The sequence below is a fragment of the Bradyrhizobium sp. CCBAU 21365 genome (assembly GCF_015291305.1).
GTDB lineage: Bacteria > Pseudomonadota > Alphaproteobacteria > Rhizobiales > Xanthobacteraceae > Bradyrhizobium > Bradyrhizobium elkanii.
In genome coordinates this window covers 4,337,205-4,450,746 of sequence record NZ_CP030036.1, presented here as the reverse complement: position 1 = coordinate 4,450,746, position 113,542 = coordinate 4,337,205, and the positions used below count along the sequence as shown (strand labels likewise).

Genomic DNA, 113,542 nt, shown 5'->3' with positions numbered 1-113,542 from the left:
ATAGCCCGCGATCTCGAACGCCTTCACCATCGCTTCCGGCTTGTGGTTGCGGATGCCGCCGGAGGCGATCTCATAGCCGTTGCAGGCGATGTCGTACTGGAACGCCTTGATGGTCAGCGGGTCCTGCGTCTTCAGGGCGTCGAGGCCGCCCTGCGGCATCGAGAACGGGTTGTGCGAGAAGTCGACCTTCTTGTTCTCCTCGTCATACTCGTACATCGGGAAGTCGACGATCCAGGCGAGCTCGAACCGGTCCTTGTCGATCAGGTTCAATTCCTCGCCGAGCTTGGTGCGCGCGAGGCCTGCGAACTTCCAGAACTTCTCGGGATCGCCGGCGACGAAGAACGCCGCATCGCCTTCCTTGAGGCCGAGCTGGTCGCGGATCGCAGCCGTGCGCTCGGGGCCGATGTTGTTCGCCAAGGGACCTGCGCCCTCGCCGCCCTCGCGCCACATGATGTAGCCGAGGCCGGGCTGGCCTTCGCCCTGCCCCCACGAGTTCATGCGGTCGCAGAACGCACGGCTGCCGCCGCCGGTGCCGGGAATCGCCCAGACCTGGTTCTTCGGGTCTTCCAGCATCCGCGCGAACACCTTGAAGCCGGAGCCGCGGAAGTGCTCGGAGACTTCCTGCATCACGATCTTGTTGCGCAGGTCGGGCTTGTCGGAGCCGTATTTGCGCACGGCCTCCGCGAACGGAATCCGCGGCCAGTTCTTCGTGACCGGCTTGCCCTTGGCAAAGTCCTCGAACACGCCTGTAATCACAGGCTCCATCGCCGCGAACACGTCGTCCTGGGTGACAAAGCTCATCTCGACGTCGAGCTGATAGAACTCGCCCGGCAGGCGGTCGGCGCGCGGGTCCTCGTCGCGGAAGCACGGCGCGATCTGGAAGTAGCGGTCGAAGCCCGACATCATCAAGAGCTGCTTGTACTGCTGCGGCGCTTGCGGCAGCGCGTAGAACTTGCCGGGATGGATGCGCGAGGGCACCAGGAAGTCGCGCGCGCCTTCCGGCGATGACGCCGTCAGGATCGGGGTCTGGAATTCGAAGAAGCCCTGCTCCTTCATCCGCTTGCGCATGGAATCGACCACCGCGCCGCGGGTCATGATGTTCTGGTGCAGCTTCTCGCGCCGCAGGTCGAGGAAGCGGTACTTCAGCCTGATATCTTCAGGATATTCCTGTTCGCCGAACACCGGCAGCGGCAGCTCGGCCGCCGGGCCCAGCACCTCGATCTCCTTGATGTAGACCTCGACCATGCCGGTCGGCAGTTCGGGATTGTCGGTGCCGCCGGGACGGCGGCGCACCTTGCCGTCGATCCGCACCACCCATTCGGAGCGGAACTTCTCGACCTCGGCGAACGCCGGCGAGTCCGGATCGGCCACGCATTGGGTGATGCCGTAATGGTCGCGCAGATCGACGAACAGCACGCCGCCATGGTCGCGGACCCGGTGAACCCAACCCGAAAGCCGGACCGTCTGGTCGATATCGCCCTCTCGGAGCGCGCCGCATGTGTGTGACCGGTAGCGATGCATAGTCGTTCCAAAAACTGATGTCGGAGGAGAATCGCGATAGGAAACTTCCTATCCGAAGGCGCTGGGTTTACCCGAGCCCGCTCGGGGCGGCAACCAAGGGAACGCCCGCTTTTGGCCCGAAACCGCACATTTTCCGGCGATCCGGGCCAGGTGGCCGCCAATCATTTGCCTATTCGGCCCGCAGGCCTATCTTGCGGATATGACCATCCATTTCCCGTTCCAGAACACCTATTCGGCGCTGCCGGCGAACTTTTTCGCCCGCGTCGCGCCGACCCCGGTCGCCTCCCCCCGGCTGATCAAGCTGAACCGGCCGCTCGCGGTCCAGCTCGGGCTGGACCCGAACCTGCTCTCGACGGCGGAGGGCGCCGAAATCCTTGCCGGCAAGCGGCTGCCTGACGGCGCCGACCCGATCGCCATGGCCTATGCCGGCCACCAGTTCGGGCACTTTGTTCCGCAGCTCGGCGACGGCCGCGCCATCCTGCTCGGCGAGGTCATCGACAGAGACGGCGTCCGCCGTGACATCCAGCTCAAGGGATCCGGCCCGACCCCGTTCTCCCGCCGCGGCGACGGCCGCGCCGCGCTCGGTCCTGTGCTGCGCGAATACATCGTCAGCGAGGCGATGTTCGCTTTGGGCATCCCGACCACCAGATCACTTGCAGCGGTCGTCACCGGCGAGCCCGTGATGCGCGAGACGGCGCTACCCGGTGCGGTGCTGACCCGCGTCGCCGCGAGCCACATCCGCGTCGGCACCTTCCAGTTCTTCGCCGCCCGCGGCGACACCGAGGGCGTGCGTGCGCTCGCCGACCATGTCATCGCCAGGCACTATCCCGAGCTGAAGGACGCCGCCCAGCCCTATCACGCCCTGCTCGCCGGCGTCGTGGCACGGCAGGCCGCGCTGGTCGCGCGCTGGCTCCTGGTCGGCTTCATTCACGGCGTGATGAACACCGACAACACCTCGATCTCGGGCGAGACCATCGATTACGGCCCCTGCGCCTTCCTTGATGCCTACAACCCGGCGCAGGTGTTCTCCTCGATCGACGAGATGGGCCGTTATGCCTATGCCAACCAGCCGCGCATCGCGTTGTGGAATCTGACCCGGCTCGCCGAATGCCTGCTGCCGCTGTTCGCGGACGAGCAGGAGAAGGCCATCGAACAGGCGCAAGTGATCCTCGGCGAATTCCCCGAAAAGTTCACCGCGGCCTATAATGCCGGGCTGCGCGCCAAGGTCGGCCTGTTCACCGCGCGCGACGGTGACGAGGCGCTGATCCAGGATCTGCTGGACGCGATGGCCAAGAACGCGGCCGACTTCACGCTGGCCTTCCGCCATCTCGGCGAGGCCGCAAGCGATGACGCCGCGGACGTCCGCGCGCAGTTCACCGATCCCGCGGCGTTCGACGAATGGGCCGCCCGCTGGCGCGCCCGCCTCGCGCTGGAGCCGCAAGCGCCGGCCGAGCGCAAGGCCGCGATGCAGGCGGTCAATCCGGCCTTCATCCCGCGCAACCACCGGATCGAGGCGGTGATTGCGGCTGCGGTGAACTCGGATGACTACGCGCCGTTCGAGGAATTGCTGACGGTGCTGGCCAGGCCCTTTGAGGACCAGCCGCAGTTCGCGGCCTACGCCGATCCGCCGCTCCCCGAGCAGCGCGTGACGCAGACATTCTGCGGGACGTGAGCTCATCCTGCGCATTCACACCGTCACCACGATCTTGCCGAACTGCGTGTTCGACTCCAGGTACCGGTGCGCCTCGACGATCTCCTCGAACGGAAACGTCCTGGCGATGATCGGCTTCAAGGCGCCGTCCGCAAGCCCGTCGAGGATGAACGCCTTCGCCGCCGCAAGCCGCACGGGGTCGCGCACGATCTCGTGCACGAGGTAGCCGCGCAGGGTCAGGCTCTTGCCGAGCACGTTGGCGAGCGGGAACGGCGTCGGCTCAGGACTGAGTCCACCATATTCGATCAGGATGCCGCCGGTTGCCATCGCCGCCGTCAGCGGCACGAAGGCCGGGCCGCCGACGGCATCGAGCACCACGCGCACGCCGTTCGGTCCCGCGAGCTGCTCCAGCCTTGATTGCAGATCCTGCTGCGCCGACGCGATCACGTGCGCCGCGCCGGCCTCACGCAGCGCCTCCGCCTTGGCCGATGTCCGCGTCACCGCAATCGGGACCGCGCCGATACGGTTGGCGATCTGGATCGCCGCGAGCCCGACGCTGCTCGACGCCGCTGTGATGACGACGAACTCGCCTCGCCCGAGCCTTGCAAGATCGAACAGCGCACCGAACGCGGTGAGATACTGCATCCATACCGCAGCGGCCGTTTCAAAGCCGAGCGCGGGTGGATGCTTGACGACAAGCTCCGCCGGAAAGGTCGCGAGCTCGGCATGGGCCGGCCAGCGCACCATCGAGACCGGCGGCACGACGCTCACGGCATCGCCCGGCGCAAATTCTTCGACGCCTTCGCCGATCGCCGCGACAATCCCGGCGGCTTCCAGCCCGAGGCCGGACGGCAGCGTCGCGGTCTCGATATAGCTGCCTCGGCGCAGCGAGGCCTCGGCGCGGTTGAGCCCGAGCGCCTTGACGCGGATCTGAACCTCGCCGCGCGCCGGCGGCGCAATCGCGATCTCCTCGATACGCAGCACCTCGGGACCACCATGCTGGTGAAAGCGGACGACGCGGGCCATGGGCGAACTCCAAAACAATTGAATGGAATGCCGCTATGCCCGGCGGCGATGGCCGGATAAATCACCCGGTAGCTCCGACAATCGAAACCAGGAGTTTTGAATTGGATCGCCTCACCAGCATGGCCGTCTTCATTAGGGCGGTCGATCTCGGCTCGTTTGCGGCCGCCGCCGATGCGCTCGAGATGTCGGCCCCGATGGTCGGCAAGCATGTGCGCTTCCTCGAACAACGGCTCGGCGTCCGCCTGCTCCATCGCACCACGCGGCGGCAGAGCCTGACCGATTCAGGGCAAGCCTATTACGAGCGCTGCCGCATCGTGCTCGGCGAGGCCGAGGCCGCCGACGCGCTCGCCTCCGATCAATCGTCGCAGCCGCGTGGCCGGCTGCGGGTGACGATGCCGGCGCTGCTCGGCCGCTACTGCATCGTCCCCACGCTGCTGAAGCTCGCGCAGAAATATCCCGCGATCGAGCTCGATCTCGCGTTCGGCGATCCGATCGCCGATCTGATGGAGGGCGGTTACGACCTTGCGATCAGGACCGGCGAGCTCAATGCGCAATCCGGCGTGATCGCGCGGCGCATCGCGCGCCAGCGCATGGTGGTGTGCGGCTCGCGCGCCTATCTGAAGGCACATGGAAGGCCGCGCACGCTCGACGAGCTCGGCCGGCACCAGCTGATCGTCTACCGCCGCTCGGGTCGCGTTCGCCCCTGGCTGTTCCCGCGCGACGGTCTTGCGCCGCACGAGGTCTGGCCGGCCGGGCGGCTCAGGTTCGACGACCTCGAAGCCATCGCGGATGCCGCAGCGCGCGGCTTGGGGCTGGCGTGGCTGCCCTCCTGGCTGGTGCGCGAACGCCTCGACACCGGCGCACTGGTCCGCGTTCTCGGCGACAACGGCGAATTTCCCTACGATTGCCACGCGCTGTGGCTGCCGACGCCGCGATTGCCGCTCAAGGTCCGGCTTGCGGTGGATGCACTCGCGGCCACGTTGCCGAAGCTCGTGGCCTAGCGCCGCGCCCCTGATTTGTTTGCAACGATTTTGCGCGCGCATCGTTGGCCGGGCAGCGCGGAATGTGCGGCCTCGTCCGATCCAGGTTCCGTGCCGGCGAGATGATGGAGCGCGAGCATGAACCAGCGCGATGACGACCTGAAAACCGCGATCGAGCGCAGCAACCCGAACGGTGTCGAGCCGCCCTTCTCCGAGGACGATCTGCAGCGACAACAACTCGGGCCGCGCGGCGTGCCCGGGCAACCCGACCCGGCGAAGATGACGCCACAACGCGCCAAAAAGACGCCGATCGATGCCGGTTCCGGCGGCCATACCGCCTGAACGCCGAAACAACGAGGAAACAAGAAGGGTTTCACGATGAAGATCACCAGCTTCAAGGACATGTATGTCGCCGAGCTTCAGGAACTCGCAAGCGTCGAGGAGCAGCTCGCCGTGGCGCTGGCGCGGATGGCGGAGATCGCCTCGCATCCGTCGCTCAAGGATGCGTTCAGCCGCCATCACCGCGAGACCATCGTGCAGGGCGAGCGGTTGAAATCGCTGCTGCGGATGCATGGCGCCGATCCGCTTGAACACACCGACCAGGCCATGCAGGCGCTGATCCACGAGACCGCCAAGATGGTTTCGCTGCTGCCCGACGACAATCTGCGTGATGCCGGCCTCGTCGCGTCGGCGCAGAAGCTCGCGCATTACGAGATCGCCGCCTATGGCAGCGCGGCCGCCCTCGCCGGCCAGCTCAATCTGCGCGACGACCAGCGGCTGCTGCACGACAGTCTCGACGAAGAGCGGCACGTCGACACGCTGCTGACGGCGCTCGCCAAGGGCGAGATCAACCAGGACGCCCTCGCCGCGTGACACGGTAGTTAGCATCGGGCCGCGCCTTGCGCGGCCCCGTTGGCTCTACTCATCCTACGCATCGACGCGGGCGGGAAAAATGCTGCTGCAAATTTCGCGCTTCGCGGGGCTGCTGTCGTTTTTATCTCGCGACTATTGCCCTGCATGGGCCGTTCGATCAGCCTCTCATGATCGATGCCATGGGGAAGACGAACGATGAGCTTCAGGTTCAAGCAGGTTTTCGCAGACACCCAACAGGCGCTCGGCGCTGATCCTGCGCAGGCGCAGGCCGTGTTCCAGGCGCATTCGCAACTCGGCGACGGCGTCAATAGCAGCGTCACGGTCCGGCAATTCAACGTCAGCGTCGACGAGCCGCCGGCGCTGGGCGGCGAGGACACCGCACCGAACCCGGTCGAGTACATCCTCGCCGCGCTCGGCTCATGCCAGGAGATCACCTATCGACTCTATGCCGACGCGCTCGGCATCCCCCTCAACGGCGTCTCCGTCAAACTATCCGGGGCGATCGATCTGCGCGGCTTCTTCAGCGTCGATCCAAACGTGCGAGCCGGTTTCCAGCAGATCGAGGCCGAGGTCGCCATCGACAGCCCGGCCTCCGCGGCCGACATCGCCCGGCTGAAGGAAACCGTCGACCGTCACTGCCCTGTGCTGGACATCCTGCGCAATCCGACGCCGGTGGATCTGAAGCTGCGCACCGGGCCGCTCAGCGCGGCGGCCTAGCTTCGCGATGTGAGCGTTAACTCACCCTCCACCATGCGCCGAGGCCGGCTGCGGTAACCATAAGGCTTAACAGCGCGTCAACGCTCCCCCAACAAGTCTAACTGTTTCTGATGGGGAGAATGGCCCGTGGACGCATTTGCATTCGAATTTATGGGATTGGCGATGATCGCGCTCTGTCTCATCGTGCTGGCGATGCCCGCCGCGCGCCGGCCGTCGAAGAATATCCGCTACGAGTGAGCCGCTCACATCGGCTGCTTGGCTGGACCAGTTGAGGACCGCGAGAAAATAGCGCCCTCAAAGTCATCGAATGGCGATATGGTTGCCCTAATGAGTCCTGACCTGGGACGCAGTCAGGGAATTGACGACGCTTGAACGACACCGACGTCCCGCAGCCCGGCACACCGCCCGCCACCGCGAGCTCGACGCACTCGCCGCTCGAGGTGTTGCTCATCTTCTTCAAGCTCGGCGTCAGCTGCTTCGGCGGCCCGATCGCCCATATCGGCTATTTCCGCGACGAGTTCGTCACCCGCCGCCGCTGGCTTGACGAGCAGGCCTATGCGGATCTGGTCGCGCTCTGCCAGTTCCTGCCGGGCCCCGCAAGCAGCCAGGTCGGCTTTTCGCTCGGCCTGATGCGCGCCGGGTATTTGGGGGCACTGGCGGCCTGGACCGGATTCACGCTGCCCTCGGCGATCGCGCTGGTGCTGTTTGCCTTCGGTGCCGGTGGATTGACCGGCCCTGCGGGTACTGGCCTGGTGCACGGCCTCAAGCTGGTCGCGGTGGCGATCGTGGCCCAGGCCGTCTGGGGCATGGCGCGCTCGCTCTGCCCCGACCGCGAACGCGCCTCGATCGCGACCGTCGCGGCACTCGTCATCCTCGCCAGTTCGTCGTCGATCGCGCAGATCGGCGCCATCGTTCTCGGCGCCATCGCCGGGCTCTGGTTCTGCCGGGCGCAACAGCCCAACGGCGTCACCCATATCGCGATGCCGGTATCGCGCCGCGTTGGCGTCGCAGCGCTGATCCTGTTCATCTCGCTGTTGGCCGGACTGCCGCTGCTGTCGCGGACATGGCCCGGGCTCGGCCTGTTCGAAGCCTTCTACCGCTCGGGCGCGCTGGTGTTCGGCGGCGGCCACGTCGTGTTGCCGCTGCTGCGCGAAGCCGTGGTGACGCCGGGCTGGATCGGCGACGATGCGTTCCTGACCGGCTACGGCGCCGCGCAGGCCGTGCCGGGCCCGCTGTTCACCTTTGCCGCCTATCTCGGCGCCGTGATCGGCGGCGTGCCGGGGGCGATCGTCGGCCTCGTAGGCATCTTCCTGCCGGGAATTCTCGTCCTGCTCGGGGCGCTGCCGTTCTGGGATGGCTTTCGCAAACGGCCGGCGGCACAGGCGATGATGCGCGGCGTCAACGCCGCCGTCGTCGGCATTCTGGGGGCCGCGCTCTACAATCCGGTGTGGACCAGCAGCGTCCACCGTCCGCTCGATTTCGGCATCGCGCTGGCCGGCTTCGTCCTGCTCACGGCGTGGCGTGCGCCGCCGCTCGTGGTGGTCGTGCTCAGCGCGGCCGCCGGCATCGCCTCGGGGCTCCTGCAATCGTGAACGATCGCGCGGTCGTTTCGCCGGGCGAATTAAGAACGCCTTCATGCCTCGCCGCCACGATAGCGGATATATGCCGAGCGTTTCTAAACAACCGGATCCGACCCGGGTTCCCATGCTGGACCTGCTGCGGCTCGCCGCGGTCGGGGCCGTGATCCTGTATCACTACGGCTTCTGGGGCACCGCGTCGCACGGCGTTCAGCAAGTGGCGTTGCCGTACCTCGCCCCGATCGCGCAATACGGCTTCCTCGGCGTTCCCGTGTTCTTCGCGATCTCCGGCTTCGTCATTGCCTATTCCGCCGAAGGCCGCACGCCGATCGGCTTTGCAATCGCCCGCTTCAGCCGCATCTATCCGACCTTCGTCATCTGCATGACGCTGACCTTCCTCGCGACGCTGCTGTTGGGCCACGCGTACTTCCACGTGACGTGGGGGCAATGGCTGGCAAACCTGTTCATCGCAGCCCCGATGCTCGGTCAGCCCTACATGGACGACGCCTATTGGTCGCTGGTGATCGAGGTGGTGTTCTACGCCTGGGTCGCGCTATTCCTGGCCTGGGGCATCTTCCCGCGGCGGATCGACACGATCATCGTGGCATGGATCGCCATCACCTTCGCCAACGAGCTGACCTTCGACATTCCGCTGTTCGAGAAACTGTTCATGGCCGACGACAGCGGCTTCTTCGCCGTCGGCCTCCTGATCTATGAGCATTACCGCGGACGGCGCGACAACAGGCTGTACAGCCTGCTGTCGCTCGCGATGGGCACCGCGACGTTCCAGGCCGTGCACAAGCTGGAGCGGCTCGGCGTCCACACCCATGGCAGCTTCGATCCCATGGTGGTGACGGCGATCTGCATCGTCTCGCTCGGCATCGTGTTCGCCGCCACCTGCATCAAGTCGGTGCCGCTGCCGGCGGGCCTCGTCAGGGCCGTCGGCGGCATCACCTACCCGCTCTACCTGCTGCATCTCCAGCTCGGTTACGTGATCCTGCTGCTGATCACGCCAACGCCGGACGCGCTGTCGACCGCGCTGGTCGTGACGGGCATGGTGCTGCTGGCATGGTTCGTCTGGCGCTTCCTCGAAGGCCCCACGCATTATCTCGTCAGGGACAGGCTGACGACGCTGGCCTCGCGGCACGGATGGCCGTCACGCATTCGCGCGAACGAAGCTCGGATCGATCGGGACGACGTTGCCTCGCCAATCGAGGCCAGGAGCATCGCCAACCGCTGATCAGTCCGGCGCACATCGCCGGAACAGCATCCACCCAACGTTGCCGCTGCCGCGAACCTTGGGCGGAAGCGAACACCATCATTCATCTGCGATGCGTGGTGACGACGGTCAGGCGTAAGCGGGCGGATGGCGCCCGGGGCGCCTCGGTATCCTCAGACCCGCCCGCTCCATTCATGATCTCCGGGCATTTCCATTGCCAGTTCATTCGCCAGCTCGAGCGCTTCCTTGACGTCAGGCGTAGACAGACCTTCCGTGAACGTTCGAACGACGGGTAGCAGCAGCTCGGCTGCTCGCGCCTGTTTGCCGGAATGTCGCCATAGGCGCGCCAGGCTGACAGCTGACCGTAATTCAAACGACCGCGCGCTTTGCCTGCGCGCCAGCTCGATCGAGGCGAGGAACATTCGCTCGGCGGATTCAACGGACGATGATCTCGCGTAATTGAGCGTCATCTCACCTTGCAGACGATAGATCTCGGCTTCGTAAAAATGCTCTCCCGTTCTTCTCCCGATCGCCAATGCGCTGTCGAGTTCGCGCAAGGCAGCATCCGGCAAGCCGGCACTTGCATACGCCTTCGCGAGCAAACTCCTGAACCAACAACTGGCGAGCCGGGCGCTCATGCCCTCGTAGCCGTCGATAGCCATTCGCATCTGGTTCAATCCCTCATCGACATTCCCAAGCTCGGTCATCGCCCATCCTCGCAGGATGGTTGTCTGATGCTTCCAATGCAGGAAGCCGTGTTCCGATGAGAGAGCCAGTGCCCTGTTGGTGTAGTCGTGGGTCCCTTCGACATCGCGGAGATGCTGGCAAACGTAAGCACCGAATGTCAGCGCAAACGACAGCGTGAAGGGGTGCCGAAGGTCCTCCGCTTCCGAAATAGCCTGCTGGCTGTATCGGCGCGCCGCGTCGGGACGGCCCAGAAACCACGACACGTACCCGAGATACGAGAGCGAGACGATGCCAGGATGGATGCCATGCGTTGCCGTCAGGGCGCCGTGTAGATCAGGGCTGTACAGGTTCCTGAAGCGATGAAGGTGATGTTCGGCGGCGACAAACCGCCCGCGGTACAGCATGGTCATCGCGATCGCCCGATGCGCCTCGATCAGATATCCCGTCTGTTGCGTCGCGGACGAGTTCTGGTTCGATGCCTCGCGCCTTGCGAACTGCAGGAGCTCCGCGCTCAGCTCATGCGCCCGCGCGAGATCGCCGCGGATGAAGTGGCACACCCAAAGTCCGCGCGTCGCCGCAAAGACCTTCGCCATGTTGTCAAGATGCCGGCCGAGTTCGAGCGCGCGAACATAGTTCTCCTCGACTTCCTGGACCGCGTATCCCTTTGCCGCGATCAGGGCGGTGCCCAGGGCGATGCGAAGCTCAAGCTCGGACTCGTTTCGGCCCTGCATGCCGGGCGCGGCTTGCAGAACCCCGAGCCCACGACGCAAATGACCGATCGCCTCCAGAGTCGCTCCCTTCATTGCGGCCTGCTTTCCGGCCTTGAGCCAGAAGCCAGCAGCCGGCTCGCTCTGGCCCGACTCGGTCAGGTGGTAGGCGAGAAGCTCCGGCTCGCGCTCGATCTTTTCCGGATATTTTTCGGCCAGCACGCGTGCGATCTTGGCGTGCAGCGTCCTTCTTTCCCTGTGCAGCAAGCTTTCATGCGCCGCGTTCTGGATCATCACGTGCTTGAACGAGTACAGCGCCTCCGGCAGAAAGCCGAAGCGGACGATCAATCCGGCTGCCTCCAGATGGTTAAGGGCGGCTTCGATCTGGTCCGCCGGCGCCTCGGCAACCTCGCGAAGGATCTCATAAGAGAACTCGCGACCGATGGTGGCGCCGATCTGCGCGATTTTCTTGAACGATCCCATCCGGTCAAGGCGGGCCATCAGGGAATCGTTCAATGTCGCGGGAATAGCGAACTGATGCCACGGACCGGACAAGACGTAACGTCCATGTTGCTCAGTCAAGACGTCGGATTCGAGAACGGCCTTGGTCAGCTCTTCAAGGAAGAGCGGCACGCCATCGGTTTTGACAATGATGTCCTCAATCACCTCTCTGGGAAGCTCCTTTTCTCCAGCCACACGTTCGACCAATATCGTGCGGACCTGTCGGCCGAGACGCTTGAGGTTCGCACTGATGGTGTGCGCATGATCCTTCCAGCCCGGCTGAAACTCCGGACGACAGGTGATCACGACAAGGATCGACGCGTTGCGAACGTTCTCCACCAGCAGATCAAGCACGGCCCGCGAGGTGGGATCGATCCAATGTGCGTCCTCAAAATCGATCAGGAGGGTCTGCCCGCGCGCTTGCGCGAGCAGATGGTTGACGAGCGCGGCGATCGTCGCATCCTTCAGCTGTTGCGGCGAGAGATCCAGGTCCGCGTAGCGGTCCCCGGTCGGAATTGAAAGCAACGCCGCAAGGATCGGCACCACTGTGTCCCTCTCGCCGTTCGAGGCGGCGACGCCAGCTTCAAGCTTTGTCAGCCAAAGCGCAGACGCGTTCTCGCCGTCAAGGCCGAGTGCGAATTTGAGATGCTCGATGAAGGGGTGAAAAGCGGTGCTGCTGTAATAGGGAGAGCACTGGAACGAAACTTGTCCGTGCTGATCACCTGCGATCCGCTCCCGCAATTCCTGAACGATCCTGGACTTTCCAATTCCCGGCTCGCCCGTCAGCAGCACGACCTGCCCCTCACGGGCTTTCGCTTGCTGCCAACGCGTGAGCAGCAGCGCCACCTCTTCGGTGCGGTTGACCAGCGGCGTCAATCGGGAGCCCATGGCTGCGGCAAATCGCGTCTCGGCGCGGCACGGCCGAACCACGAGCCAGGCCTGGGCCTTCGCGGATATCCCCTTCAGCGCGTGAAATCCGAAGTCCTGGTAGTCGAACTTTCCTTTGAGCAGGGATTGCGTCGAAGACGCAATGACGACGCCGTCCGGAGGCGCCAAGGCCTGCAGACGGGCAGCCAGATTTGGCGTCTCGCCGACAGCGGAATCGTGCTCCTCGGTGTCCTGTCCAACCAGGTCTCCGACGACAACAAGGCCGGTCGCAATCCCGATGCGCACACTGGGCCCACGACTTGCAACGTCGCGGGCGTCACTCGTTCTCGCCGACGACAGGGTCCGTACGATTTCGAGCGCCGCACGCACCGACCGCTCGGCGTCATCCTCATGGGCATTCGGATAGCCGAAATAGACCAGAATGCCGTCTCCGACGTACCGGGCCGCGAAGCCTTCGTACCGCTTGACCACGCTGACGCACTTTTCCCTGAAGCTCGCGATCATGTCGCGGACGTCTTCGGGATCGAACTGTTCGGACAGCGAGGTCGAACCGACCATGTCGCAGAACATCACGGTCAGCTGGCGCCTCTCGGCGCTCACCGCCGCGCCTTCCGCGACGCTCCTGCCGCCGGTGGGGCCTTTTGCCGATCGGGTCAGGGAAGCAACCGCGCGCTGCAAGCGCTTGCGGTCTCCCAGCGGAAGTCCAAGTTCGACCAGATCCTGCTCGGTCAAATCGGGCAGGATGTCCAAACCGATGCGATGCAGGACAAAGAGGTCGCTGTACTGGCCGAGATCAACGGTTTCGAGCCAGTGCTTGAGAGCAGCCTCCATATCGGCGCTTGGCTGTTTCTCCGGCATTGTGATCCGTCCGACTGCGGGCCATTGGCGACAATGGGTCTCGTTCGACGATGCCAAGTGACTTGTTTACCGCAGACTGGACGCGCTCACAAAGTGCGAAAACAAGGAAGCAGGCCGATCGAAGACGCACTCTGCATCGGTCGCTCAGATATTCGAGATAGCGCACGCAAGCCGGCCCCGAGAAAGCTCAGCGCTCCGGTTGACCCAAATCGCCATCCCGACGGCGCAAGCTTCCGCAGCGGCGCCCCCCAACTACGAGTGTCATCGTCCGCGAAAGCGGGCGATCCAGTACGCCGCGGCCTCTCGGTCCGAGCACAACTGTCTCCGGAATACTGGGCGGATTCAACCGGTCGAGCCGGGCGATGAAAGCTGCAAGTGGGGACGCAATGACGGCGCGGTGCGCCTCGTCACCACGAGGGTCGGTTGCAGAAGTCCGCAAATGTCGCAGCCCCGAGCGTGGGCGGCGCACGATTTCGGAATAATGGAAAAATATCGCTGATTTGCCCGACGTGTCAAGTTGCCGTGTCGAACGCGGCTGGCTGTCGGCTCCTTTGCATGGGGTTGTTTTCGATATTTTGGTCGAGCGCCCCGGCGACAGCGGGCTATCGCCTATGGCGCTCAGCCCACGTTCGTCCTGCCCGGTCAAGGCCGGGCGATGACACCGAAGATGAGGCTCGCCCGCACGACCGCCGAATTCGCGGCACGATCGGGCCGAAAACCCCCTCGAATCACGCCCAATCAATTCAAAAATAGCCCGTCCCCCACCCCGTGCGGGGCCAAAATCCCTGCAAGACCCTTGACATAGCTGCCCTTTCGGCAGAACGCGTGTGGTCAAGCCGTTATGGACACTTCATGGATTTGATTAGCACGACCTCCGACCTCGCCGCCGCCTGCGACCGGCTCGCCAAACACAAGGTCATCACTGTCGACACCGAGTTCCTGCGGGAGACGACCTACTATCCGCTGCTCTGCGTCGTGCAGATGGCGAGCGCGGAAGAAGCCGTCGTGGTCGACGCGCTGGCACCCGGCATCGACCTCAAGCCGTTCTTCGACCTGATGTCGAACGAGGCCGTGCTCAAGGTATTCCACGCCGCGCGGCAGGACATCGAAATCGTCTGGCACCTCTCCGGCACGATCCCGCATCCGATCTTCGATACCCAGGTCGCCGCCATGGTGCTCGGCTATGGCGACAGCATCGCCTATGACCAGCTCGTCGACCGCGTCACCGGCCACCGCCCCGACAAGACCCACCGCTTCACCGACTGGTCGCGCCGGCCGCTGAGCGACGAGCAGCTGCATTACGCCGTCTCCGACGTCACCCATCTGCGCGAGGTGTTCGCGGCGCTCGACGCCGATCTGAAGAAGCGCGACCGCAGCGACTGGGTCAGCGAGGAGATGGAGGTCCTGACCTCGCCGAAGACCTACGACTTCCATCCCGAGCGTGCCTGGGAGCGGCTCAAGACCCGCGTGCGCAAGCCGCGCGAGCTCGCGGTGCTGATCGAGGTCGCGGCCTGGCGTGAGCAGGAGGCGCAGAGCCGCGACGTGCCGCGCTCGCGCGTGCTCAAGGACGATGCGGTCGGCGATATCGCCACCCACGCGCCGACCTCGCTGGAGAAGCTCGGCAATCTGCGTTCGCTGCCGAAGGGCTTCGAGCGCTCCAAATGGGGCGCCGACATCATTGCTGCCGTGCAGCGCGGCCTCGCCCGCGATCAGGCCACGCTGCCCAAGCTGGAAAAGCCGAGAAACAATTCCAACGGTGCGGCGACCGTCGAACTGTTGAAGGTGCTGCTGCGCATGACCTCGGAGCGCCACGGCGTCGCCAGCAAGGTGATCGCCACCGTCGACGATCTCGAGCAGATCGCGGCCAGCGATCAGGCCGAGGTCGGCGCCCTGCACGGCTGGCGCCGCGAACTGTTCGGCGAGGCCGCGCTCAAGCTCAAGCACGGCCAGCTCGCGCTCGCCATCGACAAGGGCCGCGTGGTGCGGGTGGACCGGGGCTAGCACGCGCCGTTCGCCCGGTGCGCGCCAGGTTCCACCGGCAGTCGGCCAGTGGCCGAACGCGTTGCGCCGGAGTTCGGCCGGCACAGGCTGAGGTTGCGTCGCGCAAAACCACCGCGCTTGCTAAGGCGCAATTTTCGTGTTGCAATCCCTTCACAATCGGATTGCGGCCGTTCGACTGTGCGTTTCGCGACGTTGCTATCCAAGGCTTCGATGTACAGGGCTTCGAGAGGCGAAACTTCGGACTTGAAGACTTTGGATCTGACGACCCGGGAAGTGAACAGACAGCGTAAAGTCCGCTTGTGGCGTGGCACGTGGAAAACGTGGCCGCGTCTTTTTTATGTCTAAACTGGGAGAGAGACGATGCCGAAGGGTACCGTCAAATGGTTCAACCCGACCAAAGGTTACGGGTTCATCAAGCCAGCCGTCGGCGACAAGGATGTGTTCGTCCACATCTCGGCAGTCGAGCGCGCGGGCCTCAGCACATTGAACGAGAACCAGTCCGTCGAGTACGAGCTGGTGGAGAACCGCGGCAAGGCGTCAGCCGAGAACCTCAAGATTCACTGAACGCCGCTGCCAGCGGAATTCATCCGGATGCTTCCCCGGGCTGCATCACCCCGGGGGACCTCTCGTGCTACCGCGCGCTAAGGCGCCGGCGCGATCAGCGTGCCGCCCGTCGGCGCGCTCCCAAGCGTCTTGCAGAGGTCGCCTTCGAGCTTGAGCCGGCCGCTTGCCAGAAGCCGCAGCGCCTCCGGATAGATGCGATGCTCGATGGTGATCACGCGCGCGGCGAGCGTCTCGGCCGTGTCGTCGTCAGCGACCGTGACCGCGCCCTGCATCACGATCGGTCCGGCGTCGGTCTCCGGGATCACGAAATGCACCGTCGCTCCGGACAGCTTGACCCCTGCGCGCAACGCCTGGCCGTGCGGATCGAGGCCGGGAAAACAGGGCAGCAGGGAGGGATGGATGTTGAGCATCCGCCCGTACCAGTGCCGTACGAACTCGGCGGTGAACAGCCGCATGAAGCCGCCGAGGCAGATCAGCTCGACCTGCCTGTCGTCGAGCGCGCGCTGCAGCACGGCCTCGAAGCCGGCGCGGTCCTTGCCGAACGGCTTGCTCTCGATGACGATGGTCGCAATGCCGCTCGCGGCCGCCTTTTCGAGCCCGGCAGCGTCGGCGCGGTTCGAGATCACAGCCACGATCTCGGCCGGGAAATCCTGAGCCCTCGCAGCCTCGATCAGCGCGGCCATGTTGGAGCCGCGGCCGGAGATCAGGATGGCGACGCGGCGCTTCATCGCGAGAGATCGAGATGACCGTTATAGACCACGCGATGCTCGCCTTTGGCCTCGATCACCTCGCCGAGCAGCGTCACGGTCTCGCCGCCGGCGGTGAAGGCCTCGGTCACGGCGTCGACTGCATCAGCCCTGACGATCGCGATCATGCCGATGCCGCAGTTGAAGGTACGCAGCAGCTCGAGCTCGGCGATACCGCCCTGCTCGGCGAGCCATTTGAACACCGGCAGCACCGGCAGCCGCGCCAGATCGATGCCGACGCCGAGATGCTTCGGCAGCACGCGCGGAATGTTGTCGGTGAACCCGCCGCCGGTGATGTGGGCGAGGCCCTTCACGGCGCCGGTGTCGCGGATCGCGCGCAGGCAGGATTTCACATAGAGCCTGGTCGGCGTCAGCAGCGCCGCGCCGAGCGTCATGACCGGCGCGAACGGCGCCGGCGCGTCATAGGCAACGCCGGACTGCTCGACGATCTTGCGCACCAGCGAATAGCCGTTGGAGTGCACGCCGGAGGAAGCCAGCCCGATCACGGCATCGCCCGCCGCGATATCCGCGGTCGGCAGCAGCGTGCCGCGCTCGGCCGCGCCGACCGCAAAGCCGCCGAGGTCGTAGTCGCCATCCTTGTAGAGGCCGGGCATCTCCGCGGTTTCGCCGCCGATCAGGGCGCAGCCGGACTCGCGGCAACCTTCGGCGATGCCGGCAACGATCTGCGCGGTGGCCTCCGGGTGCAGCTTGCCGCAGGCGAAATAGTCGAGGAAGAACAGCGGTTCCGCGCCCTGCACGACGAGGTCGTTGACCGACATCGCGACCAGATCAATGCCGATGCCGCCGTGAATGCCGGTCTCGATCGCGATCTTCAGCTTGGTGCCGACGCCATCGGTCGCGGCCACCAGGACCGGATCCTTGAAGCCGGCGGCCTTGAGGTCGAACAGCCCGCCGAAACCGCCAATCTCGGCGTCCGCGCCAGGCCGCGCGGTGGCCCGCACCATCGGCTTGATCAGATCGACCAGTCGATTGCCGGCGTCGATATCGACACCCGAATCCGCGTAAGTGAGCCCGTTTTTGCGCTCGGTCATGCCCAATTCCAGATGATCAGGGGCTGGTTACGAGGAATTCCGCCCCCGCGCAATGGCTCGCGGCGCTGCCGCCGCGATACTATGTAGATAACACAAGGCGGCTGCGCAAAAGAGCCGGATATCGAGTAAAATCAGGCTTCTAGCCGGGAAGCGATTCAAGTTGAGCATTCCGAACATCATCACCCTCGGCCGCATCATCCTGGTGCCGGTGATCGTCTGGGCCATCGTGTCCAGCCAGATGGAGATTGCGTTCGCGATCTTCGTGATCGCCGGCGTCTCGGACGCGGTCGACGGTTTCCTCGCCAAGCGCTTCAACATGACGAGCGAGCTCGGCGCCCTGCTCGATCCGCTCGCCGACAAGGCGCTCCTGGTGTCGATCTATGTCGCGCTCGGAATCTGGGGCGCGGTGCCGCGCTGGATCGTGATTCTCGTGGTGTCGCGCGACATCATGATCGTCTCCGCCGTGATTGTGTCATGGTTGTTCGACAAGCCGGTCGAGATGAAGCCGCTGATGGTGTCGAAGCTGAACACGGTGGCGCAGGTCGCGTTTGCGGCGCTGGTGCTGGCCTCGCTCGGCTTCGGCTTCGAGCCGCATCCTTACGACTGGATCCTGATGGGCCTGGTCACGATCTTTACTTTGGGTTCGGTGTCCCTCTATCTCGTGGAATGGGTGCGGCACATGAGCACGATCGAAGCTCGGTAGGCGGGATCCGGAAAAGTCGAAGCCGGTTTTCCCGCGGCAAACGCGACGCGTTTGCGCAGAGCTAAAATAAAGCGGTTTGGAGACTTGTGTGGCCAGTAGCGTTCAACCTCGTCAATTGGCCTTGGCCCTGCCGCACGAGGAGAAGCTGACCCGCGACGATTTCCTCGAGGGCCCTGCCAATGAGGCCGCGCTGGCGCTGATCGACGGCTGGCCGGACTGGCCGAACCGAATCATGTTGCTGGTCGGGCCTGACGGCTCCGGCAAAAGCCACCTCGCCGCGATCTGGGCCGAGAGCGCCGGCGCGCGCTCGACCGCGGCGCATGCGCTGACCGCCGAGGCGGTGCCGACCGCGCTTGCGACCGGTGCGCTCGTCGTCGAAGACCTGAGGCCGGCGGATTTCGACGAGCGCGCGATGTTTCATCTGATGAATCTGGCGCGCCAGGACGATGCCTATGTGCTGATCACGGCGCGCGTTCCGCCCTCGGCGTTCGAGATCGAATTGCGCGACCTGCGGTCGCGGCTCCGCGCGGTGCCGACCGTGACGCTGCTGCCGCCGGACGACCAGCTGTTCCGCGGCCTGATCGTCAAGTTCTGCGCCGACCGCCAGATGAGCGTGGACGAACCGCTCGTCAGCTATCTGAGCAACCGGATCGAGCGTTCCTACGTTGCCGTCCGGCAGGCGGTCGAGCTGCTGGATACCGAGGCACTCCGGCTCGGCCGTCCCGTTACACGGGCGCTGGCGGCGGAGCTGTTGCGCGATGCCTGATCCATCCCCGCGGCTTGACGGCGCAGGCGAGCGGAACATCAATGTCATCGAAACGTCATCGCAATATCACATGGTTTCAGCGGCTCTCGGCTAGACCGCCCCGGCCCCTGCCCTGAATTGGACCAGCACTTGATGGACTCGGCACAAGCTACTGAAATCAAAGAAAAAGAGGCGGAATTTCCCGCCATTCCCGCAATCGCGACCAGCCCCGAGCGCTTCATCAACCGGGAGCTCTCCTGGCTGCATTTCAACCGGCGGGTGCTCGAGGAATCGGTCAATCTCGGCCATCCCGTGCTGGAGCGGGTCCGCTTCCTGTCGATTTCGGCGAATAACCTCGACGAGTTCTTCATGGTCCGTGTCGCCGGCATCAAGGCGCAGGTCCGCGAGGGCATTACCGAGCGCAGCCCGGACGGCCTGCTGCCGGCCGAGCAGCTCGTGATGATCAACAAGACCGTCTCGCAGCTCGCCTCCGACCAGCAGGCGATCTGGAGCGACCTGCGGGATATCCTGGCCAAGGTCGGCATCCAGCTGGTCGACGGCCGCGACGTCACCAGGTCCGAGCGGAGCTGGATCGAGGATCACTTCCTCCACAACATCTTCCCGCTGCTGACGCCGCTGGCGATCGACCCGGCGCATCCCTTCCCGTTCATCCCGAATCTCGGCTTCACGGTGGCGCTGCAATTGTCGCGGATCTCCGACGGCAAGGCGATGAACGCGCTGATCCGCATGCCCGGCAAGATCGACCGCTTCATCCGCATCCCCTCCACCAAGGAAGGCGCTCCGGCGCGGCTGATCACGCTGGAGCAGGCAACCGGTCTGTTCATCGGCCGCCTGTTCCCCGGCTACACCGTCAAGGGCCAGGGCGCATTCCGCATCATCAGGGACTCCGAACTCGAAATCGAGGAAGAGGCCGAAGACCTCGTTCGCCTGTTCGAGACCGCGCTCAAGCGCCGCCGCCGCGGGTCGGTGATCCGGCTCGAGATCGAGGCCACGATGCCCGAAGAGCTGCGCATCTTCGTGCAGCACGCCTTGTCGGCGGCCGACGACGAAGTGATCCTGGTCGACGGCGTGCTGGCGATGAACGAGCTGTCGCAGCTCACCCGCCTCAATCGCCCGGACCTCGAATTCCCGCCCTATGTGCCGCGTCATCCCGAGCGGGTGCGCGATCATGGCGGCGATATCTTCGCCGCCATCCGCCAGAAGGACCTCGTGGTCCATCACCCCTACGAATCCTTCGACGTCGTGGTGCAGTTCCTGCAACAAGCGGCACGCGATCCCGACGTGGTCGCGATCAAGCAGACGCTCTATCGCACCTCGAACAATTCGCCGATCGTGCGCGCGCTGGCGGAGGCCGCCGAAGCCGGCAAGTCGGTGACCGCGCTGATCGAGCTGAAGGCACGCTTCGACGAGGAAGCCAATATCCGCTGGGCCCGCGACCTCGAACGCGCCGGCGTACAGGTGGTCTACGGCTTCATCGAGTTGAAGACGCATGCCAAGCTGTCGATGGTGGTGCGCCGCGAGGGCGGCAATCTCACCACCTATGTGCACACCGGCACCGGCAACTACCATCCGGTCACCGCGCGCATCTACACCGACCTCTCCTACTTCACCTCGGATCCGATCATCGGCCGCGACGTCGCGCGGGTCTTCAACTACATCACCGGCTATGCCGAGCCGAGCGACATCGAGAAGATGGCGGTGTCGCCGCTGACGCTGCGCAAGCGGATCATCGAGCACATCCACGGCGAGATCGCCCACGTCAAGCACGGCCGGCCCGGCGCGGTCTGGATGAAGATGAACGCGCTGGTCGACCCTGATATCATCGACGCGCTGTATGAGGCCTCGCAGGCCGGCGTCTCGGTCGAGCTCGTGGTGCGCGGCATCTGCTGCCTGCGGCCGGGGCTGCCGGGACTGTCCGAGAACATCCGCGTCAAATCGGTGATCGGCCGGTTCCTGGAACACGGCCGAATCTATTGCTTCGGCATGGGCCAGGGCCTGCCGAGCACAAAAGCTGCTGTGTATATCTCGTCCGCCGACATGATGCCGCGGAACCTCGACCGCCGCGTCGAGGTTCTCTGTCCGCTGCAAAATCCCACGGTGCATCAGCAGGTTCTCGAACAGATCATGGTCGCAAACCTGAAGGACACCGAGCAAAGCTGGCAATTGTTGCCGGATGGGTCGTCAACGCGTATGAAGGCCGCGAAAGGCGAAGAGCCCTTCAATCTGCATGACTACTTCATGACAAATCCGAGTCTGTCCGGCCGTGGTAAGTCTCTCAAGGAATCTTCACCGCGCCGTCTCACGCGTCGCAACGAGCGACAGCAGCCATCGTCTTAAGGGGGCCTTACGGTGAAGCGACCGCGGAAGCGCGCTTCCAGCGTCGCTGTCATCGATATCGGCTCGAACTCGGTTCGTCTCGTGGTTTACGAGGCGATGGCGCGCAGCCTCATTACCATCTTCAACGAGAAGGCGCTGTGCGGGCTCGGGCGCGAGGTGCAGAGCACCGGCCTGCTCGCAACCGATGCCGTCAACAAGGCGCTGACCGCGCTGCGCCGTTTTCGCGCGCTGTGCAAAATCCAGCAGGTCGGCCGCGTCTACGCGATCGCGACCGCGGCCTGCCGCGACGCCAAGAACGGTCCGGACTTCATCGCCAAGGCCGAGCGCATCTGCGGCGCCAAGATCGAGATTCTCACCGGGCCGCGTGAAGCGAAGCTGTCCGCGCTCGGCGTCGTCTCGGGCGTGCACAATCCGAACGGCATCGTCGGCGATCTCGGCGGCGGCTCGCTCGAACTGATCGACGTCAAGGGCAACCGCGTGCGCAGCGGCGTGACGTTGCCGCTCGGCAGCCTCGCGCTGCAGGACCTCTCGAACAAATCGCTCAAGCGCGCCGAACGCATCGTCAAGAACGAGCTGCTCGGCGTCGCCCAGCTCAAGACCGGCCGCGGCCGCACCTTCTATGCGGTCGGCGGCACCTGGCGTGCGCTGGCGCGCATTCACATCATCCAGAGCGGCTATCCGCTCAAGGTGATGCACGGCTATTCGATCCCGGCGGCCGACGCGCTCGATTTCGCGCAGCGGCTGCGGCGGCTGGCGGCCACCAACATGCTGGCCAATATCGAGTCGGTCGCCGATGCGCGGCGGCCGCTATTGGCCTACGCCGCGCTCGTGCTCGAATACATCATCCGCGTGGCCCAGCCGAAGACCATCGTGTTCTCGACCTTCGGCGTGCGCGAGGGCCTGCTCTACGAGATGCTGCCGCCGGCCGAACGCGCCAAGGACGGGCTGCTCTGTGCCGCGCAGAACCTCAATGAATTGCTGTCGCGCTCGGCCCGCCACGCCCAGGAGCTGACGGCGTGGACCGATCGGCTGGTGCGTGTCGTCAGGCTGCGCGAGACCGAGGAAGACCGCAGGCTGCGGCATGTCGCCTGCCTGCTCTCCGATATCGGCTGGCGGGTGCATCCCGATCATCGCGGCGAGGAAACCCTCAGCCTGATCATGAACGGCAATTTCGGCTCGATCACGCATCAGGGGCGCGCCTTCGTCGCGCTCTCGGTGTTCTATCGCTACGCCGGGCTCAGCGAGGAGAACGAGCCGCCGCCGCAGATCCGCGCGCTGGTGACGCCGGCGATGGACGAGCGCGCCCGCGTGCTCGGCGCCGCCTTCCGCGTCGCGCATCTGATCACGGCGGCGCGCACCGGCGTGCTGCCGGCTACCCATTTCCGTACCCAGGGCCGCAAGCTGATGCTCGTGTTCGAGCACCGGATGGTGGATCTGGTCGCCGACCGCGTCGGCAGCCGCTTCAAGCAATTGGCGCGGCTGGTCGGGCGCGTCGGCTCGATCGTGCGGCGCTGAGCATGATCCGGAAAAGTGCGAAGCGGTTTTCCCTCGCGACAAACGCGGAATGCGTTTGCGCGGAGATCATGCTCAAACAACAAGCTCGACCCTATCTCATCGCGCTTTAAGCCTCACGCCGCCTTGGCGGCGTGCTTGGCCTTGCGGAGTGCGTGGCGGCGCCAGATCGACCCTACGACCAGCACCACGATGATGCCGAGCACCGCGAGCGTGATCTCGCCGCCATTGCCGCCATGGGCGAATTGCGGCGACATCCCGACCGACGTCAGCCAGGAATCGAGCTTGGCACCGAGCGGTCCGGCGAACAGCGCGTCCAGCTTCGGATGCACGGCCGGATCGGTCGCGATGACATCGCCCGCGATCCAGCCCAGCAGCGCGGCACCGGCCCAGACCAGGACCGGCAGCTTGGTGAGCAGCGCCATGATCAGCGCCGCGCCGGCAACGATCAGGGGAACGCTGATCGCAAGACCGAGCACCAGCAGCGGCACGCTGCCGTTGGCGGCGGCAGCCACCGCGATCACATTGTCGAGGCTCATCACGATGTCGGCGACGACGACGATCTGAACCGCGGCCCACAGATGCGAGGCCGCGTGCACGCTGTCCTCGTCCTCCTGCTCCGGCACCAGCAGCTTGGCGGCAATCACGATCAGCGCCAGTCCGCCGACCAGCTTCAAATAGGGAAGCTCCATCAGGCTGGCGACGATGCCGGTGAAGATGACGCGCAGCAGCACCGCCGCGGCGGCGCCGAGAATCATGCCCCACAGGCGCTGGCGCGGCGCGAGCCCGCGGCAGGCGAGCGCGATCACGAGCGCGTTGTCGCCCGAAAGCAGGACGTTGATCCAGATGATCTTGCCGACAGCGACCCAGAAGGTCGGCGTCGCCATCTCGTTCCTGAACTCGGTGAAGAACGCGCCGATGTACGCCGGATCAAAGATCTGCCACAGCCAGTCCACAGCGAGTCCTATTCGGCCTTGCGGCCGCCCCTGACGGCGGTCGTCCGCCGCTCCCCCGTTTGTTTCGACGCGGTCTCCTCGGGAGACCGCGTCACTTTCAGCAATACTACGGCGTCAGCCGACGATCTCGTTGCCTGCGAAGAACTGCGCGATCTCGATCACCGCGGTCTCCGGCGCATCCGAACCGTGCACCGAATTCTCGCCGATCGACTTCGCATAGAGCTTGCGGATGGTGCCTTCGGCGGCTTTCGACGGATCGGTCGCGCCCATCACGTCGCGATATTTCAGGATGGCGCCCTCGCCTTCCAGCACCTGGACCACGACCGGGCCCGAGGTCATGAAGTCGACCAGCTCGCCGAAGAACGGACGCGCCTTGTGGACGGCGTAGAAGGTCTCGGCCTGGCCGCGGGTCATGCGGATGCGCTTCTGCGCCACGACCCGCAGGCCCGCCTTCTCGATCACCGCGTTGACCGCGCCGGTCAGGTTGCGCTCGGTGGCGTCGGGCTTGATGATCGAAAAGGTGCGTTCAATCGCCATGATTTCGTCCTTGTAAACGTGGCTGGGAGTTGCCGGGGCTTATATCGGCGCGATGGGGTAACGGCAAGCGACCCTGTGACGCGTTAGCCTTTAGTTTTGACGCATTTTCACGACGAAAACCGTCGTTAGGGCGCCCTCCGGACTGCGGCCGGCTCGGCCAACTTACCGCGAGTTCACCTAGGTGAACCCATCCTGTCAGCGCCGTGCCGCTGCCGTTCAGCTCCAGCCACATAGGCTCTGCAGCGATCGGACGCCTTGCTGGCCCCCCATCCGCAAGCCTCACAGGACGTCTCGGGAAATGTCACCGCGGGCGCGTCGCGCGCGCCCATAGCTCGAGGAGACGATCATGTTACGCAAACTCTCGCTTGCCGCCGTCGCCGCAGTTTCGCTCGGTGCCGCCGCGCTCGCCCCGACCTCCGCCTCGGCTTGGGGTGGTTGGCATGGCGGCTGGCACGGTGGATGGCATCACGGCTGGTGGGGCGGCCCGCGCGTCATCGTCGGCGGTCCGGCCTATTACGGCGGTTATGGCTACGGCGGCGGCTGCTACGTGCGCCGCGTGGTGCCGACCCCGTGGGGCCCCCGCTGGCGCCTGGTCAACCGCTGCTACTGATCCATCGAATCTACGACTGCTCCCCTGACTTGCTTCTCGCCCCGGCCCTCGCGCCGGGGCTTTTTTCAGATCCGTTGGGGAACCCGGGCACATGATGGGACCCACTACCTCAAGGCGAGAGCAAGGCGCGGAAACCAAATTCGGGGTCGCGACTTGTCATGGCGAGGAGCTACTCGAACATGCGAGGTGGAACTCGCCGAGAGACATGCCGTGACGATGACAATGAGCAAGATCGACAAGGACGCCGATCAGATTGATCACAAGACCTGCCGTTACATCTGCGATGCCGTAGGCGAACGGCTTCAGCAAAGCATGCGGCCAGAGCCCGCACTTTCGTCTCGCCTCCAGCAACTCCTCGACGAGATGCAACGACGGGAAGGCGATCGCCATTAGATGTTGAGGGCTGACCAGCAGCCCAATTGCGTTTTTTGCAACAACCCCGGGAGAGATTTTACAAACAGACGGGTTGCGTTTGGCGGCGGGTCCGGTGACAACGCTGCATGCTCTCCATCACTGACATCTCGGTCCGGATCGCCGGACGGCTGTTGATCGATCACAGTTCGGTACAAATTGTGCCCGCAGCCCGCGTCGGATTTGTCGGCCGCAACGGCGTCGGCAAATCGACGCTGTTTCATGCCATCCGGGGCGACATCCCGACCGAGAGCGGCAGCATCGCGCTTCCGCCGCGCTGGCGTATCGGCAGCCTCGCACAGGAAGCGCCCGACGGGCCCGAAAGCCTGATCAACGTCGTGCTGAAGGCCGATCTCGAGCGCGACGCGCTGCTGCGCGAGGCGGAAACGGCGCACGATCCGCACCGGATTGCCGAAATCCAGACCCGGCTGGTCGACATCGACGCCCATTCCGCGCCCGCCCGCGCCGCGGCGATCCTCTCCGGCCTCGGCTTCTCGACATCAGACCAGGCGCGGCCGTGCGCGGAATTTTCCGGCGGCTGGCGCATGCGCGTCGCGCTGGCGGCGACGCTGTTCTCCGCGCCCGACCTTCTGCTGCTGGACGAGCCGACCAACTATCTCGATCTCGAAGGCACGTTGTGGCTCGAGAACCACCTTGCCAACTATCCGCGCACGGTGATCGTGATCAGCCACGACCGCGATCTCCTGGATACCTCGGTCGATCAGATCCTGCACCTCGATCGCGGCAAGCTGACGCTCTACAAGGGCACCTATTCCTCGTTCGAGGAACAGCGCGCTGCGCGCGAATTGCTCGACGCCAAGCACGCCAAGCGGCAGGCCGATGAGCGCAAGCGCCTGCAGGATTTCGTCGACCGCTTCAAGGCCAAGGCCTCGAAGGCACGGCAGGCGCAGTCGCGCGTGAAGATGCTGGAGCGGATGAAGCCGATCACCGCGCTGGTGACCCAGGATGTTCATGAGATCTCGTTCCCGGCACCGGAGAAGCTGCTGTCGCCGCCGATCATCGCGGTCGATGACGTCTCGGTCGGCTACGAGCCCGGCAAGCCGGTGCTCAATCGCGTGACGCTGCGCGTCGATACCGACGACCGCATCGCGCTGCTCGGGGCCAACGGCAACGGCAAGTCGACGCTGGTCAAGCTGCTGGCGGGCAAGCTCGCGCCGTTTGCCGGCAGGATCACGAGGGCCGACAAGCTGTCGGTCGGCTATTTCGCCCAACACCAGGTCGACGAGCTCAATCTCGACGGCTCGCCCTATGATCATATCCGCAAGCTGATGCCGGAAGCGCCGGAGAGCAAGGTGCGTGGCCGCGTCGGCGCGATCGGTTTCTCCGGCAAGGCCGGCGACACGCTGGTGAGGAGCCTGTCGGGCGGCGAGAAGGCGCGGCTGCTGCTGGGGCTTGCCACGTTCTACGGCCCGAACATGATCATCCTGGACGAGCCGACCAACCATCTCGATATCGACAGCCGTGCGGCGCTGGCGGAGGCGATCAACGAATTCCCCGGCGCCGTCATGATGGTCTCGCACGATCGTTATCTGATCGAGGCCTGCGCCGACCGCCTGTGGGTCGTGGCGAACCAGACCGTGACGGCCTATGACGGCGATCTCGACGAATATCGACGGATGATCCTGTCGGCCAATGACGGCCGGCCGGCCTCGCGCGAGCGCGTCAAGGAGCCCGCCAAACCGGAGCGCGCCCGCAATGAAAAGCGTGCTTCACCCAGGCAGCGGGTCACGCAAGCCGAGGCCGAGATCGAGCGCATCAACGGCATCATCGCCAAGATCGATACCGCGCTCGCATTGCCGGATATTTTTACGCGCGACCCCAAGCAGGCCGCGCAACTGACCAAGGCGCGCGCCGGCGCCGAGAGCGCGCTCCAGCGCGCCGAGGAAGACTGGCTGGAAGCCAGCGCCGAACTCGACGAAGCGGCGAATTAGACCGGACGGAGCCGCATATTCGATGTCGTCCATGCGAAAGCAAGGACCCATAACCACAGCTAGTTATTGTTGCACGATGGTGGAACGACGAGCCCCGTTCACAACACGGGCCGCGGAATATGGGTCCCTGCTTTCGCAGGGACGACGGTGGAGGGAGCGCCAGGGCTCCTTCCGGTATCATGCCCGCGCGTGCGGGCATGACCTGCCGCCGGCGAAAACGCGCTAGCCGTGCGAGGTCTTTTTCTTCTTCGGCTTTGCCTGCTTCGGCTCCGGCACAGGGTCCGGACCGCGCTCGACGGACGACAGGCGCCCCGAGGAGAACGTGTAGATGCCGGCGCGCGCGCCACGCGACCAGGTCACGACCGCAACACGCTCGCCGCCCGGCCCACTGGACAGGTTCACGCTGTCGGGAGCACCGATGCCGCGCACGACGTCGCATTCAGTGTGGCCGAGTGCAACGCTGCCGCCCGTTGGTTGCGGCGGCGGTGCACCGCCGGCCTGCGCGTTGGCATCGGCGGCGCCCGGCGGCGGTGCCATGCCTGGACAACTGCCGTCGGCACTGACGAGATCATCGTTCGTTACCGGCTTGTCGGGCGTCAGCGGCGGCGATTCGATCGAGATGTTGCGGATGAACACCCGCCCGGGACGCGAGAACCATTCCGCATCGCGCGAAAACAAATCGGATCCGGCGCCCGAACAGCCGGCAAGTCCCGGTGCAAGCACCAGCAAGGCCAGCAGCGACTTCCGACTGAATGTTCCGTCCCGCACGATCGACAAAGCTCCTACCCCTTACCTAAGGGCTTGTCCGAACATCACTTTGCGGCATGACCGTGGCCCGCCCCAAGAAACGTCGAATTATCATTAATTAGTAGCTATCGCTATTGGCGCCGCTGCCAGCGTCCCCGCTCGTCGGTCTGCCAATAGGTGACCTCGAAGCCGCGCGCCTTGCAAGCGGTCCAGCTTTCCCTGGCCGAGGCCACCGCGTCGGGGTCGTCGCCGTTGAACACGAGGACCACCCGCTCGTAGCTGTCGCAGTCGGCGGGCAGCGCCGCATTGTCGACCAGGAAGCGGACATTGGCCTGATTCGGATTGCCCTCCTCGATCGACAGGATGATCGGCTGGTCCTGCGCGTCGGCAACGCGCGAGGTCGCGTGCGGCAGGAATGAATCGTCGCTGTAGGTCCACAGATGCGCGTCGAGCGTCTCGGCGCGCTCCTGCGACGTCGATTGCACGACCACGCGCCAGCCGCGCTCGAGCGACTTCTCGAGCAGCGGCGGCAGCACGCTCTCCAGCGTCATGTTCTGCAGATGGTAGAACAGAACCTCGGTCATGCGCCGGCCGACACTCTATTTCCTGGCTTCATAATAGTCGGACACCAGCCGCTCGAGCAGCCGGACGCCATAACCCGAACCCCAGCTCTGATTGATCTCGGTCTTCGGCGCGCCCATCGCGGTGCCGGCGATGTCGAGATGGGCCCACGGCGTGCCGTCGACGAAACGCTGCAGGAATTGCGCTGCCGTGATCGAGCCGCCGTTGCGCCCGCCAGTGTTCTTCATGTCGGCGAATTGCGAATCGATCTGCTTGTCGTATTCGGGACCGAGCGGCATGCGCCATACCTTCTCGCCGGTCTCGAGGCCGACCTTGGCGAGGCGCTCGGCGAGTTCGTCGTTGTTGGAGAACATGCCGGCGTGATCGGTGCCGAGCGCGACCATGATCGCGCCGGTCAGCGTGGCCAGATCGACCATGAATTTCGGCTTGAACTTCTTGGCGACGTACCAGAGCACGTCGGCGAGCACGAGGCGTCCCTCGGCGTCGGTGTTGATGATTTCGATGGTCTGGCCGGACATCGAGGTGACGATGTCGCCCGGACGCTGCGCATTGCCGTCGGGCATGTTCTCGACAAGGCCGATGGCGCCGACCGCATTGACGCGGGCCTTGCGCGCCGCCAGCGCATGCATCAGCCCGACCACGCAGGCCGCACCGCCCATGTCACCCTTCATGTCCTCCATGCCGCCGGCCGACTTGATGGAGATGCCGCCGGTGTCGAAGCAGACGCCCTTGCCGACGAACGCGACCGGCGCCTCGCTCTTCTTGCCGCCGTTCCAGCGCATGATCACGGTGCGGCCGGGCCGTGCCGATCCCTGCGCGACGCCGAGCAGCGCGCCCATGCCGAGCTTGGTCATCGCCTTGACGTCGAGCACCTCGACGCTGACGCCAAGCTTGCGAAGCTGGCCGGCGCGGCGTGCGAATTCCTCGGGATACAGCACGTTCGGCGGCTCGTTGACGAGCTCACGCGCCAAATTCACACCGTCGACGACGGAGGCTTCAGGCGCGTAGGCCTTCCTGGCGGCGGCAACATCGTCGACGGCGATCGAGACGTCGGCCCGCAGGGTGCCGTCCTCGCCGTCCTTCTTCTTGGTCTTGTAGCGGTCGAACTTGTAGGCGCGCAGACGGATGCCGGTGGCGATCGCGGCGGCCTGGCCGGCGGCCATCGCGGCATCGGGCAGTTCCGCGATCACGGTCATCGAACCGCTGCCGGCATTGAGCTTGCCGGCCACCGCGCCGCCAAACTTGAGGAAATCCTTCTCCTTGAGGTCGGCCGCCTTGCCGGTGCCGATCACGATCAGCCGCTCGACCTTGATTCCCTCCGGCGCCAGGATGTCGAGGATCGCCCCGCTCTTACCCTTGAACTGGTTGGCGGCCGCGGCCCGCTTGACCGTCTCGGCGGCAGCACCCAGCGCCTTCCGAGTGGCGGCTCCCAGCTTCAATTGGTCGTCGCAAAAGGCGACCAGAATACCGCGAGCGGCCGCGGAGAATGGGACAAAGCCGACCTTGACGGCGTCGGACATAGGAAAATCCTCCAGAACTCAGGGTGTTGCTCGGACCTGAGGCGGTCCTTCCGGCACGCGGGGTGAGCATTGCGATGGCGGTCCGGAACCAGCCCGGACCGAGATTGTCCCGCACTATGGCCTGTCGGCTGCGTCGCTGCCAAGCGCCGGAGTGGCCGGAAGGCCACAAAAGCGATTAATTAACCATAAATTAAGCGTGCCTTGGCCCGGCCATTTTGTTGACGGATCAAAGGGATGGTAGTGAGAGAGTGACTAGAGAGTGAGCCGGACGGGTCCGCGGCTCGACCATAGGGGAACCCGGGTTGACGGGGATGGTCGAAAGCCGTGCGTTTGGTTGCGTGCAGGGGTCTTTGGGGGTCGTGCGGTAGCGATGGGGTCGATCGACAAGTACATCTTTAAAACGACGCTGGCGTCGTTTGCGCTTGTCCTGGTCAGCCTCACCGGCGTGATCTGGATTACGCAGGCGCTGCGCGGCATCGACCTGATGACCAGCCAGGGTCAGACCATCCTCACCTTCCTTGGCATCACCGGTCTCGTGATTCCCGCCCTGGTGCTGATCATCGCCCCGATCGCGCTGATGATCGCGATCTCCCATACGCTGAACAAGCTCGCGACCGATTCCGAAATCATCGTCATGAACGCGGCGGGCTTCTCGCCGATCCGGCTGTTCCGGCCGTTCTTCCTTGCCACCTGCGTGGTGGCGGCGCTGGTCGCCTTCATCGGCGCCTATCTCGCCCCCGACGGCATGCGCCGAATCAAGCAGTGGGACGCTGAGATCACCGCCGACGTGCTGACCAACATCCTGCAGCCCGGCCGCTTCGCCCAGCTCGACCAGAACTTGACGATTCGCATCCGCGAGCGCCTGCCCGGCGGCGTGCTCGGTGGCGTCTTCGTCGACGATCGCCGCGATCCGCAGGAGCGCGTCACCATCATCGCCGACCACGGCACCGTGCAGAAGACCGATCGAGGTTCGTACCTCGTGCTCTATGACGGCAATCTCCAACGGTTCGAGGTTGGCAAGCGCGATCCGGCGCTGGTCGCGTTCGCCCGCTACGCCTTTGACATGTCGAAATTCTCGCAGGGCCGCGACGTCACGCTCGGGATTCGCGAGCGCTATCTCTGGGAGCTGATGTGGCCGGACGAGGAAGACAAGACCTATCAGCAGCTGTCGGGCCAGTTCTTCGCGGAGCTGCATGATCGCTTCATGGCGCCGATCTATCCGTTTGCGTTCGCGGCCCTCACCTTCGCCTTCCTCGGCGCGCCGCGCACCACGCGCCAAAGCCGCAATTTCTCGATCGGCGGCTCGGTATTCGCGGTGTTCGGCCTGCGGATGGTCGGATTCGCCTGCTCCGTCATGGCAGTGAAGACGCCGCTCGCGGCGCTGGTGCAGTATCTGATGCTGTTCGGCGGCATCGGCGTCGGCATCTGGATGATCGTCGGCGGCGTGGTCGTCGAACCGCCGCCGCGGCTGATGGAAGCGATCAACAGGAACAACGAGCGCATTGTGCGCCTCTTCCGGAGGCCGGCAACCGCATGAGCATGGTGACAAACACGCTCGGGCGTTATTTCGCCGGCCGCTTCGTGGTCGCGGCAGTGGGCGTGTTCGCGGGCATCTTCGTGCTGCTCGTGCTGGTCGACTACATCGAGATGGTGCGCAAGACGTCGGGCCTCGTCTCGGCCTCCGCGATCACGGTCGCGGAGACTTCGCTATTCCGGGTGCCGCAGCTGCTCGAGAAGCTGATGCCGTTCTGCGTGCTGATCGGCGCCATGACCTGCTACCTCGCCTTGTCGCGGCGGCTGGAGCTCGTCGTGGCACGCGCCGCCGGCGTCTCGGCCTGGCAATTCATCTCGCCGGCGCTGGCCAGCGCGATCTTGCTCGGCATCTTCGCGACCACCGCCTACAATCCGGTGTCGGCCAATCTGCGCGAGCTCTCCAAACGCATGGAGGCCGAGCTGTTCGGCTCGGCGCCCGGCGGCGGCATTCAGGACGCGTCCGGCTTCTGGCTGAACCAGATCAACGACGAGGGTCAGGCGATCATCAATGCGGCCCGCAGCGAGCAGCAGGGCGTCCGGCTGACCGGCCTCACCGTGTTCCGATTCGATACGACGCTCCAGTTCAAGGAGCGAATCGAAGCGCGCGAAGCGGCGCTCGAAGACGGCCGTTGGGTGTTCAAAAGCGTACGCCGATTCACCCTCGATAAGCCTCCGGTGGACCAGGACACGTTCTACCTGACCACCACCCTTACCCCGGCACAGGTGCGCAACAGTTTCTCCACCCCGGAAACTGTGTCCTTTTGGCAACTGCCGAACTACATCCGTTCGTCGGAGAGTTCAGGGTTCGCGACGGCTGGCTATCGCTTGCAGTATCACAAGCTCATCGCACAGCCGTTTTTGCTGGCTGCGATGGTGATGTTGGCGGCTTCTGTGAGCCTCCGCTTCTTTCGGATGGGCGGCGTGCAGAAGATGGTTTTGAGTGGCGTGGGCGCAGGCTTTCTGCTCTACGTGCTGTCGAAAGTAACTGAAGATTTGAGCAAGGCTGAGTTGATGCATCCCATCGCTGCGGCGTGGTTGCCTGTCGTTGTGGGCAGCCTCACCGGTTTCTTAGCCTTGCTGTACCAGGAGGACGGGTAGTGGCTATCGTCGCCGCCCGCCAGTTGAGGTCGCCTGCTCTCGGGCGGCGCAGTGCCCTGCGCCGTCAACGGAGCCGCATGGCCGCGTTTGGCGTTTCGATCTCAGCTCTCCTCGCCGCGTTCGTCGTGGTCAGCGCGCTCGACGTGGTCGCGTCGACGCCGGCTGCCGCGCAGGCGTTCACCTACAATCCGCGTCCGCCGAAGCCGCCCCGCCCGCCGGCCAAGAATGACGGGCAGATGCTCGTTCAGGCGACCGAGGTCGATTACGACTACAACAACCAGCGCATCTCGGCCGTCGGCAACGTCCAGATGTTCTACAACGGCACCAGCGTCGAGGCCGACAAGGTCATCTACGACCAGAAGACCAAGCGTCTTCATGCCGAAGGCAACATCCGCATGACCGATGCGGAAGGCAAGATCACCTACGCCAACATCGTGGATCTCAGCGACGACTACCGCGACGGTTTCGTCGATTCGCTGCGCGTCGACACTGAAGACCAGACCCGCATGGCGGCGACCCGTGCCGATCGGTCCAGCGGCAATTACACGGTGTTCGACAACGGCGTTTATACCGCCTGCGCGCCCTGTAAGGATGATCCGAAGAAGCCGCCGCTCTGGCAGGTCAAGGGCGCGCGCATCATCCATAACCAGACCGAGAAGATGCTCTATTTCGAGAACGCCCAGCTCGAATTCTTCGGCGTTCCGATGGCGTATCTGCCCTACTTCTCGACGCCCGATCCGACCGTGAAGCGCAAGAGCGGCTTCCTGATGCCGGGCTTCACCACGTATTCGGCGTTCGGCGTCGGCGTCGAAATCCCCTATTACTTCGCGCTCGCGCCGGACTTCGACGCGACCTTCAATCCGCGCATCACGTCGAAGCAGGGCGTGCTGTTCCAGGGCGAATTCCGCCAGCGCCTGTCGAACGGCGCCTATCAGATCCGGCTCTACGGCATCGACCAGCTCGATCAGGGCGCCTTCGCCGGCCAGCCCGGCGACCGCCAATTCCGCGGCGGCGTCGAGACCAAGGGTCAGTTCGCGCTGAACGACAAATGGACCTGGGGCTGGGACGGCGTGCTGCTGTCCGACTACTACTTCATGTCCGATTATCGGCTGGCCCAGTACAAGGACCCGTTCGGATCGTTCCTGTCGCTGCCGACCGAGGCGATCTCGCAACTCTATCTGACCGGCGTCGGCAACCGCAGCTTCTTCGACGCACGCGCGATCTATTATCTCAGCTACTCGGGCAACCAGAACCAGGTTCCGGTGGTCGCGCCTGTGATCGACTACAACAACGTGATCAACAGCCCGATCTTCGGTGGCGAGTTCAGCTACAAGGTGAACTTCACCAACCTGACCCGCGAAACCGCGGTGTTCGACCCGATCACGGCACAGGCCGCCAACCCCCTTAACCCGTTGTGCACAACCACGTCCGCCGACCCGATGGCGCGGACGCCGTCGCAGTGCCTGCTGCGCGGCATGCCGGGCACCTACACAAGGCTGACCGCCGAAGCGCAGTGGCGCAAATCCTATACCGACCCGCTCGGCCAGATCTGGACGCCGTTCGTCGGCGTCCGCGCCGATGCCATCAACGCCGACATCTCGAACCAGCCGGGCGTTTCCAACTTCCTGCCGGTCGGCGACACCCAGACGGTCCGCCTGATGCCGACCGTCGGCTTCGAATACCGCTACCCCTTCATCAACGTGCAGCCGTGGGGCACGACGACCGTCGAGCCGATCGCGCAGGTCATCATCCGGCCCAACGAGCCCGACGCCGGCAAGCTTCCGAACGAGGACGCGCAGAGCCTGGTGTTCGACACCTCGAACCTGTTCGCGGTCGACAAGTTCTCCGGCTACGACCGCGTCGAAGGCGGCAGTCGCGCCAATGTCGGCGTGCAGGCCACCACGCAGTTCGATCGCGGCGGCAGCGTCAAGGCGATGTTCGGACAGTCCTACCAGATGTTCGGGTTGAACTCGTTCGCGGTCGCGGACGTCACCAACACCGGCATCGACTCCGGCCTGCAGAATCCGCGCTCGGACTATGTCGCGAGCCTCGCCTACTCGCCCAACCGCACCTACACGTTCAGCGTCCGCTCGCGGATGGACGAGGCGACCTGGAACATCAATCGGTTCGAGGCCCAGGCCAGCGCGAACTTCGACCGCTGGTCGGTCAGCCTGATGTACGGCGACTATGCCGCGCAGCCGGAACTTGGCTATTTGACGCGCCGCGAGGGCATCCTCGCCAGCGGATCGGTCAAGGTGGCGGCGAACTGGGTGGTTCAGGGCGCGGCGCGCTGGGACCTTGAAGCGAACAAGATCAACCAGTACGCGTTCGGCGCGGGCTATGTGGACGACTGCTTCGTGCTGGCCGCCAACTATGTCACGTCCTATACCTATCAGGCCGGCTCGACGCCGCCCGTCCTCAGCCACGCGTTCATGTTCCAGATCGGGCTGCGGACGATCGCCCAAACCTCCACGACCAGCAGTTCGGCTGGCATGCAGTAGCGAGCGGTCTGGCGGAGGGCGTGGATTGCCTGCGGGCCTGTGGCTCCGGTTTGAATTGGTTTAAACGGCTGACATGACGATAATGACGACCGCTAGCCTGCCAACGCGCCGCTATCAGCTAGTGTTGAGTTTCCTGCTGGCTCTTTTCTTCCTGCTCGGAGGCGGTGCGCGACTGCATGCCCAGACCATCGCCGTGATGGTCAATGGCGAGCCCATCACCAATTACGACATCGAGCAGCGCGCCAAGCTGAACGCCCTGACCGGCGGCAAGACGCCCGATCGGAAGACCGTCCTCGACGAACTGATCGACGAGAAGCTGAAGATCAAGGAAGCCAAGAAATTCGGCGTGGATCCGTCGGCCGGCGATATCGACCAGTCCTTCGGCGGTATGGCGCAGCGGATGCGGCTTTCCGGCGACCAGCTCACCAAGGTGCTCGAGGGCAAGGGCATCCGCCCGGACACGCTGAAGCAACGCATCAGGGCCGACATGGTCTGGACCAGCCTGGTCCGCGGCCGCTTCAAGGAAAGCCTGCAGGTTGGCGAAAAGGACGTGGCCAACGCGGTCAAGGAGACCGGAGGGGCGGTTGAGGCCGAGGCGTTCGAATACAGGATGCAGCCGGTCGTTCTGATCGTGCCCCGCGGCGCGCCGCAGTCGGAGTTCGAGGGGCGCCGCAAGGAAGCGGACAGCCTGCGCGAGCGCGTCACCAGTTGCGAGGAAGCCAACACCTTCTTCAAGTCGATGCGCAACGCCGCGATCCGCGAGATCGTCGTGAAGACCTCGGCCGACCTGCCGCAGTCGCTGCGCGACATCCTGGACAAGACCCCGGTCGGCCACCTCACCCCTCCCGAGGTTACCAAGCAGGGCATCGAAATGGTCGCCCTCTGCGGCAGGAAGGCGACCACCGTCGACACACCGAAGAAGCGTGAGATGCGCGACAAGATGTACGTGCAGAAGTACGAGGCGAAGTCGAAGGCCTACCTGCAGGAAGTCCGGAAAGCCGCGATGATCGAATATCCAGGCGGGCGATGATCGACTATCGTTGACGCATGGCTCAACCTCTCGCACTGACATCCGGCGAGCCCGCAGGCATCGGCCCCGACATCACGCTCGCCGCATGGCTGCGACGCCACGAACTCGATCTCCCGCCGTTCTATCTGCTCGGCGACCGTGCCGCGCTTGCCGAGCGCGCCAAGGCGCTCGGGCTAGCCGTCGAATTGGCCGAGGTCAGCGCCGAGGAGGCATCCGCGGCGTTCGCACGCGCCCTCCCCGTGGTTGCGACCGGCAAGGCGGCGACGGCGCGGCCGGGCCAGCCCGACGGCACGAGCGCGGATGCGGCGCTAGCATCGATCCGGCAGGCCGTCGCCGATGTCGCCGCCGGCAAGGCCAGCGCCGTCGTCACCAATCCGATCGCCAAGAACGTGCTGTACCGCGCCGGCTTCCGGCATCCCGGCCACACAGAGTTCTTGGCCGAGCTTGCCGCAAGCGGCGGGCACGCGCCGCAGCCGGTGATGATGCTGTGGTCGCCGGCGCTCGCCGTCGTCCCGGTGACGATCCATGTGTCGGTCCGCGAGGCGCTGGCGCAATTGACGACCGACCTGATCGTGTCGACCGCGCGGATCGTGGTCGCGGACATGAAGGCGCGGTTCGGCCTCGCGGCGCCGCGGCTCGCCATTGCCGGCCTCAATCCGCATGCCGGCGAAGACGGCACGCTCGGCATGGAAGACGTCGAGATCGTCGCGCCCGCGGTCGAGATCCTGCGCCGCGATGGCATTGCCGTCCGGGGCCCGCTGCCGGCCGACACCATGTTCCACGCAGCCGCGCGCAAGACCTATGACTGTGCGATCTGCATGTATCACGACCAGGCGCTGATCCCGATCAAGACCGTCGCGTTCGAGGACGCCGTCAATGTCACCCTGGGACTGCCCTTCATCCGGACGTCGCCCGATCACGGCACCGCATTCGACATCGCCGGCACCGGCAAGGCCAATCCGTCAAGCCTGATCGCCGCCCTCCGGCTCGCCGCGCGCATGGCCGCGGCATCAAGCTAAGTGAGCGCGATCGACGATCTGCCGCCGCTGCGCGACATCATTCGCGAGCATTCGCTGTCGGCGCGTAAATCGCTGGGCCAGAATTTTCTGCTCGATCTCAACCTCACCGCGCGCATCGCCCGCGCCGCGGGCCCGCTGGAAGACTCCACCGTGATCGAGGTCGGGCCCGGTCCCGGCGGCTTGACGCGTGCGCTGCTTGCGCTGGGTGCCAGGCGCGTGATCGCCATCGAGCGCGACGAGCGGGCGCTGGCCGCGCTCGACTACATCGCCAAACGCTATCCCGGCCGCATCGAGATCGTGCATGGCGACGCGCAGCGCTTTGACCCGCGTCCCTTGCTCGATGGCGCCAAGGCCAAGATCGTCGCCAACCTGCCCTACAACATCGCAACCCAGCTCTTGGTCGACTGGCTGTCGATCGAGCCGTGGCCGCCCTGGTACGATATGATGGTCCTGATGTTCCAGCGCGAGGTCGCCGAGCGCATCGTCGCCCATGAGGACGAGGAAGCGTTTGGCCGGCTCGCGGTGCTCGCCAACTGGCGCGCCGAGACCAAGATCCTGTTCGACATCTCGCCCGCGGCCTTCGTGCCGCAACCGAAGGTCACGTCCTCGGTGGTACGATTGATACCGCGCGCCGCGCCCGAGCCGTGTGACCGCCGCATGCTCGAGCAGGTCGCGGCCGCCGCCTTCGGCCAGCGCCGCAAGATGTTGCGCCAGAGCCTGAAATCGCTGTCGGTCGATCCGGCGCGGCTTGCTGCCGCAGCCGGTATCGACGCGACACGGCGCGCCGAAACCATTCCGGTCGCGGGCTTTGTTGCCATGGCGAGGGAATTGGCCGATATACGGGCCACAAAATAGAACAGCAGGAGAAAACGTAATGGCGCGCATGGTTCGCCAATCCCTCGTCAAATTCGATGCACCGCTGTGCGAAACCATCGTCGACACGCCGAAGCCCCAGGGACGCGAAGTGCTGGTGCGCATCGAGCGCTGCGGCCTGTGCCATTCCGATCTCCACATCCAGGACGGCTACGCCGATCTCGGCGGCGGCAAGAAGCTCGACACCACCCGCGGCATGACCCTGCCCTTCACGCTCGGCCACGAGATCGCGGGCGTGGTCGACGAGGTCGGCCCCGATGCGCCGAAGGATCTGATCGGGACGAAGAAGGCCGTCTTCCCCTGGATCGGCTGCGGCCAGTGCCGCGACTGCCTCGCCGGCGACGAGAATCTCTGCGTCAAGCAGCGCTTCCTCGGCGTCTCGATCGACGGCGGCTTCGCCACCCACGTGCTGGTGCCCGACGCAAAATACCTGCTCGATTACGACCCGCTGCCGGTCAACCAGGCCGCCACCCTGATGTGCTCCGGCGTCACCGCCTATGGCGCGCTGAAGCGCCTGGTCGATCGTCCGCGCCAGCGCAATCTGCTGCTGATCGGCCTCGGCGGCGTCGGCATGATGGGCCTGTCATTCGCGCAGGCGATGTTCAAGCAGCCGATCACGGTTGCCGATCTCAGCCCCGCGGCGCGCGAGACCGCGCTGAAGAACGGCGCGGCGGCCGCCTATGACCCGGCAGAGCCCGATGTCGTCAAGCGCATGCTGAAGGAGAGCGACGGCGGCTTCGACGGCGTCGTCGACTTTGCCGGCAACGAGAAGTCGATGGCGTTTGCGGTGTCGACGGTCGCGCGCGGCGGCAAGATCGTGGTGTCCGGCCTGATGGGCGGCCAGTTCACGCTGCCGATGGTGCAGTGGGTGTACAAGCGCATGACCATCGAAGGCTTCATGGTGGGCACGCTGGCCGAAGGTCAGGAATTGATGACGCTCGCCCGCGCCGGCAAGATCAAGCCGACGCCGATGAAGGAAGAGCCGATGGCCGACGTCCAGAAATGGATCGACGAGCTGCGCGCCGGCAAGGTCGTCGGACGCATCGTCCTGAAGAACTAGGTGGTGTGGACACTTACCGCAGCCAGAGAATGATGGCTGCGAGGGTGACGACCGCCCGATAATTTCGAGCGGTCTTTTCGAAGCGGGTTGCGACACGGCGGAATTGCTTGAGCTTTGAGAAGCAGCATTCCACGAGATGGCGCTGGGCATAGAGATGCTTGTCGAGCGGATATTTGAGCGCGCGTGACGGGTTGTTGGGGATGACGGCAAGCGCGCCTTTGGCAGCGATGGCTTGGCGCAAGTGATCGGCGTCATAGGCCGTATCGCCCATGACGACCTCGGCAGGCAATCCCTCGATCAACGCGGCGGCTTGCGGTGCATCGCCCTTCTGGCCTGCGGTGAGGGTGAACCGCACGGGGCATCCCAACCCCCGAACGGCCAGATGGATCTTCGTGCTCAGACCACCGCGCGAGCGGCCGAGCGCCTGATCTTCAGACCCCCTTTTTTGGCCCCGGCAGCGTGCTGGTGGGCGCGGACGATGGTGGAATCGACGATCAGATATTCGAAGTCCGGATCATCAGACATCGCCTCAAAAATCCGCCACCAGACGCCTTTGGCACTCCATCGACTGAAGCGCCGGAACACGCTGTTCCAATCTCCGAACGCTTCCGGAAGATCACGCCAGGGAGAGCCCGTACGCACGATCCACAGCACCCCTTCCACGAACATCCGATTGTCGCGGCCGGTCGAACCCTTCTGGTCCGGCCGGCCTATGATCAACGGCGCCATCCGCTCCCACGCCGCGTCGTTCAAAACCAAACGATCCATCACGCCCAAGACTGCCTCCCCAAAAGCAGTCTTGAATCTGATTTGGTCCTAAAAGGGAATCCTTAGAGTCCACACCACCTAGAGCATGATCCGAAACAGTGTGACGCGGTTTTCCGAAAGGTCATGCTGAGACATGACGTCCCGCCCGTGCTGCTACCGCCGGCGGGACGCGGCCGCTCCGATGGAACCTGACAGTCGAACCAAGCCATCGTTCGGTTCATGTTCCGCGGCCTCGGGCTCGCCGCAATTGCGGCACGCCGCGAGCCCCAATTAAGCCCTACCCGTTCCGGATTTGCGGCGCATTGCGACCCAACTCTTTGCCGAGATTGGGATCTCCAGCGTTTGCGTTAAAAAAGAGATACCGGGGACGCGTATGTCAAATCGTTCAGCGAAATTCGCTGCGGCGCTTGCCGCCAGCATGCTGGCCGGTGCCAGTTTCGGCGCCATGGCCCAGACCGCCGCCAATACGGCCAATAGCGCCAACACGGCGGACAGCTGTCTGTCCGCCCCCAAGGGAACCGCGCCTGCGGGAAGCCACTGGTTCTACCATCTCGATCGCAGCAAGAAGAAGTGCTGGTATCTCGGCGAGGCCAAGAACAAGGCGGCCAAGACGGCGACCACGACCGCACAGCAGCCGCCGGCGGCGGCCGCGCCCGATACCACAACGGCCGACGCGACGCCGCCACAGAGCCAGCCGGCGCCGCAGAGCCAGCCCGCGCCGCAGCAGCCGGCGATGCGCAAGTCAGTCGCCGATGCCCATGCCGAGTGGCCCTCGGTGCAGGCCGCAACCGTGCCTGCGCCAAGCGCCGACGCCGGCCAGGCCGGCGGAACGGCAGCAGCAACGACCGATCCGGCGGGACCGGGTGCCAACGCCCAGCCGTCTGACGTGAACGCCAGATGGCTGGATGCATCGAGCATGGCCGGAACCAACGGAACCCGGCGCGCCGCGGACCCGCCGACCGCGGTCGCGCAGGCCGACGCGACACCGCAACAGGCGGCCGCGCCGGCGCCTGCCGCCCCCGCCACGGCCGAGGCGTCCGTGGAGAAATCATCCTCCTCGACGCAGATGTTGCTGATCGTGATGGTTGGAGCGCTGGCGCTGGCCGGCATGGTCAGCGCGCTGGTGTTCGGGCTGACCCGCAGGCGCTCGGCGCCCTACCAAACCGAGGACGAGTGGCACGCGCCGTGGGATTCGCTGCACACCGAGCCGGCGCCGCCGATGGCGGTTGTCAGCCGGGACCGTCCGCTGCGTCTGTCCGAGGCTGCGCCGCGCCGCGCCGAGACTCCCGTTCCGCGCCGTGCGGAGACGCCCGCTCCACGCCGCGCCGAGAAGCCAGCTCCACGTCGCGAGACTACGCGTGATCGGGATCAAAGGGAGCAAGACAACAAGCAGATCGCCGCAATGCTGCAGCGGCTTGCGCGCAGCGCGACGAATTAAGGTCCGCTTAGAAAAAAATGCAAACGGACGTGATGCGGTCGCATCACGTCCGCAACGCGCTACTTCTCGAGCTGACGCTGCAGGCCGCGTACGAATTCGGTGAGGCCGGTGCGGCGCTCGCGCTTGAGGCGCTCGGCCTTCAGGATCGACTGCACCTCGGCAAAGGCGTCATCAACGTTGTGGTTGACGACGATGTAGTCGTATTCCGCCCAATGGCTCAGCTCATGACTGGCGCGGCTCATCCGTCCGCGGATGACCTCTTCCGAATCTTGCGCCCGGGTATGCAGCCGCTTCTCGAGATCGGCGGCCGACGGCGGCAGGATGAACACCCGCACCACATCGGCGCTGGCTTTCTGGTGGAGCTGTTGCGTGCCCTGCCAGTCGATATCGAACAGAACATCCTGCCCCACCGATAATGCGGCCTCGACCGGCGCACGCGGCGTGCCGTAGCGGTTGTCGAATACGGTGGCCCATTCGAGCAGTTCACCGTGCTCGACCATCGTCTCGAACTTCTTCTTGTCGACGAAGAAATAGTCGCGGCCCTCGACCTCGCCCGGGCGCATCGGCCGCGTCGTCGCCGACACCGACATCTTCAGGCCCGGCTCGCGCTCCAGCAGCATGCGCGACAGCGTGGTCTTGCCGGCGCCCGAGGGCGACGACAGGACGAACATCAGTCCGCGCCGCTCAACGCCGTCAAAACCCTGCGCCGTCATCATTCACTCCAGATTCTGGACCTGTTCGCGGAACTGCTCGACCACGTTCTTCATTTCAAGCCCGGTGTTGGTCAGCTCGACGTCGTTCGACTTCGAGCAGCAGGTGTTCACCTCGCGATTGAATTCCTGGGCGAGGAAGTCGAGCCGGCGCCCGACCGGACCGCCCTTGCCGATCATCTCGCGCGCCTGGGCGATATGCGAGGCGATGCGGTCGAGCTCCTCGCGGATGTCGGCCTTGGTGGCGATCAGGATCGCCTCCTGGTTCAGGCGGTCGGCATCGAAGCGGTCGGACGTCTCGAGCAGCGCTGCGATCTGCTCGGCAAGCCGCGCCTTGATCGCCTCGGGCTTGCGGCCGGGAGCGGTCTCGGCGCGCTTGGCGAGCCGCTCGATCTCGTCCATCCGCTGCATCAGGATCTGCCCCAGCGCATCGCCCTCGCGGCGGCGCATCTCGACAAGGCTGCCGAGCGCCTGCTCGAAGGCCATCGCTGCCGCCTCGCGCGCCGCCTTGTCCTCGTCCTCGTTGCTCTCAGGCTCGACCACCTCGATGACGCCCTTGATGCCGAGCAGTCCGTCAATGCTCGGTGCCACCGCGTCGATCCGCTGCGCGAGCGTGCCGGCGACCTTCACCACGGCGGCGAGCACGTCCTCATTGATCCGGATCGTCTGCGCCGCGTCGGTGCGCTTGACGCTGAGATTGGCGTAGACCGTGCCGCGCGACAGCAGCTCGCCGGCCCGCTTCTTGGCAAGCGCTTCCAGTTCGTCCCAGCCCGGCGGCAGCCGCAACCGCAGGTCAAAGCCCTTGGCATTGACCGATTTCAGCTCCCACTCGAACGTATAGGGACCGCTTGCGCCATGGCTTCGGGCAAAGCCAGTCATGCTCGACAGCGCCATCGCGTGAAACTCTCCAACAGAAGGATATGGGACTCACCCGGAGCCTGCGAGACTCGTGGGGAGCCGGTGCGACCTTAAAACGGATTCCGTGAAAGTGGAATTACGTTCCACCTCCGGAAACGCAGAGCTACAGCATGATCCGGAAAAGTGTGTAGCGGTTTTCCCTCGCGACAAACGCGTAGCGTTTGCGCGGCGATCATGCTCAAACAAGAAGCTAGAGCGCGATGACGATCGCGCTTTAGCGCTGCACCACCGGCGGCGAATTGGTCTGCTGGGCTGCGCCCTGCCGACCGCGCGGCGGCTTCTTTTGATTGGTGGGCTTCGGCGTCGTCGCCGTGGGATTGGTGTCGGCGCCGGGCGCCGCGGCGGCAGGCGCCGGATCATCCGCAGGCTCGACCGTGTCGTTCTGGATCTGCTTCTCCGACGCGCGCAGCTTGGCGACGTTCTTCGCGTGCTGGTCGTAGGTTTCGGTGAAGGCGTGGCCGCCGGTTCCATCGGCGACGAAGAACAGGTCGCGGGTACGCGCCGGGTTGGCGGTCGCCTCCAGCGAGGCGCGTCCGGGATTGGCGATCGGTCCGGGCGGCAGGCCGTCGATCACATAGGTGTTGTAGGGCGACGGCTGCGTGATCTCGCTGCGCTTGATCGGACGGCCCAGCGTTCCCTTGCCGCCCACCAGTCCGTAGATGATGGTCGGATCGGACTGCAGCTTCATCCGCTGGCGCAGGCGGTTGACGAACACGGCGGCCACGCGGCTGCGCTCGTCGGCGCGGCCGGTTTCCTTCTCGACGATCGAGGCCAGCGTCACCAGCTGGTCCGGCGATTTCAGCGGCGTGTCGGTGTTGCGGCGTTCCCAGATTTCGGCAAGCACGCGCTTCTGCGCCTGCTGCAGGCGCTGGATCACCTGGTCGCGCGTGGTACCGCGCGGGAATTTGTAGGTCTCCGGCAGCAGCGTGCCCTCGCGCGGGATCTCGCGCACCGAGCCGGTGAAGATGTCGTTGTCGGACAGCCGCGTCACGATCTGCTCCGAAGTCAGGCCTTCCGGGATCGTGATGGCGTGCTGCACCACCTTGCCGTCGACGATGGTGGCGATGACGTCGCGCAGGCTGGCATTCTTCTGGAACGAATATTCGCCGGGCTTGAGATCGGAGCTTGCCTTCAGCGCGAACACGCCGCCGATGAAGACCCACGGATTGACGTTGATCACGCCCTCACGCGAGAGCACGTCGGCGATGTCACGCTTGCCGGCGCGCGCCGGGATGTTGACGATCTTGTCTTCCTGCAGCGGTCCCGGCGATTCCAGCGCCTGCTTGCCGTAGTAATACGTCGCTCCCGCGCCGATCATCAGGATGATCAGGATGGTGAAGATGGCATTGCCGACGATCACGAAGGGATTGCGGGCGCGATCCGAGCGCTTGGGCGGCGGCGGAAGCTGTTCGGGCTCCAGCGCGGCGCGTGGACTCCTCGGTGAAATGGGCGGCCTCTCACTCATCGATGCAAACCAATATCCTGCCGGTTGAATCGTGGCCGGACAAACCCCTGCCCTGCCAATAGCATACGCCCGCTATTAGGAGTCACCGCGGAATACGGCAAAACGGTGGACTAGTTCGAAAGTCCCGATCGAATCGGAACGGGACTTTGGATTCTCGTTTTTGACGCATTTTCTTCACGCGAACCGGTACCCACTTCGCTCGAAAACGCTCTAACGACCTACTAATTGGTCACGCGCTGCACGATCACGGAAGCGTTTGTGCCGCCGAAACCGAAGGAATTGGACAGCGCCACATTGACGTCACGCTTGCGCGACGTATGCGGCACAAGATCGATCGCCGTTTGCACCGACGGATTGTCGAGATTGATGGTCGGCGGCACCACGTTATCGCGAATCGCCAGGATCGCGAAGATCGCCTCGATCGCGCCGGCCGCACCGAGCAGATGCCCGGTCGCGGACTTGGTCGACGACATCGAAACCTTCGAGGCCGCGTTGCCGAGCAGACGCTCGACCGCGCCGAGCTCGATCTCGTCGCCGACCTGCGTCGAGGTGCCGTGCGCATTGATGTAGTCGAGGTCGGATGCCGCGAGGCCGGCGCGCTTCAGCGCCATGCTCATGCTGCGGAAGCCGCCATTGCCGTCCGGCGGCGGCGAGGTGATGTGGAAGGCATCGCCCGACAGGCCATAGCCGGTGACCTCGGCATAGATCTTCGCGCCGCGGCGCTTGGCGTGCTCGTATTCCTCGAGCACGAGGACGCCGGCGCCCTCGCCCATCACGAAGCCGTCGCGATCCTTGTCATAAGGCCGCGATGCCTTTTGCGGGGTCTCGTTGAAGCCGGTGGACAGCGCACGCGCCGCGCAGAAGCCGGCGATGCCGATCCGCGAGATCGGCGATTCGGCGCCGCCCGCAACCATCACCTCGGCGTCGCCGAGCGCGATCAGCCGCGCTGCGTCGCCGACCGCATGCGCGCCGGTCGAGCACGCCGTGACCACCGCATGATTGGGCCCCTTCAGGCCGTGCTCGATCGAGACATAGCCCGAGGCCAGATTGATCAGGCGGCCCGGAATGAAGAAGGGAGAGACCCTGCGCGGTCCGCGCTCCTTCAGCAGCACCGCAGTCTCGGCAATGCCGGTGAGGCCGCCGATGCCGGAGCCGATCATCGTGCCGGTGGCGAACTGGTCCTCATCCGACTTCGGATGCCAGTTGGCATCGTCCAGCGCCTGCTTGGCCGCGCACATCGCATAGAGGATGAAGTCGTCGACCTTGCGCTGGTCCTTCGGCTCCATCCACTGGTCGGGATTGAAGGTGCCGCCAGTGCCGTCGCCGCGCGGAATGTAGCAGGCGACCTGGCTCGGCAGGTCGGACACGTCGAACGTGTCGATCTTCTTGCCGCCGCTGTCTCCGGCGAGGATGCGCGCCCAAGTTGCGTCAACGCCGCAGCCGAGCGGTGTAAGCATGCCCAGCCCCGTGACGACAACTCGTCTCATTTCCACGTCTCCGGCCAGCAATGCGCGGCTGATAATAAGAAGCCGGGGGACCGCTCGATCGCGGTCCGTCCGGCCCCGTCAAATTCGCGATCGGCGTCAGCTCTTCGCGTTCTTCTCAAGAAACTTGGTCGCGTCGCCGACGGTCAGAATCGTCTCCGCCGCGTCGTCGGGAATCTCGCAACCGAATTCTTCTTCGAATGCCATCACGAGCTCGACCGTGTCGAGGCTGTCGGCGCCGAGGTCATCGATGAAGCTCGCGCTATCGACCACCTTCTCGGGCTCGACACCAAGGTGCTCGACCACAATCTTCTTAACCCGCTCGCCAATCTCACTCATCGTTCAACCTCGTTGTTCCATTGGACCCGACCCCAAGACGATACGAGCCATCGTGGTCGTCTCGATTACTCAGTCGCGCATAGTCTTGATTCGGCCCGGTCGTAGCCGATTAAAGCCCCGGCGAACGGCAGGCGTCGCCACGCCAATATACAGGGTTTCAAAATCCTGCAATGGCGTTCTTTGCCCATCCATGGGGGGTTCAGCTACCATACTTCCAAAGCCTTGACTACACGCCTGAACCGGCACCCGAAAACGGCTTTTCGCCGCATTGCGAGAGCCAGCAAGCAGCTCAAATCATAGCCATCCCGCCGTTGACGTGAATCGTCTGCCCGGTGACGTACGCGGCCTCGTTCGAGGCCAGATAGACCGCTGCAGCGGCGATGTCCTCGGGCGTTCCGAGGCGCGCCGCAGGAACCTTCGCCAGGATGGTTTCGCGCTGCTTGTCGTTGAGCGCATCCGTCATCGGCGTCTTGATGAAACCCGGCGCGATGCAATTGGCGGTCACGCCGCGCTTGGCGTATTCGGCGCCCAGCGTCTTGATCAGGCCGATGATGCCGGCCTTCGACGCGGTGTAGTTGCCCTGCCCCGGATTGCCGGTGACGCCGACGATCGAGGTGATCGCGATGATGCGGCCGAAGCGCTTGCGCATCATCAGTTTGGTCGCGGCGCGCGCCAGGCGGAACGTCGCGGTCAGGTTGACCGCGATCACGTCGTCCCAATCCTCGTCGCGCAGCTGCACGAACAGGTTGTCGCGGGTGATGCCGGCGTTGGCGATCAGGATGTCGACCTGTCCCATCGCCGCTTCCGCTGCCGGCACCAGCGCCTCGACGTCATCCTTGCTGGAGAGATTGCAGGGCAGCACGTGCACGCGCTCGCCGAGCTTGGCCGCAAAGCCGTCCAGCACCTCGCGCCGCGTCCCCGAGATCGCTACCGTCGCGCCCTGCGCATGCAGCGCCTGCGCGATCGCGCCGCCGATGCCGCCGGTTGCGCCCGTGACGAGCGCCGTCTTGCCAGTCAGATCAAACATCGAATTCTCCTTCTGGCTGCTTCAAGCCGAAGCTGCGAGCGCGTCCTTGGCCGCAGCGATATCGTTCGGACCGCCGACGGACACGCCGACCGCGCCGTCCGCAATGCGCTTGACGAGGCCGCTCAGCACCTTGCCCGCGCCGATCTCGAAGAACCGCGTCACGCCCTTTCCTGCCATATAGGCAACCGACTCGCGCCAGCGCACCGTCCCCGTGACCTGTTCGATCAGGCGGCGGCGGATCTCGTCGGGATCGGTGATGGCGGAGGCCAGCACATTGCAGACGAGCGGCGCCGCGGGCGCCTTGATGGTCACGCCGGCCAGCGCCTCTGCCATCGCATCGGCCGCCGGCTGCATCAGCTTGCAATGGAACGGCGCCGACACCGGCAGCAGCATGGCGCGCTTGGCGCCCTTGGTCTTGGCGATTTCGACCGCGCGATCGACGGCGGCCTTGTCGCCGGAGACCACCACCTGGCCGCCGCCATTGTCGTTGGCGGCCTGGCAGACTTGTCCCTGCGCCGCCTCATTGGCGACCGCCACGGCGGTTTCGTAGTCGAGACCAAGCAGCGCGGCCATCGCACCGACGCCGACCGGCACCGCCTTCTGCATCGCGAGCCCGCGGGTGCGGAGCAGCCGCGCGGTGTCGCTGACGGAGAGGCTCCCGGCGGCGGCCAGCGCCGAATACTCGCCGAGCGAGTGCCCGGCAACGAAGGCCGCGTTGCGGCCGACCGAGAAGCCGGCTTCGCTCTCGAGCACGCGCAATGTGGCAATCGACACCGCCATTAGGGCCGGCTGGGCGTTTTCGGTGAGTTGCAATGTCTCGCCGGGACCATCCCAGATGATCGCGGTCAGCTTCTCGCCCAGCGCGGAATCGACCTCGTCGAACACCGCCCTGGCCGCCGGAAAGGCGTCGGCCAGGGCCTTGCCCATGCCAACCGCCTGCGAGCCCTGCCCGGGAAACGTAAATGCTGCCGTCATCGGCGATCCCTACCTTGTTGAGCGTGATCTCCGCGCAGGCGCTTTAGGCCTGCCGCAGGGGAAAACGGTATCCGCGTCGCGCAAAACGCGCCACAGCGGGTCCGGGCCAATCCCTTGCAACCAAGCCTTGCAACCGGCCTCGGACCGGGCCGTAAGACACTGACGGAGGCGGTGCTGTCAAGCCGCGCCGGAGGAACCCTGGGGATGCCGGTCCGGCTTCGGGCTAGAACCCGCCGGCATTCTGGTCGGCGTTAACCTTGGCGCCGGCCCTCGCCCGGCGTGCGCTGTTGACCAGCTGCCCCGGACGATCCTCGTTGGCGGGCCTGGCGGTCGCAAGCCGCAGCACGGCGGCGTAGCCCGGCTGCACTTCCATCCGGCCGGCATAGCGGCTTTCGCTCAGGATGCGGTGGACGCGCGGCAGGTTGTAGCAGGGCACGTAGAACAGCAGATGATGCTCGAGGTGATAGTTCACGTAGTACGGCGCGATGAACAGACGCTCGAGGACGTTGGCCCGCGTGGTGCGGGTGTTGCGCAGGGGATCGGAGCTGTCAGGCACGACGGCGTGTTCGGCGATGTTGCGGATGCGCGTGATCACCATCATCCAGGTCAGCAGCGGCACCAGCCACAACAGCGGATAGGCCCACCACACGCCCGCGGCGGCGAGCCCCGCGAACAGCAGCGCGTTGGTGACGCATTGCGGCCCGAGCTTCTGCCAGAAGTTGGCGGCGCGCCGCGACAACGGCCACTCCTTCGGCCCGATCGCATTGAGCAATTGCGCCTTGCGCTGCTGGTAGCCGGTCTGCCCGGTGATATCGCGGAAGAACTTCCGGCGGTAGCTCATCTTCGTGATCGGGAACGGCGCCGACAGCACGAGGTCGGGATCATCCTCCTGCTGCGTCCGCGCATGGTGCTGCAGATGATAGCGGCGATAGCCGCGGGTCTCCGCGAAGATCGGATAGGCGCAGAACCACTGGCTCAGCGTGAGGTTGGTCCTCTCGTCCGCCGACAGACAGCCGTGCGCCCCGTCATGCATCAGGATCGCGAGCCCGAGTTGGCGCGATCCGATGATCGCAACCGCGAGCAGATAGGTCAGCGGATTGGGCCACCACGCGACCAGCGCGATCGCGCCCAGGATCAGCGCCCAGGCGTGCACGATCAGGGCTGCGCCCTTCCACGTCGTGCGCTCGCGCACCGCGACCAGTTCGTCCTCGGTCAGGAAATCGCGGGCTCGCATGCGAAGCGCGGTCATGTGCTTGTCTCCCCGTCCGTTGAGGATGAAGTGCTGTGATCGCCGACCAGGCGCAGACGCGTCCCGTCATTGGCCGACGTCGAAGTTGATGTCGCCTGCTCGCCGAGCGCGCGCAGCAATTCGCGGCACATTTCCTCGGAGCCACGACCCATGGCGAAACCTTCGACGACCACACCGATCGCAATAGCCCAGAACCGCCGCGAGCTTTCCTCGGGCGCGCGCAGCGACCGCCAGCCATGGCGCTCAACCTGGCCCGCATAGGCGCGCGCGCCCTCGCTGTGCAGGCGTTCGATGGTGCGCTCGACGAGGGGCGCGAGGTCCTGCCGGCGCCGCGTGAGGGTCAAGGCCTCCGCGAAAAAGGCGACCGTGTCGGTCGCGGTCACGGTCTCGGCCAGTGCGCGGGTGTAGTCCCGCGGGGTGTGGGCATTCAGGGCGGCCTGCTCGGTCGCGCGCGCGAGATAGAGCATGTCGCGGCTGGCCGCCTCGACGAACAGCGCTTCCTTGGTGCGGAAGTAATAGGTGATCTGGCTCGGAAAGGCGTCGGCTGCCGCGGCGATATCGGAGATCGAGGTGCCCGAGAGCCCGCGCTCCTTGAACAGGCGGCTGGCGGCATCGAGCAGCAGCGAGCGCATCTTGCGCCCCGCCGACCGCGTCGCGCGGACCGCGTGCTTCGGATCGGGCGCAGACATGCCGCTGGCGGTCTCCGAACCCATATTTCGTCCTCCGTCAGAAATTTGTATGACATACAAACAAAGAAATCAACGGGAAAACGCCTGAGGTTGCGTCAAACGGCCTGGAGGGCTACGACGCCTCGCGCATCCAGAGGCCGAGAACCCTTGCTTTCGCGGCCAAAATCCGTATAAGCGCGCCATTCGTGGGCTCCGGCCGGGAGCTGAACGGACGGTCTCAGCAAATTCACCCGTTGATTTTGATGTGGCAGGGCCAGTCGGCCCGTCGTCCCGTGCTCCCGCCTTCTGAGCAGCTCGAGTCCTTTCCGAAGGTCTCGAAGGGCTTGTCGCCGGAAACCGCGCCAACACAGGAAAGGACAACCATGCCTCTTTACGAGCATGTTTTTCTCGCGCGTCAGGATGCGAGCACCCAGCAGGTGGATGAACTGACGGCCCAGATGACGGGGATCGTCGAACAGGGCGGCGGTAAGGTCACCAAGACCGAGAGCTGGGGCGTGCGCTCCCTCACCTACCGCATGAACAAGAACCGCAAGGCGCATTTCGTGCTGATGAACATCGACGCACCGTCGGCTGTCGTCACCGAGATCGAGCGTCAGGAGCGGATCAACGAAGACGTCATCCGCTATCTCACCGTGCGCGTCGAAGAGCACGAGGAAGGCCCGTCCGCGATGATGCGCAAGGCCGACCGTGACCGCGAGCGTGATGACCGTGGTGGCGGCTTCCGTGGCGACCGCGAAGGCGGCTTCCGTGGTGACCGCGATGGTGGTGGTTTCCGTGGCGACCGTGGCCCGCGCCGTCCGCGCGAAGAAGAAGCTGCGACCGAGGAGTAATGAATCATGGCTGATGCTGGTGCCCGCCGTCCGTTTTTCCGTCGTCGCAAGTCCTGCCCGTTCACGGGCGCGAATGCGCCGAAGATCGACTACAAGGATTCCAAGCTGCTGATGCGTTACGTCTCCGAGCGCGGCAAGATCGTGCCGAGCCGCATCACGGCCGTGTCCGCCAAGAAGCAGCGTGAGCTCGCCCGCGCCATCAAGCGCGCGCGCTTCCTCGGCCTGCTGCCTTACGTCATTCGCTAATTGACGACGGCCGGCGGCACGCGCCGCCGGCCGCTCATTCTCATAAGGCTTCCGGGTCGTCCGGTCGCCGATGGTTGGGGTTCTCGATGCAGGACCCCTAACCGCTCAAAGGGGGCGGGACAGCTGATGATCGGAATATTCACCGTTGCACTCGCAGCCGGCGCCGCGTCGGCGCTGATGTTCGCCTCGATCAGTTCGGGCGCGCTGATCTCGATATTGCTGTTCTATCTCGCATCGCTGCCGATCATGGTGGCGGCGCTCGGCTGGGGTCCCCTCGCCGCCGCTATTGGTGGAGTGGGTGCGGCATCCGTGCTCGGCACGATCTTCGGCCTTCCCTACAGCATTGCGTTTGCCATGATGGTCGCCGTGCCCGGCTGGTGGCTCGGCCACCTCGCCCTGCTCGGACGGCCGATCGCGGGCGTAGCCGGCGACAGCGCCAAGCAGCAGCCGCCTGCGCTTGAATGGTACCCCGTCGGCCGCATCCTGCTCTGGATTGCAGCCTTCGCCATCATCACCACGATTGTCGCGCTGCTCACGCTCGGCACCGATACCGAAACGATCACCGGCACGCTGCGGCGCGGCCTGCTCAAGATGCTCAGTGCCGGCGAAGCGCAGCCCAGCGGTGACATCGAACGGCTCGTCGACGCGTTGGTGATCTTCGCGCCGCTCGCGGCGACGGTCATCTCCATGGTGACGCTGACGCTGAACCTTTGGCTCGCCGGCAAGATCACGCAAACCTCCGGGCGACTTAACCGACCGTGGCCGGAGTTCCGTAGCACCGCGCTCCCCGCCATGACGCTGCTCGCGCTGATCGTGGCGGTCGGCGCCAGCTTCGTCGGCGGCATGCTTGCGCTGCTGGCGCAGATCGTCACCACGGCGCTGGTGATCGCCTACGCGCTGGTCGGCTTCGCGGTGCTGCACACCCTGACGCTGTCGCTCACCAATCGCGGCTTCTGGCTCGGCGGCATCTACGCTGTCGTCGCCATGTTCGGCTGGCCGATCGTGGCGATGTTCGCGCTCGGCATCGCCGACGCCGTGTTCGGGCTGCGCCAGCGCTATCTGCGAACAAGACCGCCGCCTTTGCCCGCGGCCTGAGATTCGATCCAACCACTTAAACCCGTACTTAGCATCTAAAGGAGAACGAAAATGGAAGTCATTCTGCTCGAACGCGTTGCCAAGCTTGGCCAGATGGGCGAAGTCGTGCGCGTCAAGGACGGGTTCGCCCGCAACTTCTTGCTGAAGCGCGGCAAGGCGCTGCGCGCCACCGAGGCGAACCGCGCCAAGTATGACGGCATGAAGGCCGAGCTCGAGGCCAACAACATCAAGGCCAAGGGCGAAGCCGCCAAGGTCGCCGAGAAGATCGACGGCCGCGACATCGTCATCATCCGCCAGGCTTCCGAATCCGGCCAGCTGTTCGGCTCGGTCACGGTGCGCGACATCGTCGCCGCGCTGGCGACCGACGGCGTGACGGTGTCGCGCCCGCAGGTCTGGCTCGACTCGCCGATCAAGGTGATCGGCGCGCAGAAGGTGACGATCGCCGTTCACCCCGAGGTCGAGACCAGCGTCACCGTGACGGTCGCCCGCTCCGCCGAAGAGGCCGAGCGGATCAAGCGCGGCGAGGACATCTCGACCCGCCAGGAAGATCAGGACGCTGCCGCCGAGGCGCTCGCCGCCGCCGGCGAATTCTTCGATCCGGAAGCCCAGCACGACGAGGAAGCCGCGCCGGCTCCGGCCGCCGAAGAGAAGTAAGCTTCTCGGCATCGTCCAACCGACGAGAGCATCGGTGCTGAACCGATGCTCTCGATTCTGGTTTTGACGCGTTTTCTTCGCGCGAACCGATATCCACTTCGCTCGAAAACTACGAAGCCCGGCCTCGATCAGGCCGGGCTTTGGATTCGTGCCGCCGCCTGATCGTCGAGCATCGCAATCGACGCCAATGCGGTCGCGGTGTGCTTCTCCTTGCCGTCGATGACGCAGAACACGTCGGCCGCAACGACGGCGACCTGACGTCCCGGCTTGATCACGCGCGCCCGGCAGATCAGGCGATCGCCCGACGCCGGCGACAGCAGGTTCAACTTGTACTCCGCCGTCAGCGCCGGCTGGCCGCGCGACGTCGCCGCCGCGATCGTGGTGGCGTTGTCGACCAGAAACGCCGTCACCCCGCCGTGAAACAGCCCGTGCTGCTGCAACAGCTCCGGACGGCGGTCGACCGCGAGCGTGCACGTGCCGCGCGCCAGCTCGGCCACCTCGGCACCGACAAGACCCATGAAGCCCTGCCGGCCGACATTGTCGCGAATTCGTGTCGCGATCGGTGCAAAGTCCGGATCGGTCTTGCTCATGACGTTCCTCCTGCTCGCTCCGGCGCACCCGGCGCCACCACTGCGCGGATCGCGCAGGCGATCAGCGTCTCGACTTGTTCGCGCGGATCGCCGGTATGGCGGCGCGACAGCCAGGCGCGGCAGAAGATCTGCGCCGGCCCGATGATCTGGCTGAAGAACAGCACGGCGCTCATCGGCAGCAATTCGCCACGCGCGAGCAGCGGTGCGCGCCAGCGCTCGATGCCATCGGTGAGCCGCGAATTCTCGCTGCGCTGCGCGCCGCGCACCTCCTCGCCCCACTCGCTGCGCGAAATCTCGAAGAGGAAGCGCGCCTCGCGCCGGTTGCTCACGACCCAATCGAGGTGGGCGTGGATCAGCCGCGCGACGCCCTCGCCGGCACCGCAGCTGTCATCGACCGAGGTGATGATCGCGGCGTGATAGGCCTGCAGGATTTCCAGGAACAGGGTCCCGGCGAGCTCCTTCTTCGAGGTGAAGAAGTGGAAGAAGCTGCCGTTGGACGCGCGGGCGCGGGAGCGGATCTCGGCCACCGTCGCGCCCTCAAACCCGTCGCGGTCGAACACCGCCAGTCCCGCCGCCAGAAGATCTTCGCGCGCCGTGCTCAAGTCGTCCTCCCTCGTTAGACTAACACTCTAGAGCATTGCTCTAATGGCGATCAAACGAATACGCCGGGACCTTGCGGCCCGGCGTTGGCGACTACTTCGAGGTCGGAGCTTCCGGTGGGCCGGAGCCCGGCGTCGTCGGCGGAGGTGGCGGCGGCGCGGTCGCAGTCACCGGCGGCGCGGCTGGCGCCGGAGCGGGCGTTGCAGCTGCGGCCGGCTCGGACGCGGCAGGCGCAGCCGCCGCAGGCGCCGGTGTGACCTGCGGAACCGGATCGGATCGCACGGCAGCCGGCTCGCCGCCATTGCTCTTGGGCGCGTCGACCTTTGCGGTGTCGGGCTCGGCGGCGGGCTTCGCCGGCTTCTCGGCCTCACCCCTGTCCTCGCGCTTGGTAGCTGCCTTGGGCTCGGTCTTGGACTCGGTCTTGGGCTCGGTCTTGGGCTCGTCGCTGGTCGCCGCGCCCTTGGGCGTCTCCTCGGACTTCGGCTCCTCGACCGGCTTGCCGCGACGGCCATGCTTCTGCCGCGACGGCTTGCCCTCGCCGGCGGCCTGCGGCGTCTGGCCGTCATCCGGCTTCGCGCCCTCCGGCGCCTCGCTCGGGCGGGCCATCCGCTTGCCGTGGCGACCTGGACGTCCCTCGGGATTCAAGCCATCGGCGTCGGGTTTGGCTCCTTCCTGCGGCGCTGCATCCTGGTGCCGTCGGCGGGCCGGACGCTCGGACGGCTGATCCGGCGACTGGTTGGCTTCCTGCCGGCGGTCCCGGCCCTTGGCGCCCTCCTTGGTCCCCTTGGGCTGATCCTTGGCCTGATAGCGCGGGTCGTTGGCGCCGTTCGAAATCAGATAGGATGCAAGCACGCCGGCCATGTCGCTGGAGGTCGTATAGTGCTGGCGCAGGAAGCCCGGCAGCGAACCGGCCGGCACCGATTTCAGCAGGCCGCGCGGGCTCTTGTGGCAAGCCGTGCAGGTGCTTGCGAAGATCTGGGAGGGGCTCTTGCCGGCCTCGAGGTTTTGCGCCTGCGCCGATACGGCTGACAGGCAGCCAATCAGAAGCGCCACCGTCGCCAGACTGAGGGCTCGGCTCAACATTCCTTAAGTCTCCAGATTCCGGAAAAATCGCCGCCAGCGCCTGATGGATCGGCCGCGGCGGTCACCTTTTAGCCGATTATCGCGCGAATGGAAGCGCACCCATGACGCATCCACGCAATTGTCACATTTTGGAATATCGGCTTTGACCACAACGCAATAGCGCGATCTAATTCCCTGCCTATCTTGAGACTTGGGACACATTGGAGTGATCAACTCCGGTGGTGTCGGTGTGCAGCTTGCCGTTCCGTTGGTGTTTCGATGGACCGATTGTTGCGATACTTCTTGGGGCGCTTCATCCGCCGCGGTTCGATCACGTTCACGACCGCGAGCGGCGCTCAATTCACCTGCGGTGACGGCACGGGCGTACCGGTCGCCGCGCGCTTCATGACGCGAGCGGCCGAACTCCGCATCCTGGTCGATCCCGAACTTTATTTCGGCGAAGCCTTCATGGACGGCACGTTCGTGGTGGAGCAAGGCACCATCGCCGACGTGCTGGCGGTCCTGATGGGTCAGGCAGCCATGCTGCCGAACTTTGCCAGGCTGCAGGCCTGGGTGCGCTTCCTCGGACGCCGCGCCCAGCAGATCAACGTGCGCGGCCGATCCAGGAGCAATGTCGCCAGTCATTACGATCTCGACGGCCGCCTCTATTCCCTGTTCCTCGACGCGGACAAGCAATACAGCTGCGCCTATTTCGAGACGCCGGACGCGACGCTGGACGATGCCCAGCTCGCCAAGAAGCGCCACCTCGCCGCAAAACTCCTGATCGAGCCCGGGCACCGCATCCTCGACATCGGTTCCGGCTGGGGCGGCCTTGGGCTCTATCTCGCCGAGATGAGCGGCGCCGACGTCACCGGCGTCACGCTGTCGACCGAGCAGCTGCAGATTTCCAACGCGCGCGCGGCGGAGCGGAACCTGGCGCACTCCGCGCGCTTCCTGATGCAGGACTACCGCGACATCCCCGGCCCGTTCGACCGCATCGTCTCGGTCGGCATGTTCGAGCATGTCGGGGTCGCCTATTATGAAACCTTCTTTGCGCGCTGCGCCGAACTCTTGAGCGACGACGGTGTCATGGTGCTGCATTCGATCGGCCGCTCGACCGGCCCCGACGTCACCAGCCCCTGGATCCGGAAATACATCTTCCCCGGCGGCTACATTCCGGCGCTGTCCGAGGTCATGCCGGCGATCGAGAAGGCCGGTTTGCTGATCTGCGACATGGAGATCCTGCGCCTCCACTATGCCGAGACGCTGAAGGCGTGGCGCGAGCGCTTCATGGCGCGGCGCGAGGAGGCCGTGCGGCTCTACGACGAGACCTTTGCCCGGATGTGGGAATTCTATCTGGCTGCCTCGGAGATGTCGTTCCGCGTGCAGAACATGATGAATTTCCAGCTGCAGCTCACCAAGCGCCAGGGCATCGTCCCGATCACCCGCGACTACATCGGCGACGAAGAAGCCCGTCTGCGGCTGAAGGAGGCCGGCGCGGCCAAGCCCCGGCTGCAACTCGCCGGCGAATAGGCCTGAAGGAACGGGTGCTGCTAGTTGCGCAGGCTATAGACCGACCTGCAATGGACGAAGGTCGGTGCGGGACGGGCCAGATGGGCCGCCGCGGCGGAAATCAACCGGGCATCGCAGGGAACATTGCGGACCTCCGGACGCGCCGCCTGCTCCATGGCATCGACAAGCGCCGCCAGCCAGCGGCGGTCCATGCCGCCTGCCCGGCCGAGCCCTGATCGCGCCGTCTGAAACTCCCGAGCCATCGCCGCCGTATCTTCCCTGAGCCAAGACAACCCGGAATCCGCCGGGTCGTTCCCGCGAACCTGCCGCAAAAAAAGTGCGGCGCATGTGATCTGCTTCACAGAGGTCTGCCCCGGGCTGTCGTAGTGGTCCAGAATGACCCGAGAAACACATCAGACGATGTTGGACCCGCAGCGCGATATCGCGACCGACTACGCCCTGATCGCCACTGGCGTGGTGGCTGCCGTGATCGCGCTGGCCTTCCTCATCCTGGTCTGAGAAATCGACGCCAACAGCCGCCTCGCCTCTCCATGGGTCCGCTCGCCTGGCAAAAGGTTCAGGCGGCGTCCAATTTTTGCCAACGACAGCACTGATCGGCCGGGTCCCGCCCGGTTTCGGACAAAACCCCCCGTCAAGCGGAATGCGTCCGACTGTTTCGGATTCACACCTCGCGTTGTGTGAATCGTGCATAAGAAACATCCGTCCTTTCGCTTCGTGCCGGGCTGGCGCTTCATCGCGGCCCCACATCCGAAAATCTCAGTAACGACGAAATCAGAAGAATAAGCTCGTCCATGGCCTTGATTGATTCGAACGTCCACAAGCTCGCGCCCGACGCCGCATCCCCGGCCTACCGGAGTGCGCCGCACAACATCGAAGCGGAACAGGGCCTGCTGGGCGCGATCCTGGTCAATAACGACGCCTTCTACCGGGTCTCCGATTTCCTGGAGCCGAAGCACTTCTTCGAGACCATCCACCAGCAAATCTATGAGACCGCCGGAAGCCTGATCCGGATGGGCAAGGTCGCAAACCCCGTGACCTTGAAGACGTTCCTGCCGGCCGAGCTCGACATCGGCGGCATGACGGTCGGCCAATACCTCGCCCGGCTTGCCGCCGAAGCGACCACCATCATCAACGCCCAGGACTACGGACGCACCGTTTACGATCTCAGCCTGCGCCGCAACCTGATCCAGATCGGCGAGGACATCGTCAACGTCGCCTACGACGCGCCGGTCGACTTCGCGCCGCGCGCCCAGATCGAGGACGCCGAACGGCAGCTCTACAGCCTTGCTGAAACCGGCCGCTATGACGGCGGCTTCCAGCGCTTCGCACAGGCACTGACGATCGCCGTCGACATGGCGGCGAAGGCGTTCCAGCGCGACGGCAAGCTGTCGGGCATTTCGACCGGTCTGCGCGACCTCGACGCCAAGATGGGCGGCCTGCAGCCGTCCGACCTCATCATCCTCGCCGGCCGTCCCGGCATGGGCAAGACATCGCTCGCCACCAACATCGCCTACAACATCGCCAGAGCCTATGTGCCCGAAGTCCAGGCGGACGGCACCACCAAGGCAGTCAATGGCGGCTGTGTCGGCTTCTTCTCCTGCGAAATGAGCGGCGAACAGCTCGCCACCCGTATTCTCGCCGAGCGCACCGGCATCCCCTCGAGCTCGATCCGGCGCGGCGGCATCTCCGAACTCGATTTCGAGAAGATCCGCGACTGTTCGATCGAGCTGCAATCGCTGCCCTTCTACGTCGACGAAACCGGCGGTCTCTCGATCTCGCAGCTCACCGCGCGGGCGCGACGGCTCAAGCGCCAGAAGGGCCTCGACCTGATCGTGATCGACTACATCCAGCTGCTGCAGGGCTCGGGCAAACGCGGCACCGACAACCGCGTGCAGGAAATCACCGAGATCACCACCAACCTGAAGGCGCTGGCCAAGGAACTGAACGTTCCGATCATCGCGCTGTCGCAGCTGTCGCGTCAGGTCGAAAACCGCGACGACAAGCGGCCGCAGTTGTCCGACCTGCGTGAATCCGGCTCGATCGAGCAGGACGCCGACGTCGTGATCTTCGTCTATCGCGAGGAATACTACCTCGCCAACAAGGAGCCGCGCGCAGGCACGCCGGAATATGAGAAGTGGCAGATGGACATGGACCTTGCCCACGGCAAGGCCGAAGTCATCATCGGCAAGCAGCGCCATGGTCCGACCGGCACGGTCGATCTGCACTTCGAGGCCAGCGTGACGCGCTTCGGCGACCTCGCACCCGACGGTCAGGTTCCGGATCACGGCCACTGAGATCCGGACTCGGTTGAACGACGCAAGGCACCCGCGTACAACTGAGCCATGAACATCGTGACTGACGCGAAATCGCAGCTGACACCCGAGGCCAGTTTGCTGGCGGCCCACCCGACCGCCAGCGGTATCCTCACCATCGACCTCGATGCCATCATCGCCAACTGGCGCAAGCTCGAGAAGACCGCGGTGCCGGCCGAATGCGCCGCCGTGGTCAAGGCCAACGCCTATGGCTGCGGCGCCGAGCAGGTTTCGCGGGCGCTGGCCAAGGCCGGCTGCAAGACCTTCTTCGTCGCCAGCGTCGAGGAGGCCGCCGCGGTGCGCGCGGCCGCTCCCGAGGCGACGGTGTATTCGCTCGGCGGTTTCTTCCAGAACACCGGCGACGCCTACGCCAGGATCGACTGCAAGCCGGTGATCGGCGATCTCAACGAGCTCGCCGAATGGGACGTGTTCTGCCGCCGCTCCGGCTGGTCCGGCGGCGCCGCCATCCATATCGACACCGGCATGAACCGGCTGGGGCTCACGGTCAGCGAGGCGCAGGGCATCATCCCGCGGATCAATGCCGGCGACCACGGCATCACGCTGGTGATGAGCCACCTCGCCTCCGCCGAATTGCTCAACAATCCCGCCAACGCCAAGCAGCTTGCGAGCTTCCGCGAGATCGCGAGCCTGTTCACCGGCGTGCCGGCCTCGCTGGCGAATTCTTCCGGCGTGTTTCTCGGCGCGCAATTCCAGTTCGAGATGGTGCGGCCGGGCTGCGCGCTCTATGGCGTCAATCCGACGCCGGAGGCCGACAACCCGATGCAGCAGGTGGTCGATCTCAAGGCGCGCATCGTGCAGATCCGCAACATCGACCGCGGCGAGACCGTCGGCTATGGCGGCACCTGGACCGCGCGCCGGCCAACCCGGCTTGCGATCGTCTCCGCCGGCTATGCCGACGGCTACTTCCGCGCCGCCAGCGCCAATGACGGCACCCGTGGCGCCGAGGTCGTGGTCGCCGGCAAGCGCTGCCCGATCGCCGGCCGCGTCTCGATGGACCTGATCGCGGTCGATGTCACCGACCTCGACAAGAATGCCGTGCGGCGCGGCCACATGGTGACGCTGATCGGCGAAGGCATCACGGTCGACGAGGTCGCGCATCATTTCGGCACCATCGGCTATGAGGTGCTGACCAGCCTCGGCCGCCGCTTCGTTCGCATCTACAAGGGCGGCGATGCCGTCGCCGCGAGAAGCGATACGGTCGCCGAGACCAGCGAGCCCGCTGCGCCGCCGCCATTGCCGGCCGCCGAGCCAATGGCGACGTCCACCTGACATGATCAAGGTTCGCGATTGCCAGTGCGCATGAAGATCGCGACCTTCAACATCAACAACGTCAACCGCCGCCTGCCCAACCTGTTGCGCTGGCTCAAGACCGCCAAGCCCGACATCGTCGGCCTGCAGGAGCTGAAGGCTTCCGACGCCGAGTTTCCCGCGGCCGCGCTCGCGCAGGCCGGCTACGGCGCGGTGTGGCAGGGACAGAAGACCTGGAACGGCGTCGCCATCCTCGCGCGCAAGGCCGAGCCGGTGCTGATCCGCACCGCCCTGCCCGGCGATGCCGGCGATCACGAAGCGCGCTACATCGAGGCCGCGGTGCGCGGCATCGTCGTCACCAGCCTCTATCTGCCGAACGGCAATCCGCAGCCCGGGCCGAAATTCGATTACAAGCTCGCCTGGTTCAAGCGGCTGCGCGCCCATGCCGCCAAGCTGCTCAAAGAGGACGTCCCGGTGGTGCTCGCCGGCGACTACAATGTCGCGCCGACGCCCTTCGACATCTACCCGACGCGCTCCTGGGACAAGGATGCGCTGATCCAGCCGAAGAGCCGCGCCGCCTTCAAGGCGCTGGTCGATCAGGGCTGGTGCGATGCGATCCGCACCCTGCATCCGGACGCGCCGATGTTCACCTTCTGGGACTACAAGCGTCAGCGCTGGCCACGCGATGCAGGCCTCCGGCTCGATCATCTCCTGCTCAGCCCCGCAGTGGCGCCGCGGCTCGTGAAAGCCGGCGTCGACCGCACCGTCCGCGGCGAGGACGGCGCCAGCGATCACGCGCCGGCGTGGGTGATGTTGAAGTGATATGGATGTGGCACCACATGTGAACTCTAGCCGCGCTGTCGTCCCGGCGCAGGCCCATAGGCGCTAAAATAGGATTTGCACGTTGGATTCGTGTGTGATTCCAAGGTGAGATGAGACACGAATCGCTTTTGAACGAAGACTGGGCGCGTGTTGTTACTCGGCTTGGTGGCGCCGAGGCGTTGGAGGTTGGCGCGCGCGAGACGAAGGCGTTTGTTCGTCCGCGCGAGATCAGCAATGCGGTCGATTTGCTACGGCTGATCCTTGCGTATTGTCTGGGCACGAGAGGCTTGCGCTTGACGGCGGCGTGGGCAACCTCGGTGGGCCTTGTCGATATCTCCAATGTGGCTCTGTTGTACCGCTTGCGTCAGAGTGGGGATTGGCTGGCGCAACTGATAGGCCAGGCGCTTGCGAGTGGTGCGCCGAGGGCAAGCCGTGGTCGGCTGATCCGCATTGTTGACGCCACAACGGTGCCCAAGGCGGGAACCGGCGGTAGGCGGAAGAACGCGGTGTGGCGCATCCACAGTGCGTTCGATCTTCCGCAAGAGCGTTTTGGTCACTTCGAGCTGACCGATGAACGCGGCGGCGAGACTTTGGATCGGATTCCGGTGGTTGCCGGCGAGATCCGTCTTGCCGACCGCGCCTATCTGCAACCGGAACGCATGGTGCATCTGGTCGAGGCCGGTGCCGACTTCGTGATCCGCTCGGGCTGGAAGAGCGCTCGCTGGCTGGATCGCAAAGGCAATCTGATCGATCTCGTCGCCGAACTGCGCAAGGCCTCGGCACGCGGCATGATCGATCGGCCGATCTGGATCAAACGCAAGTCTGGTGCGCTGCCGCTCGCTGTCCGTTTGGTTGCCGTCAGGAAGCCGGCACAAGCGGCCGCAACTGCACGGCGCAAGGCACGCAGGACAGCCCAGAAGGGAGGCCACCAACTCTCCAGGCAAACGCTTGAAGCCGCGGATTGGGTGATCCTGGTGACCTCGCTCGAGCCCGAAGGCTTCACAACCGCTGACGTGCTTGCCCTTTACCGGCTGCGATGGCGGATCGAACTCGGCTTCAAGCGGCTGAAGAGCCTGATTGGCTTGAAGGGACCTCCAGGAACTGACGAGCGGTCTGCCAGACCCCATATCCTCGCTCACCTGCTGATCATTCTTCTGCTCGAGCCGCTTGTCGACGAACTCGAGGACTCTCCCCGCTTGGCCGAAGCCGCCTGACCGGACCTGCAGCATGGCGCCTGCTCCGTCAGCTCATCGCCTCACTGCTCCAAGCCATCATTCCCCAGCCAACGATCGCACGTCTGCGCAGAGCCAGCCTCGCTCTCCAACGACATCTGCGCGAGCCTCCGAGACGCAAGCGCCGCTATCAGGCGATGATCAAACTATCTTAGCGCCTATGGGCGCAGGCCGGGACCCATACCCCGCGGCAGTTGTTGTTGAAGGGATTCGTCATTCCAGTGCCTTTCAACAATAACCATTGGTGGTTATGGGTCCCGGCCTGCGCCGGGACGACACCGAATATATTGCACGGCTAGTAAATCCTCTCGCATTCTCGCGGTGCGTTTGGTCCGAGCTTTGCTCTTCGTTCCGCCCTCTCACCGGAGCGCGCGCAGGTGGGCTTCCTCTTCGTCCTCATCGTCGGCCTGGTCGCCGGCACCATTTCCGGCATCGTCGGCACCGGCTCGTCGATCATGCTGATGCCGGTGCTGGTCTATCAGTACGGGCCGAAGCAGGCGGTGCCGATCATGGCCGTCGCCGCCGTGATGGCCAATCTGTCGCGCATCCTCGCCTGGTGGCGCGAGGTCGACTGGCGTGCCTGCATTGCCTACTCGATCACGGGCATCCCGGCCGCCGCGCTCGGCGCGCGCACCCTGCTCGCGCTGCCCTCGCATGCGGTCGATATCGCGATCGGCGTATTCCTGATCGCGATGGTGCCGGTGCGACACTGGCTGGCGCGGCACAGGCTGAAGGCCAATCTCTGGCATCTCGCAATCGGCGGTGCGCTCATCGGCTATCTCACCGGCATCGTGGCTTCGACCGGTCCGCTCAGCGTGCCGCTGTTCCTGTTCTACGGTCTCAGCAAGGGCGCGTTCCTCGCCACCGAGGCGGCAAGCTCGCTCGGGCTCTATGTCAGCAAGTCGGTGACGTTCGAGCGCTTCGGCGCGCTGACGCCGGACATCGCGCTGAAGGGCCTGATCGCCGGCGCCTCGCTGATGGCCGGCGCCTTCATCGCCAAGCGCTTCGTGCTGCAGCTGAAGCCGGAGTCATTCCGAATGATCATGGACGGCATCATGCTGGCGGCGGGCACGGCGCTATTGTGGTCGGCAATGACGCAGTAAAATTCCGACATCGGCTGCGTGAGACCGGGCCTTGGGCAAACGGATTTCACCGTGACGAACACCAACATCCTGCCGATGATGTCGTAATTCTACGGGGCTTTGCGCATCGGATGGCGTGTACCCCGAAAGAGTTTTGTTGAGCCCTCGGCTTCCGTTGTTATCCGGATTGCCACCGTCCGGCCACTGCGTTTATGACAATCTCATTACTTGCACTTGATCGTTTGCGGAAAAGAACTTTGCTCCAGCAGGCATCACAGGGTTGATCGACGACCCGGATGCGAGTCCCGAGAGTTCAGGCGACACGAGTTCAGCGACACATGGCGTACAGATCGGGCGCAGAGCCCGGCGCCTGATGTCGCCGATGTCGGCCTGACGAATACGGGACCGCAAGTCGAAGCATTGGGAGTCGCGGGTCGTCAAAGCCCACGACAGGCGGGAAAGGCAGGCGCGCGATGCGCAAGATGATGATCACGACTGCGGCGATTATGACGTTCGCGGTTGCCGGCTCGGCGTTCTGGCCGACGGCAAAGCCCGATGTCGCGCAGTTCGGCGACAGCGTTTACGAGACGATCTGGGTCTGGCGCATTCCGGCCTACGCCAACAATCCGTCCTGGCGGGTTCGCTGGAGCTGGAGCGATCCGTTGCGCGCGCAGGCGAGATGCTGCCGGGCTCTGCCGACGAGTCTGACGCCGCGCGAGAATCCGCCGCTGCTGCTGTCGAGGCAGGACCTCCGCGTTTGACCGCTCGTACAATCGAGAGCAGTTCCCTTGCGCGAAAGCGCATTTGATTCAAATTCGCGCTGTAGTTGAACTTACTTTTTATCCTTAACCAGAAACCTGATCTTTGATTTACATCTGCAAGATGCGGTTTACCTTGTCTCCGCGAGCACAGCGGATTCAGGGACAACAACAACATGCGCCAACCAAGCCTCACCCTGTGGTTGACCGTTGTTCTGGCGACACAGGGATTGAGCGTCGCGGCAGACGATACAAGACCGGGACAACCGGGTGCCGTTGCCGCTGCTGACCGCGTTGCATGTTCCCTGCAGCCGAAAAGCGAGGAACCGTCTGATCCGTCGTCGACCTCGGCAATTCCCCACGCCGAAAAATTCGTCGCGCGGGAACATTTCAAGGAGGACATCGCCTCGAGCGCGCCGGTCAGGATTTCCTGGTTAGGCGCGACCTTCGCGCAGCGCTTCACCAACAAGATCGAGGACGATAGCGGCGGGGCATCGTTGCAAACCTTTATCCTGAGCGCAGTCTCGAGCGACAAGGAGATCCTCGCCAAACTGGGTCAGAGCCACGAGAGCAGGCTGGCCGACGTCTGGTGCGCGTTGAGGCGACAGCCCAGCGGCAGCAACGGCCCGCTGGAAGTCAACGCCAAGCCGAACGTGTTTTACGTCCGCGACAGCGCCGGCGAGCTTGGTGCCGTCGACGTGCTGTGGGGCGGCGTCGGCTGGGAAATCGGCGCAAGCCCGGTCGGAGACAAGCCGCGCTGGCCGGGCGGAACACGGGTGTTCTCGCGCTGAGCCGGCCCCGCCATCGGGCGCACCGTCTTCGATGGATCGTGCGCGGCGGCCGAACCGTGTTATGCATCGTGCTCGATAGCGCGACTCACCTGCTCCATGGCCAAATCCACCCTCTCCTTCGTCTGCCAGAACTGCGGCGCGGCGTATAATCGCTGGCAGGGCAAGTGCGACTCCTGCGGCGAGTGGAACACGCTGGCCGAGGAAGACACCACAGGCTCGGTGCCGGTCTCGATCCGCAGCAAGCGCAAGGGGCGGACGTTTGCGCTGGAATCGCTGTCCGGCAAGACCCAGGACGCGCCGCGGCTGTCCTCCGGCATGGCCGAGCTCGACCGCGTCACCGGCGGCGGCTTCGTCCGCGGCTCGGTGCTTTTGGTCGGCGGCGATCCCGGCATCGGAAAATCCACGCTGCTGACCCAGGCGACCAGCATGATGGCGCGTGCCGGCCACCGCGCCGTCTATATCTCCGGCGAAGAGGCGGTCGCCCAGGTGCGGCTGCGCGCCGAACGGCTCGGGCTCGCGGACGCACCGGTGCAGCTGGCTTCGGAAACCTCGGTCGAGGACATCGTCGCGACGCTGTCGGAAGGCGCGGTGCCGCGCCTGATCGTGATCGACTCGATCCAGACCATGTGGACCGACACGGTGGAATCCGCGCCCGGCACGGTGACCCAGGTCCGCGCCTCGGCGCAGGCCCTCATTCGCTTTGCCAAGAAAACCGGTGCCGCGATCATCCTGGTCGGCCATGTGACAAAGGACGGCCAGATCGCCGGTCCCCGCGTGGTCGAGCACATGGTCGATGCGGTGCTGTCGTTCGAGGGCGAAGGCTCGCAGCAGTTCCGCATCCTGCGCTCGGTGAAGAACCGTTTTGGTGCGACCGACGAGATCGGCGTGTTCGAGATGACCGGCCTCGGCCTGCGCGAGGTCACCAACCCCTCGGAATTGTTCCTCTCCGAGCGCGAGCTCGGCAGCCCCGGCACCGCGGTGTTCGCCGGCATCGAGGGCACCCGTCCGGTGCTGGTCGAGTTGCAGGCGCTGGTGGCGCCGACCTCGCTCGGCACGCCGCGCCGCGCCGTGGTCGGCTGGGATCCGAGCCGGCTGTCGATGGTGCTCGCGGTGCTGGAAGCGCATTGCGGCGTCAAATTGTCCGGACATGACGTTTATCTCAATGTCGCCGGCGGCCTGCGCATCCAGGAGCCGGCCGCGGATCTTGCCGCGGCTGCCGCGCTGGTCTCCTCGCTGGTGAATGCGCCGCTGCCGACGGATGCGGTCTATTTCGGCGAGATTTCGCTGTCGGGCGCGATCCGCCCGGTGGCGCAGACCCCGGCCCGGCTCAAGGAGGCCCTCAAGCTCGGCTTCGCCCGCGCCATCCTGCCCGAATCGGCGCGCGGCGAGAGCGGCGGCGATTCAGGGCTCACCCTCAACAGCGTCGGCAATCTCACCACGCTGGTCGCCGAAATTGCGGCACGCGGGACGCCAAGAGGCGACCGGGGAACACCGCGAGACGACCGGCGCGACCCGGGCGGCTCCGGAGGCCCTGATGCGGCTGAGAAAAATGCCACACCGGCCCGATTCCGTCGCGAGACCAGCTAAAGCGGGCGTGACGTATCAGCCCCCCGCCGCTATACATCCGCCGCGCGGGACAGGTGGCGCTCTGGCCTTGCCGGATGCCCCCAATGCGCCTCAGTTAGGACGGCACCGACTTTGCCGATTCGCGAGAGCCCTTAGCAGCGTAAGCCCTTAACAACGTAAGCCCTTAACAGCGTACCGAAACGTACCAGCGGACCTGACCAGCCGATGCCCATAACGATACTTGATCTCGTCCTGCTCGGCGTGATGCTGATTTCGGGCCTGCTCGCGATGGTGCGCGGCTTCATGCGCGAGATCCTGTCGATCGCGGCCTGGGGCGCCGCCGCGCTGGTCACGCTGTATGCGTTCTCGAAGCTTTTGCCGACCGCCAAGACCTACTTCAACAACGACACGGTCGCGGCCGTGGTCGTGGTGGCCGGCGTCTTCATCGGCACGCTGATCGTGGTCTCGATCGTCACGGTGCGGATCTCGGACATGATCCTGGATTCCCGGATCGGCGCGCTCGACCGCACCCTCGGCTTCCTGTTCGGGCTCGCCCGCGGCCTCCTGATCGTGGTCGTGGCGTTCATGTTTTTCACCTGGCTGGTTCCGGACAAGCAGCGGCCCGATTGGGTGACCGGGGCGAAGTCCCGAGTGGTGCTGCAGGGAACCGGGGATTGGCTGATGTCGCTCTTGCCTGACGACCCCGAGAACACCATCTTAAAGAAGTTCAAGAAGAATAAGCCAGACGACGATTCTGCGGCCGATACCAATGATCAGGCGACGCCGGCGTCGGGTGATGGCTATAGCAAACCTGCGCGTGACAGCTTGAAGAAGCTGATCGAGAAACCCGCGGGCCGATAAACTATTTGGGCCCTTACGAGAGGCGATGAACGAGATGCAGACTCCTTCGGATCATACCGACCAAATGGATCTCGACCTCGGCCCGATCGAACTGCAGGACCCTCTCAGATATCACCCCGATCTCGATGGCGACACGCTCCGCGAGGAATGCGGCGTGTTCGGCATCTTCGGCCAACCCGAGGCCGCCGCGATCACCGCACTCGGCCTGCACGCCCTGCAACACCGCGGTCAGGAAGCTGCCGGCATCGTTTCCTTCGACGGCAGCCGCTTCCACAGTGAACGCCGCCTCGGCCTGGTCGGCGACGCCTTCTCCCGCCGCGAGGTGATCGAGCGCCTGCCCGGCAACGCCGCGGTCGGCCATGTCCGCTACTCCACCACCGGCGGCACCATCCTGCGCAACGTGCAGCCGCTGTTTGCCGAGCTCAGCGCCGGCGGGTTTGCGGTCGGCCACAACGGCAACCTCACCAACGGCCTGACCCTGCGCCGCGAGCTGGTCAAGGGCGGCGCCATGATGCAGTCGACCACCGACACCGAGGTGATCCTGCATCTCGTGGCGCAGTCCAAGCGCACCCGCTTCATCGACCGCTTCATCGAGGCGCTGCGCACCATCGAGGGCGCCTATGCGCTGGTCGCGCTGACCAACAAGAAGCTGGTCGGCGCGCGCGACCCGCTCGGCATCCGCCCGCTGGTGCTCGGCGATCTCGACGGCTGTCCGATCCTGACCTCGGAGACCTGTGCGCTCGACATGATCGGCGCGAAATACGTCCGCGACATCGAGCCCGGCGAGATCATCGTGTTCGACGAGGCCGGCGCGCACAGCCACAAGCCGTTTCCGCCGAAGCCGGCCCGGCCCTGCATCTTCGAATACATCTATTTCGCCCGGCCGGACTCGATCGTCGGCGGCCGCTCGGTCTACGACGTGCGCAAGGCATTCGGCGCGCAGCTCGCGCGCGAGAGCCATCCCGAGGTCGACGTCGTGGTGCCGGTGCCGGATTCCGGCGTGCCCGCCGCGGTCGGCTACAGCCAGTATTCCGGCGTGCCGTTCGAGCTCGGCATCATCCGCAACCACTATGTCGGCCGCACCTTCATCCAGCCGACCCAGAGCGTGCGCGAGCTCGGCGTGCGCATGAAGCATTCGGCCAACCGCGCCGCGATCGAGGGCAAGCGCATCATCCTGATCGACGACAGCCTGGTGCGCGGCACCACTTCGAAGAAGATCGTGCGCATGATGCGCGACGCCGGCGCCCGCGAGGTGCATTTCCGCCTCGCCTCGCCGCCGATCCTCTATCCCGACTATTACGGCATCGACCTGCCGGACCGCGGCGGCCTGCTCGCCGCCACCCATTCGCTCGAGGAGATGCGCGACATCATCGGCGCCGACTCGCTCGCCTTCCTGTCGATCGACGGCATGTACCGCGCGATGGGCTATGAGGGGCGCGACCCGGCAAATCCGAGATTCGCCGACCATTGCTTCACCGGCGCCTACCCGACCCACCTCACCGACCAGAGCGAAACCGAGGCCCCGCCGCGCCAGCTCTCGCTGCTGGCGGAGGCCAGTTAGCCACATTGGCGGTGTCGTCCTGGCGAAGGCCAGGACCCATAACCACCGGCCTATATGGCTGGGGCAGTATTAGACACGAACACCTTCTTCCATTACCGCCGTCACGGCGTATGGGTCCCTGCTTTCGCAGGGACGACGATTTGTTAGAGTCCCTTCCATGACAAAACCCCTCGCCTCCCGTATCGCCCTCGTGACCGGCGCCTCGCGCGGCATTGGCTATGCGACCGCGGTCGCTCTCGCCAAGGCCGGCGCGCATGTCGTGGCGGTGGCGCGCACGCAGGGCGGGCTGGAAGAGCTCGACGACGAGATCCGCAAGGCCGGCGGCAGCGCCACCCTGGTGCCGCTCTCGCTCACCGATTACGACGGCATTGCGCGGCTCGGCCTCGCGCTGCATGAGCGCCACGGCAAGCTCGATATCCTGGTCGGCAATGCCGGCACCGCCGGTCCCTCCTCGCCGCTCGGTCATATCGAGCTGAAGCCGTGGAACGACGTATTCGCGATCAACGTCAACGCCAATTTCCAGCTGATCCGCTGCATGGACCCGCTGCTGCGCCAGTCCGACGCCGGCCGCGCGGTGTTCGTGACGTCGGGCGTGGCCCACAAGGCCAACGCCTATCTCGGCCCCTATGCGGCCTCGAAGGCCGCGCTGGAGGCACTGGTGCGCTCCTGGGCCAACGAGACCGCCAACACGGCGCTGCGCGTCAACCTGTTCAGCCCCGGCCCGATCCGCACCCGGATGCGCGCGCAGGTGTTTCCCGGCGAAGACCCGATGACGCTGGATACGCCCGACATGGCCGCCGAATTCATCGTGCCGATGTGTTCGCCTGATTGGACCGAGACCGGCAAGCTCTACGACTACAAGGCGCGCACGCTGCGGACCTTCCAGCCGCCGGTGTGAGGAGTTACAGGCGGGCCGCGCCTTCGATTGTCATCCCCGCGAATGCGGGGATCCAGTATTCCAGAGGCGATTGCTTTTGAATCGAGACGCCGCGGCGTACTGGATCGCCCGGTCAAGCCGGGCGATGACACCTTTTATGACGCGTCGGCTTGCGTTTCCCTTGCGATTGACTCGCTCCCCGCCTCACGATTGACTGCGCTCCCAGCGGGACCACCGCCAAGAAAAATCTCGGGAGGCAACCAATGACGCCGACGTTCAATCGCGCGCGCTCCATTCTGTCCGGATTGTTTCTCTCCGCCTGCATCGCATCATCGGCCCTTCTCGCTCTGCACGCGCCCGCCAGGGCCGGCGATGTCCCGACCTTCGCGGTCGATGCGTCCTGGCCAAAGCCGCTGCCGAACAACTGGATCCTCGGCCAGGTCGGCGGCATCACGGTGGATTGGCAGGGCCATATCTGGATGATCCACCGGCCGCGCTCGCTAACCGACGACGAAAAGGGCGCGAGCCTCAATCCGCCGCGCTCGAAATGCTGCGTCTCGGCGCCGCCGGTGCTCGAATTCGACGCTGACGGCAATCTGCTGCGGTCCTGGGGCGGTCCGGGTGACGGCTATGAGTGGGTTGGCCGCGAGCACGGCATCGAGGTCGACGAGCGCGGCTTCGTCTGGATCGGCGGCAACGCCGACAATGACAATGCGATCCTCAAGTTCACCCTCGACGGCAAGTTCGTCGCGCAGATCGGCTCGATCGCGCCGAGCAAGGGCAGTAACGACACCACCCAGCTCGGCAAGCCCGCCGAGACCGCGATCGACAAGGAGGCCAACGAGATCTACGTCGCCGACGGTTACGGCAACCGGCGCGTCATCGTGTTCGATGCCACCACCGGCGCCTACAAGCGGCACTGGGGCGCCTATGGCAACAAGCCCGACGACGCCAAGCAGCCGCCCTACGATCCGAAAGCGCAGGTCGCGCAGCAGTTCGGCAACCCCGTGCACTGCGTGAAGATCGCCAATGACGGACTGGTCTATGTCTGCGACCGCATCAACAACCGCATCCAGGTGTTCAGGAAGGACGGCAGCTTCGTGAAGGAGTTCTTCTTCGAGAAGAGCACGCTCGGCAACGGCGCGGTGTGGGACATCGCGCTGTGGCCCGATCCCAAGCAGACCTACCTGCTCTCCGCCGACGGCGAGAACAACGAGATCCGCATTATCAGGCGCGACGACGGCGCGGTGGTCGGCAGCTTCGGCCGCAACGGCCGCAACGCCGGGCAATTCCACTGGGTGCACGCGCTCGCGGTCGACGCCAGGGGCAACGTCTATACCGCCGAGGTCGACACCGGAAAAAGGATCCAGAAATTCAAGCTGATCTCGGATGCGCTCAAGTAAGGGTTTCACCGGATGACGCTTCGACGCAGGCCCACCCGGCTTTAGGCGGATTGCCGCCTCGCCCGGGAAAGGGTAAGCGGGAACTTGAGCGACCGGCAAAAAGGCTCCGCAAGAGGGCTGCCCGGGCTTTAGACAGTGGAGGGAATTTCATGACAACGACGTTTGCGCGGCGCTGCGCCGCGCTTCTTGCTTGCGCCGCACTCGGCCTTTCAACCTCTGCGTTCGCGCAGGACAAGACCGTCAAGATCGGCGTGCTGAACGATATGTCGAGCCTCTATGCCGACATCGGCGGACCGAACTCGGTGGTCGCGATCAAGATGGCCGTCGAGGATTCCGGCCTGCTCAAGAAGGGCTGGAAGATCGACGTCCTGAGTGGCGACCACCAGAACAAGCCCGACGTCGGCGTCAACATCGCTCGGCAGTGGGTCGACAACGAGAAGGTCGATGCGATCGCCGACACGCCGAACTCCGGCGTGGCGCTTGCGGTCAACAATCTCGCCAAGGAGAAGAACATCGTCCTGCTGAACTCGGGCGCGGCGACCGCCGACCTCACCGGCAAGGCCTGCACGCCGAACACGATTTCATATACCTACGACACCTACATGCTGGCCAACGGCACCGGCAAGGCACTGACGAAGGCCGGCGGCGACACCTGGTTCTTCCTGACGGCCGACTATGCATTCGGCCACGCGCTTGAGCGCGACACCACCGCGGTCGTCAACGGCAATGGCGGCAAGGTGCTCGGAAGCGTCAAGCATCCGATCAACACCGCCGATTTCTCGTCGTTCCTGCTGCAGGCACAATCGTCCAAGGCCAAGGTGGTCGGCCTCGCCAATGCCGGCGGCGACACCACCAATGCGATCAAGCAGGCGGCCGAATTCGGCATCGTTTCCGGCGGCCAAAAGCTCGCGGCGCTGCTGCTGTTCATCAACGACGTGCATTCGCTCGGGTTGAAGACCGCGCAAGGCCTGACGTTCACGGAATCCTTCTATTGGGACATGAACGACCAGACCCGCGCCTGGTCGAAGCGGTTCTCCGCTTTGGCCAGCAAGAACGCGATGCCGTCGATGACCCAGGCCGGCAACTACGCGATGGTGCTGCACTATCTCAAGGCGATGGAAGCGCTCGGCGGCAATCCGCATGACGGTGCCAAGGTCGTCGCCAAGATGAAGGAATTGCCGACCGACGATCCGCTGTTCGGCAAGGGCCCGCTGCGCGCCGACGGCCGGCGCCTGATTCCGGCCTATCTGTTCGAGGTGAAGAAGCCCGAAGAGTCCAAATACCCCTGGGACTATTACAAGCTGATCGCCACCATCGCGCCGGAAGACGCCGCGAAGCCGCTTGAGGCCAGCGACTGTCCGCTGGTGAAGAAGTAAGCTGTGTCCGTAGGGTGGGTTGGCGAAGCGCAACCCACCCTGCACGCATCACTTCGCGGCCGACTTCCGCGCCGGCTCCGGCAACGATGCCCATTCCCTGTCGGCGCGCGGGCCGCCGACATCGCCGGTGAGGCCGACGAGCTGGCCCGGCTGCACGTCCAGCGTCTGCGTCCAGGTCTGGGTCTGGCACAGCAGCGTGAGCAGACATCCCTTGAGCTTCAGCCGGTCGGATTTGTCGCGCCACAGCGAGACCGCATAGGACTTGCCGTCCTCGGCGTTGTAGATGTCGCCGTCGAACCTGCCCTCCGGCGTCAGCTTCAATCCGAGGATCAGCTGATGGCCGAGCAGCGCACGCGTCCGTTTGTCGGGGTCGGGATTGAAGCTGTCGCGGAACGGCTGGCCGTGTGAATCGAGCGGATCCTTCATCCACACGATGAAACCGCAGATGCGCTCATGCGCAGGGCCGCAGCGCTCGAGACGGATGCGCGCGCGGCCGTCTTCGGTCAGCCAGGTGCCGCTGGGATCGGCCGGGGCGATCGTCTCGGCGCGGCCGGTCGAGCTCATCAGCAAGGCAGCGACGAGGCTGCGCAGAAACATGCGAACCAGAAAGTTCATGGTCAAGGACCTTTCAGTGTCGGGATGGTTTGCGGACGCGGGAGACACGCCTCATTTCAATTGCGCCATGAACGCATCGGCGCCCTTGTCGATGCCGGCCGTGGCCGCTGCGAGATCGCCGACGCTGGCCTTGATGTCGTAGGCGTTGGGATATTGCTTGCTGACATAGGCGCCGAGCAGGCGCGAGGTCGAGCTGTCGAACATCTCGACGGCATAGATGACGGAGCCCGTCATCGTGCCCTCGCCGTCGCGCGCGGCCTGCACGCCGTTGTAGACCGCGCCTGCCAGATCGAAACGCGACAGCGTGCCGAGCACCGGCGTGTTGGCGACCGCGCCGGTCAGCGTCAGCCGCAGGCGGAACGTGTTCGGCCCGCGCGTGTTCACCAGCGTGAAGTGGCCGCGCAGCTTGTCGGCGAAGCGGGTCTGCATGTAGGCGGCGAGCGTCCGCTTGTCCTCCTCGGACATGTCGCCGAACTGATGATCCGCGCCGCGATAGATCACGACCGGATCGATCATCACCTTGTTGTAGCTCCGCCAGTCGACTGGCGGCGCATAGCGATACGGCACACGCCCCGAAGAATCGGACGTGTCCGGCGTCATGTAGGCCGACGATGCCACCTCCGAATAGGCCACCGGCGTGACGGCGGCACATCCTCCCGCGAGGACGCAAAGCGCCATCGCTCCCAGACCGCGCGCGGCGATCGAGCTCTCCATTCCAATCTCCTCATCCGACCCTGAAGCGGAAGAGCAGCTCGGCCGCAGCCGCGTCCGGGGCTGAAAGTACGGCTGCGGCCGTCACTGCCGACCTGGCTCACCGTCGCGGCGCCGCCAGACCTTGCCTCAGTGCGACCAACTATAAAACCGACCAGTTGGTTTGTAAAGTTGCAATCGCAGGAAGCGCGTCGGAAAAATGCGGCGGTCGAGATGTCGTGTGAGCTGGCGAGGCCGCTTCGCGAATGGCGGCCGAGCGTTGTCACAAACCCGAGATATCTCGTGTGGTACGGCAGAAATCGCCGGGGGATTTCAGGGGCCCGGTGCCGATCCAACGCCGCCAAGCGATCCATATTCCGCTTGGGCGGCGTTGTGCTTTCGGCAGCGCCGAAAATTCAGCCGCGCTTGCGCGCGGATGCCGGCTTTGTGGCCGGTGCGCCGGCAGGCCGCGGCGATGCCGCGCGTGCCGCCGTCGTCCTGGACGGCTTTGTTGCCTCGGTCGCACCCTGCTCCATCGCGGTCCATTTGCTGTCGTCGAGCAATCGTTCGAACAGGCGGTCGCGCTCCGCCTCGGTCAGCGACAACATGCCGAACAACGAGCTCAGCAGCAGCCCCCGCGCCGCCGCCCAGCGCAGCAGCGCGAGATCGGGATCCCTCGCCTCGGCCTTCATCAGCGCGACCTTCTTGATGTCGACATCGCGCGGCATCGCCATCAATTCGGGATTCTCGTTCATCGCCGCCAGCAGTGCGAACGCCCCTGCCCGCGGCGTTGAGATCGCCTCCCGCAGCGTCGCGATCTGCGCCGACAGTTCGGGCTGGTCCGTGGTCCCGCGTACCTTTTCGATGTAGCGGTTCGAGAATTCCTCGAAATGCGCCATCTGCTGCTCGAGCAAGGCGCGCAGCACCGCTTCCTTGGTGCGGAACTGATGCATCACGCCGCCCTTGCTGAGACCGCTCTCGCGCGCAATCGCGTCCAGCGTCAGGCGCCCTGGACCATCGCGCGTCACGATGGTGATCGCGGCGTCGAGTGCGGCGTTGCGGGAGCGTTCCGAGCGGGAAGGATTATCCATGGTGTACTCAGGAAGGAGTCGTTTGAGATCACAGTATCTCAGCGGCTTCGGTCAATCTCAAGCGCCGCATCGATCTGCAAGGCAGCGCGAACGGCATCCGCGAAATGGCGGTGCCCGCCTCGAAAGACGCATCAATTTCAGGCACCGGTCATCGAGCTATCCGATCGCTCACGCGCACAAGCGAACCTTCTGCAGCAGGCCCTGAAGGAAACCGTGGGCCATTCGGCCGACGACCCTTTCCCCTCGACCGCGCGCGCGGGCGACCGACTGCGCGTCGGCATAGCTGGCCGCGACGATCGTCCCGTGCCTGCCGCCATCGAGTTTCAGGTCGGTCAGATAGACAAGGCCGCGCGACGTCAGCAGCGTCGCCTGCGCGTCGCTGAAGCGGCTCAATTCATCGCAGATATCAACGGCCTCGTCGGTCACCGTGCTGCTCCTGGCAGCGCGCCCCCGGAGCCAGGCGCGCGTCTTCATCCGGTATCACTCCTATACAAACCAACCGGATGGTTTGTAAACAGGCAAAATGACGCAATCCGGCAGGTGCGGCCGGACGCATCATCGTGTCGGATCGGCGCGCGCACATTCGTCCTCGAAGCATCAGCCAGCATGCGGAGCACGCGAGCGATGACAGAGCAGAAACACACGGCGGAAACCGAAATCAGGGCGCTCATCGATACCTGGACGGACGCCGTCCGCAGACGCGACTATCCCGGCATCTTCGCCCATCACGATCCGGACATCGTGATGTTCGACGTTCCCCCGCCATTGCAGTCGCGCGGATTGGACGCGTACAGCAAGACGTGGGACCTGTTCTTCAGGTATCACCGCCCCTCCTACGCCTTCGATATCGAGGAGATCGCGATCACGGCCGGCGATGATGTCGCCTTCGCGGTCGCGGTGATGCGGTGCGGGCCACCTGATGCCACGTTCCAGTTCAGGCTGACGATCGGATTGCGCAAGGTCGCCGGCGAGTGGCGCGTCATGCACGAACACCATTCGGTGCCGGCGACGGGTTAGAGCGTCTCGCGGTGGATGCGTTCGGCGGGTTTGCCCGCCCTAAGCCTTCTTCGCCGCCGTCGCGCGCCAGGCGATGGCGAGCGCGAGCAGCAGCAGGGCGCCGGCCAGATAGAACGGCGCGCCGGGCATCTTCGCCGGCACGTTGTCGCCGATGAAATAGGCGAAGGTCAGCGTGAACAGGAACGGGCCGATCAATTCCGACATGCTCTGCACGCTCGATGTCGCGCCCTGCAACTGGCCCTGCTGGTCGGCGGCGACGAGCCGCGTCGTCAGCGCCTGCGTCGCAGCGCCCGAGAGGCCCCACAGCGCCATCACGGGAATGCCGATCCAGAACAGCTGGCCTGATGGCGCGGCGCCGAAGATCACGAAGCCCAGGGCGCCGCAGACGAGGCCGAGGAACAGCGCGTTGCGCTCGCCGAGGCGCAGCACGATCGGGCCGATCGCCGCGCCCTGCACGATCATGCCGCAGAGGCCGACCAGCGCCAGCGTCGCGCCGACGGTGCCGGTGTCCCAGCCATAGCGATAGGTGGCGTAGAGCACGAACACCGAGGGCAGCACGACATGCGCGAGCTGGCCGAAGAACGTCGCCAGCGACAGGCCGGCGAGCGTCCGGTTCGAGCGCAGGAAGTGCAGCGCGCCGATCGGATTGGCGCTCTTCCATTTGAACGGCGCGCGCCGCTCCACGGGCAGCGATTCCGGCAGGATGAACAGGCCATAGAGCCCGTTGACGAAGCTCAGACCCGCCGCCGCCCAGAACGGCAGCCGCGGATCGACCTCGCCGAGCAGGCCGCCCAGCGCCGGTCCGAGGATGAAGCCGGCGCCGAACGCGACGCCGATCTTGCCGAACATCGCGGCGCGCTGCTCCGGCGCGGTGACGTCGGCGATATAGGCGAACACGGTCGAGATGCTCGACGAGGTGATGCCCGAGATCGCTCGCCCGATGAACAGCCAGATCAGGTTCGGCGCCAGCGCCATCAGCACATAGTCGGCGGCGAGACCGAAATTCGACAGCAGCACCACCGGCCGGCGGCCGAAGCGATCGGACAGTGCGCCGAGGATCGGCGAGCAGACGAACTGCATCAAGGCCCAGATCGAGCCGAACACGCCGAAGATGCGCGCCGCGTTGGCGGTGTCGTTGTCGACGAAGCCCTCGATCAACTTGGGCAGGATCGGGACGATGATCCCGAGCGCGAGCATGTCGAGCAGCAAGGTGATGAAGATGAAGACCACCGCGCCGCTGCGCGGTTGCGACGTCGCCGTCGCATCATTCTCGTTTTGACGCGTTTTCTTCACGCGAACTGGTACCCACTTCGCTCGAAAACGCTATGCCCGCTCACGACGGCCGTTTGCGCTTGTGGGCGAACGGATTGGCTTTCTCGCGCAGCGTGATCCGGATCGGCGTGCCCGGCAGATCGAAGGTCTCGCGCAGCGAGTTGATGAGGTAACGCAGATAGGATCGCGGGATCGCGTCGGCGCGCGAGCAGAACAGCACGAAGCTCGGCGGGCGCGCCTTCACTTGCGTGATGTAGTTCAGCTTCAGCCTGCGGCCCGAGACCGCCGGCGGCGGGTTGGCCTGGATCGCCTGCTCGAACCAGCGATTGAGCGCCGAGGTCGGCAAGCGCCGATTCCAGACCGCATAGGCCTCCTGGATCGCCGTCATCAGGCGGTCGATGCCCTCACCCATCAGGCCGGAGACGGCGACGATCGGCGCGCCCTTGACCTGCGGCAGCCAATGATCGGCATCGGTGCGCAGCTGCGAGATCTGGTTGGGCTTGCGCTCGACCAGGTCCCATTTGTTGACCGCGAGCACGATGGCGCGGCCTTCGCGCTCGATCAGGTCGGCGATGCGCAGGTCCTGCTCCTCGAACTTGTTCTGCGCGTCCATCATCATCACGACGACTTCGGCAAAGCGCACCGCGCGCAACGCGTCGGCGACCGAGAGCTTCTCCAGTTTCTCCTCGATCCGCGAGCGGCGGCGCAGGCCGGCGGTGTCGAACACCCGGAACTGGCGGCCCTGCCAGGTGATCTCGACCGCGATGGAATCGCGCGTGGTGCCGGCCTCGGGGCTGGTCAGCAGCCGCTCCTCGCCGAGCAGATGGTTGATCAGCGTCGACTTGCCGGCATTGGGCCGGCCGACGATGGCGACGCGGATCGGGCGCTGCGCGGCCTCCTCCTCCGAGATGTCCTCGTCATCCTCGAGCTCGTCGTCTTCCTCCGGTGTCTCCGGGACCAGCGCGCTCAGCGCCTCGTGGAGGTCACCCATGCCCTCGCCATGCTCAGCCGAGATCTGGACGGGATCGCCGAGCCCGAGCGCGTAGGATTCCATCGCGCCGATCTCGCCATGCTTGCCCTCGGCCTTGTTGGCGACCAGCACCACCGGCTTGTTGGCCTTTCGCGCGAAGTCGGCGAAAGCACGGTCGGTCGGCGTCAGGCCGACGCGGGCGTCGATCACGAACATCAGGGCGTCGGCAAGCTCGATCGCGGTTTCGGTCTGCTCCTGCATCCGCGCCGTCAGCGAGCCCTTGGCGCCTTCGTCGAGGCCCGCGGTGTCGATGATGGTGAAGTCGAGGTCGTAGAGCCTGGCCTGGCCCTCGCGGCGGTCACGCGTCACGCCGGGCTCGTCGTCGACCAGCGCGAGCTTCTGGCCGACCAGCCGGTTGAACAGCGTCGACTTTCCGACATTGGGCCGGCCGATAATGGCGATGGTAAAAGACATGGATCATCCAGGCGCCGCGGCGCGGCGCGCGTCAATGAATTGAAGCAGGAGCCTAGCGGCTAAATCCGCCGCTCGGTAGCGGTGCAGGGAAGGCGCCGCCGGATTGTTGCGTGGTCTGGGTCTGCTGGGCCGGCGCCGCAGGCTGCGCCTGCTGGTCGTCGGCGGGTGGCGCGGTGGTGCGGCGGCGGACGATCTTCTTCGGCTTCGGCTCCGGTGGCAGCGCGGCGGGCGCGCCCTCCTCGGCTGCGGCATCGGGCGCAGCCGCCTGATCCGCGGCCGGCGCTGCCCTGCCCTTGGCGTGCTTCTTGGCGCCCTTCGGCGGCTCCGGCGGTGAGGCCGGCTGGGCGGCAGCGGCTGCCGCGGCGTTCTGCTGATCGATCTGTTCCTGCTGCGAGCCCTTGTACAATTCCTTCGGCACGCCCTGCTCCAGGCCGGGCACGCCTTCGGGGAATACCGGCTTGCGGTCGCCCTGCAGCTTCTTCTTGCTATCGAGGAAGTCGAGCAGGTCGCTCGGATCGAAATTGGACATGCCGCCACCGCCGCAACCCGCCAGCACGCTGCAAAGCGCTGTCAGAACTGCGGCTGCGATCAGGCGTTGCGAGCGGCGCATGGTCGATCTCTCACTCAAACTCGGGTTTTGTCTGGGCATGATCCGATCGGAAAACCGGTTCCCACTTTTCCGGATCATGCCTCAGGTCAGCTTTTCGCGACCGGCGGCAACAGTGCCTGCAGCGCCTCGGCGCGCGAGCGCATGCTCGGCGGCGTCTCGCCGTCATTGGCAATCTGGTCGAGCCACTGCCGCGCGGCGGTGGCATCGTTGGCGCGCCAGGCCGACAGCGCCAGCAGCTCGCGCGCCGAATGGCGGAACGTCGAGTCCTTCGCCGTTGCCGTCGCCTCGAGCCGTTGCAGCATGTTCGGATAGGTGGTGGTCTCCATCAGGATCTGCGCGGCGCGGATCCGCGCCAGATCCTGCTCGGGACCGCCGACGCTGCGGTCGGCTGCGATCTCGTCATAGAGCTTCGCGGCAGCCGGCTGATCGCGGGTCGCGACCTCGGCGGCCATGCGCAACCGCGCCAGGTTGCGGTAACCCGACGGCGCCTTGGTGATGAGGGCGGCAAAGGCGGCCTCCGCCTCGGCGTGCTTGTTCTGATCGGACAGTTCGACCGCGCGGTCGAACGCCGCGCCGGCCTCGGCGGCCTTCCTGGCCTCGAGATACTGGTAACCGCGCCAGCCACCGACGCCCGCAACGATCAGGATCGCCAGGGCGATGATAAAGAGCGAGTACTTGTCCCACAGCTTCTTGAGCTGATCGCGACGGACTTCCTCGTCGACTTCGTCAAATAATTCAGACACTTAAGGCTATCCCATCCCCTCGGGACCGCTGCCATCGGTGGGGCCCAGCCCCTACCCGATCCCCACATCGCGGCGGCGTTACCCTAATGGTGTGGCGGAGGCAAGGCAAAGCGAGGCGGATCAAAGCGTTAACGGGGGACGTTTGCAGCGGGCCGCAACGGGACTGCGTGGCCTCCCTCTCCCGCTTGCGGGCAGGGCAATCGTATATGGAATGAACCGATTCTTCCGCGCCGTCATGGCCGGGCTTGTCCCGGCCATCCACGTCTTGTCTTCGCGTGGAAACGAAGACGCGGATGCCCGGGACAAGCCCGGGCATGACGAGTTTGTGGGAACTCCGATTACCTCAAACGGCCATATGCGATTGCCCTGCCCGCAAGCGGGAGAGGTGCACCGAACTCGCGGATCGCACGTCGGCGTCACGCCCCCGCGGACAAGCTCTCCCTGATCTGGCGCTTGATCACCTTGCCGTTGGCATTGCGCGGCAGCGGCTCTGATGTCAGCGCCATGGTCTCCGGCACCTTGTAGTCCGAGAGCCGCTCGGCGCACCAGGCGCGCAGGTTCTCCGCATTCACATCCGTGCGGGTCACGATCACGGCGTGCACGCGCTCGCCGAGCACCGGGCACGGCTTGGCGATGATCGCGCTCTCGACCACAGCGGGATGGTCGGCCAGGACGGACTCGACCTCGGCGGAATAGATCTTCAGGCCGCCGCGGTTGATCATGTCCTTCTGGCGGTCGAACACACGGACGAAGTTCTTCGCATCGATCGAACCGAGATCGCCGGAATGCCAGAAGCCGGCCGTAAAACTCTCGGCGGTCGCCTTCGGATTGTTCCAGTAGCCCTTGATGACCGAGGCGCTGCGGATCCAGAGCTCGCCGATCTCGCCGCGCGGCAGTTCGCGGCCGTCGACGCCCATCACGACGATCTCGGCGCCGGGGCACGGCAGGCCGACGCTGTCGATATGGGCGGCGGTCAGTTCGCCCGGCATCAGCGTCGAGGGCGACGTGGTCTCGGTTGCGCCGTAGCAATTCGCAAGCTTCAGCCCGGGAATCTTGGCGTCGAGTTTTTCGATGGTCGCGACCGGCATCGGCGCGCCGCCGAAGCCGCCGATCCGCCAGCTCGACAGGTCGTAGCTGTCGAAATCCGGCTGCATCAGGCAGAGATTGTACATCGCCGGCACCATCACCGTGTAGGTGACGCGCTCGCGCGCCGCGACCTTCAGATATTCCGAGGCCTTGAACTCCGGCATGATGATCAGCGCGCCGGCGCAGCGTGCCATCGTGGTGATGTTGGCGACCGCGCCGGTGACATGCGCGAGCGGCACCGCGGCGATCGAGCGATCGGCCCTGGTCAGCTTCAGGCACGAGGCGAACACCATCGAGGAGTGGACGATGTTGCAATGGGCGAGCATGGCGCCCTTCGGCCGGCCCGTGGTGCCCGAGGTGTAGAGGATCATCGCGGTGTCCTCTTCCCTCACCTGTGCCGGCGCCTGGGCCGGAGCGTTGTCGGCGAGGCCAGCGAATTGCGATGTGTCGTCGTCGCTGACGGAAATCCGATGCTTGAGGCCGGGAATGTCGGCCGCATCGGGGATGCGATCCGCGAGCGCGGCTTCATGGACCAGCAGCGTCGCACCGCAATCATTCAGCACATAGGCGATCTCGGGCTTCTGCTGGCGCGTCGAGAGCAGCACCGTGACCAGCCCGGCATGCGCGGCGGCGAACATCGTCAGCACGAATTCGATCCGGTTGCCGAGCAGGATCGCGACGCGGTCGCCGGGCGCAAGGCCGAGTTTTACAAAGCCCGCCGCGACCTTGGCCGATTTCTCCGCGACCTCGCGCCAGCTCAGGCGCGTCCCGCCACAGACCAGCGCCTCGCCGTCGCCGTTCTGCGCAACGGCGTCCGCGATCATCGCCCACAGGCTGCCGGGCCGTTCCGGAAAAGCCGGCACGACGCGGTCGCCGAAGCGCGGCTCGAGCCGCATCGGCGGAATTGCGTGCTGCGACCAGTCCATGTCTGCCCCGTCAGCTCTTCTTCATGCCGTAGACGTGCTCCGGCCCCGGGAATGCGCGGCTCTTCACGTCGCGCGCATAGCCCGCGATCGCCTCCTCGATCATCGGCCCGAGATTGCCGTAGCGGCGCACGAATTTCGGCGCCCGCGGCGACAGGCCGAGCATGTCCTCCAGCACCAGCACCTGGCCGTCGCAGGCAGCGCTGGCGCCGATGCCGATGGTGGGCACCGCGATCGACTGCGTGATCTTGCGCGCCAGCGGCTCGGCGACCGCCTCGACCACGATCGAGAAGGCGCCGGCTTCCGCGATCGCCCTGGCGTCGTTTTCAATCGGTGCCCAGTTCTCCTCCTCACGGCCCTGCGCGCGGAACGAGCCGAGCGTATTGATCGACTGCGGCGTCAGGCCGATATGGCCCATCACGGGAATGCCGCGCTCGGACAGGAACGCCACCGTCTCCGCCATCCGCGCGCCGCCCTCGAGCTTGACCGCGCCGCACAGCGTCTCCTTCATGATCCGCACCGCGGACTGAAACGCCTGCTCCTTCGAGCCCTCATAGGAGCCGAACGGCATGTCGACGACCACGAGCGCAGCTTGCGAGCCGCGCATCACCGCGCGGCCCTGCAGGATCATCATGTCGAGCGTGACCGGCACCGTGGTCTCGAAGCCGTGCATGACGTTGCCGAGGGAATCGCCGACCAGGATGGCGTCGCAATGACGGTCGACCAGCGCCGCGGTGTGCGCATGATAGGACGTCAGCATCACGATCGGCTCGCCGTTCTTGCGGGCGCGGAGATCAGGCGCGGTCTTGCGCTTGATGGCGGATTGAACAGACATAGTCAGGCTCCCATGACAGGCACGCCGATCACGACCGGGTGGAACGCAAACGCCAGCGCCAGATAGACGATGACACCGACCGCGATCGCGATCAGGTCGTTGGTTGGGCCGCCAACCGGAATCGGCGGCGCGCCGGCATCCGTGCGGCGCTTCAGCGAGATGCGGTCATAGACCGCCCAGCCGAGAAACGAGCCGAACAGGATGATCGAGCCGAGATCGCCATTGGCGAGCAGATGCGCGAACGCCCACAGCTTCACGCCGGCGAGCATCGGATGCTTCAGCGTGGTGTAGATGCGGCCGCGGAGATAGGAGGCGACGACCAGGATGACGGCAGGCAGCATCAGCGCCACCGCGATGTGCTTGAACGCTGCCGGCGGCGTCCAGACGTCGATCCATCCGGTCGCGCGATAATGCGCAAAGCCCCAGATGATCAGCACGAGCCCGGCCGCGGAGGCGAGCGAATAGGCGATCTTGTAGATGCCCTCGCCCATCGCCTTGATCAGGTCGGCGCGCATCTCGCGCAGGCTGGACAGCACATGGACGCCGAGGAACAGCACGAGACCCAGGATCATGACGAGCAGTCCCACGATGTTCCTCCCCTGTTCGATCAATGCCTTCGCGTATCACCTTCGCCGGGCGGGTGGCAATGCGTCAGCTTCACGGCTTGTCGGCCGATTTGGCCAGCTCGCGGTTGTCGACATAGCGGATCATGATCGGCCGGCCGGCCAGCGCCCCGCCCAATCCGCCGGTGAATTTCAGCGGCAGGCAGGCATCCAGCGAGGCATTGATCGCGTTGAGGTAGGTGGTGCGGGTGTCGGCCGGGATGCCCCGCGTCGAAAATGTCAGGCGCGGCGTGCCGATCATCTCGCCGGTCCGCTTGAAGCTGAAGCGCACCGACATCTGCATGCCCTCGCGCGCGTCGTCCGGCGGCGGCGGCGCCCAGCAGGCGCGCAGCGCGGCGAAGAGATCGCCGATGGTATCGAGATCATGATCCGGCTTGCGGTACTTCTCGGCCTGATCCTGCGGCGGCACGGTCAGGATCGTGAGCTGGAGATTTTCGCCGTACGGATAATCGATCTCGGGCAGGCACGGCCCGTGGTTGAACACGCTGCAATAGGATGGGATGCAGGGCCCGCTGTCGAGCACGCTGCAGGGTGTGTGCGCGAACGGCACCGGGTTGGTCTGATGCCGCTGCCGCGCAGAGGCGGCGTCCGCGAAAGCAAGAGCCAGCACGGCAAAAGCGAGGCAGATGGCGACGCGTCGGAGCATGCAGATGGACCCGGATTGCGCTCCGGAGAAAATGGGTCCGCGGCCGGAGCGCATCAAGCGGGGCGGCGTTCACGTCCTCGCGCTTTTCGCTCCACAACCCCCGCTGTCATCGCCCGGCTCGACCGGGCGACCCAGTATTCCAGAGACGGCGGTGATTGAACGGATAAGCCTCGGCGTGCTGGATCCCCCGGGTCGAGCCGGGGGACGACACCGAGTATGCGGAGGCTACGCCTTCTTCTTCACGTCCTTGACGTTGGAGAAGGTGATGCCCTCTGCGCGCTCGCGGGTGTAGCCGAGATAGAACTCGTTCTTGGCCATGAACACGGGATCACCGTCGACGTCGTCGGCGATGCCGGAATTGTTGGCGGCGATGAACGCGTCGAGCTGCTTGCGGTCGTCGGACGAGATCCAGCGCGCCAGCGAGAATTCAGAGATCTCGAACTCGACCGGCAGCGAATATTCGGCATCGAGCCGCGCCTTCAGCACATCGAGCTGCAGCGGGCCGACCACCCCGACCAGCGCCGGCGCGCCGTCGCGCGGACGGAACACCTGCACGACGCCCTCCTCCGACATCTGCTGCAAGGCTTCCTTCAGCTTTTTTGCCTTCATCGCATCGGTCAGCCGGACGCGGCGGACGATTTCCGGCGCGAAGCTCGGCACGCCGACGAAGGTCAGATCCTCGCCCTCGGTCAGGGTGTCGCCGATCCGCAGCGTGCCGTGGTTGGGAATGCCGACGACGTCGCCGGCAAAGGCCTCGTCGGCGACCGAGCGGTCCTGCGCGAAAAAGAACTGCGGGCTCGACAGGCTCATGTTCTTGCCGGTGCGCACCAGCTTGGCCTTCATGCCGCGGCTGAGCTTGCCCGAGCACAGCCGGGCGAAGGCGATGCGGTCGCGGTGGTTCGGATCCATGTTGGCCTGGATCTTGAACACGAATGCGCTCATGCGCGGCTCCGACGCCTCGACCTTGCGCAAATCCGAGTCCTGCGCGCGCGGCGCCGGCGCAAACTTGCCGAGGCCCTCCAGCAAGTCGCCGACGCCGAAATTGCGCAGCGCGCTGCCGAAATAGACCGGCGTCAGATGGCCCTCGCGGAACGCCGCGAGCTCGAACGGCTTGCAGGCCTCCGAGGCCAGCGCGAGTTCGTCCTTGACCTCGGCGACGTCGAGATTGGGGTTGCGCTTGCCGAGATCGGCGATGTCGATCTGCTCGGTGGCGCCGGTCTTGGCGCCGCCGCCCTCGAGCAGCCGCACGCCGCCATTGACGACGTCATAGGTGCCGAGGAAGTCGCGGCCGCGGCCGACCGGCCAGGTCATCGGCGTGGTGTCGAGCGCCAGAGTCTTCTCGATCTCGTCCAGAAGCTCGAACGTGTCGCGGCTCTCGCGGTCCATCTTGTTGATGAAGGTGATGATCGGGATGTCGCGCAGCCGGCACACCTCGAACAGCTTTCGGGTGCGCGCCTCGATGCCTTTCGCGGCGTCGATCACCATGACCGCGGAATCGACCGCGGTCAGCGTGCGGTAGGTATCTTCCGAAAAGTCCTCGTGGCCCGGCGTGTCCAAGAGGTTGAACACGAGGTCGTTGAACTCGAAGGTCATCACCGAGGTGACGACCGAGATGCCGCGCTCGCGCTCGATCTTCATCCAGTCCGAGCGCGTGTTGCGCCGCTCGCCCTTGGCCTTGACCTGGCCCGCGAGGTTGATGGCGCCGCCGAACAGCAGCAGTTTTTCCGTCAGCGTGGTCTTGCCGGCGTCCGGGTGCGAGATGATCGCAAAGGTGCGCCGTCGCGCCACTTCCTCTGAAAGCGGCGAGCGGGACGGCGATTCGGCTGAAACTGAAATGTCGGACATGGCGGGGCATTTGGCAGGGAAAACGGGCGCAATCAAGGGCGTTTTGTCGCAATGCGGAACGGCCGCACCGTCCCCATATAGGCACCGGAAGGACGACCTTCTGCTCACCATACCATTCGCGGGGACGACCCTGCCTTATCTGGAGGGTTCGTGATGGCTTGGACCATTCTGTTCACCGCTGGCCTGCTCGAGATCGGCTGGGCGATCGGGCTGAAATATACCGAAGGTTTCTCGCGGCTGGTGCCGTCGGTGCTGACGCTGGCGGCGATGGCCGGCAGCGTGATCCTGCTCGGCCTCGCGCTGAAGACGCTGCCGATTGGAACCGCCTATGCGGTCTGGACCGGGATCGGCGCGGTCGGCACCGCGGCGCTCGGCATCATCCTGCTCGGTGAACCCGCGACCGCGATGCGGCTGGCCAGCATCGGGCTGATCGTTGCCGGCATCGTCGGGCTGAAGCTGGTCGGCTGATGACTTCTTTCGGACGCGTTTTGCTAACGCGAACCGGCTTCCACGTCGCTCGAAAACGCTACTTCAGAATCTGCACCGCCCAATAGGTCGCGGCTGCGACCGCGGCCGACGCCGGGATCGTGATCACCCAGGCGTAGACGATCGAGCTCGCCACATTCCAGCGCACGGCGGAGAGCCGCCGTGCCGCGCCGACGCCGACGATGGCGCCGGTTATGGTGTGCGTGGTCGATACGGGAACCCCGAGATAAGTCGCCATGAACAGTGTCGCGGCGCCGCCGGTTTCGGCGCAAAAGCCCTGCATCGGCGTCAGCTTGGTGATCCGCAGCCCCATGGTGCGGACGATCCGCCAGCCGCCCATCAGCGTGCCCAGCGCCATCGCGCTCTGGCAGGCCAGCACGACCCAGAACGGAATTTCGAATTTGTCGCCGAGATGGCCCTGCGAATAGAGCAGCACGGCAATGATGCCCATGGTCTTTTGCGCATCATTGCCGCCATGGCCGAGCGAATAGAGCGAGGCCGAGGCGAATTGCAGGATGCGGAAAGCGCGATCGACCGCGAACGGCGTCGAGCGCACCGAAAGCCAGGACACGATCGCGACCAGCACCAGCGCGAGCAGGAAGCCGACCAGCGGCGACAGCACGATCGCGAGCAGGGTCTTGGAGAGCCCGCTCCACACCGCCGCCGAAACGCCCGCCTTCGCCATGCCGGCGCCGACCAGGCCGCCGATCAGCGCGTGCGAGCTCGACGAGGGAATCCCGAGCCCCCAGGTGATCACGTTCCAGACGATCGCGCCGACCAATGCTGCGAAGATCACGGTCGCGTCCACCACCGACGGGTCGATGATCCCGGTACCGATCGTGTTGGCAACGTGCAGGCCGAAGACTGCGAAGGCGACGAAGTTGAAGAAGGCCGCCCAGAACACCGCATATTGCGGCCGCAGCACGCGGGTCGAGACGATGGTCGCGATCGAGTTGGCGGCATCGTGCAGGCCGTTCAGGAAGTCGAACAGCAGCGCGACCGCGATCAGGATGGTCAGAACGGGAAGACCTAGCGTGGCGTCCACGTGATGGCCCCGCTCTATTGTGCTTTGTTGAGCATGATCTCCGCGCAAACGCTTCGCGTTCGTCGCAGGGAAAACCTCATCACACTTTTCCGGATCATGCTCAGACTTGCTCGATCACGATGGAGTTGATCTCGTTGGCGACGTCGTCGAAGCGGTCGGCGACCTTCTCGAGGTGATCGTAGATCTCGGCGCCGACGATGAAGTCCATGGTGTTGGCGTCGCGGTGCTTCAGGAACAATTCCTTGAGCCCGATATCATGGAGATCGTCGACCCGGCCCTCGAGCTTGGTCAACTCCTCGGTGATCTGGGTCAGCATCGAGACGTTCTGGCCGATGCCCTGCAACAAAGGTAGCGCGCGGACGACCAGATTGGCGCATTCCACGATAAGCGTGCCGATCTCGCGCATCGGCGGCTCGAACTCGCGCACCTCGAACAGCATCACCGCCTTCGCGGTCGCCTGCATCTGGTCGACCGCGTCGTCCATCGAGGTGATCAGGTTCTTGATATCGCCGCGATCGAACGGGGTGATGAAGGTGCGGCGAACCGCGGTCAGCACCTCGCGGGTAACGCTATCGGCGTCGTTCTCGAACTGATTGACGCGCTGGCAAAAGACAGGTGTCTCCTCCCCGCCCTTCAGCATGTCCTGCAACGCCAACGCGCACTGCACCGAGGTCTGGGCGTGGCGGGCGAACAGGTCGAAAAAGCGCTCTTCCTTGGGCAGGAAGGCGCGAAACCACCGCAGCATGTCTCAGTTCCATCGTTCCGGGACAGCCCTTTTAGCGGCTGTCACAGAACTGTCATAGAGCATCTGGCGGGGAAAACATCGGGATCGACCGCCCAAACGGGCGGTCGTCCACCGCTATGTGGACGAAAATCGCCGAGACCTGCCCTACAGCGACCGCCGCAGCAAATGGGCCAGTTCACCGACCAGGCCACGCCGGAACAGCAGCACGCAGGCCACGAAGATCACGCCCTGGATCACCGTCACCCACTGGCCGAAACCGGCGAGATATTGCTGCATGGCGATGATCACGAAGGCGCCGACCACCGGGCCGAAGATAGTGCCGAGACCGCCGACCAGCGTCATCAGCACGATTTCACCGGACATCGACCAGTGCACGTCGGTGAGCGAGGCATTCTGCGCCACGAACACCTTCAGCGAACCGGCAAAGCCCGCCAGCGTGCCCGACAGGATGTAGGCCAGCATCTTGTACTGGTCGGTCTTGTAGCCGAGCGAGATCGCCCGCGGCTCGTTCTCGCGGATCGACTTCAGCACCTCGCCGAACGGCGAGTTGATGGTGCGGTAGATCAGCAGGAAGCCGGCGAGGAAGCCGACCAGCACGACGTAGTAGAGCACCATCGGCTTCGACAGGTCGAAGATCCCGAGCAGGTGGCCCTGCGGGATGCCCTGGATGCCGTCCTCACCATGGGTGAACGGCGCCTGCAGGTAGATGAAGTAGAGCAGCTGCGACAGCGCCAGCGTGATCATCGAGAAATAGATGCCCTGGCGGCGGATCGAGATGAAGCCGGTGACGAGGCCGAGCAAGGCCGCGGCCGCGGTGCCGACCAGGATGCCGAGCTCCGGCGACAGCCCCCACACCTTCAGCGCGTGCGCCGAGACGTAACCGGCGGTGCCGAGGAACATCGCGTGGCCGAACGACAGCAGGCCGCCATAGCCGATCAGGAGGTTGAAGGCGCAGGCGAGCAGCGCGAAGCACAGCGCCTGCATGACGAAGAACGGATAGATCCCCGTCCACGGCACGATCGCCAGCAGCAGCGCCATCGCGGCGAATACGATCATCTCGTCGCGCATCGCGCGCGGCGTGATCGGAAGTGTATCGTCGGTCAATGCTGACATATCAAGCCGCCCGTCCCGTCAGTCCCGTTGGCTTCACCAGCAACACCACCACCATCAGGACAAACACCACGGTGTTGGAGGCCTCGGGATAAAAATACTTGGTCAGTCCCTCGATCACGCCGAGCGCGAAGCCGGTGATGATCGAGCCCATGATCGAGCCCATGCCGCCGATCACGACCACCGCGAACACCACGATGATGAGATCGGCGCCCATCAGCGGGCGGACCTGGTTGATCGGCGCCGACAGCACGCCGGCGAGCGCGGCAAGACCGACGCCGAGCCCGTAGGTCAGCGTGATCATGCGCGGCACGTTGATGCCGAATGCGCGCACCAGCGTCGGGTTCTCGGTGGCGGCGCGCAGGTAGGCGCCGAGCTGCGTCTTCTCGATCAGGAACCAGGTCGCAAGGCACACCACGAGCGAGAAGATGACGACCCAGCCGCGATAGATCGGCAAGAACATGAAGCCGAGATTGACGCCGCCCTTGAGCTGATCCGGGATCGAGTAAGGCAGGCCCGAGGAGCCGAAATAGTTCTGGAACACGCCCTGCACGATCAGCGCGATGCCGAAGGTCAGCAGCAGTCCGTAGAGATGGTCGAGGCCGGTCAGCCATTGCAGCATGGTCCGCTCGAGGATCATGCCGAAGATGCCGACCACGACGGGTGCGATGATCAGCGCCCACCAGTAATTGATGCCGCCCAGGTTGAGCAGGAAATACGCCACGAAGGCGCCCATCATGTAGAGCGCGCCATGCGCGAAATTGATGATGTTGAGCATGCCGAAGATGACGGCGAGCCCCAGACTGAGCAGCGCGTAGAACGAGCCGTTGATCAGTCCCACCAGAAGCTGTGCGTAGAGAGCCTGCATCGAATGAGCTTTCACTAGATAGATGAAGCCCGCCGGCCACGCCCATGGCCGGCGGGCATGATCGTCACTTCTTCAGAAGCGGGCAGGTGCTCTTGTCGAGCGGCGTGAAGGCCTGGTTGCCCGGCACGGTGCCGACCAGCTTGTAGAAGTCCCACGGTCCCTTGGACTCCGAGGGCTTCTTCACTTCGAACAGATAGGCGTCGTGGGTGACGCGGCCGTTGGCCTCGACCTCGCCCTTGCCGAACAGCGGATCGTCGGTCGGGATCGTCTTCATCTTCGCGACCACCTTGGCGCCGTCATGCGGATTGCCGCCGAGCGCTTCCAGCGCCTTGAAGTAATGGATGAGGCCCGCATAGACGCCGGCCTGCACCATGGTCGGGGGCGCGCTGTTCTTCATCCGCTCCGAGAAGCGCTTGGAGAAGGCGCGGGTCTTGTCGTTGAGGTCCCAGTAGAACGTCTCGGTGAAGTTGAGGCCCTGCGCGGTCTCGAGCCCGATCGCCTTGACGTCGGTGAGGAACAGCAGCAGCGCCGCGAGCTTCTGGCCTCCCTTGACGATGCCGAACTCGGCCGCCTGCTTGATCGAGTTGGTGGTGTCGCCGCCGGCATTGGCGAGGCCGATGATCTTGGCCTTGGAGGCTTGCGCCTGCAGCAGGAAGGAGGAGAAGTCGGCGGTGTTGAGCGGATGCTTGACGCCGCCGACCACCTTGCCGCCATTGGCGGTGACGACGGCCGTGGTGTCGCGCTCGAGCGCGGCGCCGAACGCGTAATCCGCGGTCAGGAAGAACCAGGTGTCCCCGCCCGCCTTCACCAGCGCCTGGCCGGTGGCGTGGGCGAGCATGTAGGTGTCGTAGGTCCAGTGCACCGTATTCGGCGAGCACTGCGCGTTGGTGAGATCGGAAGTGGCGGCGCCCGAATTGATGTAGACGCCGTTCTTTTCCTTCACCACGTTGTTGACCGCGAGCGCGACGCCGGAATTCGGCACGTCGACGATGGTGTCGACCTTGTCGACGTCGAACCACTGGCGGGCGATGGTGGTGCCGATATCCGGCTTGTTCTGGTGATCGCCGGAGATCAGGTCGATGGTCCAGCCCTTGGCCTTGAGGCCGGAGTCCTCGATGGCCATCTGCGCCGCCAGCGTCGAGCCGGGGCCGGCGAGATCGGCGTAGAGGCCGGACTGGTCCGACAGCGCGCCGATCTTGACCGTCTTGTCGAGCTTTTCCTGGGCGGAGGCGACGCTTGCAGCCGAGAGCACCATCGCGGTGCCGAGCAGGAGCGCCGAAATCTTGTTCTTCATGTCGTATTCCCTCGTCTTAAATTTTCTGGTTCTGGCGATATCAGACGCCGAGATAGGTATGGAGCTTGTCCATGTTGGCCGACAGCTCGGAATTGGCGAAGCCGTCGATCACCTTGCCGTGCTCGACAATGTAGTAGCGGTCCGCAACGGTCGAGGCGAAACGGAAATTCTGTTCGACCAACAGGATGGTGAATCCCTGCGACTTCAGGCGCGCAATGGTGTGCCCGATCTGCTGAATGATGACCGGCGCCAACCCTTCGGTCGGCTCGTCCAGCATCAGGAAGCGCGCGCCGGTCCGCAGGATGCGCGCGATCGCCAGCATCTGCTGCTCGCCGCCCGAGAGCTTGGTGCCCTGGCTGGTGAGGCGCTCCTTCAGGTTGGGAAACAGCGTGAAGATCTGGTCGAGCGGCAGGCCGCCCGGGCGCACCACCGGAGGCAGCAGCAGGTTCTCGCGCACGTCGAGGCTGGCGAAAATGCCGCGCTCCTCGGGACAGAATGCGATGCCGAGCCGCGCGATTTTGTCCGAGGTGGCGCGGATGATTTCCTGATTGTCGAAGCGGATCGAGCCGGAGCGCTTGCCGATCACGCCCATCACCGACTTCAACGTGGTGGTCTTGCCGGCGCCGTTGCGGCCGAGCAGCGTCACCACCTCGCCGGCCTTCACGTTGAAATTGATGCCGTGAAGGATGTGGGATTCGCCGTACCAGGCCTGCAGATCCTTGACCGTCAGCACGTCGGCGCCGGCCGCAGCCACGGGCTTCTCCGCCAGTTTTGCCTCAGCCATGACCCGCTCCCAGATAGGCTTCCTTCACGCGCTCGTCCTTGGAGAGGTCGGCGTAGTTGCCCTCCGCCAGCACCTGCCCGCGCGTCAGCACGGTGATGATGTCGGAGAGGTTGGCCACCACCGAGAGGTTATGTTCGACCATCAGGATGGTGTATTTCGCGGAGATCCGCTTGATCAGCGCCGCGATCTTGTCGATGTCCTCGTGGCCCATGCCGGCCATCGGCTCGTCGAGCAGCATCATCTCGGGGTCGAGCGCGAGCGTCGTTGCAATTTCAAGTGCGCGCTTGCGGCCGTACGGCATCTCGACCGCCGGCGTGTTGGCGAATTCGCTCAAGCCGACGTCGTTCAGGAGCTCATGGGCGCGCGGATTGAAGCGGTCGAGCACGCTTTTCGAACGCCAGAAATCGAACGACGAACCGTGTTGCCGCTGCAGCGCCACGCGAACGTTCTCGAGCGCGGTCAGATGCGGGAATACCGCCGAAATCTGAAACGAACGGACCAGCCCGAGGCGCGCAACGTCGGCCGGCGGCATCGCGGTGATGTCGTGGCCCTTGTAGCGAATCTGGCCTGCCGACGGCTTCAGGAATTTGGTCAGCAGATTGAAACAGGTCGTCTTGCCGGCGCCGTTCGGCCCGATCAACGCATGGATGCTGCCCCGACGCACTTTCAACGCGACGTCGCGAACGGCGAAGAAACCCGCGAATTCCTTGGTCAATCCGCTGGTTTCGAGGATGAACTCATCGGCCAAATAGATTCCCCCATACGCCATCGCTGCGAAGCCCCTCGCCCGCGTGGCCAGCTTTTTTCGTGTCCGACAGGTGTCCGATACGTCTTGGAAACCGTCCGGGGCCCGTCGCCTCCGGGCCGGAATATGCCGTCATCTGCGGCGGTTACGCAAGGTGGAAAGCTGTGCAGTGCGGCATCCGCGTGTCCGGTTCCGGTTGATCCTTAGTCGAATGGCATTTCGGCGCGCTTTGCGCCTCGGGAAAGCGGTCGTTAACGGTGTTTTGCTCCGGACTCCCGCTTTCATAGAATATTTCCGCGCCTCGACGAAGCTCCGGCCATTGCATGATGAATGGCTAGAGCCTTGCATTTCGAGCGCGCCAGTTCTTCGGTCGTCAAGTCGATCCCGCAACGTGATGTCCCCGGCACGTGGCTGCGACTTTATGCCCGCAGCCAAACCATCCCGCACATCGATGAACTTGTCCTTGGCCGCATCCCGTTCGGGGATGTGCTTGCATTCGGCTAGCCGATGCAATTCAGGAGCGCCGATCCATCGGTGGTCAGGTCGGTCACGCAGCGGGTGCTGCTGAACGCCTGGCTGCGCGCGCTGCGCATGCCGGACGCGCTTCCCTTGCTGTGCGACTTCGACACCGAGGGCACCGCCGACGAGCGCGCCGACATGATGAGCTTTGACGTGGTCGGCAGTGGCGAGGCCGCCCGCTTCCTGATAACGCAGGAAGGCGCGAGACTGACAACGGCCTATGGCAACGAGCATGTCGAGCCGCCGCTGCGCACCAACCGTTATCTCGATGATGCGATCGGCCCCGAGCGTTATGCCGGCGTCATCCTCTCCTATCGTGCCTGCCTGGCGCGCAGGCGCCCGACCTACACCGTTGCCGAGGTCACGGACGCCGACGGCAAGGAGGTTTCCTATGAAAGGCTGCTGCTGCCGTTCGGACGCGGCGATGCCGTCGAGCACATCATCGGCTCCTACAAGGCGATCAGCATCGAAGGCGGCTTTCGGCTGCACAATCTCATGGGCGTCGCTGCGAAGTCGGCCCCGGTAGTCACGGAGCGTGCCGTGATCGACCGCAGGTTCGTCCCGACGGATCGTCCCGTGAGCCATGATTCAGTCGAGTTGATCTAGACGCGTCGCTTCACGCGAAGGGCTCACCCCATCGCTGGAAGCGCCTTAGCCCTTCTTGCGCACCTTCGCCGGCACTTCCTTGGCATAGATATCCGGCTTGAAGCCGACCACGCGCTTGCCCCCGAGATCGAGCACCGGACGCTTGATCATCGAGGGCTGCTCGGCCATCAGCGCCAGCGCCTTGCGCTCGTTCAGGCCTTCCTTGTCGGCATCGGGCAGCTTCTTGAAGGTCGTGCCGGCACGGTTGAGCAGCGTTTCCCAGCCGACCTCGTCGCTCCACTGCTTGAGCTTGTCCTTGGCGATCCCGGCGGTCTTGTAGTCGTGGAAGTCGTAGGCGACGCCGTGATCGTCGAGCCAGGCCCGTGCCTTCTTCATGGTGTCGCAGTTCTTGATGCCATAGATGGTGATGGTCAAGGCCGTTCCCCGCATGCGATTGCGGCGAGAAAACTAGCCTCACTGCAACGGCAACGCCAGATCAGACCGCGCCGCGAGGACGTGAAGAAGGCGTAGTGCCATACTCGGTGTCGTCCCCCGGCTCGACCGGGGGACCCAGTACGCCGCGGCATCTCCGTGATCGGTGCATGGCGCTCGCCAGAAACACCGCCGTCGTCCTGGCGAAAGCCAGGACCCATAACCACCGCAGTTGATTGTGAATGGGATCGCGGCCCCAGCGTCGCGCAATGACTGAGATTTGGGGTAATGGGTCCTGGCTTTCGCCAGGACGACGATGAGGGCGGTTGATCGCACTCAGTGCGCGTAGTGCGTGAAGACGAAATCGTGATCGCTGGCATGGGCCTCGTGGCAGGCAAGACACGCCTCGTGCTGGGCGGCATCGACCGGCTTGCCGTCGATGAAGCGGCCAAAACCCCAACCGCCGGTCGAGGCATATTTGGCCGCGTCCTTGACCATGACCTGGACGGTGGTCGCCGGCCCCGTGATGAAGGCGCCGTCGAGGCCCGCAACCGGCTTGCGCTTCCAGGCGAGCTTGACCAGCACGGTGCCGTCGGGGAATCGCGCGGCACCGTCCTGATAGGCTTTCACGGCGGTCGCGTTGCCGAGCACGCTGCGCAGCTCGTCGAGCCCGGTCTCTTCGCCGACCGCGATCAGCTTCCAGTCGCGGTAGCCTTCCGGGATTTTCACGCCGAAGATCGGCGATGCCAATGCCGCTTCATCGGCATGCCCGACGGCGAACGGCAATGAGGCGCTGATGCAGGCTGCCGCGATCGCGGCAGCTGCCCATGTCACAACCTGTTTCATGATTCCGTTGTCCGCCCGCGGCTCAGATCTTGCTGACGTCGATGATGGCCTGGACGAACGCCTGCGGCGCCTCCTGCGGCAGGTTATGGCCGACGCCGCCGGTCAGGGTCCGATGCTCGTAATGCCCGGAAAACTTCTTGGCATAGGCCGCGGGCTCCGGATGCGGCGCGCCGTTGGCGTCGCCCTCCATCGTAATGGTCGGGATCGCGATGACCGGCGCCTGAGCGAGCGTCTTCTCGAACGCGTCGTACTTCGCTTCGCCCTCGGCGAGACCGAGCCGCCAGCGGTAGTTGTGGATCACGATATCGACATGATCGGGATTCTCGAAGGCCGCCGCGCTGCGGTCGTAGGTGGCGTCGTCGAACTTCCACTGCGGCGACGCCAGCTGCCAGATCAGCTTGTTAAAGTCATGCCGGTTCTTGGCATAGCCCTCGCGGCCGCGCTCGGTCGCGAAATAGAACTGGTACCACCATTGCAGCTCGGCCTTCGGCGGCAGCGGCATCTTGCCGGCCGCCTGGCTGCCGATCAGATAGCCGCTGACCGACACCATGGCCTTGCAGCGCTCGGGCCAGAGCACCGCCATGATGTTGGCGGTGCGCGCGCCCCAATCATAGCCGCCGAGCACGGCCTTCTCGATCTTCAAAGCATCCATCAGCGCGATGATGTCGGCTGAGACCGCGACCGGCTGGCCGCTGCGCATGGTGTCGCCGGAGAGGAAGCGCGTCGTGCCATAGCCGCGCAGATGCGGCACGATCACGCGGTAGCCGGCCTCGGCCAGCGCCGGCGCGACGTCGGCATAGCTGTGGATGTCGTAGGGCCAGCCGTGCAGCAGGATCACCGCGGGACCGGACGCAGGACCCATCTCGACATAACCGGTATCAAGCACGCCGGCATTGATCTGCTTGCCGGGACCGATCGAGGTGTGGGCGCCGGCCTTGATCGCAGGCAGCGCCGGCTTGGACTGGGCCTGAGCCGAGCCGATGACGCCGAGCCTGGAAGCGGCAAGGATCCCGCCGGCGATGCCGAGGAAGCGGCGGCGTTGCTGATTGATGGATTGGGACATGGCGATCTCCTGCATCTGGTGTCGGGATCGAATATTGCAGAGACCGCCCCCGTCCGCTTTCAGAGGACGTGGATTTGTCCTTCAGGCCGTCGTGATTTTTGCTCCGGGCGGCCTGTGCTAGGTTCCGCCACCGATTCAGCCGCCGGCCGCCGGACTCTTCGATTTGACTTACCATTTCAACGACTTGACGCTCGATTCCGAACGCCGTGAGCTGCGCCGTGGCGATGCTCTGGTGGCCGTCGAGCCGCAGGTCTTCGACCTCATCGAGTTCCTGATCCGCGCCCGCGATCGGGTGGTCAGCCGCGATGAGGTGCTGGCCGCCGTCTGGCACGGCCGGATCGTCTCGGAAGCGACACTGAGCAGCCGGATCAACGCCGCGCGGACCGCGATCGGCGACAATGGCGAGGAGCAGCGGCTGATCCGCACCCTGCCCCGCAAGGGTCTCCGCTTTGTCGGCGATGTCAGGGAGGACACCGCGCACGATCGTCCGGTTGCAGACAATGCCGGCCCGCCGCGACCGAGCGAGGGCCCGTCGATCGCGGTGCTGCCCTTCACCAATATGAGCGGCGATCCCGAGCAGGATTATTTCGCCGACGGGATTGCCGAGGACATCACCACGGCGCTGGCGCGTTGCAGCCGCCTCACCGTGATCGCGCGCAACTCCGCCTTCACCTACAAGGGCAAGGCGGTCGACATCCGCCAGGTCGGACGCGATCTCGGCGTCGGCTATGTGCTCGAAGGCAGCGTCCGCCGCGGCGGCGATCGGCTGCGGATCACCGGGCAGCTGATCGACGCCGTCTCCGGCGCGCATCTGTGGGCCGACCGCTTCGATGGCGCCGCCACCGACGTGTTCGACCTGCAGGACCGCATCACCGAGAACGTGGTCGGCGCGATCGAGCCGACCCTGCTCGTCGCGGAGGCCGAGCGGGTGCGGGCCGCGCCGCCGGACAGGCTCGACGCCTACGATTTGCTGCTGCGCGCTTACAGCCTGCGTTACGAGTTCACGCCCGAGAGCATGGAAGCGGCGCTCGCTTGCCTCGACCAGGCGCTTGCGCTCGACCCCGCTTATGCACCGGCGCTGGCGGCCTCCGCCTATTGTCATGCGATGCGCCATGTCCAGGGCTGGCTGAAGCCGAACGATGCCTACCGGGAGCGCGCGGTCGCGCAAGCCTGGCGCGCGGTCGAGCTCGCGCCCGGTGACCCGCAGGTGTTGTGGATGGCGGCGTTCGCGATCTGGAACATGGCCGACGAGATCGAGCCCGCGCGCGACCTGTTCGAGCGTTCGCTTGCGATCAATTCGAACTCGGCGATGGCGCTCGTGCTCGGCGGCTGGATCGAGGCGATGCGCGGCAATCAGAAAGCCGGCCGCGCCATGATCGAGCGCGCGCAACGGCTGAACCCGCGCGACCCGCGCGGCTGGTTTGCCGCCGCGGCGCTGGCCATCTGCGCGGTGCTCGACCGGAATTTTGCCGAAGCGGTGATGTGGGCCGACAAGGCGCTGGCGCAGAACCGCCGCTTCGCGGTGGCGCTGCGCGTCCTGATCGTGGCGCTGGTCAAGACCGGCGACAACGCACGCGCGGCCCAGATCGCGCGCGAGCTGCTCAAGATCGACCCGGAGTTCACGATCTCCGGCTTCCTGTCGCGGGTCCCGTTTCCGGTGCAATCGATGTCCGCGACCTATCGTGAGACGCTGAAGGCGGCCGGTGTCCCGGACTGACGCCGCTCGAAGGACGCGACGTTCATTCACCCGGTACGTCGCACGACGTGCCTGGCGGCTTCGGCGTGATGGCCAGCGCCGAAGGGGGACGGTCGCGATGTGCCCGGACGCGGACGCATTATACTGACCTTGAGTTCTGTCAGTTTGACCCAAAGCAGACGTCTTCTTCCGATGATTGACGGCTCACCACCGCGTCAACACCTCACGCTCATGTGTCCAGAACAAGTAGACGCCCTTATTGAATTACGATCGTAATTTAATATTATGACCGTAATGGCATCGAGCTGAGCCGCTGTTGAGCGGCTGCGGAATGCCGCAAACAGGCTCCTTGCGAGGACTCCATGGGCGACACCAGCACCATTTCAGGTCGTAGCGAACCGCGAGAATTCTTGGATCCTTCCTCGCTGGGGCTCGCAGCGGCTGCGGTAGCCATTCGTGCAGGCCATATCACGTCCGAAGCGTACACTGCGGCGCTGCTGCTTCGCGCCCGAACGCTTGCCGAGCTCAACGCCTTCATCACCATCGACGAGACGGCCGTGTTGGCGGCCGCGAGGGACGCGGACAAGGCACGAGCCGCCGGATCGGCGGCTCTGCTACTGGGTGTGCCGCTTGGGGTGAAAGACAGTTATTTGACGAAGGGGCTGCCTACGAGCCTGGGTCTCGATAGCCTTGCTCGCTTCGTGCCGCGCGAAGATGCGGACGCTGTCCGCGCCATCAAGGGTGCGGGTGCCCTGGTCTTCGGGAAGAACAACCTCGTCGAGATGTCTTACGGCTTGACCGGTCACAACGAACGTTACGGCCAAGTGAAGAATCCGCACGCACGAGATCGCGTTGCGGGCGGCTCCTCGAGCGGCTCCGCCGCATCGGTGGCTGCAAACCTTGTTCCCGCGTCGTTGGGCGGTGACACCGTCGGGTCGATCCGGGTGCCCGCATCCTTTTGTGGGGTCGTGGGATTCAAGCCAACGACCGGACGTTGGCCACGCAACGGCGTTGCTCCGATCTCCCACACGCTCGACACGACGGGTGCATTCGCCCGAAGCGTCGAGGACTGCATCTTGCTGGATCAGGTCGTGACGGGTGAACAAACGGCCGAGTTCTCCGACGACGGCAACGATCTGAGGGGAGTTCGACTGGCCTTCGCGCCTCGACAATTCCTCGATCTGGTGGACTCGGAGGTCGAGATCCGGTTCCGCGAGGCGGTTCGGCAGCTACGGGACGCAGGCGCCGAGGTTATTGAGGTCGACCTTGGTGACGATTTCAACGCCCTCATCCAAACCGCGACATGGGGCATCTTCGCGCACGAGACGATGGGTGCGATCTCGGATTTCCTTCGTCGTCACGACGTTCCGACCACGTTCGAGGCGATCTACGACGGGCTTAAGCCCCAACTTCGGCAAGCATGGGGGCACATCGTCCTGCCGGGCGGTGCGGGCGCGGTCTCAGCTGAGGCCTATCAGACTGCGCTCAACGTGAGCCGGCCTGAAATCCGGCGCCGTCTCGACAAGGCGTTCGTCGCTGAAGGAGCGCAGATCATTCTGCAACCGACCACACCATGCCCCGCGCCCTTGATCGAAGAGCAGGCGACCGTCCGTGTTGCGGGACAGGACGTCAGCTACCTCGCCTTGGCGAACCACACCGTGTCGGCGAGCAGCGTGGGGCTGCCGGGTATCAGTCTTCCCGTTGGCCGCTCTCGCGCTGGGCTGCCGCTTGGCCTTGAACTTGACGCTTCGGTAGGTAGCGACCGGACGCTTTTGGTCCTCGCTCGTAAGATCGAACGCGTTTTGGGTACCGCGTCGACCGCGATCTAGCGCTCTGAGCCGTGCTGGCTGCGGGACATTGATGGAGTTGGCAGAAGATGCGTTTCGAGAAAGGTCACAAGTTGTCGACAAGACGGCACATTGTCGATGTGGCATCGAAGTGCATGCGCCGGGACGGCATCTCCGCGACAGGAATTGCGGCGATTATGGGCGAGGCTGGCCTGACCAAAGGGGCTTTCTCGCCGCACTTCGAGTCCAAGCGGGTGCTTGTTCGCGAGGCGCTGGCACTGGCACTGGACGGTCAGCAGCATCGCCTTGATGAAGATCAGCTCAAGGGCCTCGACCTTGAAAGCGCAGTTCGTGGATACCTGAACCGCGCTCACCTCGAAGCCCCTGCGGACGGTTGCCCCTCCGCGGCGTTGCTTCCGGAAATCGCGCGCCAGCCCCTGTCCATCAGGCAAGATTACGAGAAAGCGCTGCGAAGCTACATTGCCACTTTGGCCGCGCTACTTCCCGGCACAGATTCTGTAGAAAAACAACGGCGCGCAACCGCCATCTTCGGGCTCATGGTGGGCACCCTGCAGTTTGCGCGGGCCGTGCCCGACGCTAACGAAGCGCAGAAGATCTTGGATGGCGGCGTTGAGGCTGCATTGCAGTTGGCGCGAACTCCATCACCTTAACGTCGGAAAGAACGTCGAGACTCAGTTCGAGCACTACAATCCCGGTGACCTCGCCGCCCAAGCCTTGGTGGCCTTGCAGCTTTCCATCGCTCGGACGTAGGCAGCGCGTGCCGTCGTGCGGGCGAGATAGTCCCGCTCGGTAGGACCGGGGACGTAGTTGCCGGTTCGCATGCCGAGCAGGAGGGCGTAGCTCACCGAGATATCGGCAGCAGTGAACCGGTCGCCGGCGAGATAGGGGCAATCCGCGAGACGACGGATAACCAACCCCAGCCGGCTCTCGAACGTCTCGAGAGCCCAGCAAGTGACCCGGGCATCTCGCTCGGCTTCGGGCGCCAGTTGGCGACCGACAATGACGGCGTTCATCGGCCCGGCGAGCCCGGCCTCGCCCAAGTGGAGAAATTGCAGATAGGAAGCGAAGGCGGGATCGTCCGGGGCGACGGCAAGCGAACCTGAGCCGTGGCGGGCGAGCAGGTACTCAAGAATCGCGATCGATTCGACCATGATCGTCTCGCCGTCCTGCAGTGCAGGAATGAAGCCGGCGGGGTTGATCGCGAGGAAATCGCGATCAACCCCGCCGGCTGCGAGCAGATCGACCGGGCGCAGCCGATAAGCCAATCCCAATTCCTCGAGCAGCCAGACAACACGGAAGCCACGACCTTCGCCATAGACGGTGAGCATAGTTAAGCATTCCTGGATTGAACTGGATGTAGGAACTCGCAGAGGCAAGCCAGCCGCGCAACGAACGATCGATGGTGCATCATTTGCTCAAGGCTTGGCGCATAGTCGTCATCCTACCGTGCGCACGCTTCCGACTTTATGGGTTCACGACCCAGGCTGCGGCCGCGAACAAGGCGCGTTCCCTCTCCCGCCCGCGACCTGGAAGCGTCAGTTGCAGAAGCCCACAAGTGCCATATGCGACAGTCTTGGGACGAAGGGACACTTGTGCAATTTCGGAATATTAGAAGAATACCCCTGAGTTGCCCGACATGTCAAGTTGCCTGGTCGAACGCCGGCCGCCGCCGGCTCCTTTGCATGGGGTTGTTTTCGATATTTTGGCGGCGCCCCCCTGCGACGGCCCCATCACTTCATATTGCTCTAGCCGGAGCCGCCCGGCTCCAGCGCCTCGCCGAGCTCGAGCGGATGCGCCATCGTCTCGTGCAGCGCCTGCTTGTCGAGCTCGCCTTCCGACAGACTGATCACGACGCAGGCGACGCCGTTGCCGATCAGGTTGGTGAGCGCGCGGCACTCGCTCATGAACTTGTCGATGCCGACCAGGATCGCGATCGACTGGATCGGAATGTCGGGCACGATCGACAGCGTCGCGGCCAGCGTGATGAAGCCCGCGCCGGTGACGCCGGAGGCGCCCTTCGAGGTGATCATGGCAATGCCCAGAATGCCGAGCTCCTGCCAGATCGTCAGATGCCTGTTGGTGGCCTGCGCCAGGAACAGCGTCGCCAGCGTCATGTAGATGTTGGTGCCGTCGAGATTGAAGCTGTAGCCGGTCGGCACCACGAGGCCGACCACCGAGCGCGAGGCGCCGAGATGCTCCATCTTCTGGATCATCTGCGGCAGCACTGTCTCCGACGACGACGTGCCGAGCACGATCAGGAGCTCGTCCTTGATATAGGCGATGAAGCGGATGATCGAGAAGCCGGCGAGCCGTGCGATGGCGCCCAGCACGATCAGCACGAACAGGATGCTGGTGAGATAGAAGGTCGCGATCAGCGCCGCCAGATTCAGCAGCGAGCCGAGGCCGTAGGCGCCGACCGTGAAGGCCATCGCGCCGAATGCGCCGAGCGGCGCGACGCGGACGATGATCCGGATGATGCCGAAGAACATCTTGGCGGCCATGTCGATCGCGGAAGCAATCGGCTCGCCGACCTTGCCCATGAGAGCGATGGCGAAGCCCGAGAGGATCGAGATCAGCAGCACCTGCAACAGGTCGCCGCGCGCCACCGCGCCGAGATAGCTGTCCGGAATGATCGCCATCAGATGGGCGACGATGCCCTGCTCCTTGGCCTGCGTGACGTAGTTGGAGACCGATTTCGGATCGATCGTGGAGGGATCGATGTTGAAGCCGTGGCCGGGCTGCAGCAGCTCGCCGACCAGAAGACCGACCGCAAGCGCCACCGTCGACACCGCCTCGAAATAGATCAGCGTCTTCAACCCGACCCGACCGACGCGCTTGAGATCGCCCATCGAGGAGATGCCGTGCACCACGGTGCAGAAGATGACCGGCGCGATCATCATCTTGATCAGCGCGATGAAGCCGTCGCCCAGCGGCTTCAATTCCTTGCCGAGATTCGGATAGAAGTATCCGATCAGGACACCTGCCACGATCGCGATCAGCACCTGGACGTAGAGGATCTTGTACCAGGGCTGATGATGGGGACGGGCAACGGGCTTGATCGCGGCTGTGGTCATGAGGCGCCCCGGCTAGGATGAACTCAACTGGTGATGCCATCTTGGCGGAGCCGCGCGCAAGCGACAATTGCCGCTTCGCGCCGTCGCGAGCGCACACGAATCTGTCATAGACTGCGTGCGGATCGCATCGGGAGGCTGGGAATGGAATTCACGGCATTGTTTCTCGCCATCACCATCGCCATGCTGGTGGCCTGGCGTGGCCCGCGCCCCGTCGCGATCGGCCTGTTCGCGGTGATCCTGATCGCCTGCGTCGCGACCTTGCTGCACCACGCTACCGACCGTCTCACCTTGTCGTTTTGAGACCGGCCATGAACGACACGCAGGCCGTCACCCTCAATGCCGTCGCGCTCTATGGGCTGGCGTTGGTGCTGGCCGCCGCCTTTGCCGCGCAGCTGCTGCTCCACGAGCTGCCCTGCCCGCTCTGTCTGTTGCAGCGCCTCCTGTTCGCCCTGCTGGCGATCGGGCCGATCCTCAATATCCGCTTCGGGCCGCGGCCGAGTCATTATGCGTTGTCGCTGCTGACGGCCGTCCTCGGCGCGACGGTCTCGACCCGGCAGGTGCTGCTGCACATCCTCCCCGGCGATGCCGGTTACGGCTCGGCGCTGCTCGGCTATCATTATTATACGTGGGCGCTGATCGGCTTCATCGCCGCGATCCTGCTGCTCGCGGCGATGCTGCTGTTCGACCGCCAGTTCGAGCACCGCGCGGCGCCGGGCGGCTCGCCCGGCAGGTTCGCGCAAGGTGCGGTGTGGCTGGTGATCGGGCTGACGGCACTGAATGTGCTCTCCACCCTGCTCGAGTGCGGCTTTGCCGCCTGTGCCGACAATCCCGTCGTCTATGAGCTGCTGAAGTAGGTTGCTTAGGGCCGCTTCGGAATATTCAATCCGCGCTCCACCGCCGGCCGCTTGAGACCGCGCTCCAGCCAGGCGGCGACCTGCGTGAACTGGTCGAACTCGACGAGCTCGCGCGCGCCGTAGAAGCCGATCAGATTGCGCACCCAGCCGAGCATCGAGATGTCGGCGATGCTGTATTCATCGTCCATGAACCACTGCCGTCCGGCGAGATGCGTCTCCATCACGCCGAGCAGGCGCTTGGACTCGGCGGTGTAGCGCTGCAGCGGCCGCTTGTCCTCGTAATCCTTGCCGGCGAATTTGTGGAAGAACCCGACCTGGCCGAACATCGGCCCGATGCCGCCCATCTGGAAATGCACCCACTGGATCGCCTGATAGCGGCGCGCGACGTCCACCGGCAGCAGCTTGCCGCTCTTGTCGGCGAGATATTGCAGGATGGCGCCGGATTCGAACAATGGCAGCGGCTTGCCGCCCGGACCGTTGGGATCGAGGATCGCCGGGATCTTGCCGTTCGGGTTCAGCGACAGGAACTCCGGCGTCTTCTGGTCATCCTTGTTGAAGTCGACGAGATGGACCTCGTAGGGCAGCCCGATCTCCTCGAGCATGATCGAGACCTTCACGCCGTTCGGCGTCGGCAGCGAATAGAGCTGCAGGCGGTCCGGATGCTGGGCGGGCCAGCGCTTTGTGATGGAAAAGGCAGACAAGTCGGTCATGTCGACATTCTTTGCAAGGGTTGTTGCTTTGCAGGGTTGTTGTTGGACGGCTAATGTACGGAGCTCAGTGAAAGCCGCAAGGTCTGCAACCGGCCATGGACGATCAACAGACAGGCGCAACAACAGGCGCAACGCTCGGCCTCTCCGACGACGAGCTCGCAACGCACCCGACCGTGTTCGCGGCCGATGCGCTCGCCGGTCAGGTGGTCGTGGTGTCCGGCGGCGCCGGCGGCATCGGCCGCGCCATCGCATGGCTGTTCGCCCGGCTCGGCGCGCATGTCCTGGTCGCCGGCCGCAATGCCGACAGGCTCGACGCACTGGTCGATCATCTCGTCCATCGCGGGCTCAAGGCGTCCGCGCATGTCGCCGACATCAAGGATCCGGATGCAGTCAACGCGATGTTCGAGGCGCTGTGGACCGAGCATGGCCGTGTCGATCATCTCGTCAACAGCGCCGGCGGCCAGTTCCCGCAACCCGCGATCGACGTCTCCATCAAGGGCTGGAATGCGGTCATCAACACCAACCTCAACGGCACCTGGTACATGATGCAGGCCGCGGCGCAGCGCTGGCGCGACCGCAAGCATCCCGGCAGCATCGTCAATATCGTCGTGGTCACGACGCACGGCCTCTACGGCATTGCGCACTCGATCGCGGCACGTTCCGGTGTGATCGGCCTGTCGCGCGCGCTCGCGGTCGAATGGGCGCCGCTGAACGTCCGCATCAACTGCATCGCGCCCGGCGCGATCGAGACCGAGGGCTGGAACGTTTACAGCGAGGCGGCGCGCGCGGCCTATCCGCGCTCCAATCCGATGATGCGCCCGGGCACGCCCTGGGACATTGCGGAGGCCGCCGTCTACCTCGCCGCGCCCTCCGGCAAGTTCATCACCGGCGAGACGCTGACCGTCGACGGCGGCGGCCAGCATTGGGGCGAGACGTGGACGACCGGCAAGCCCGACTATTTCAGAGGCGGCGAATAGCGCACGCATGCCGGTCGCCTGACGCGCTTCCGTTACTTGCCGTCGTCGAAGCTGACGATGACGGCGGCGTTCGCGATCAGGATCGGGTCGTTGCCGAGATCGGACGGAATCTCGAGCCCGCCCGCGATCGCCTTCACGGTCTTGGTGCCATAGGGCAATTCCTTCGCGACTGCTGCGGTATCGACGTCTTCGGGATTCGGCACGGCGATCGTGACGTCGACGAACATGTCGTTGGCGGTCTTGCCGAGCATGCGGAAGAAGCCGAGGCTGGAATGGCGGATCGCGTCCGAGACGGCCCGCTTGGCGGCCTTGGTGGCGTCGCGGCCGTGGACGTCGACGCCCATGCCCATTTCGGTGATACAGCGCACGCGTGTCATGAAGGTTCCTGTTGTCGTTGGCGTGAGAGACCTTCACTCCTTCGGCCCCTGCGCGCGCGGCGTCAAGCCGGGTCCGTCGCGTCGCTTACGCGCTTGTGATCGCCGCGCGCCAGCATCCATGCCGCGAGACCGGCAAGGATCGCCGCGGCCACCACCATGACGCAGGCCGCACCCCAGCCCGATGCCGAAACCACAGCGCCGACCGCGATCGGACCGGTGACTTGGCCGAAATTGCTGCCCGTCATCAACAGGCCCATCATCACCGGCACCATCGCCGCCGATCGCGCCGCGGCGGGCGCGGTTGCCAGCAACGTCGCCGGGATCAGGCCGCCGATCGCAGAGAACAGCAGGCACAGCCAGAATGCCCCCCACCCGCCGAGCACCGGCAGGAAGATTCCGAGCGCGGACGCGCCCATCGCGAATGCCGCCACGGCGATCAGCAGGTTGCGGCTGACGCCGCGCGCAAGCAGATGACCGGCGGCAAGATTGCCGACAACATTGCCGGCCGCAGCCAACGCACTGAGCGCGCCGGCGCCTTGGCTGGACACGCCGAGCCGCTCGGTCAGCAGGATCGGCAGGAAGCTGAACAATGCAAAGAACATCATGCTGTAGAGCGCAAACAGCACCATCAGAAGCGCCGGGGTGCGGCGCTGTGCCAGCGCGGTGGCTTCCTGCATCAGGTTCGCTCGCGCCGGGCCGGTCCGCGATGCCACTTCAGGCGCGATGAGGCTCGCAAGGATGAACAGCACACCGGCAAAGGCAGCACCGGCCCACCAGATCGTGCGCCAGCCATCGAAGATCGGGCCGGCGACCAGCGCCAGTGCGATCCCGAACGGCATCACGCAGCTCCACACCGCCATGGTGACATCGCGTGCGCTGACATCGACGACGCGATCGAGCAATGCAGGAGCCGCGACCATCACCAGCAGGAAGCCGAGCCCCTCCAGCAGGCGCGATGCCAGCAGCACCGCGAGCTGTGGCGCGAGCGCGCCCGAGCCTGCCCCCAGCGTGATCGCCGCGAGCCCGCACAGCAGCACCCTGCGCGCGCCAACCGCGGCAATCACCACGCCCGCCGGAACGCTGCCGACAAGCCCGAGGACCGCAAAGATGCCGGCGATCGTTCCGACCGCGGCAAGGTCGATGCCGAGGCTCTGTTGCAGCATCGAGGCGGCAATCGGTACCTTGCCGACCTGCAGCGCCGCGCCGATCCCGCAACCGATCACGATGGCGATCGTCGCCCATCGCTTCGCCTCGCTCTGCTGCATCACGGCCGTCTCGATCGTCATGCGTCCACTCCGCCCTGGGTCAGAGCCCAGAGATAGCGTTTCCCGACCATCGACAGGAGTGATATGTTTTGCATCCGATTGATCGATTTCATAGATCATGCTCGACAACCTCACGCTCGACCAGATCCGCACCTTTGTCGCCATCGCCGAGAGCGGCAGCTTTCGCGCCGCCGCGACCAGGCTGGCGCGGGTGCAATCCGCGGTCAGCCATGCCATCGCCAACCTCGAGGCCGAGCTCGGGCTCACGCTGTTCGACCGCTCCAGCCATCGCCCGGCGCTGACGGCCGAGGGCAAGGCACTGCTGGGCAACGCGCGCGACCTGCTGCTGCGTGTCGACGCGATGCGGGCGCGGGCACGCAGCCTGGGCGACGGGGTGGAATCGGAACTCTCACTCGTCGTCGATACGCTGTTTCCGATCGCCGCCGTCGGCGCGGCGCTGACGGAAATGCGGGCGGCGTATCCGTCCGTCAGCGTGCGGCTCGCGGTCGAACCGATGGGCGGTCCGATCACCGGCTTGACCGAACGGCGCAGCGCGCTCTCGGTCACGGTCGGTGAGGATTTTCGCGATCCGCGCCTCGCGCTCGATGCGATCTGCGCGGTGCAGATCGTCGCCGTCGCCTCCGCCGGCCATCCACTCGGCCGCCGCGGCCGCAAGAGTGTGGCTGATCTCGCCGATCATCTGCAGATCGTGCTGTCGGATCCGACCCCGCTGTCGGAGGGCCGCAGCTTCGGCGTGCTCTCGCCGCAGATCTGCCGGGTGAGCAATCAGGACACCAAGCACGCCATGATCCTGGCCGGGCTCGGCTGGGGCCGGCTGCCGCTCTGGCAGGTGGCGCGCGACCTCAAGGAGCGCCGCCTTGTGCGTGTCGAAACCGGCGCGCTCGGCCGCAACGCCGCGCTTGCGATGGAGGCCTATCTCGCCCACCGGCTCGACGAACCGCTGGGACCTGCGGCACGTGCATTTGCCGATGCATTGACGCGGATCGCTGCGGGCACGCATACACCGAAGACCAGGGCGAAGACGGCGCAGAAACACTGAGCCGCAACGATCGCTCGCCCGGCTCCGTGGCGGCGGTCCGCAACCGCCTCAGTCCTCGATCTCGCCGCTGCGGATCGCGAGCCGGATGGCTTGCGCTGTCGTGGCGACGCCGAGCCGAAGCCGCGCGCGCCGCAAATGGTTCTCGACCGTGCGTTCGGACAGGCCGAGCGATGCCGCGATGTCGGCCTGGCGTCGTCCGGCGGAGATCCAGCGCAACACCTCGCGCTCGCGCGGCGACAGGCTCGACGCACCGTTCGGCTCGTGCGCTTCCATCAGCCCGCGAGCGGCGCGGAAGGCCGCGGCGCCGATCATCGTCAGCGCCGCACGGGTCCGCGGCGACGCATCGATCCGCGTCCCGGCGAAGCTCATCGCGCCCTCAAGGCCGGTGCGCCCGAACACCGGAACCTGCAGTCCATGGAAACCGGGCCCGCGCGGCGTGCGCACCACGCGGTACTTCTCGCCGCGCGCCGACATCACCTTGGTCCAGAAAAACGCCTCGTCCACATTGAGGAAATTGCGCGTCACCGGGCAATGCCGGACATAGGTTTCGGCATCGACGGTCACGCCTGTGCCGAACCAGTCGCCTTCGACCCAGTAGATCCTGTCAACCAGGCCCTCACGTGCCGGCGATGCCGAGAACATCACGAACCGGTCGTAGCCGAGCGGCACGCTCGCAGACCGCACCGCCGCCTGGATCGCGGGCAAGGTCTCGCTACCCTCGATCGCAACCACGGCTTCGATGTAGCGGTCCATGCGGTGCCATCGTGTCTTGCAGAAGGCCGCTCGAGTGCGGCCCAGCGCGTTGAGGATTTTCCCTCAAGCAAGGTCGGCCTGCAAGGCGCACGACATTGGCCCGCCGCCGGCGGCGCGGCGAGATTCGCGCCGCCCGGAGGTTGAGCCGCCGACCGCTCAGCGCTCGCCGAGCGTATCGAGCAGAGCCTTTGCGGCCGCCTTGCCGACATTGTTGGCGGCGAACGGGCTGTCACCGGTGATCAGCTTGCGATCCTGATGGGTCTTGCCGGTGATGTCCTTGTTCAGGATCTCGACGCCGAGCGCATGCAACTGTTCGCCGAAAGCCCAGGTCAGCGCGCCGGGCATGTAGCCGATATCGGGCGTGGTCCGATCGATGGCGTCGGGAAATGCGCAGATCTTGTAGCCCTTGAAGGGATAGTCGCCCTTGGCTTCGCCGACCGCGGACGCCAGCAGCGCCGCCGGGCCATGGCAAAGCGAGATGATGTGCTTGTCGTTGTCGAGCGCCCATTTCAGGGCGGCCTTCACGTCGGTGCTTTCGGGCAAGCCGATCAGCGCACCATGGCCGCCGGGAATGAACACCGCGATATAGTCGGAATCCTTGCCCAGCTTGCTTTCGATCACGTCGGAGAGCTTCAGCGGCTGCTTCAGCCTGGCGAGATATTTCTGGTAGATGCTCTTGACCGCGTCGTCCTCCTTCGGAAACGCCCAGAGCTCGAATTTGACCGGATTGCCCGACACGGTCGCGATGTCGAATTCGAAGCCCGCCTTGTCGAGGTGATACATCGGCAACAAGGTCTCGACGGGATGGTTGCCGGTCGAGAACATCGTGCCGTTCTGCAACAGCAGATAGCGCTCGTCCGCGGCGATCATCAGAATTTTCCAGCGGCCACCCCTGTAGGCGTTGGGATAGTCCGCGCCGGAGAGATCCGACTTGACCGAGGTGAATTGCCCAAGCGAGTAAGGCGACGGAAAGAAAGCGTTGTTCTCCGCCGGATCGGGTACGGGACGCTTGTCCTGGGATTGCTCGGACATCGAGATATCCTCTCTCATCGTGTTGCGATCCGGCAAAGGTAAGCACGAGATCGGCGATGAGGAATGAGGGATTTCCCTCAACCCGCTTTGCCGCGCATCCCTATCCCTGTTTCTGCAACACCGTGATGTGCAGGCGGTGGCGGATCTCCATGCCCTGGCGGCGATAAAGCGCGATCGCCGAGACGTTGCTGGTGAAGACGTGCAGGAATGGAATTTCGCCGCGCGCCACGATCTGGCGGGCGACCGCCGACAGCAGCGCCTGCGCATAGCCCCGGCCGCGATGCTCCGGATGCACGCAGACGGCGGTCATCTCGGTGTAGTTCCCCGGCTTCATCCGTTCGCCGGTCATCGCGACCAGTTCGCCATTGATGCGGATGCCGAAAAAGCTGCCGAGCTCATGCGTCCGCGCACTGAACGGTCCGGGCTTCGTCAGCTCCGTCAACGTCATCATTGCAGAAACGTCGGCAGCGCCGAGCGTGACGATCTCGACGCCGGGCGCAGAATGGTCAGCAGGCGTGCCGATCATCTGCTCGCCGGTCTCGGCCAGCAGCACCTTGAACTCCGGCGGCACCGGGACAGGATCGGGCGTGAACAGCACCGCGATCTCAGGTCCCGACAGCAGCGCACCGAGCGCGGCAAAGCTCTTTGGCGACATGTCGACCATGTCGGCGAAGGGTGCGATCGCGAGCGGAAAGCGCCGCGCGTCGGCGCCGCCTTCCGCCAGCGCGCGTTGTCTCGTGGTCAGCGCGCTCCAGATCGGGCGATCGAGCGGATGATTGGGCGGGACTTCGGACATGCGGCGCTTCGCTCCTGATTTTCCTCGAACAGAGCAAGAAGCGCCGGCAAGATCCAGCATGGCGTGTTGTGGTTGTGGCTCACAATCACGCAAGCAGGTGAAAACCCCGCTACGCCACCTTCAGGCAGAGCTCGGTGCCACCCTTGAGCGGCAGCGTGATCGACACAAAGCCATTGTTGGGATCGCGCACGAACTCCAGGAAATCCGCCTCGGCATTGTCGTTCATGACATAGCCGCCGACGCGAAGCTGCGGCGCGACGATCTCGATCACCTGGCGCGCCAGCGTCGGCCCCTTGTCGCCCGGCCAGCCGTCGATCAGGATGAAGTCGACGGGACCACCGAGATCGCGCAGCGTCTTGCGCGCATCGCCCTCGCGGATGTCGGCGTAGTCGGCAAGGCCGGCCTCCGCAAGATTGCGCTTCGCCGCTGCGACCTTGGCCGGCACGATCTCCGACCCGATCACGGTGCCGCCGCCATTGTCGCGTATCGCGGCGGCGAAATAGAGCGTCGACATTCCGACCGAGGTCGCGAACTCGGCGACGCGCTTGGCGCGCAGGCCGCGGCACAACAGATAGATCAGCTCGCCCTGCTCCGGGTGGATCGAGAATCCCTGCTCGGCATAGTCGTGCGGGTCGCGGCTGCCGCTCTGCATCGGGTTGCCGCGCACGGGCGCCCGGCGGGTGGCCTGCAGGCGCTCGATGACGGCGGTGACGCGGGCATCACGGATCGCGCTGTGCGGTTCGGCGTTGTACATGAAGGGGCTCCTTTGCGACTGCGTCATTGCTGCAGGATCTCAGCGGCCGCGCGGTCCAGAATCTTTGCGATCCGCCGCGCCTCGGCGACATCGCAGCCGCGCTTCTGGCGCAGCGCGCTCTTCAGCGCGTGACGGGCACGGTGCACCTCGTCGGACGCTTCGCCATCGAGATCGCTCACGCCGGCGAAGGCTTCGCGCACCTCTTCCATGCGGCGGCCGATCCGCGACAGCGCCTCGAGAATGGCATCCGCGGTCGTACGGTTCTCGCCGAGATACGCCCTGCCCTGCTCGGTGATGCTGTAGAGCTTGCGTGCCGCGTCCTGGGTGACGCTGGCATGGCCAATCTCCTCGAGGAATGTCAGCGCCGGATAGATCACGCCCGGGCTCGGGCTGTAGAAGCCGTCCGACCGCTCCTCGATCCGCTTGATCAGCTCGTAGCCGTGAGCCGGCTGCTCGCCGAGCAGCGCGAGGATCACGAGTTGCAGATCCTGCGACGAGAGCCGCCGCGATCCCGGAAAATCACCGCCGCCACCCCGCCCGAAGAAGCCATGGCCGCCGCGGCCAAAGCGGTGACCGCCCCTGCCATGCCGGCCCATGGCGAAGAACCCGAACCGGAAGCCGTCATCGTCCCGGTCGCGAAACATCGATCGTCTCATTTGTGCATTCCTTACTGAAAACATATCTTACGATACATCTATAGATGGAGCGACGGCAACCCACGTTTTCGTGAGACGTCGGGATGAAGCGGCGGCTGGTGCCAACCAAGGGCTGGCCGGCTCAGTCCAGGGCTTGTCGACCTTCATGCGGCTGGCCTATGGCTTGGAACGCCTTCCAGCCTTGCGATCCATGCGCCCCAAGACCTTCGAAGCCCATTGTCTGCGCCTGCCCGCCGCCACCAAGGTGGTGCAATGGGAAGGCACGTCGGTGTTCAAGGTCGGCGGCAAGATGTTCGCGCTGGCCGGCGGCTACATCGAGAGCACCGGCGGCTTCATGTTCAAGACCTCGAACATGGCCTATCAGCTGCTGATCGAGCAGGGCCTGGCGCGGCCGGCGCCGTATCTGGCGCGCGCCAAATGGGTGCAGTTGATGGCGAACGACTCCCTGCCCGACGCTGAGCTCAAGGCCTATCTCGACCAGGCGCATGCGCTCATCGTCGAAAAGTTGACGCGGAAGTCGCGCAAGGCGCTCGGGCTCGACTGATCGGCCAAGCTGCGACGCTATTCAGCCACCCAGCGGCTTGTCGGAATCGCCCGACAGCAATTTCGGAAACAGCTCCTTGAAGGCGAACTTGTCGTCGCCCTTGGCGCGGTCGAAGCGCAGCACGACGTCGAACCGGCTGCCCTCCCATTTGGTCGGCGGGATGCCCTTGCTGACCGGGATCAGCGGAAGGATATCGGAGATGATCGCCTTGTGCTCCCAGCACAGCAGCACGACGCCCTTCAGCGCCAGCACCGCAGGCACCAGCCTCGGCTCATCGCCCTTGCCAAAGCTTTCGTTCGGGGTCAGGCCGCGCCGTGCGGCAAGCGC

The 113,542-nt window shown here is 65.1% G+C and carries 111 protein-coding genes and 1 pseudogene (2 of these 112 only partly in view); 54 read left to right on the top strand and 58 right to left on the bottom strand.

The window, feature by feature from the left end; genetic code table 11:
• Positions 1–1,521, bottom strand: partial view of an aspartate--tRNA ligase gene (gene aspS, locus XI02_RS20255; protein ID WP_018271319.1) — the 5' portion only. It extends 255 nt beyond the left edge of the window; 1,521 of the gene's 1,776 nt are visible here — the first part of the coding sequence; the start codon lies at positions 1,519–1,521; its stop codon lies off the left edge, out of view.
• Between the two features lie 199 nt (positions 1,522–1,720).
• Here aspS and XI02_RS20250 point away from each other — a divergent pair, with 199 nt between their 5' ends.
• Positions 1,721–3,193, top strand: coding sequence for a YdiU family protein (locus tag XI02_RS20250; RefSeq protein WP_016840351.1), 1,473 nt, complete (start codon positions 1,721–1,723; stop codon positions 3,191–3,193).
• Positions 3,194–3,208: 15 nt separating this feature from the next.
• Here XI02_RS20250 and XI02_RS20245 read toward each other — a convergent pair whose 3' ends face one another.
• Positions 3,209–4,198, bottom strand: coding sequence for a zinc-dependent alcohol dehydrogenase family protein (locus tag XI02_RS20245; RefSeq protein ID WP_018271318.1), 990 nt, complete (start codon positions 4,196–4,198; stop codon positions 3,209–3,211).
• Positions 4,199–4,299: 101 nt separating this feature from the next.
• On the opposite strand from XI02_RS20245, the gene XI02_RS20240 reads away from it, so the two are divergent.
• The 6 genes from XI02_RS20240 to XI02_RS20215 all read left to right on the top strand — a co-directional run bounded on the left by XI02_RS20240 (position 4,300) and on the right by XI02_RS20215 (position 9,585).
• Positions 4,300–5,199 (top strand): LysR family transcriptional regulator, encoded by a 900-nt coding sequence (locus tag XI02_RS20240; protein WP_026192687.1) that lies wholly within the window; start codon positions 4,300–4,302, stop codon positions 5,197–5,199.
• Positions 5,200–5,316: 117 nt separating this feature from the next.
• A complete protein-coding gene (locus XI02_RS20235) occupies positions 5,317–5,520 on the top strand; it encodes a hypothetical protein (protein ID WP_069277652.1) in 204 nt (67 codons plus the stop codon).
• A gap of 36 nt (positions 5,521–5,556) precedes the next feature.
• Positions 5,557–6,051 (top strand): ferritin-like domain-containing protein, encoded by a 495-nt coding sequence (locus XI02_RS20230; RefSeq protein WP_038379994.1) that lies wholly within the window; start codon positions 5,557–5,559, stop codon positions 6,049–6,051.
• Positions 6,052–6,246: 195 nt separating this feature from the next.
• Positions 6,247–6,768: an OsmC family protein gene (locus tag XI02_RS20225; RefSeq protein WP_016840356.1), complete on the top strand. Its 522-nt coding sequence runs from the start codon at positions 6,247–6,249 to the stop codon at positions 6,766–6,768.
• Positions 6,769–7,136: 368 nt separating this feature from the next.
• Positions 7,137–8,360 carry a chromate efflux transporter gene (gene chrA / locus XI02_RS20220; protein WP_197971316.1) on the top strand — a complete coding sequence of 408 codons (1,224 nt, stop codon included), beginning with the start codon at positions 7,137–7,139 and terminating at the stop codon, positions 8,358–8,360.
• A gap of 112 nt (positions 8,361–8,472) precedes the next feature.
• Positions 8,473–9,585 (top strand): acyltransferase, encoded by a 1,113-nt coding sequence (locus tag XI02_RS20215; RefSeq protein WP_069277651.1) that lies wholly within the window; start codon positions 8,473–8,475, stop codon positions 9,583–9,585.
• A 152-nt stretch (positions 9,586–9,737) separates the two neighbouring features.
• Here XI02_RS20215 and XI02_RS20210 read toward each other — a convergent pair whose 3' ends face one another.
• Positions 9,738–13,205 (bottom strand): AAA family ATPase, encoded by a 3,468-nt coding sequence (locus XI02_RS20210; RefSeq protein ID WP_069277650.1) that lies wholly within the window; start codon positions 13,203–13,205, stop codon positions 9,738–9,740.
• An 852-nt stretch (positions 13,206–14,057) separates the two neighbouring features.
• Here XI02_RS20210 and rnd point away from each other — a divergent pair.
• Both rnd and XI02_RS20200 read left to right on the top strand, forming a co-directional pair.
• Complete coding sequence (gene rnd / locus XI02_RS20205) at positions 14,058–15,206, top strand: ribonuclease D (RefSeq protein WP_018271312.1); 1,149 nt, start codon at positions 14,058–14,060, stop codon at positions 15,204–15,206.
• A 360-nt stretch (positions 15,207–15,566) separates the two neighbouring features.
• Positions 15,567–15,770, top strand: coding sequence for a cold-shock protein (locus XI02_RS20200; RefSeq protein ID WP_172648058.1), 204 nt, complete (start codon positions 15,567–15,569; stop codon positions 15,768–15,770).
• Between the two features lie 77 nt (positions 15,771–15,847).
• Here XI02_RS20200 and purN read toward each other — a convergent pair whose 3' ends face one another.
• Positions 15,848–16,498, bottom strand: coding sequence for a phosphoribosylglycinamide formyltransferase (gene purN, locus XI02_RS20195; protein ID WP_018271311.1), 651 nt, complete (start codon positions 16,496–16,498; stop codon positions 15,848–15,850).
• Positions 16,495–17,568, bottom strand: a complete 1,074-nt coding sequence (gene purM / locus XI02_RS20190) for a phosphoribosylformylglycinamidine cyclo-ligase (RefSeq protein WP_016847414.1) — start codon at positions 17,566–17,568, stop codon at positions 16,495–16,497. The genes purN and purM overlap by 4 nt, the downstream gene beginning before the upstream one ends.
• Before the next feature lie 160 nt (positions 17,569–17,728).
• Here purM and XI02_RS20185 point away from each other — a divergent pair, with 160 nt between their 5' ends.
• The 4 genes from XI02_RS20185 (at position 17,729) to ppx (ending at position 22,889) form a co-directional block, all read left to right on the top strand.
• Positions 17,729–18,271 (top strand): CDP-alcohol phosphatidyltransferase family protein, encoded by a 543-nt coding sequence (locus XI02_RS20185; RefSeq protein WP_016847415.1) that lies wholly within the window; start codon positions 17,729–17,731, stop codon positions 18,269–18,271.
• Between the two features lie 88 nt (positions 18,272–18,359).
• Positions 18,360–19,037 (top strand): DnaA ATPase domain-containing protein, encoded by a 678-nt coding sequence (locus XI02_RS20180; RefSeq protein ID WP_038376585.1) that lies wholly within the window; start codon positions 18,360–18,362, stop codon positions 19,035–19,037.
• Between the two features lie 132 nt (positions 19,038–19,169).
• The gene (locus tag XI02_RS20175) at positions 19,170–21,374 is read left to right on the top strand and encodes an RNA degradosome polyphosphate kinase (RefSeq protein ID WP_016847417.1); all 2,205 of its coding nucleotides are present in this window, start codon (positions 19,170–19,172) and stop codon (positions 21,372–21,374) included.
• Positions 21,375–21,386: 12 nt separating this feature from the next.
• A complete protein-coding gene (gene ppx / locus XI02_RS20170; RefSeq protein ID WP_018271308.1) occupies positions 21,387–22,889 on the top strand; it encodes an exopolyphosphatase in 1,503 nt (500 codons plus the stop codon).
• Positions 22,890–23,002: 113 nt separating this feature from the next.
• Here the strand turns inward: ppx and XI02_RS20165 are convergent, their stop codons facing one another.
• Both XI02_RS20165 and ndk read right to left on the bottom strand, forming a co-directional pair.
• Positions 23,003–23,842, bottom strand: coding sequence for a TerC family protein (locus XI02_RS20165; RefSeq protein ID WP_018271307.1), 840 nt, complete (start codon positions 23,840–23,842; stop codon positions 23,003–23,005).
• Between the two features lie 114 nt (positions 23,843–23,956).
• Complete coding sequence (gene ndk / locus XI02_RS20160; RefSeq protein ID WP_016847423.1) at positions 23,957–24,379, bottom strand: nucleoside-diphosphate kinase; 423 nt, start codon at positions 24,377–24,379, stop codon at positions 23,957–23,959.
• 346 nt (positions 24,380–24,725) lie between these two features.
• On the opposite strand from ndk, the gene XI02_RS20155 reads away from it, so the two are divergent.
• From XI02_RS20155 to XI02_RS20145, 3 genes are all read left to right on the top strand, one after another.
• Positions 24,726–24,989: a hypothetical protein gene (locus XI02_RS20155; RefSeq protein ID WP_018271306.1), complete on the top strand. Its 264-nt coding sequence runs from the start codon at positions 24,726–24,728 to the stop codon at positions 24,987–24,989.
• A 222-nt stretch (positions 24,990–25,211) separates the two neighbouring features.
• Positions 25,212–25,382: a hypothetical protein gene (locus XI02_RS20150; RefSeq protein WP_167350433.1), complete on the top strand. Its 171-nt coding sequence runs from the start codon at positions 25,212–25,214 to the stop codon at positions 25,380–25,382.
• Between the two features lie 107 nt (positions 25,383–25,489).
• Entirely contained in the window at positions 25,490–27,352 is a 1,863-nt protein-coding gene (locus XI02_RS20145; RefSeq protein WP_069277649.1) for an ABC-F family ATP-binding cassette domain-containing protein, read from the top strand.
• Positions 27,353–27,574: 222 nt separating this feature from the next.
• On the opposite strand, the gene XI02_RS20140 is transcribed toward XI02_RS20145, so the two are convergent.
• The 3 genes from XI02_RS20140 to XI02_RS20130 form a co-directional block, all read right to left on the bottom strand.
• The gene (locus XI02_RS20140; RefSeq protein ID WP_016847426.1) at positions 27,575–28,129 is read right to left on the bottom strand and encodes a hypothetical protein; all 555 of its coding nucleotides are present in this window, start codon (positions 28,127–28,129) and stop codon (positions 27,575–27,577) included.
• Positions 28,130–28,230: 101 nt separating this feature from the next.
• Entirely contained in the window at positions 28,231–28,683 is a 453-nt protein-coding gene (locus XI02_RS20135; protein ID WP_016847427.1) for a DNA polymerase III subunit chi, read from the bottom strand.
• Positions 28,684–28,698: 15 nt separating this feature from the next.
• The gene (locus XI02_RS20130; RefSeq protein ID WP_069277648.1) at positions 28,699–30,201 is read right to left on the bottom strand and encodes a leucyl aminopeptidase; all 1,503 of its coding nucleotides are present in this window, start codon (positions 30,199–30,201) and stop codon (positions 28,699–28,701) included.
• Between the two features lie 370 nt (positions 30,202–30,571).
• On the opposite strand from XI02_RS20130, the gene lptF reads away from it, so the two are divergent.
• The 7 genes from lptF to XI02_RS20095 all read left to right on the top strand — a co-directional run bounded on the left by lptF (position 30,572) and on the right by XI02_RS20095 (position 39,315).
• Positions 30,572–31,738, top strand: coding sequence for an LPS export ABC transporter permease LptF (gene lptF / locus XI02_RS20125; protein WP_018271301.1), 1,167 nt, complete (start codon positions 30,572–30,574; stop codon positions 31,736–31,738).
• Complete coding sequence (lptG, locus tag XI02_RS20120) at positions 31,735–32,832, top strand: LPS export ABC transporter permease LptG (RefSeq protein WP_016847430.1); 1,098 nt, start codon at positions 31,735–31,737, stop codon at positions 32,830–32,832. Before lptF ends, lptG begins: the two co-directional genes overlap by 4 nt.
• 77 nt (positions 32,833–32,909) lie before the next feature.
• Positions 32,910–35,333, top strand: a complete 2,424-nt coding sequence (locus tag XI02_RS20115) for an LPS-assembly protein LptD (RefSeq protein WP_018271300.1) — start codon at positions 32,910–32,912, stop codon at positions 35,331–35,333.
• An 82-nt stretch (positions 35,334–35,415) separates the two neighbouring features.
• Complete coding sequence (locus XI02_RS20110) at positions 35,416–36,363, top strand: SurA N-terminal domain-containing protein (protein ID WP_018271299.1); 948 nt, start codon at positions 35,416–35,418, stop codon at positions 36,361–36,363.
• A gap of 17 nt (positions 36,364–36,380) precedes the next feature.
• The gene (gene pdxA, locus XI02_RS20105) at positions 36,381–37,382 is read left to right on the top strand and encodes a 4-hydroxythreonine-4-phosphate dehydrogenase PdxA (RefSeq protein ID WP_018271298.1); all 1,002 of its coding nucleotides are present in this window, start codon (positions 36,381–36,383) and stop codon (positions 37,380–37,382) included.
• Positions 37,383–38,237, top strand: a complete 855-nt coding sequence (gene rsmA / locus XI02_RS20100) for a 16S rRNA (adenine(1518)-N(6)/adenine(1519)-N(6))-dimethyltransferase RsmA (RefSeq protein ID WP_018271297.1) — start codon at positions 37,383–37,385, stop codon at positions 38,235–38,237.
• A gap of 19 nt (positions 38,238–38,256) precedes the next feature.
• On the top strand, positions 38,257–39,315 hold the full coding sequence (locus XI02_RS20095; RefSeq protein ID WP_018271296.1) for an alcohol dehydrogenase: 1,059 nt from the start codon (positions 38,257–38,259) through the stop codon (positions 39,313–39,315).
• Positions 39,316–39,328: 13 nt separating this feature from the next.
• Here the strand turns inward: XI02_RS20095 and XI02_RS20090 are convergent.
• A pseudogene (locus tag XI02_RS20090) lies at positions 39,329–40,044 on the bottom strand (IS5 family transposase).
• A gap of 412 nt (positions 40,045–40,456) precedes the next feature.
• On the opposite strand from XI02_RS20090, the gene XI02_RS20085 reads away from it, so the two are divergent.
• Positions 40,457–41,521 carry a hypothetical protein gene (locus XI02_RS20085; protein ID WP_018271295.1) on the top strand — a complete coding sequence of 355 codons (1,065 nt, stop codon included), beginning with the start codon at positions 40,457–40,459 and terminating at the stop codon, positions 41,519–41,521.
• 59 nt (positions 41,522–41,580) lie between these two features.
• On the opposite strand, the gene gmk is transcribed toward XI02_RS20085, so the two are convergent.
• The 9 genes from gmk to XI02_RS20040 all read right to left on the bottom strand — a co-directional run bounded on the left by gmk (position 41,581) and on the right by XI02_RS20040 (position 50,401).
• Entirely contained in the window at positions 41,581–42,234 is a 654-nt protein-coding gene (gmk, locus tag XI02_RS20080) for a guanylate kinase (RefSeq protein WP_026192682.1), read from the bottom strand.
• Between the two features lie 3 nt (positions 42,235–42,237).
• Positions 42,238–43,125, bottom strand: coding sequence for a YicC/YloC family endoribonuclease (locus XI02_RS20075; RefSeq protein ID WP_172648060.1), 888 nt, complete (start codon positions 43,123–43,125; stop codon positions 42,238–42,240).
• Positions 43,126–43,363: 238 nt separating this feature from the next.
• Entirely contained in the window at positions 43,364–44,614 is a 1,251-nt protein-coding gene (gene mltG, locus XI02_RS20070) for an endolytic transglycosylase MltG (RefSeq protein WP_016844279.1), read from the bottom strand.
• 221 nt (positions 44,615–44,835) lie between these two features.
• Positions 44,836–46,101 (bottom strand): beta-ketoacyl-ACP synthase II, encoded by a 1,266-nt coding sequence (gene fabF, locus XI02_RS20065; protein WP_172648061.1) that lies wholly within the window; start codon positions 46,099–46,101, stop codon positions 44,836–44,838.
• Positions 46,102–46,197: 96 nt separating this feature from the next.
• Complete coding sequence (locus XI02_RS20060) at positions 46,198–46,437, bottom strand: acyl carrier protein (protein ID WP_002716125.1); 240 nt, start codon at positions 46,435–46,437, stop codon at positions 46,198–46,200.
• A gap of 289 nt (positions 46,438–46,726) precedes the next feature.
• Positions 46,727–47,464, bottom strand: a complete 738-nt coding sequence (gene fabG / locus XI02_RS20055; protein WP_024581467.1) for a 3-oxoacyl-[acyl-carrier-protein] reductase — start codon at positions 47,462–47,464, stop codon at positions 46,727–46,729.
• A gap of 21 nt (positions 47,465–47,485) precedes the next feature.
• A complete protein-coding gene (gene fabD / locus XI02_RS20050) occupies positions 47,486–48,439 on the bottom strand; it encodes an ACP S-malonyltransferase (RefSeq protein ID WP_075969029.1) in 954 nt (317 codons plus the stop codon).
• 223 nt (positions 48,440–48,662) lie between these two features.
• Complete coding sequence (locus XI02_RS20045; RefSeq protein ID WP_038383697.1) at positions 48,663–49,688, bottom strand: fatty acid desaturase family protein; 1,026 nt, start codon at positions 49,686–49,688, stop codon at positions 48,663–48,665.
• On the bottom strand, positions 49,685–50,401 hold the full coding sequence (locus tag XI02_RS20040) for a TetR/AcrR family transcriptional regulator C-terminal domain-containing protein (RefSeq protein WP_172648062.1): 717 nt from the start codon (positions 50,399–50,401) through the stop codon (positions 49,685–49,687). The genes XI02_RS20045 and XI02_RS20040 overlap by 4 nt, the downstream gene beginning before the upstream one ends.
• 338 nt (positions 50,402–50,739) lie before the next feature.
• Between XI02_RS20040 and rpsF the strand changes: the two genes are divergently transcribed.
• From rpsF to rplI, 4 genes are all read left to right on the top strand, one after another.
• Complete coding sequence (gene rpsF, locus XI02_RS20035; protein WP_026192679.1) at positions 50,740–51,207, top strand: 30S ribosomal protein S6; 468 nt, start codon at positions 50,740–50,742, stop codon at positions 51,205–51,207.
• A 6-nt stretch (positions 51,208–51,213) separates the two neighbouring features.
• Positions 51,214–51,453 carry a 30S ribosomal protein S18 gene (rpsR, locus tag XI02_RS20030; RefSeq protein WP_016844287.1) on the top strand — a complete coding sequence of 80 codons (240 nt, stop codon included), beginning with the start codon at positions 51,214–51,216 and terminating at the stop codon, positions 51,451–51,453.
• Between the two features lie 126 nt (positions 51,454–51,579).
• The gene (locus XI02_RS20025; protein WP_016844288.1) at positions 51,580–52,548 is read left to right on the top strand and encodes a DUF2232 domain-containing protein; all 969 of its coding nucleotides are present in this window, start codon (positions 51,580–51,582) and stop codon (positions 52,546–52,548) included.
• 51 nt (positions 52,549–52,599) lie between these two features.
• Positions 52,600–53,202, top strand: coding sequence for a 50S ribosomal protein L9 (rplI, locus tag XI02_RS20020; protein ID WP_016844289.1), 603 nt, complete (start codon positions 52,600–52,602; stop codon positions 53,200–53,202).
• A 128-nt stretch (positions 53,203–53,330) separates the two neighbouring features.
• Here rplI and XI02_RS20015 read toward each other — a convergent pair whose 3' ends face one another.
• From XI02_RS20015 to XI02_RS20005, 3 genes are all read right to left on the bottom strand, one after another.
• Positions 53,331–53,792, bottom strand: coding sequence for a PaaI family thioesterase (locus XI02_RS20015; protein ID WP_069277644.1), 462 nt, complete (start codon positions 53,790–53,792; stop codon positions 53,331–53,333).
• A complete protein-coding gene (locus XI02_RS20010; RefSeq protein WP_018271286.1) occupies positions 53,789–54,394 on the bottom strand; it encodes a TetR/AcrR family transcriptional regulator in 606 nt (201 codons plus the stop codon). The genes XI02_RS20015 and XI02_RS20010 overlap by 4 nt, the downstream gene beginning before the upstream one ends.
• Positions 54,395–54,485: 91 nt before the next feature.
• Complete coding sequence (locus XI02_RS20005; protein ID WP_069277643.1) at positions 54,486–55,475, bottom strand: hypothetical protein; 990 nt, start codon at positions 55,473–55,475, stop codon at positions 54,486–54,488.
• A gap of 258 nt (positions 55,476–55,733) precedes the next feature.
• Between XI02_RS20005 and XI02_RS20000 the strand changes: the two genes are divergently transcribed.
• Positions 55,734–56,987: a cyclopropane-fatty-acyl-phospholipid synthase family protein gene (locus tag XI02_RS20000; protein WP_069277642.1), complete on the top strand. Its 1,254-nt coding sequence runs from the start codon at positions 55,734–55,736 to the stop codon at positions 56,985–56,987.
• A gap of 20 nt (positions 56,988–57,007) precedes the next feature.
• Here XI02_RS20000 and XI02_RS19995 read toward each other — a convergent pair whose 3' ends face one another.
• Positions 57,008–57,229, bottom strand: a complete 222-nt coding sequence (locus XI02_RS19995; RefSeq protein ID WP_063709293.1) for a hypothetical protein — start codon at positions 57,227–57,229, stop codon at positions 57,008–57,010.
• A 549-nt stretch (positions 57,230–57,778) separates the two neighbouring features.
• Between XI02_RS19995 and XI02_RS19990 the strand changes: the two genes are divergently transcribed.
• The 13 genes from XI02_RS19990 (at position 57,779) to XI02_RS19930 (ending at position 72,897) form a co-directional block, all read left to right on the top strand.
• Positions 57,779–59,281 carry a replicative DNA helicase gene (locus XI02_RS19990; RefSeq protein ID WP_018271281.1) on the top strand — a complete coding sequence of 501 codons (1,503 nt, stop codon included), beginning with the start codon at positions 57,779–57,781 and terminating at the stop codon, positions 59,279–59,281.
• A gap of 48 nt (positions 59,282–59,329) precedes the next feature.
• A complete protein-coding gene (gene alr, locus XI02_RS19985; RefSeq protein ID WP_069277641.1) occupies positions 59,330–60,589 on the top strand; it encodes an alanine racemase in 1,260 nt (419 codons plus the stop codon).
• Between the two features lie 30 nt (positions 60,590–60,619).
• A complete protein-coding gene (locus tag XI02_RS19980) occupies positions 60,620–61,390 on the top strand; it encodes an exodeoxyribonuclease III (protein ID WP_069277640.1) in 771 nt (256 codons plus the stop codon).
• 128 nt (positions 61,391–61,518) lie between these two features.
• Positions 61,519–62,604, top strand: coding sequence for an IS4 family transposase (locus XI02_RS19975; RefSeq protein ID WP_172648063.1), 1,086 nt, complete (start codon positions 61,519–61,521; stop codon positions 62,602–62,604).
• 395 nt (positions 62,605–62,999) lie between these two features.
• Positions 63,000–63,725 (top strand): sulfite exporter TauE/SafE family protein, encoded by a 726-nt coding sequence (locus XI02_RS19970; RefSeq protein WP_069279736.1) that lies wholly within the window; start codon positions 63,000–63,002, stop codon positions 63,723–63,725.
• A 452-nt stretch (positions 63,726–64,177) separates the two neighbouring features.
• Complete coding sequence (locus tag XI02_RS19965) at positions 64,178–64,465, top strand: hypothetical protein (protein ID WP_069279735.1); 288 nt, start codon at positions 64,178–64,180, stop codon at positions 64,463–64,465.
• 173 nt (positions 64,466–64,638) lie between these two features.
• Positions 64,639–65,253, top strand: coding sequence for a hypothetical protein (locus XI02_RS19960; RefSeq protein ID WP_069279734.1), 615 nt, complete (start codon positions 64,639–64,641; stop codon positions 65,251–65,253).
• A 96-nt stretch (positions 65,254–65,349) separates the two neighbouring features.
• Positions 65,350–66,840: a DNA repair protein RadA gene (gene radA, locus XI02_RS19955; RefSeq protein WP_038379967.1), complete on the top strand. Its 1,491-nt coding sequence runs from the start codon at positions 65,350–65,352 to the stop codon at positions 66,838–66,840.
• Positions 66,841–67,044: 204 nt separating this feature from the next.
• Positions 67,045–67,680, top strand: coding sequence for a CvpA family protein (locus tag XI02_RS19950; protein ID WP_026192677.1), 636 nt, complete (start codon positions 67,045–67,047; stop codon positions 67,678–67,680).
• Between the two features lie 34 nt (positions 67,681–67,714).
• Positions 67,715–69,241: an amidophosphoribosyltransferase gene (purF, locus tag XI02_RS19945; protein WP_069279739.1), complete on the top strand. Its 1,527-nt coding sequence runs from the start codon at positions 67,715–67,717 to the stop codon at positions 69,239–69,241.
• Positions 69,242–69,398: 157 nt separating this feature from the next.
• A complete protein-coding gene (locus XI02_RS19940) occupies positions 69,399–70,139 on the top strand; it encodes an SDR family NAD(P)-dependent oxidoreductase (protein ID WP_069279733.1) in 741 nt (246 codons plus the stop codon).
• A 242-nt stretch (positions 70,140–70,381) separates the two neighbouring features.
• Positions 70,382–71,521 carry a hypothetical protein gene (locus XI02_RS19935; RefSeq protein WP_069279732.1) on the top strand — a complete coding sequence of 380 codons (1,140 nt, stop codon included), beginning with the start codon at positions 70,382–70,384 and terminating at the stop codon, positions 71,519–71,521.
• 149 nt (positions 71,522–71,670) lie between these two features.
• On the top strand, positions 71,671–72,897 hold the full coding sequence (locus XI02_RS19930; RefSeq protein ID WP_016839895.1) for an ABC transporter substrate-binding protein: 1,227 nt from the start codon (positions 71,671–71,673) through the stop codon (positions 72,895–72,897).
• 48 nt (positions 72,898–72,945) lie between these two features.
• Here XI02_RS19930 and XI02_RS19925 read toward each other — a convergent pair whose 3' ends face one another.
• From XI02_RS19925 to XI02_RS19910, 4 genes are all read right to left on the bottom strand, one after another.
• Positions 72,946–73,512 (bottom strand): DUF2147 domain-containing protein, encoded by a 567-nt coding sequence (locus XI02_RS19925; RefSeq protein WP_069279731.1) that lies wholly within the window; start codon positions 73,510–73,512, stop codon positions 72,946–72,948.
• 51 nt (positions 73,513–73,563) lie between these two features.
• Positions 73,564–74,226 (bottom strand): DUF3313 domain-containing protein, encoded by a 663-nt coding sequence (locus tag XI02_RS19920; protein ID WP_018271268.1) that lies wholly within the window; start codon positions 74,224–74,226, stop codon positions 73,564–73,566.
• Positions 74,227–74,618: 392 nt separating this feature from the next.
• Positions 74,619–75,293 carry a TetR/AcrR family transcriptional regulator gene (locus XI02_RS19915; RefSeq protein WP_018271267.1) on the bottom strand — a complete coding sequence of 225 codons (675 nt, stop codon included), beginning with the start codon at positions 75,291–75,293 and terminating at the stop codon, positions 74,619–74,621.
• Positions 75,294–75,461: 168 nt separating this feature from the next.
• On the bottom strand, positions 75,462–75,719 hold the full coding sequence (locus XI02_RS19910) for a hypothetical protein (protein ID WP_141713616.1): 258 nt from the start codon (positions 75,717–75,719) through the stop codon (positions 75,462–75,464).
• Positions 75,720–75,917: 198 nt separating this feature from the next.
• Here XI02_RS19910 and XI02_RS19905 point away from each other — a divergent pair, with 198 nt between their 5' ends.
• On the top strand, positions 75,918–76,310 hold the full coding sequence (locus XI02_RS19905) for a nuclear transport factor 2 family protein (RefSeq protein ID WP_069279738.1): 393 nt from the start codon (positions 75,918–75,920) through the stop codon (positions 76,308–76,310).
• 39 nt (positions 76,311–76,349) lie between these two features.
• Here the strand turns inward: XI02_RS19905 and XI02_RS19900 are convergent, their stop codons facing one another.
• The 9 genes from XI02_RS19900 to XI02_RS19860 all read right to left on the bottom strand — a co-directional run bounded on the left by XI02_RS19900 (position 76,350) and on the right by XI02_RS19860 (position 86,337).
• A complete protein-coding gene (locus XI02_RS19900) occupies positions 76,350–77,603 on the bottom strand; it encodes a TCR/Tet family MFS transporter (RefSeq protein ID WP_081334963.1) in 1,254 nt (417 codons plus the stop codon).
• A gap of 40 nt (positions 77,604–77,643) precedes the next feature.
• Positions 77,644–79,026 (bottom strand): ribosome biogenesis GTPase Der, encoded by a 1,383-nt coding sequence (gene der / locus XI02_RS19895; protein WP_018271263.1) that lies wholly within the window; start codon positions 79,024–79,026, stop codon positions 77,644–77,646.
• A 52-nt stretch (positions 79,027–79,078) separates the two neighbouring features.
• Complete coding sequence (locus tag XI02_RS19890) at positions 79,079–79,636, bottom strand: hypothetical protein (RefSeq protein WP_069279728.1); 558 nt, start codon at positions 79,634–79,636, stop codon at positions 79,079–79,081.
• 86 nt (positions 79,637–79,722) lie between these two features.
• Positions 79,723–80,379 carry a tetratricopeptide repeat protein gene (locus XI02_RS19885; RefSeq protein WP_016839891.1) on the bottom strand — a complete coding sequence of 219 codons (657 nt, stop codon included), beginning with the start codon at positions 80,377–80,379 and terminating at the stop codon, positions 79,723–79,725.
• A 416-nt stretch (positions 80,380–80,795) separates the two neighbouring features.
• The gene (locus XI02_RS19880; protein WP_069277611.1) at positions 80,796–82,391 is read right to left on the bottom strand and encodes a class I adenylate-forming enzyme family protein; all 1,596 of its coding nucleotides are present in this window, start codon (positions 82,389–82,391) and stop codon (positions 80,796–80,798) included.
• Positions 82,392–82,401: 10 nt separating this feature from the next.
• Positions 82,402–83,223 carry a 3-methyl-2-oxobutanoate hydroxymethyltransferase gene (gene panB, locus XI02_RS19875; RefSeq protein WP_018271260.1) on the bottom strand — a complete coding sequence of 274 codons (822 nt, stop codon included), beginning with the start codon at positions 83,221–83,223 and terminating at the stop codon, positions 82,402–82,404.
• Between the two features lie 2 nt (positions 83,224–83,225).
• Complete coding sequence (locus XI02_RS19870) at positions 83,226–83,810, bottom strand: NnrU family protein (protein ID WP_069277612.1); 585 nt, start codon at positions 83,808–83,810, stop codon at positions 83,226–83,228.
• Between the two features lie 70 nt (positions 83,811–83,880).
• A complete protein-coding gene (locus XI02_RS19865) occupies positions 83,881–84,492 on the bottom strand; it encodes a hypothetical protein (protein ID WP_038379958.1) in 612 nt (203 codons plus the stop codon).
• A 225-nt stretch (positions 84,493–84,717) separates the two neighbouring features.
• Positions 84,718–86,337, bottom strand: coding sequence for a peptide chain release factor 3 (locus XI02_RS19860; protein ID WP_018271257.1), 1,620 nt, complete (start codon positions 86,335–86,337; stop codon positions 84,718–84,720).
• Between the two features lie 153 nt (positions 86,338–86,490).
• Here XI02_RS19860 and sugE point away from each other — a divergent pair, with 153 nt between their 5' ends.
• Positions 86,491–86,805, top strand: a complete 315-nt coding sequence (gene sugE / locus XI02_RS19855) for a quaternary ammonium compound efflux SMR transporter SugE (protein ID WP_016839884.1) — start codon at positions 86,491–86,493, stop codon at positions 86,803–86,805.
• 58 nt (positions 86,806–86,863) lie between these two features.
• Here the strand turns inward: sugE and XI02_RS19850 are convergent, their stop codons facing one another.
• From XI02_RS19850 to XI02_RS19820, 7 genes are all read right to left on the bottom strand, one after another.
• On the bottom strand, positions 86,864–87,868 hold the full coding sequence (locus XI02_RS19850) for an inorganic phosphate transporter (RefSeq protein WP_016839883.1): 1,005 nt from the start codon (positions 87,866–87,868) through the stop codon (positions 86,864–86,866).
• Positions 87,869–87,968: 100 nt separating this feature from the next.
• Complete coding sequence (locus tag XI02_RS19845; RefSeq protein WP_016839882.1) at positions 87,969–88,613, bottom strand: DUF47 domain-containing protein; 645 nt, start codon at positions 88,611–88,613, stop codon at positions 87,969–87,971.
• A gap of 144 nt (positions 88,614–88,757) precedes the next feature.
• Positions 88,758–89,726: a branched-chain amino acid ABC transporter permease gene (locus tag XI02_RS19840; RefSeq protein ID WP_026192674.1), complete on the bottom strand. Its 969-nt coding sequence runs from the start codon at positions 89,724–89,726 to the stop codon at positions 88,758–88,760.
• Position 89,727: 1 nt separating this feature from the next.
• A complete protein-coding gene (locus XI02_RS19835) occupies positions 89,728–90,591 on the bottom strand; it encodes a branched-chain amino acid ABC transporter permease (protein WP_016839880.1) in 864 nt (287 codons plus the stop codon).
• Between the two features lie 64 nt (positions 90,592–90,655).
• Positions 90,656–91,885, bottom strand: coding sequence for an ABC transporter substrate-binding protein (locus XI02_RS19830; protein WP_038379956.1), 1,230 nt, complete (start codon positions 91,883–91,885; stop codon positions 90,656–90,658).
• 40 nt (positions 91,886–91,925) lie between these two features.
• A complete protein-coding gene (locus XI02_RS19825; RefSeq protein WP_016839878.1) occupies positions 91,926–92,669 on the bottom strand; it encodes an ABC transporter ATP-binding protein in 744 nt (247 codons plus the stop codon).
• Positions 92,662–93,417 (bottom strand): ABC transporter ATP-binding protein, encoded by a 756-nt coding sequence (locus tag XI02_RS19820; protein ID WP_016839877.1) that lies wholly within the window; start codon positions 93,415–93,417, stop codon positions 92,662–92,664. Before XI02_RS19820 ends, XI02_RS19825 begins: the two co-directional genes overlap by 8 nt.
• A 339-nt stretch (positions 93,418–93,756) precedes the next feature.
• Here XI02_RS19820 and XI02_RS19815 point away from each other — a divergent pair, with 339 nt between their 5' ends.
• Both XI02_RS19815 and XI02_RS19810 read left to right on the top strand, forming a co-directional pair.
• Positions 93,757–93,918 (top strand): hypothetical protein, encoded by a 162-nt coding sequence (locus XI02_RS19815; RefSeq protein WP_157790939.1) that lies wholly within the window; start codon positions 93,757–93,759, stop codon positions 93,916–93,918.
• A gap of 3 nt (positions 93,919–93,921) precedes the next feature.
• Complete coding sequence (locus XI02_RS19810) at positions 93,922–94,539, top strand: hypothetical protein (RefSeq protein WP_069277610.1); 618 nt, start codon at positions 93,922–93,924, stop codon at positions 94,537–94,539.
• A gap of 45 nt (positions 94,540–94,584) precedes the next feature.
• On the opposite strand, the gene XI02_RS19805 is transcribed toward XI02_RS19810, so the two are convergent.
• The 3 genes from XI02_RS19805 to XI02_RS19795 form a co-directional block, all read right to left on the bottom strand.
• On the bottom strand, positions 94,585–94,953 hold the full coding sequence (locus XI02_RS19805; protein ID WP_141713431.1) for an ArsC family reductase: 369 nt from the start codon (positions 94,951–94,953) through the stop codon (positions 94,585–94,587).
• Between the two features lie 333 nt (positions 94,954–95,286).
• Positions 95,287–95,796, bottom strand: a complete 510-nt coding sequence (locus XI02_RS19800) for a cytochrome P460 family protein (protein ID WP_069277791.1) — start codon at positions 95,794–95,796, stop codon at positions 95,287–95,289.
• A gap of 22 nt (positions 95,797–95,818) precedes the next feature.
• Positions 95,819–96,859, bottom strand: a complete 1,041-nt coding sequence (locus XI02_RS19795) for an alpha/beta fold hydrolase (RefSeq protein WP_172648064.1) — start codon at positions 96,857–96,859, stop codon at positions 95,819–95,821.
• A 163-nt stretch (positions 96,860–97,022) separates the two neighbouring features.
• Between XI02_RS19795 and XI02_RS19790 the strand changes: the two genes are divergently transcribed.
• The 3 genes from XI02_RS19790 to XI02_RS19780 all read left to right on the top strand — a co-directional run bounded on the left by XI02_RS19790 (position 97,023) and on the right by XI02_RS19780 (position 101,013).
• A complete protein-coding gene (locus tag XI02_RS19790; protein ID WP_194483469.1) occupies positions 97,023–98,576 on the top strand; it encodes a winged helix-turn-helix domain-containing protein in 1,554 nt (517 codons plus the stop codon).
• A gap of 341 nt (positions 98,577–98,917) precedes the next feature.
• Positions 98,918–100,384: an amidase family protein gene (locus tag XI02_RS19785; protein WP_038379951.1), complete on the top strand. Its 1,467-nt coding sequence runs from the start codon at positions 98,918–98,920 to the stop codon at positions 100,382–100,384.
• Positions 100,385–100,431: 47 nt separating this feature from the next.
• Entirely contained in the window at positions 100,432–101,013 is a 582-nt protein-coding gene (locus tag XI02_RS19780; protein WP_038379950.1) for a TetR/AcrR family transcriptional regulator, read from the top strand.
• Positions 101,014–101,046: 33 nt separating this feature from the next.
• Here XI02_RS19780 and XI02_RS19775 read toward each other — a convergent pair whose 3' ends face one another.
• Positions 101,047–101,691 carry a glutathione S-transferase family protein gene (locus XI02_RS19775; protein WP_069277789.1) on the bottom strand — a complete coding sequence of 215 codons (645 nt, stop codon included), beginning with the start codon at positions 101,689–101,691 and terminating at the stop codon, positions 101,047–101,049.
• A gap of 417 nt (positions 101,692–102,108) precedes the next feature.
• Complete coding sequence (locus XI02_RS19770; protein WP_194483468.1) at positions 102,109–103,437, bottom strand: dicarboxylate/amino acid:cation symporter; 1,329 nt, start codon at positions 103,435–103,437, stop codon at positions 102,109–102,111.
• Positions 103,438–103,578: 141 nt separating this feature from the next.
• Here XI02_RS19770 and XI02_RS19765 point away from each other — a divergent pair, with 141 nt between their 5' ends.
• On the top strand, positions 103,579–103,737 hold the full coding sequence (locus XI02_RS19765; protein WP_016842788.1) for a DUF5993 family protein: 159 nt from the start codon (positions 103,579–103,581) through the stop codon (positions 103,735–103,737).
• A gap of 8 nt (positions 103,738–103,745) precedes the next feature.
• Complete coding sequence (locus tag XI02_RS19760; protein ID WP_069277788.1) at positions 103,746–104,291, top strand: disulfide bond formation protein B; 546 nt, start codon at positions 103,746–103,748, stop codon at positions 104,289–104,291.
• Between the two features lie 5 nt (positions 104,292–104,296).
• On the opposite strand, the gene XI02_RS19755 is transcribed toward XI02_RS19760, so the two are convergent.
• Positions 104,297–105,001, bottom strand: coding sequence for a glutathione S-transferase family protein (locus tag XI02_RS19755; protein WP_069277787.1), 705 nt, complete (start codon positions 104,999–105,001; stop codon positions 104,297–104,299).
• A gap of 95 nt (positions 105,002–105,096) precedes the next feature.
• On the opposite strand from XI02_RS19755, the gene XI02_RS19750 reads away from it, so the two are divergent.
• Entirely contained in the window at positions 105,097–105,978 is an 882-nt protein-coding gene (locus tag XI02_RS19750) for an SDR family oxidoreductase (protein ID WP_069277786.1), read from the top strand.
• Positions 105,979–106,010: 32 nt separating this feature from the next.
• Here XI02_RS19750 and XI02_RS19745 read toward each other — a convergent pair whose 3' ends face one another.
• Together XI02_RS19745 and XI02_RS19740 are read right to left on the bottom strand one after the other, a co-directional pair.
• On the bottom strand, positions 106,011–106,355 hold the full coding sequence (locus XI02_RS19745; RefSeq protein ID WP_026192671.1) for a Lin0512 family protein: 345 nt from the start codon (positions 106,353–106,355) through the stop codon (positions 106,011–106,013).
• 62 nt (positions 106,356–106,417) lie between these two features.
• On the bottom strand, positions 106,418–107,641 hold the full coding sequence (locus tag XI02_RS19740; RefSeq protein ID WP_069277785.1) for a CynX/NimT family MFS transporter: 1,224 nt from the start codon (positions 107,639–107,641) through the stop codon (positions 106,418–106,420).
• A gap of 97 nt (positions 107,642–107,738) precedes the next feature.
• Here XI02_RS19740 and XI02_RS19735 point away from each other — a divergent pair, with 97 nt between their 5' ends.
• Positions 107,739–108,680, top strand: coding sequence for a LysR family transcriptional regulator (locus tag XI02_RS19735; protein WP_069277784.1), 942 nt, complete (start codon positions 107,739–107,741; stop codon positions 108,678–108,680).
• Between the two features lie 48 nt (positions 108,681–108,728).
• Here the strand turns inward: XI02_RS19735 and XI02_RS19730 are convergent, their stop codons facing one another.
• From XI02_RS19730 to XI02_RS19710, 5 genes are all read right to left on the bottom strand, one after another.
• Positions 108,729–109,433, bottom strand: a complete 705-nt coding sequence (locus XI02_RS19730; RefSeq protein ID WP_069277783.1) for a PA1136 family autoinducer-binding transcriptional regulator — start codon at positions 109,431–109,433, stop codon at positions 108,729–108,731.
• A gap of 156 nt (positions 109,434–109,589) precedes the next feature.
• Positions 109,590–110,465, bottom strand: coding sequence for a glyoxalase III HchA (hchA, locus tag XI02_RS19725; protein ID WP_069277799.1), 876 nt, complete (start codon positions 110,463–110,465; stop codon positions 109,590–109,592).
• A gap of 100 nt (positions 110,466–110,565) precedes the next feature.
• Positions 110,566–111,261, bottom strand: coding sequence for a GNAT family N-acetyltransferase (locus XI02_RS19720; protein ID WP_069277782.1), 696 nt, complete (start codon positions 111,259–111,261; stop codon positions 110,566–110,568).
• A 109-nt stretch (positions 111,262–111,370) separates the two neighbouring features.
• Positions 111,371–112,015, bottom strand: a complete 645-nt coding sequence (locus XI02_RS19715) for an O-methyltransferase (RefSeq protein ID WP_018271233.1) — start codon at positions 112,013–112,015, stop codon at positions 111,371–111,373.
• Between the two features lie 23 nt (positions 112,016–112,038).
• Positions 112,039–112,671 carry a PadR family transcriptional regulator gene (locus tag XI02_RS19710; protein WP_244620793.1) on the bottom strand — a complete coding sequence of 211 codons (633 nt, stop codon included), beginning with the start codon at positions 112,669–112,671 and terminating at the stop codon, positions 112,039–112,041.
• Between the two features lie 190 nt (positions 112,672–112,861).
• On the opposite strand from XI02_RS19710, the gene XI02_RS19705 reads away from it, so the two are divergent.
• Positions 112,862–113,215, top strand: coding sequence for an MmcQ/YjbR family DNA-binding protein (locus XI02_RS19705; RefSeq protein WP_018271231.1), 354 nt, complete (start codon positions 112,862–112,864; stop codon positions 113,213–113,215).
• Between the two features lie 21 nt (positions 113,216–113,236).
• On the opposite strand, the gene XI02_RS19700 is transcribed toward XI02_RS19705, so the two are convergent.
• Positions 113,237–113,542 carry the 3' portion of a hypothetical protein gene (locus XI02_RS19700; protein ID WP_057019822.1) on the bottom strand. The gene runs 261 nt beyond the window's last position, so only the last 306 of its 567 coding nucleotides appear in the window; the start codon falls outside the window, past its right edge; the stop codon is at positions 113,237–113,239.

Excerpts from the sequence above, each read along its gene's own strand:
- fabF (WP_172648061.1), bottom strand. The coding sequence starts at position 46,101 with ATGAGACGAGTTGTCGTCACGGGGCTGGGCATGCTTACACCGCTCGGC.
- XI02_RS19780 (WP_038379950.1), top strand. The coding sequence starts at position 100,432 with ATGCGTTTCGAGAAAGGTCACAAGTTGTCGACAAGACGGCACATTGTC.
- XI02_RS20005 (WP_069277643.1), bottom strand. The coding sequence starts at position 55,475 with ATGTTGAGCCGAGCCCTCAGTCTGGCGACGGTGGCGCTTCTGATTGGC.
- XI02_RS19730 (WP_069277783.1), bottom strand. The coding sequence starts at position 109,433 with ATGGACCGCTACATCGAAGCCGTGGTTGCGATCGAGGGTAGCGAGACC.
- XI02_RS20000 (WP_069277642.1), top strand. The coding sequence starts at position 55,734 with ATGGACCGATTGTTGCGATACTTCTTGGGGCGCTTCATCCGCCGCGGT.
- XI02_RS20175 (WP_016847417.1), top strand. The coding sequence starts at position 19,170 with ATGGACTCGGCACAAGCTACTGAAATCAAAGAAAAAGAGGCGGAATTT.
- XI02_RS20245 (WP_018271318.1), bottom strand. The coding sequence starts at position 4,198 with ATGGCCCGCGTCGTCCGCTTTCACCAGCATGGTGGTCCCGAGGTGCTG.
- XI02_RS20095 (WP_018271296.1), top strand. The coding sequence starts at position 38,257 with ATGGCGCGCATGGTTCGCCAATCCCTCGTCAAATTCGATGCACCGCTG.
- XI02_RS20045 (WP_038383697.1), bottom strand. The coding sequence starts at position 49,688 with ATGACCGCGCTTCGCATGCGAGCCCGCGATTTCCTGACCGAGGACGAA.
- XI02_RS19980 (WP_069277640.1), top strand. The coding sequence starts at position 60,620 with ATGAAGATCGCGACCTTCAACATCAACAACGTCAACCGCCGCCTGCCC.
- XI02_RS20200 (WP_172648058.1), top strand. The coding sequence starts at position 15,567 with ATGCCGAAGGGTACCGTCAAATGGTTCAACCCGACCAAAGGTTACGGG.
- XI02_RS19720 (WP_069277782.1), bottom strand. The coding sequence starts at position 111,261 with ATGTCCGAAGTCCCGCCCAATCATCCGCTCGATCGCCCGATCTGGAGC.
- XI02_RS19860 (WP_018271257.1), bottom strand. The coding sequence starts at position 86,337 with ATGTCCGACATTTCAGTTTCAGCCGAATCGCCGTCCCGCTCGCCGCTT.
- XI02_RS20110 (WP_018271299.1), top strand. The coding sequence starts at position 35,416 with ATGACGACCGCTAGCCTGCCAACGCGCCGCTATCAGCTAGTGTTGAGT.
- XI02_RS19995 (WP_063709293.1), bottom strand. The coding sequence starts at position 57,229 with ATGGCTCGGGAGTTTCAGACGGCGCGATCAGGGCTCGGCCGGGCAGGC.
- XI02_RS19905 (WP_069279738.1), top strand. The coding sequence starts at position 75,918 with ATGACAGAGCAGAAACACACGGCGGAAACCGAAATCAGGGCGCTCATC.
- XI02_RS20150 (WP_167350433.1), top strand. The coding sequence starts at position 25,212 with ATGAGCAAGATCGACAAGGACGCCGATCAGATTGATCACAAGACCTGC.
- der (WP_018271263.1), bottom strand. The coding sequence starts at position 79,026 with ATGTCTTTTACCATCGCCATTATCGGCCGGCCCAATGTCGGAAAGTCG.
- XI02_RS19920 (WP_018271268.1), bottom strand. The coding sequence starts at position 74,226 with ATGGAGAGCTCGATCGCCGCGCGCGGTCTGGGAGCGATGGCGCTTTGC.
- alr (WP_069277641.1), top strand. The coding sequence starts at position 59,330 with ATGAACATCGTGACTGACGCGAAATCGCAGCTGACACCCGAGGCCAGT.
- purM (WP_016847414.1), bottom strand. The coding sequence starts at position 17,568 with ATGACCGAGCGCAAAAACGGGCTCACTTACGCGGATTCGGGTGTCGAT.
- XI02_RS20235 (WP_069277652.1), top strand. The coding sequence starts at position 5,317 with ATGAACCAGCGCGATGACGACCTGAAAACCGCGATCGAGCGCAGCAAC.
- lptG (WP_016847430.1), top strand. The coding sequence starts at position 31,735 with ATGAGCATGGTGACAAACACGCTCGGGCGTTATTTCGCCGGCCGCTTC.
- XI02_RS19915 (WP_018271267.1), bottom strand. The coding sequence starts at position 75,293 with ATGGATAATCCTTCCCGCTCGGAACGCTCCCGCAACGCCGCACTCGAC.
- XI02_RS19800 (WP_069277791.1), bottom strand. The coding sequence starts at position 95,796 with ATGAAACAGGTTGTGACATGGGCAGCTGCCGCGATCGCGGCAGCCTGC.
- pdxA (WP_018271298.1), top strand. The coding sequence starts at position 36,381 with ATGGCTCAACCTCTCGCACTGACATCCGGCGAGCCCGCAGGCATCGGC.
- XI02_RS19965 (WP_069279735.1), top strand. The coding sequence starts at position 64,178 with ATGCGCAAGATGATGATCACGACTGCGGCGATTATGACGTTCGCGGTT.
- XI02_RS19845 (WP_016839882.1), bottom strand. The coding sequence starts at position 88,613 with ATGCTGCGGTGGTTTCGCGCCTTCCTGCCCAAGGAAGAGCGCTTTTTC.
- hchA (WP_069277799.1), bottom strand. The coding sequence starts at position 110,465 with ATGTCCGAGCAATCCCAGGACAAGCGTCCCGTACCCGATCCGGCGGAG.
- XI02_RS20135 (WP_016847427.1), bottom strand. The coding sequence starts at position 28,683 with ATGACCGAGGTTCTGTTCTACCATCTGCAGAACATGACGCTGGAGAGC.
- XI02_RS19935 (WP_069279732.1), top strand. The coding sequence starts at position 70,382 with ATGACGCCGACGTTCAATCGCGCGCGCTCCATTCTGTCCGGATTGTTT.
- XI02_RS19795 (WP_172648064.1), bottom strand. The coding sequence starts at position 96,859 with ATGTCCCAATCCATCAATCAGCAACGCCGCCGCTTCCTCGGCATCGCC.
- XI02_RS19830 (WP_038379956.1), bottom strand. The coding sequence starts at position 91,885 with ATGAAGAACAAGATTTCGGCGCTCCTGCTCGGCACCGCGATGGTGCTC.
- XI02_RS19770 (WP_194483468.1), bottom strand. The coding sequence starts at position 103,437 with ATGACCACAGCCGCGATCAAGCCCGTTGCCCGTCCCCATCATCAGCCC.
- purN (WP_018271311.1), bottom strand. The coding sequence starts at position 16,498 with ATGAAGCGCCGCGTCGCCATCCTGATCTCCGGCCGCGGCTCCAACATG.
- XI02_RS20025 (WP_016844288.1), top strand. The coding sequence starts at position 51,580 with ATGATCGGAATATTCACCGTTGCACTCGCAGCCGGCGCCGCGTCGGCG.
- mltG (WP_016844279.1), bottom strand. The coding sequence starts at position 44,614 with ATGAGTGAGAGGCCGCCCATTTCACCGAGGAGTCCACGCGCCGCGCTG.
- XI02_RS19760 (WP_069277788.1), top strand. The coding sequence starts at position 103,746 with ATGAACGACACGCAGGCCGTCACCCTCAATGCCGTCGCGCTCTATGGG.
- rpsF (WP_026192679.1), top strand. The coding sequence starts at position 50,740 with ATGCCTCTTTACGAGCATGTTTTTCTCGCGCGTCAGGATGCGAGCACC.
- XI02_RS20115 (WP_018271300.1), top strand. The coding sequence starts at position 32,910 with ATGGCCGCGTTTGGCGTTTCGATCTCAGCTCTCCTCGCCGCGTTCGTC.
- XI02_RS19880 (WP_069277611.1), bottom strand. The coding sequence starts at position 82,391 with ATGGACTGGTCGCAGCACGCAATTCCGCCGATGCGGCTCGAGCCGCGC.
- XI02_RS19890 (WP_069279728.1), bottom strand. The coding sequence starts at position 79,636 with ATGCGCCGCTCGCAACGCCTGATCGCAGCCGCAGTTCTGACAGCGCTT.
- XI02_RS19710 (WP_244620793.1), bottom strand. The coding sequence starts at position 112,671 with ATGAGACGATCGATGTTTCGCGACCGGGACGATGACGGCTTCCGGTTC.
- ndk (WP_016847423.1), bottom strand. The coding sequence starts at position 24,379 with ATGGCGATTGAACGCACCTTTTCGATCATCAAGCCCGACGCCACCGAG.
- radA (WP_038379967.1), top strand. The coding sequence starts at position 65,350 with ATGGCCAAATCCACCCTCTCCTTCGTCTGCCAGAACTGCGGCGCGGCG.
- XI02_RS19740 (WP_069277785.1), bottom strand. The coding sequence starts at position 107,641 with ATGACGATCGAGACGGCCGTGATGCAGCAGAGCGAGGCGAAGCGATGG.
- panB (WP_018271260.1), bottom strand. The coding sequence starts at position 83,223 with ATGTCTGTTCAATCCGCCATCAAGCGCAAGACCGCGCCTGATCTCCGC.
- gmk (WP_026192682.1), bottom strand. The coding sequence starts at position 42,234 with ATGACGGCGCAGGGTTTTGACGGCGTTGAGCGGCGCGGACTGATGTTC.
- XI02_RS20145 (WP_069277649.1), top strand. The coding sequence starts at position 25,490 with ATGCTCTCCATCACTGACATCTCGGTCCGGATCGCCGGACGGCTGTTG.
- XI02_RS19765 (WP_016842788.1), top strand. The coding sequence starts at position 103,579 with ATGGAATTCACGGCATTGTTTCTCGCCATCACCATCGCCATGCTGGTG.
- purF (WP_069279739.1), top strand. The coding sequence starts at position 67,715 with ATGCAGACTCCTTCGGATCATACCGACCAAATGGATCTCGACCTCGGC.
- XI02_RS19705 (WP_018271231.1), top strand. The coding sequence starts at position 112,862 with ATGCGCCCCAAGACCTTCGAAGCCCATTGTCTGCGCCTGCCCGCCGCC.
- XI02_RS20250 (WP_016840351.1), top strand. The coding sequence starts at position 1,721 with ATGACCATCCATTTCCCGTTCCAGAACACCTATTCGGCGCTGCCGGCG.
- rplI (WP_016844289.1), top strand. The coding sequence starts at position 52,600 with ATGGAAGTCATTCTGCTCGAACGCGTTGCCAAGCTTGGCCAGATGGGC.
- XI02_RS19950 (WP_026192677.1), top strand. The coding sequence starts at position 67,045 with ATGCCCATAACGATACTTGATCTCGTCCTGCTCGGCGTGATGCTGATT.
- XI02_RS20210 (WP_069277650.1), bottom strand. The coding sequence starts at position 13,205 with ATGCCGGAGAAACAGCCAAGCGCCGATATGGAGGCTGCTCTCAAGCAC.
- XI02_RS19930 (WP_016839895.1), top strand. The coding sequence starts at position 71,671 with ATGACAACGACGTTTGCGCGGCGCTGCGCCGCGCTTCTTGCTTGCGCC.
- XI02_RS19750 (WP_069277786.1), top strand. The coding sequence starts at position 105,097 with ATGGACGATCAACAGACAGGCGCAACAACAGGCGCAACGCTCGGCCTC.
- XI02_RS19715 (WP_018271233.1), bottom strand. The coding sequence starts at position 112,015 with ATGTACAACGCCGAACCGCACAGCGCGATCCGTGATGCCCGCGTCACC.
- XI02_RS20130 (WP_069277648.1), bottom strand. The coding sequence starts at position 30,201 with ATGTCCGACGCCGTCAAGGTCGGCTTTGTCCCATTCTCCGCGGCCGCT.
- XI02_RS20230 (WP_038379994.1), top strand. The coding sequence starts at position 5,557 with ATGAAGATCACCAGCTTCAAGGACATGTATGTCGCCGAGCTTCAGGAA.
- lptF (WP_018271301.1), top strand. The coding sequence starts at position 30,572 with ATGGGGTCGATCGACAAGTACATCTTTAAAACGACGCTGGCGTCGTTT.
- XI02_RS20075 (WP_172648060.1), bottom strand. The coding sequence starts at position 43,125 with ATGGCGCTGTCGAGCATGACTGGCTTTGCCCGAAGCCATGGCGCAAGC.
- XI02_RS20215 (WP_069277651.1), top strand. The coding sequence starts at position 8,473 with ATGCTGGACCTGCTGCGGCTCGCCGCGGTCGGGGCCGTGATCCTGTAT.
- XI02_RS19990 (WP_018271281.1), top strand. The coding sequence starts at position 57,779 with ATGGCCTTGATTGATTCGAACGTCCACAAGCTCGCGCCCGACGCCGCA.
- XI02_RS20015 (WP_069277644.1), bottom strand. The coding sequence starts at position 53,792 with ATGAGCAAGACCGATCCGGACTTTGCACCGATCGCGACACGAATTCGC.
- fabG (WP_024581467.1), bottom strand. The coding sequence starts at position 47,464 with ATGTTTGATCTGACTGGCAAGACGGCGCTCGTCACGGGCGCAACCGGC.
- XI02_RS20040 (WP_172648062.1), bottom strand. The coding sequence starts at position 50,401 with ATGGGTTCGGAGACCGCCAGCGGCATGTCTGCGCCCGATCCGAAGCAC.
- XI02_RS19840 (WP_026192674.1), bottom strand. The coding sequence starts at position 89,726 with ATGTCAGCATTGACCGACGATACACTTCCGATCACGCCGCGCGCGATG.
- XI02_RS19865 (WP_038379958.1), bottom strand. The coding sequence starts at position 84,492 with ATGCTCCGACGCGTCGCCATCTGCCTCGCTTTTGCCGTGCTGGCTCTT.
- rpsR (WP_016844287.1), top strand. The coding sequence starts at position 51,214 with ATGGCTGATGCTGGTGCCCGCCGTCCGTTTTTCCGTCGTCGCAAGTCC.
- XI02_RS19755 (WP_069277787.1), bottom strand. The coding sequence starts at position 105,001 with ATGACCGACTTGTCTGCCTTTTCCATCACAAAGCGCTGGCCCGCCCAG.
- XI02_RS20085 (WP_018271295.1), top strand. The coding sequence starts at position 40,457 with ATGTCAAATCGTTCAGCGAAATTCGCTGCGGCGCTTGCCGCCAGCATG.
- XI02_RS20225 (WP_016840356.1), top strand. The coding sequence starts at position 6,247 with ATGAGCTTCAGGTTCAAGCAGGTTTTCGCAGACACCCAACAGGCGCTC.
- sugE (WP_016839884.1), top strand. The coding sequence starts at position 86,491 with ATGGCTTGGACCATTCTGTTCACCGCTGGCCTGCTCGAGATCGGCTGG.
- XI02_RS19925 (WP_069279731.1), bottom strand. The coding sequence starts at position 73,512 with ATGAACTTTCTGGTTCGCATGTTTCTGCGCAGCCTCGTCGCTGCCTTG.
- rnd (WP_018271312.1), top strand. The coding sequence starts at position 14,058 with ATGGATTTGATTAGCACGACCTCCGACCTCGCCGCCGCCTGCGACCGG.
- XI02_RS19825 (WP_016839878.1), bottom strand. The coding sequence starts at position 92,669 with ATGGCTGAGGCAAAACTGGCGGAGAAGCCCGTGGCTGCGGCCGGCGCC.
- XI02_RS20155 (WP_018271306.1), top strand. The coding sequence starts at position 24,726 with ATGTTACGCAAACTCTCGCTTGCCGCCGTCGCCGCAGTTTCGCTCGGT.
- XI02_RS19835 (WP_016839880.1), bottom strand. The coding sequence starts at position 90,591 with ATGCAGGCTCTCTACGCACAGCTTCTGGTGGGACTGATCAACGGCTCG.
- XI02_RS20060 (WP_002716125.1), bottom strand. The coding sequence starts at position 46,437 with ATGAGTGAGATTGGCGAGCGGGTTAAGAAGATTGTGGTCGAGCACCTT.
- fabD (WP_075969029.1), bottom strand. The coding sequence starts at position 48,439 with ATGACGGCAGCATTTACGTTTCCCGGGCAGGGCTCGCAGGCGGTTGGC.
- XI02_RS19745 (WP_026192671.1), bottom strand. The coding sequence starts at position 106,355 with ATGACACGCGTGCGCTGTATCACCGAAATGGGCATGGGCGTCGACGTC.
- XI02_RS19960 (WP_069279734.1), top strand. The coding sequence starts at position 64,639 with ATGCGCCAACCAAGCCTCACCCTGTGGTTGACCGTTGTTCTGGCGACA.
- XI02_RS19785 (WP_038379951.1), top strand. The coding sequence starts at position 98,918 with ATGGGCGACACCAGCACCATTTCAGGTCGTAGCGAACCGCGAGAATTC.
- XI02_RS19775 (WP_069277789.1), bottom strand. The coding sequence starts at position 101,691 with ATGCTCACCGTCTATGGCGAAGGTCGTGGCTTCCGTGTTGTCTGGCTG.
- XI02_RS19735 (WP_069277784.1), top strand. The coding sequence starts at position 107,739 with ATGCTCGACAACCTCACGCTCGACCAGATCCGCACCTTTGTCGCCATC.
- XI02_RS19940 (WP_069279733.1), top strand. The coding sequence starts at position 69,399 with ATGACAAAACCCCTCGCCTCCCGTATCGCCCTCGTGACCGGCGCCTCG.
- XI02_RS19810 (WP_069277610.1), top strand. The coding sequence starts at position 93,922 with ATGCAATTCAGGAGCGCCGATCCATCGGTGGTCAGGTCGGTCACGCAG.